The 92,396-nt window shown below is 36.7% G+C and carries 88 protein-coding genes, 1 tRNA gene, 1 other RNA gene and 1 pseudogene; 21 read left to right on the plus strand and 70 right to left on the minus strand.

Annotation, left to right across the window (positions count from 1 at the left end; genetic code table 11):
* The 4 genes and pseudogenes from BLS89_RS10585 to BLS89_RS03835 all read left to right on the plus strand — a co-directional run.
* Positions 1-1,107: pseudogene (locus BLS89_RS10585) on the plus strand (hypothetical protein); the annotation flags it as partial.
* A 199-nt stretch (positions 1,108-1,306) separates the two neighbouring features.
* Positions 1,307-1,954: an O-methyltransferase gene (locus tag BLS89_RS03825; protein ID WP_092736185.1), complete on the plus strand. Its 648-nt coding sequence runs from the start codon at positions 1,307-1,309 to the stop codon at positions 1,952-1,954.
* Between the two features lie 4 nt (positions 1,955-1,958).
* Entirely contained in the window at positions 1,959-2,669 is a 711-nt protein-coding gene (locus tag BLS89_RS03830) for a C40 family peptidase (RefSeq protein ID WP_092736186.1), read from the plus strand.
* 13 nt (positions 2,670-2,682) lie between these two features.
* Positions 2,683-3,927, plus strand: a complete 1,245-nt coding sequence (locus BLS89_RS03835; RefSeq protein WP_092736187.1) for a 3-deoxy-D-manno-octulosonic acid transferase — start codon at positions 2,683-2,685, stop codon at positions 3,925-3,927.
* On the opposite strand, the gene BLS89_RS03840 is transcribed toward BLS89_RS03835, so the two are convergent.
* The 11 genes from BLS89_RS03840 to recQ form a co-directional block, all read right to left on the minus strand.
* Complete coding sequence (locus BLS89_RS03840; RefSeq protein ID WP_092736188.1) at positions 3,896-4,828, minus strand: UbiA family prenyltransferase; 933 nt, start codon at positions 4,826-4,828, stop codon at positions 3,896-3,898. The two genes, BLS89_RS03835 and BLS89_RS03840, sit on opposite strands and share 32 nt — an antisense overlap.
* Before the next feature lie 3 nt (positions 4,829-4,831).
* Positions 4,832-5,758 (minus strand): mevalonate kinase family protein, encoded by a 927-nt coding sequence (locus BLS89_RS03845; protein WP_092736189.1) that lies wholly within the window; start codon positions 5,756-5,758, stop codon positions 4,832-4,834.
* An 80-nt stretch (positions 5,759-5,838) separates the two neighbouring features.
* On the minus strand, positions 5,839-6,789 hold the full coding sequence (locus BLS89_RS03850; RefSeq protein WP_176763234.1) for a glycosyltransferase: 951 nt from the start codon (positions 6,787-6,789) through the stop codon (positions 5,839-5,841).
* Positions 6,790-6,848: 59 nt separating this feature from the next.
* Positions 6,849-6,922, minus strand: a tRNA-Met gene (locus BLS89_RS03855).
* A 46-nt stretch (positions 6,923-6,968) separates the two neighbouring features.
* Positions 6,969-8,261, minus strand: coding sequence for a peroxiredoxin family protein (locus tag BLS89_RS03860; protein ID WP_092736191.1), 1,293 nt, complete (start codon positions 8,259-8,261; stop codon positions 6,969-6,971).
* 52 nt (positions 8,262-8,313) lie between these two features.
* The gene (locus BLS89_RS03865; RefSeq protein ID WP_092736192.1) at positions 8,314-8,670 is read right to left on the minus strand and encodes a hypothetical protein; all 357 of its coding nucleotides are present in this window, start codon (positions 8,668-8,670) and stop codon (positions 8,314-8,316) included.
* 19 nt (positions 8,671-8,689) lie between these two features.
* Positions 8,690-10,627, minus strand: a complete 1,938-nt coding sequence (locus BLS89_RS03870) for a T9SS type A sorting domain-containing protein (protein WP_092736193.1) — start codon at positions 10,625-10,627, stop codon at positions 8,690-8,692.
* 219 nt (positions 10,628-10,846) lie between these two features.
* On the minus strand, positions 10,847-11,917 hold the full coding sequence (locus BLS89_RS03875; RefSeq protein WP_092736194.1) for a glycosyltransferase: 1,071 nt from the start codon (positions 11,915-11,917) through the stop codon (positions 10,847-10,849).
* Positions 11,918-11,922: 5 nt separating this feature from the next.
* Positions 11,923-12,672 (minus strand): formyl transferase, encoded by a 750-nt coding sequence (locus BLS89_RS03880; RefSeq protein ID WP_176763235.1) that lies wholly within the window; start codon positions 12,670-12,672, stop codon positions 11,923-11,925.
* 10 nt (positions 12,673-12,682) lie between these two features.
* Positions 12,683-13,669 (minus strand): polysaccharide deacetylase family protein, encoded by a 987-nt coding sequence (locus BLS89_RS03885; RefSeq protein ID WP_092736196.1) that lies wholly within the window; start codon positions 13,667-13,669, stop codon positions 12,683-12,685.
* Positions 13,670-13,687: 18 nt separating this feature from the next.
* Complete coding sequence (recQ, locus tag BLS89_RS03890; RefSeq protein WP_092736197.1) at positions 13,688-15,889, minus strand: DNA helicase RecQ; 2,202 nt, start codon at positions 15,887-15,889, stop codon at positions 13,688-13,690.
* Between the two features lie 312 nt (positions 15,890-16,201).
* Here recQ and BLS89_RS03895 point away from each other — a divergent pair, with 312 nt between their 5' ends.
* Both BLS89_RS03895 and BLS89_RS03900 read left to right on the plus strand, forming a co-directional pair.
* Complete coding sequence (locus BLS89_RS03895; RefSeq protein ID WP_092736198.1) at positions 16,202-17,539, plus strand: FAD-dependent oxidoreductase; 1,338 nt, start codon at positions 16,202-16,204, stop codon at positions 17,537-17,539.
* A 179-nt stretch (positions 17,540-17,718) separates the two neighbouring features.
* A complete protein-coding gene (locus BLS89_RS03900; protein WP_245688844.1) occupies positions 17,719-20,532 on the plus strand; it encodes a gluzincin family metallopeptidase in 2,814 nt (937 codons plus the stop codon).
* Between the two features lie 661 nt (positions 20,533-21,193).
* On the opposite strand, the gene BLS89_RS03905 is transcribed toward BLS89_RS03900, so the two are convergent.
* From BLS89_RS03905 to recJ, 5 genes are all read right to left on the minus strand, one after another.
* Entirely contained in the window at positions 21,194-21,859 is a 666-nt protein-coding gene (locus BLS89_RS03905) for a porin family protein (RefSeq protein ID WP_092736199.1), read from the minus strand.
* A 75-nt stretch (positions 21,860-21,934) separates the two neighbouring features.
* The gene (gene sucD, locus BLS89_RS03910; RefSeq protein WP_092736200.1) at positions 21,935-22,807 is read right to left on the minus strand and encodes a succinate--CoA ligase subunit alpha; all 873 of its coding nucleotides are present in this window, start codon (positions 22,805-22,807) and stop codon (positions 21,935-21,937) included.
* Positions 22,808-22,923: 116 nt separating this feature from the next.
* A complete protein-coding gene (locus BLS89_RS03915) occupies positions 22,924-23,826 on the minus strand; it encodes an LpxD N-terminal domain-containing protein (RefSeq protein WP_092736201.1) in 903 nt (300 codons plus the stop codon).
* Positions 23,827-23,891: 65 nt separating this feature from the next.
* Positions 23,892-24,455 carry an elongation factor P gene (efp, locus tag BLS89_RS03920; RefSeq protein ID WP_092736202.1) on the minus strand — a complete coding sequence of 188 codons (564 nt, stop codon included), beginning with the start codon at positions 24,453-24,455 and terminating at the stop codon, positions 23,892-23,894.
* Positions 24,456-24,614: 159 nt separating this feature from the next.
* Positions 24,615-26,324: a single-stranded-DNA-specific exonuclease RecJ gene (gene recJ / locus BLS89_RS03925; RefSeq protein ID WP_092736282.1), complete on the minus strand. Its 1,710-nt coding sequence runs from the start codon at positions 26,322-26,324 to the stop codon at positions 24,615-24,617.
* A 269-nt stretch (positions 26,325-26,593) separates the two neighbouring features.
* Between recJ and hemA the strand changes: the two genes are divergently transcribed.
* The 4 genes from hemA to hemE are packed head-to-tail and all read left to right on the plus strand — an operon-like array spanning position 26,594 to position 30,480.
* Entirely contained in the window at positions 26,594-27,871 is a 1,278-nt protein-coding gene (hemA, locus tag BLS89_RS03930) for a glutamyl-tRNA reductase (protein ID WP_092736203.1), read from the plus strand.
* Positions 27,855-28,772 carry a hydroxymethylbilane synthase gene (gene hemC / locus BLS89_RS03935; protein WP_092736204.1) on the plus strand — a complete coding sequence of 306 codons (918 nt, stop codon included), beginning with the start codon at positions 27,855-27,857 and terminating at the stop codon, positions 28,770-28,772. The genes hemA and hemC overlap by 17 nt, the downstream gene beginning before the upstream one ends.
* Before the next feature lie 8 nt (positions 28,773-28,780).
* Positions 28,781-29,434, plus strand: a complete 654-nt coding sequence (locus BLS89_RS03940; protein ID WP_092736205.1) for a uroporphyrinogen-III synthase — start codon at positions 28,781-28,783, stop codon at positions 29,432-29,434.
* Positions 29,435-29,454: 20 nt separating this feature from the next.
* Positions 29,455-30,480: a uroporphyrinogen decarboxylase gene (gene hemE, locus BLS89_RS03945; RefSeq protein WP_092736206.1), complete on the plus strand. Its 1,026-nt coding sequence runs from the start codon at positions 29,455-29,457 to the stop codon at positions 30,478-30,480.
* Between the two features lie 71 nt (positions 30,481-30,551).
* Here hemE and BLS89_RS03950 read toward each other — a convergent pair whose 3' ends face one another.
* From BLS89_RS03950 to BLS89_RS03990, 9 genes are all read right to left on the minus strand, one after another.
* Positions 30,552-31,115 (minus strand): outer membrane protein, encoded by a 564-nt coding sequence (locus BLS89_RS03950; protein ID WP_092736207.1) that lies wholly within the window; start codon positions 31,113-31,115, stop codon positions 30,552-30,554.
* A 185-nt stretch (positions 31,116-31,300) separates the two neighbouring features.
* Positions 31,301-32,356 (minus strand): NAD(P)/FAD-dependent oxidoreductase, encoded by a 1,056-nt coding sequence (locus tag BLS89_RS03955; RefSeq protein WP_245688846.1) that lies wholly within the window; start codon positions 32,354-32,356, stop codon positions 31,301-31,303.
* 51 nt (positions 32,357-32,407) lie between these two features.
* Complete coding sequence (gene porN, locus BLS89_RS03960; protein WP_092736283.1) at positions 32,408-33,322, minus strand: type IX secretion system ring subunit PorN/GldN; 915 nt, start codon at positions 33,320-33,322, stop codon at positions 32,408-32,410.
* Positions 33,323-33,347: 25 nt separating this feature from the next.
* Positions 33,348-34,901 carry a type IX secretion system motor protein PorM/GldM gene (gene porM / locus BLS89_RS03965; RefSeq protein WP_092736209.1) on the minus strand — a complete coding sequence of 518 codons (1,554 nt, stop codon included), beginning with the start codon at positions 34,899-34,901 and terminating at the stop codon, positions 33,348-33,350.
* Between the two features lie 46 nt (positions 34,902-34,947).
* Positions 34,948-35,634 (minus strand): type IX secretion system motor protein PorL/GldL, encoded by a 687-nt coding sequence (gene porL / locus BLS89_RS03970; RefSeq protein ID WP_092736210.1) that lies wholly within the window; start codon positions 35,632-35,634, stop codon positions 34,948-34,950.
* A gap of 8 nt (positions 35,635-35,642) precedes the next feature.
* Positions 35,643-37,064 carry a T9SS ring complex lipoprotein PorK/GldK gene (gene porK / locus BLS89_RS03975; protein ID WP_092736211.1) on the minus strand — a complete coding sequence of 474 codons (1,422 nt, stop codon included), beginning with the start codon at positions 37,062-37,064 and terminating at the stop codon, positions 35,643-35,645.
* Positions 37,065-37,254: 190 nt separating this feature from the next.
* Positions 37,255-39,108: a glutamine--fructose-6-phosphate transaminase (isomerizing) gene (glmS, locus tag BLS89_RS03980; RefSeq protein WP_092736212.1), complete on the minus strand. Its 1,854-nt coding sequence runs from the start codon at positions 39,106-39,108 to the stop codon at positions 37,255-37,257.
* Between the two features lie 4 nt (positions 39,109-39,112).
* A complete protein-coding gene (locus BLS89_RS03985; RefSeq protein WP_245688848.1) occupies positions 39,113-40,594 on the minus strand; it encodes a DUF4270 domain-containing protein in 1,482 nt (493 codons plus the stop codon).
* A gap of 44 nt (positions 40,595-40,638) precedes the next feature.
* The gene (locus BLS89_RS03990; protein ID WP_092736214.1) at positions 40,639-41,412 is read right to left on the minus strand and encodes a glycogen/starch synthase; all 774 of its coding nucleotides are present in this window, start codon (positions 41,410-41,412) and stop codon (positions 40,639-40,641) included.
* A 114-nt stretch (positions 41,413-41,526) separates the two neighbouring features.
* Here BLS89_RS03990 and panC point away from each other — a divergent pair, with 114 nt between their 5' ends.
* Entirely contained in the window at positions 41,527-42,375 is an 849-nt protein-coding gene (gene panC / locus BLS89_RS03995) for a pantoate--beta-alanine ligase (RefSeq protein WP_092736215.1), read from the plus strand.
* A 48-nt stretch (positions 42,376-42,423) separates the two neighbouring features.
* On the opposite strand, the gene BLS89_RS04000 is transcribed toward panC, so the two are convergent.
* On the minus strand, positions 42,424-42,789 hold the full coding sequence (locus BLS89_RS04000; RefSeq protein ID WP_092736216.1) for a DUF1573 domain-containing protein: 366 nt from the start codon (positions 42,787-42,789) through the stop codon (positions 42,424-42,426).
* Positions 42,790-42,909: 120 nt separating this feature from the next.
* Between BLS89_RS04000 and BLS89_RS04005 the strand changes: the two genes are divergently transcribed.
* From BLS89_RS04005 to BLS89_RS04020, 4 genes are read left to right on the plus strand one after another with little or no spacing between them, the layout of a single operon-like run.
* Positions 42,910-45,528, plus strand: coding sequence for a valine--tRNA ligase (locus BLS89_RS04005; protein ID WP_092736217.1), 2,619 nt, complete (start codon positions 42,910-42,912; stop codon positions 45,526-45,528).
* A gap of 34 nt (positions 45,529-45,562) precedes the next feature.
* Positions 45,563-46,204 carry a DUF4241 domain-containing protein gene (locus BLS89_RS04010; protein ID WP_092736218.1) on the plus strand — a complete coding sequence of 214 codons (642 nt, stop codon included), beginning with the start codon at positions 45,563-45,565 and terminating at the stop codon, positions 46,202-46,204.
* Positions 46,205-46,219: 15 nt separating this feature from the next.
* Positions 46,220-47,113, plus strand: a complete 894-nt coding sequence (locus BLS89_RS04015; protein ID WP_092736219.1) for a ribokinase — start codon at positions 46,220-46,222, stop codon at positions 47,111-47,113.
* A gap of 1 nt (position 47,114) precedes the next feature.
* Positions 47,115-48,128 (plus strand): LuxE/PaaK family acyltransferase, encoded by a 1,014-nt coding sequence (locus BLS89_RS04020; RefSeq protein WP_092736220.1) that lies wholly within the window; start codon positions 47,115-47,117, stop codon positions 48,126-48,128.
* Between the two features lie 2 nt (positions 48,129-48,130).
* Here the strand turns inward: BLS89_RS04020 and rnpB are convergent.
* The 4 genes from rnpB to BLS89_RS04040 form a co-directional block, all read right to left on the minus strand.
* Positions 48,131-48,434: RNase P RNA component class A (rnpB, locus tag BLS89_RS04025), an RNA gene on the minus strand.
* A gap of 562 nt (positions 48,435-48,996) precedes the next feature.
* The gene (gene pafA, locus BLS89_RS04030) at positions 48,997-50,616 is read right to left on the minus strand and encodes an alkaline phosphatase PafA (protein ID WP_092736221.1); all 1,620 of its coding nucleotides are present in this window, start codon (positions 50,614-50,616) and stop codon (positions 48,997-48,999) included.
* A gap of 133 nt (positions 50,617-50,749) precedes the next feature.
* Positions 50,750-52,201 carry an OmpP1/FadL family transporter gene (locus BLS89_RS04035; RefSeq protein ID WP_092736222.1) on the minus strand — a complete coding sequence of 484 codons (1,452 nt, stop codon included), beginning with the start codon at positions 52,199-52,201 and terminating at the stop codon, positions 50,750-50,752.
* An 18-nt stretch (positions 52,202-52,219) separates the two neighbouring features.
* A complete protein-coding gene (locus BLS89_RS04040; protein WP_143017720.1) occupies positions 52,220-53,149 on the minus strand; it encodes a hypothetical protein in 930 nt (309 codons plus the stop codon).
* A gap of 174 nt (positions 53,150-53,323) precedes the next feature.
* On the opposite strand from BLS89_RS04040, the gene proS reads away from it, so the two are divergent.
* A complete protein-coding gene (gene proS, locus BLS89_RS04045) occupies positions 53,324-54,799 on the plus strand; it encodes a proline--tRNA ligase (RefSeq protein ID WP_092736224.1) in 1,476 nt (491 codons plus the stop codon).
* Positions 54,800-55,141: 342 nt separating this feature from the next.
* Here the strand turns inward: proS and feoB are convergent, their stop codons facing one another.
* Positions 55,142-57,172, minus strand: a complete 2,031-nt coding sequence (gene feoB / locus BLS89_RS04055) for a ferrous iron transport protein B (protein ID WP_394330509.1) — start codon at positions 57,170-57,172, stop codon at positions 55,142-55,144.
* 5 nt (positions 57,173-57,177) lie between these two features.
* Positions 57,178-57,432 (minus strand): FeoA family protein, encoded by a 255-nt coding sequence (locus BLS89_RS04060; protein ID WP_394330510.1) that lies wholly within the window; start codon positions 57,430-57,432, stop codon positions 57,178-57,180.
* A gap of 332 nt (positions 57,433-57,764) precedes the next feature.
* On the opposite strand from BLS89_RS04060, the gene BLS89_RS04065 reads away from it, so the two are divergent.
* The 3 genes from BLS89_RS04065 to BLS89_RS04075 all read left to right on the plus strand — a co-directional run bounded on the left by BLS89_RS04065 (position 57,765) and on the right by BLS89_RS04075 (position 58,917).
* Positions 57,765-58,049, plus strand: a complete 285-nt coding sequence (locus BLS89_RS04065) for a hypothetical protein (RefSeq protein WP_092736226.1) — start codon at positions 57,765-57,767, stop codon at positions 58,047-58,049.
* A 30-nt stretch (positions 58,050-58,079) separates the two neighbouring features.
* Positions 58,080-58,298 carry a hypothetical protein gene (locus tag BLS89_RS04070; RefSeq protein ID WP_092736227.1) on the plus strand — a complete coding sequence of 73 codons (219 nt, stop codon included), beginning with the start codon at positions 58,080-58,082 and terminating at the stop codon, positions 58,296-58,298.
* Between the two features lie 295 nt (positions 58,299-58,593).
* Complete coding sequence (locus BLS89_RS04075) at positions 58,594-58,917, plus strand: hypothetical protein (RefSeq protein WP_092736228.1); 324 nt, start codon at positions 58,594-58,596, stop codon at positions 58,915-58,917.
* 69 nt (positions 58,918-58,986) lie between these two features.
* On the opposite strand, the gene ribB is transcribed toward BLS89_RS04075, so the two are convergent.
* Together ribB and BLS89_RS04085 are read right to left on the minus strand one after the other, a co-directional pair.
* Positions 58,987-60,108: a 3,4-dihydroxy-2-butanone-4-phosphate synthase gene (gene ribB / locus BLS89_RS04080; RefSeq protein ID WP_092736229.1), complete on the minus strand. Its 1,122-nt coding sequence runs from the start codon at positions 60,106-60,108 to the stop codon at positions 58,987-58,989.
* Between the two features lie 220 nt (positions 60,109-60,328).
* Complete coding sequence (locus tag BLS89_RS04085) at positions 60,329-61,192, minus strand: OmpA family protein (protein ID WP_092736230.1); 864 nt, start codon at positions 61,190-61,192, stop codon at positions 60,329-60,331.
* An 86-nt stretch (positions 61,193-61,278) separates the two neighbouring features.
* On the opposite strand from BLS89_RS04085, the gene tilS reads away from it, so the two are divergent.
* Both tilS and BLS89_RS04095 read left to right on the plus strand, forming a co-directional pair.
* Positions 61,279-62,586 carry a tRNA lysidine(34) synthetase TilS gene (gene tilS, locus BLS89_RS04090; RefSeq protein WP_092736231.1) on the plus strand — a complete coding sequence of 436 codons (1,308 nt, stop codon included), beginning with the start codon at positions 61,279-61,281 and terminating at the stop codon, positions 62,584-62,586.
* On the plus strand, positions 62,583-64,664 hold the full coding sequence (locus BLS89_RS04095; RefSeq protein ID WP_092736232.1) for a protein-disulfide reductase DsbD family protein: 2,082 nt from the start codon (positions 62,583-62,585) through the stop codon (positions 64,662-64,664). Before tilS ends, BLS89_RS04095 begins: the two co-directional genes overlap by 4 nt.
* A 253-nt stretch (positions 64,665-64,917) precedes the next feature.
* Here BLS89_RS04095 and BLS89_RS10590 read toward each other — a convergent pair whose 3' ends face one another.
* The 36 genes from BLS89_RS10590 to uvrA all read right to left on the minus strand — a co-directional run bounded on the left by BLS89_RS10590 (position 64,918) and on the right by uvrA (position 92,260).
* A complete protein-coding gene (locus BLS89_RS10590) occupies positions 64,918-65,076 on the minus strand; it encodes a hypothetical protein (RefSeq protein ID WP_176763236.1) in 159 nt (52 codons plus the stop codon).
* 1,152 nt (positions 65,077-66,228) lie between these two features.
* A complete protein-coding gene (gene rplQ / locus BLS89_RS04100; RefSeq protein WP_092736233.1) occupies positions 66,229-66,720 on the minus strand; it encodes a 50S ribosomal protein L17 in 492 nt (163 codons plus the stop codon).
* Positions 66,721-66,728: 8 nt separating this feature from the next.
* Positions 66,729-67,724, minus strand: coding sequence for a DNA-directed RNA polymerase subunit alpha (locus tag BLS89_RS04105; protein ID WP_092736234.1), 996 nt, complete (start codon positions 67,722-67,724; stop codon positions 66,729-66,731).
* 28 nt (positions 67,725-67,752) lie between these two features.
* Positions 67,753-68,361, minus strand: coding sequence for a 30S ribosomal protein S4 (gene rpsD, locus BLS89_RS04110; protein ID WP_092736235.1), 609 nt, complete (start codon positions 68,359-68,361; stop codon positions 67,753-67,755).
* Positions 68,362-68,404: 43 nt separating this feature from the next.
* Positions 68,405-68,794 carry a 30S ribosomal protein S11 gene (gene rpsK / locus BLS89_RS04115; protein WP_092736236.1) on the minus strand — a complete coding sequence of 130 codons (390 nt, stop codon included), beginning with the start codon at positions 68,792-68,794 and terminating at the stop codon, positions 68,405-68,407.
* 11 nt (positions 68,795-68,805) lie between these two features.
* Positions 68,806-69,183 carry a 30S ribosomal protein S13 gene (rpsM, locus tag BLS89_RS04120; RefSeq protein WP_092736237.1) on the minus strand — a complete coding sequence of 126 codons (378 nt, stop codon included), beginning with the start codon at positions 69,181-69,183 and terminating at the stop codon, positions 68,806-68,808.
* A 17-nt stretch (positions 69,184-69,200) separates the two neighbouring features.
* Positions 69,201-69,317 (minus strand): type B 50S ribosomal protein L36, encoded by a 117-nt coding sequence (gene ykgO, locus BLS89_RS04125; protein WP_004917354.1) that lies wholly within the window; start codon positions 69,315-69,317, stop codon positions 69,201-69,203.
* 70 nt (positions 69,318-69,387) lie between these two features.
* A complete protein-coding gene (infA, locus tag BLS89_RS04130) occupies positions 69,388-69,603 on the minus strand; it encodes a translation initiation factor IF-1 (protein ID WP_002983257.1) in 216 nt (71 codons plus the stop codon).
* Between the two features lie 9 nt (positions 69,604-69,612).
* Positions 69,613-70,989, minus strand: coding sequence for a preprotein translocase subunit SecY (gene secY / locus BLS89_RS04135; RefSeq protein WP_092736238.1), 1,377 nt, complete (start codon positions 70,987-70,989; stop codon positions 69,613-69,615).
* Positions 70,990-70,997: 8 nt separating this feature from the next.
* Complete coding sequence (gene rplO, locus BLS89_RS04140; protein WP_092736239.1) at positions 70,998-71,447, minus strand: 50S ribosomal protein L15; 450 nt, start codon at positions 71,445-71,447, stop codon at positions 70,998-71,000.
* A 98-nt stretch (positions 71,448-71,545) separates the two neighbouring features.
* Entirely contained in the window at positions 71,546-71,722 is a 177-nt protein-coding gene (gene rpmD, locus BLS89_RS04145; RefSeq protein ID WP_092736240.1) for a 50S ribosomal protein L30, read from the minus strand.
* Between the two features lie 10 nt (positions 71,723-71,732).
* The gene (rpsE, locus tag BLS89_RS04150; protein ID WP_092736241.1) at positions 71,733-72,254 is read right to left on the minus strand and encodes a 30S ribosomal protein S5; all 522 of its coding nucleotides are present in this window, start codon (positions 72,252-72,254) and stop codon (positions 71,733-71,735) included.
* A gap of 13 nt (positions 72,255-72,267) precedes the next feature.
* On the minus strand, positions 72,268-72,621 hold the full coding sequence (gene rplR / locus BLS89_RS04155; RefSeq protein WP_092736242.1) for a 50S ribosomal protein L18: 354 nt from the start codon (positions 72,619-72,621) through the stop codon (positions 72,268-72,270).
* 18 nt (positions 72,622-72,639) lie between these two features.
* Positions 72,640-73,185, minus strand: a complete 546-nt coding sequence (rplF, locus tag BLS89_RS04160) for a 50S ribosomal protein L6 (protein WP_092736243.1) — start codon at positions 73,183-73,185, stop codon at positions 72,640-72,642.
* Positions 73,186-73,202: 17 nt separating this feature from the next.
* Complete coding sequence (gene rpsH, locus BLS89_RS04165; protein WP_092736244.1) at positions 73,203-73,601, minus strand: 30S ribosomal protein S8; 399 nt, start codon at positions 73,599-73,601, stop codon at positions 73,203-73,205.
* 97 nt (positions 73,602-73,698) lie between these two features.
* Entirely contained in the window at positions 73,699-73,968 is a 270-nt protein-coding gene (gene rpsN / locus BLS89_RS04170) for a 30S ribosomal protein S14 (RefSeq protein WP_004917337.1), read from the minus strand.
* Between the two features lie 4 nt (positions 73,969-73,972).
* Positions 73,973-74,524: a 50S ribosomal protein L5 gene (gene rplE, locus BLS89_RS04175; protein ID WP_092736286.1), complete on the minus strand. Its 552-nt coding sequence runs from the start codon at positions 74,522-74,524 to the stop codon at positions 73,973-73,975.
* Positions 74,525-74,534: 10 nt separating this feature from the next.
* Positions 74,535-74,855 (minus strand): 50S ribosomal protein L24, encoded by a 321-nt coding sequence (gene rplX, locus BLS89_RS04180; RefSeq protein ID WP_092736245.1) that lies wholly within the window; start codon positions 74,853-74,855, stop codon positions 74,535-74,537.
* A 21-nt stretch (positions 74,856-74,876) separates the two neighbouring features.
* Positions 74,877-75,245: a 50S ribosomal protein L14 gene (gene rplN / locus BLS89_RS04185; RefSeq protein ID WP_092736246.1), complete on the minus strand. Its 369-nt coding sequence runs from the start codon at positions 75,243-75,245 to the stop codon at positions 74,877-74,879.
* The gene (gene rpsQ, locus BLS89_RS04190) at positions 75,245-75,502 is read right to left on the minus strand and encodes a 30S ribosomal protein S17 (protein WP_092736247.1); all 258 of its coding nucleotides are present in this window, start codon (positions 75,500-75,502) and stop codon (positions 75,245-75,247) included. Before rpsQ ends, rplN begins: the two co-directional genes overlap by 1 nt.
* Positions 75,503-75,511: 9 nt before the next feature.
* Positions 75,512-75,697: a 50S ribosomal protein L29 gene (gene rpmC, locus BLS89_RS04195; RefSeq protein WP_092736248.1), complete on the minus strand. Its 186-nt coding sequence runs from the start codon at positions 75,695-75,697 to the stop codon at positions 75,512-75,514.
* A gap of 10 nt (positions 75,698-75,707) precedes the next feature.
* A complete protein-coding gene (gene rplP / locus BLS89_RS04200; RefSeq protein WP_092736249.1) occupies positions 75,708-76,133 on the minus strand; it encodes a 50S ribosomal protein L16 in 426 nt (141 codons plus the stop codon).
* Between the two features lie 111 nt (positions 76,134-76,244).
* A complete protein-coding gene (gene rpsC / locus BLS89_RS04205; RefSeq protein WP_092736250.1) occupies positions 76,245-76,937 on the minus strand; it encodes a 30S ribosomal protein S3 in 693 nt (230 codons plus the stop codon).
* Positions 76,938-76,944: 7 nt separating this feature from the next.
* Positions 76,945-77,349, minus strand: a complete 405-nt coding sequence (rplV, locus tag BLS89_RS04210) for a 50S ribosomal protein L22 (RefSeq protein ID WP_092736251.1) — start codon at positions 77,347-77,349, stop codon at positions 76,945-76,947.
* A 2-nt stretch (positions 77,350-77,351) separates the two neighbouring features.
* Positions 77,352-77,630, minus strand: a complete 279-nt coding sequence (gene rpsS / locus BLS89_RS04215) for a 30S ribosomal protein S19 (protein WP_018675408.1) — start codon at positions 77,628-77,630, stop codon at positions 77,352-77,354.
* A gap of 2 nt (positions 77,631-77,632) precedes the next feature.
* The gene (gene rplB, locus BLS89_RS04220) at positions 77,633-78,454 is read right to left on the minus strand and encodes a 50S ribosomal protein L2 (RefSeq protein ID WP_092736252.1); all 822 of its coding nucleotides are present in this window, start codon (positions 78,452-78,454) and stop codon (positions 77,633-77,635) included.
* A gap of 20 nt (positions 78,455-78,474) precedes the next feature.
* The gene (gene rplW / locus BLS89_RS04225; RefSeq protein WP_092736253.1) at positions 78,475-78,765 is read right to left on the minus strand and encodes a 50S ribosomal protein L23; all 291 of its coding nucleotides are present in this window, start codon (positions 78,763-78,765) and stop codon (positions 78,475-78,477) included.
* 3 nt (positions 78,766-78,768) lie between these two features.
* Positions 78,769-79,398: a 50S ribosomal protein L4 gene (gene rplD / locus BLS89_RS04230; RefSeq protein ID WP_092736254.1), complete on the minus strand. Its 630-nt coding sequence runs from the start codon at positions 79,396-79,398 to the stop codon at positions 78,769-78,771.
* On the minus strand, positions 79,389-80,015 hold the full coding sequence (gene rplC / locus BLS89_RS04235; RefSeq protein ID WP_092736255.1) for a 50S ribosomal protein L3: 627 nt from the start codon (positions 80,013-80,015) through the stop codon (positions 79,389-79,391). Before rplC ends, rplD begins: the two co-directional genes overlap by 10 nt.
* A 212-nt stretch (positions 80,016-80,227) precedes the next feature.
* Positions 80,228-81,001 carry an enoyl-CoA hydratase/isomerase family protein gene (locus tag BLS89_RS04240; protein WP_092736256.1) on the minus strand — a complete coding sequence of 258 codons (774 nt, stop codon included), beginning with the start codon at positions 80,999-81,001 and terminating at the stop codon, positions 80,228-80,230.
* Between the two features lie 174 nt (positions 81,002-81,175).
* Positions 81,176-81,775 carry a 50S ribosomal protein L25/general stress protein Ctc gene (locus BLS89_RS04245; protein ID WP_092736257.1) on the minus strand — a complete coding sequence of 200 codons (600 nt, stop codon included), beginning with the start codon at positions 81,773-81,775 and terminating at the stop codon, positions 81,176-81,178.
* A gap of 47 nt (positions 81,776-81,822) precedes the next feature.
* A complete protein-coding gene (locus BLS89_RS04250) occupies positions 81,823-82,761 on the minus strand; it encodes a ribose-phosphate pyrophosphokinase (protein ID WP_092736258.1) in 939 nt (312 codons plus the stop codon).
* 102 nt (positions 82,762-82,863) lie between these two features.
* Entirely contained in the window at positions 82,864-85,011 is a 2,148-nt protein-coding gene (locus BLS89_RS04255) for a glycoside hydrolase family 97 protein (protein ID WP_092736259.1), read from the minus strand.
* A gap of 76 nt (positions 85,012-85,087) precedes the next feature.
* Positions 85,088-86,680 (minus strand): RagB/SusD family nutrient uptake outer membrane protein, encoded by a 1,593-nt coding sequence (locus BLS89_RS04260; RefSeq protein ID WP_092736260.1) that lies wholly within the window; start codon positions 86,678-86,680, stop codon positions 85,088-85,090.
* 11 nt (positions 86,681-86,691) lie between these two features.
* Positions 86,692-89,421, minus strand: a complete 2,730-nt coding sequence (locus tag BLS89_RS04265; RefSeq protein WP_092736261.1) for a SusC/RagA family TonB-linked outer membrane protein — start codon at positions 89,419-89,421, stop codon at positions 86,692-86,694.
* A 49-nt stretch (positions 89,422-89,470) separates the two neighbouring features.
* Complete coding sequence (gene uvrA / locus BLS89_RS04270) at positions 89,471-92,260, minus strand: excinuclease ABC subunit UvrA (RefSeq protein WP_092736262.1); 2,790 nt, start codon at positions 92,258-92,260, stop codon at positions 89,471-89,473.
* Positions 92,261-92,396 lie beyond the last annotated feature (136 nt).

Here is a 92,396-nt window from a genome sequence, read left to right on the forward strand (position 1 = left end):
CCTGCCTATGCCGACAATTATGTAGTGCCGGCAGAGCATACCGAAGATGGTGTAAGCCGTGTGGTTAATCTCTCATGGCCCGAGCAAGCTTATACTACTTCAACCAAATTCATTGTAGCAACGGTGAAATCCGTAGGCGGAGATCTAAAAGTTAAAAAATTAGACCTCAATAGCGGTGTGGGGAATGATTATCAGGGTAACCTATTAGCGCAATTTGATCTTGTAGACAATGCCAGCGTGCAGCTGAGAGCCATCTCGGGCATCCCAGACCGCTGTGCAGGGATACCTACCACTACTTGTGCGGGTTATAATAGTGATCATGCTTCAACCGAAAAAGAGCATAATTTTGTGTATGTGCCCATAACCCTCCCTGATGGCTCAATATGGCTGAACAATGTTTTAGGTGCCGCTTATACAGATGTAGACAACCCTACCTATTTTAACCCCAACCACGAGGCGGGAGCTTACGACCGAAACGGGAATTTAACCCAAGATCCCACAACAGCCGATATTGAGTATGACTGGCGTGCTCGTGGTTCGCTTTTTCAATACGGGCGTCGGGCTGATGGGCATGAGCTGATAAAATGGTATTCTGAAACCAAAGGGGTCCCTAAATACGAAGGAGCGGGAAGCTTGGCAGATAGCTATGACCTTGCTAAGACTAATAAATTCATCCCGAATCGAGTAGTTGGTGGGACATCAACTCAATATCAATGGGTTACGGATGATTATGCTATTAACCATAGGAATTCTGTTAGTGGCAATTGGTTTTATGATTCCTATTCGCCATGCCCTGCAGGTTTTAAGCCGTCAGTCAGACGTAGTGTCGCCAGAGAAATAGGATCTTCTTACAAATTCCCTCCAATGTTATATGGTTACCGCTATGATACAGGTGAGGTAGTACCTGATAGTAATAATTATACTTCTTGGGGATATGGTATTTGTGGATACCCACTCCGTTATGATCCTACTGATAAAAGATATTATTGTAGACTTCCTGCTTTTGATGATAATTCGGAGATTAAATATATAAAAGGTGATACATTATCTGGTAGCAGAGATTATATAGTTTATGGTCATTATATATACTGTAAAAAATCATCATAGCAATTAGTTTTTTTGGGGATATTACACAAACACCCCCTGCCAAGTGTAGGGGGTGTTTTATGTAGTAAGTATAATAAGGGGGGGGGATCACGCATTAAGGATATATAGGTTTTTTAAGCAGTCTGATTTAGGTATAAATTAAAGGCAGAATATAGTTCGTTCTCTTATTATTTTTCATATTTTTGTAAAAAACTAAACTATGAGTTTTTTTGAAGAACTAAGTCCGGAGATGGATAGATATTTAGAAAACCACGCTTCGCAAGAGCCTGAAATCCTAAAAAAACTGAGGAGGGAAACTTACCAAAAGACCACACAGCCCCATATGATTTCGGGCTTCCAGCAGGGAAGACTGTTATCTATCATCAGCCAGTTGCTCTCACCTAAAAGAGTTTTGGAGATAGGAACTTTTACAGGATATGCTACGCTGTCTTTGGCAGAGGGACTTCCGGAAGATGGCAAAATCACAACATTGGATATCAACGAGGATCTGGCATATATCCCCCAAAAGTATTTTACAGAGAGTATTTTCCGCCATCAGATTGAATTCCGAATAGAAAATGCAATAGATTACCTCGAGACTTCAAACGAGCTGTTCGACCTGGTTTTCATAGATGCCGACAAGGATAATTATCTTAAATATTATCATCTGATAAAACCAAAACTAAAATCCGGTGGAGTATTGATGATAGATAATGTACTATGGTACGGTAATGTCTTAGAAGAAAATCCTAAAAATAAATCGACCAAAATCATCAAAGAGCTAAACGACCTTATCGCAAAAGACAACGATTTTGAAAACCTAATCCTGCCTTTGCGTGACGGGCTAAACCTTCTTAGAAAAAAATAATCCTATGAAAAAAGCAATAGCTAATGTATCAATAGTCCCTATGCGTGCCGAAAATTCCGATAAGGCGGAAATGGTTTCTCAGATCCTTTTCGGAGAGAGTATGAGCATCATCGAAACCAATAAAAATTGGACAAAAATAAAATTAGATTTTGACGGCTACGAGGGCTGGGTAGATACTAAACAAATTAGCCCTATCACAGAAGAGTCACTTCTCAGAAGAAAAACATGCGTGGTAAACCTCCTCTATTCCTGCTATGACAACCAACTGATTTCTATCGGTTCGGAAGTAGAGTCTAATGAAGAAGAAAAAGTGATAGAAAACCCACGAGACGAAATTACAAAAGCAGCCATAGGATTCATCAATACACCATACCTATGGGGTGGCAGAAGTTTTTTCGGAATAGACTGCAGCGGATTCACCCAAATAGTTTATAAAACAGTAGGCATAAAAATCCCACGTGATGCCTTTCAACAGGCGGAAATGGGAGAGGTTTTAGACTTTATAGAAGAAGCCCTGCCGGGCGACCTTGCTTTTTTTGAAAATGAAGAAGGGAAGATTATCCATGTGGGAATAATGCTCGAGAACAATAATATCATCCATGCCCACGGCAAAGTAAGGATAGATACACTAGACTCTATAGGGATTTTTAATAAAGATCAAAACAAGCATACCCACAAATTGAGATTTATAAAAACATTGGTTTCAAAGGATTAGAATTAAAGCATTCGTGGGATTTATCTACAACATAGTCGTACGCTTACTGATTTTAGGAATGAAAATCGGGCGTTTCTTTAATGCCAAAATAAAGAAAGGCTGGGAAGGGCGGCAGCAATCCGAAAGTATTTTGCAAAAAGCATTCAGCCCAAAGGATAAAGTGATATGGATGCACGCCGCAAGTCTCGGAGAATACGAACAAGGGCTTCCCGTTCTGGAAAAACTAAAAGAACAATATCCGGCACATAAAATCTTGGTAACTTTCTTTTCGCCTTCGGGATATGAGAATATTGCCAAAAAGGAACATATTGCAAATGCCGTTTGTTACTTGCCTTTTGATGATGATAAAAGCCTTGATGCCTTTCTGTCGTATTTTAGCCCTGAGCTTTTTTTGACGGTAAAGTATGACTATTGGTATCATTTATTTGAAAAGCTTAGAGCACAAAGGGTTCCTATTTTCGTGATATCAGCATTGTTTTACAAGAAACAAGTTTTTTTTAAGCCTTACGGTAAATGGTTTGTGCGACAGCTAAAGAAAAATGTTTGTTGTTTTTTTCATCAGACCGAAGAGTCTTGCACCCTTGCAAAATCTATCGGGATAGCACAATCTCACATCAGTGGAGACACTCGCTTTGACCGCGTAAAAACCATTAGAAATAGGAATAATGAAGTGCCTTATATCACCGCTTTCAAGGAAGAAAAAAAGCTTGTTGTTTTCGGGAGTTCATGGAATAGTGAAGAGGCTGTTGCGGAGATGGCAGCTTCTTGTTCTGAGGCTAAAATCATCATTGCCCCTCACGATTTGAAACGCATACCAATACTTAAAACCATATTTCCTAATGCTTTATTGTACAGCGGTGTTAACGACGAAAAAGAATTAGCAAGTAGCAATGTTTTGATTATAGACTGCATTGGGATTTTGTCAAAGCTCTATGCCTATGCAGACATTGCCGTCGTGGGTGGGGGATTTCATTCTTTGGGGTTGCATAATATTTTAGAAGCTGCTACATTTGGAATTCCTGTAGTTTTTGGGAACCACTATAAGAAAAATCCAGAAGCCGACACCCTTATCAAAAATAATGGAGGAAAGGCTTTTGCCAAAGAAAATGATGCCACACAATTTGTCTTAAAACTAATCGAAGATAAAGCACTTAGGGATTCTATGGGGACTAATGCGAAAAACTTTATAAATTCTCAAGCAAATGCCACCGAAAAAGTTGTTTCTTTTATAATAAATAATGCTCATAAATGCCGTTAAGCAACATAAATACCACACCTATAAACACCCATACCCTCAAAAGATTCATCAGCCAATACATTTTAAAAAATTTTACACAAAACAGCGGATAAAATAGTACCGACATCATTAGCACAGACAATGTAAAATAGGCACTTAAAAATGAAAAATGCACTTGTAGAACAACCACAGTAAATGCAGAAATAATATTTAACCCCACCAATACAAATAACATTTTTCTCGTAGCAGATACTCCAAATACAGTAGGCAAAGTGGGATAACCCAATACCTTATCAATCCTAAAACTCACAATATCTTTTAGAATATCTATAATGAGGAGAATTAAAAATAAAAACATTGCCATCGCTGCTAGTTTCAAAGAAAAATGCCTGAAATAGACCATCATCCCCGAGAATGGATACAGAGATAGAGACACATGAGAAAGATTATTGATAATCAAAATTTTGCTAAGTTTATGGCTGTACAGCCAAATCAAAAATTGGTAAACGAGAAAAAACATAAAAATCCTAAAAGAAAGTGCTATAGCAATTCCTAAGGACAAGACATTGAGCAATATATAGCTGTAAAGAAAATATTTTTGTTTAAGGAAACTTTGCAAGAAAAACCGCAGAGGCTTTTCCAGTCGATCTTTTTCCTTGTCGTAAAAGTGATTGATGATGCCTCCTGCCGCAATGGACAACATAGAGCATAGAATGATGCCGTGTACCTTGTAATCAAAGACTACATTGCGGAGACTCTCTTCCTGCATAAACAGAAACAGTGTGGAAACATAAAGCGTAAATCCGAAAAAAATCAACACAAAAAATCTTGCTCCCGAAAGTAAACTTATAAACTGAGAGGTTCTGTACAGCCAGCCGGAAGCGTGTACTTTTTTATTTATATTTTGCTGAGTGGGAAACAAAGTTTAGAAACGATAAATCACCTCTTTATGAAAACCTTCAAGCATTTTTTCAGCCTTCTCGTAATCTTTTGCAAAGCCGAGAATATATCCGCCCCCGCCACTGCCACAGAGTTTCAAGTAGTAGGCATTGGTTTCCAATCCTTTTTTCCAAATGTTGAAAATCTTTTCGGGAATCATCGGTCTGAAATGTTCATAAGCCCAAAGCGATAGTTTTTTTAAGTTTCTGAAAAAAGGATTCATATCTTTTCTCAAAAAAGCATCTATACAAGCATTGTTGTAACGGATAAATTCTTCTTTCAGTGTTTTTCTGAATCCGTCATTTTTTAGTTTTTCAAAGAAAATTTGCACCATAGGTCCCGTTTCTCCTGTCATCTCGGAGTCTATAAGGAATATCGCTCCTTTACCGTATACCTCTTCCGGAATTGCTACCCTATCTACATTTTCTTTGTTTTCTATAAGAATGGGAAGGTTCATATAGCATATAAGCGGGTCTATACCGGAGCTTTTACCGTGGAAAAAATTTTCTAACATTCCAAATACAGACTTCAGATTTTTAAGTTCCTCTTTGCTAATATTTTCGGGGTTGTGTTTCTTAACGGCATATCGTTCAAAAATAGCCGCTACCAGAGCTCCGGAACTACCTACGCCATAGCCTTGCGGAATATTAGAATCAAAGAACAATCCCTTTGAGATATCTTTGTTTAAGCGTGGTATGTCAATCTCAAAACCTTTAGGTAAATCCAGACCTTCAAGGTATTGAGCGTACTTTATTAGGGCTTGATTGGATTTTTTCTCAAAATCAGAAGTTAAATCAGAAAACTTGAGAGTCCCCTTGTAGAAGCTATATGGTAAAGTAAGTCCTTGGGAATTTTCAATAATTCCATATTCACCGAATAGCAATATCTTAGCATAAAATAGAGGATTTGGCATCTACTAATATTTATTCTGCAAATATACAATTTTTTGAGATTAACCTCTCCTGTTTAGTTTTATTCAATTGGCATTCCTATTTAGTATAATAACAAATTTATCAAAAGAAAAAAGTACATAATATTATACCCCCTTAAAATTTTAGAAATTTTATTACGCAGTCTTATCCTATGAAATATTTTTTTTAGTTTCATATTCTCTTTGGATAACTGAAAAAACATTCTTTTTACAGAAAACTTCACATATCCACTATAAGGTTCTTTGGTATAATCTATACCCGCATTTTTTAATATTTTCAATTGCTCGTCTAAGATTATTAACAAAGCATTTATTTTCTTATTTATCTTCGAATTTGAGATTACTGTTATAGAATTAGAATTATCAGCTGTATAATAATTATATGTATTCCTATTTAAAAAAGATACCTTTTCACACAACAAGTACAAATGAAAACTCCAAAGTTCATCTTCATGTATAAGTTTGGGATAAAATTTCAGATTATTTCTCACCACAATTTCCCTTCTAATAAGACGGTTCCATGCTACTGCTGCCCATGATAAAGATATGTATTTTTCTAATATATTATGCTCTAATATAGGCTCTAAATGGCTTATACTATAGTAAGGATCTTCTACAAGTTTACCTCCCTCAAATAAGGAAATCCCTCCAATACACACATCAGAATTATGTTCTTCTATATTATTAACAAAATCACTGATTACATTACTATCAGCCAAATCATCATCAATATCAATAAAAAACAAATACTCTCCATTTGCATTATCTATTCCTATATTTCTCGTTACACTTAGGCCTTGATTTTCACGGCTAAGAATATGTCTGGTTTTAATATTTGATTTTTGATTTTTCTCGATAAAATCTTGGACAACCGCATAAGAGCGATCTGTAGAAGCATCATTTACTAAAATCAGTTCTATATTAGGATAATTTTGAATATAGATGCTCTTCAAGCATCTTTCTACGAATTTTTCCCCATTATATATAGGAATAATAATACTTACACATTTCATTATTTGTCGATTCATGTTTTATAAAAAACAAAAATCACCCATTATTAAGGGTGATTTTGTAGCGAAGACGGGAATTGAACCCGTGACCTCAGGGTTATGAATCCTGCGCTCTAACCACCTGAGCTACCTCGCCGTTTTATTGGTGCAAATATACTATTTTTTTGTAACCTACAAAAATTTTAGTTCAATTTTGCAGTCCCTATATAGTCTTCAAAATTTCTTGGCTTTGCAATAATTTTATTATCAGCATCTAACAAAAAGAATGTAGGCGTACCGTGAATATTATACTTCTTCACATAGCTGCTATCCCAGCCTCCAAGCTCTGTATCCGTAATCCAAGGAAGCTTATCTGCTTCTGAATTAAAGGTTCTAAGATCCGAATCTATAGATAGCCCTATCAGCTCTATTCCGTTTTTCTTTAATCGATCGTAAGATTCAATCATTTTAGGAAACTCTGCAACACAGTGAGGACATGTAGAAGAATAAAACATTACTAATTTTTGTTTAGATTTTATATCACTCAATTTTTTTGCTTTGGTATGTTTTACATTATCTGTAAAATTACATTCTGGAAACTGCCCTCCTATCTCGGTATTTTTAATCCCAGCCAAACTTTCTGACAAATCTCTATTAATAGTGCAAGATAAATGAGATGCTAATTGGTAATACTTATCCTTTTCAGGATTAAGACTATATGTATCAAATATATCTAACAGCTCCGATAAAATAGTCTGTCCTCTTGGAGACTCTATATTTACTTTTTCAAGTAGTGCATCTACTTCTTTTGTCATTTCAGGACGAGAAAACATCCTCAAAAAATTGATAAGTGCAGGTTTTAATAAAGAAGAAGTTTCGAGCATCTCTCCAGAGTTCATAAAAAAATCAATATAATCTTGTTTATTGAGCTTATCATCAGGTTGAGAGCTTGCATATTTATTATTTTCCAGATAGAAACTAATAAAAGGATGCTTCTGTGAATCAAGCTTTCCAAGATCTTTATTCTCTAGATTAGAAATTTCAGACTCTAATGCTTTATCAAAAGTACTGCCATCACTATACAATGGTTTTATCTGAAGTAATATTGGAAGTATTTTTTGCTTGTGCTCTTGTACTTTCAATAATCTTTGCATATCTTGATTAGAGTCGTCTAAAAAATTTATTTTGGTAATATCCTGACCTTTTGTATCCAAATTTATAGTAACATCTTTATTTTCTGTAATCAGGTTTATTTTTCTTCCGGTTCCGGGAAAGAATAATCTCATCATTCCCATATATTCATTTGGAACTTTGATCACCCACTGGTTTCCGGATTTTTTCGTTTGGGATTCTAAATAATCCTTTGAACCGCTAAGACTATATAAATATACTGGCTTCGAGGAAAAAGAATCGGATGCCTTGACTGTAATTTTAAATTGTGCATAAGACATAGATACCATTAAAAGCAATGCAACTGATGAAATTATTTTTTTCATAAATTATTTTTAATTAAAAAAGCCTCCCTTATAAGGAGGGAGGCTTAGTTTATTATATTTCTTTTCTTCTATAATATTTAGCATTAACACCTACCACTAATAATCCTGCAAATACCAGCAAATAGAATGTGTACATATCGATATCGCCACTAGGGATACCTTCGTGGATACCTACTCCTTCTCCCGATTCAGGTAGCGTTCCTGGAATAATATCACCTGGAGTGGTATCTTCATCATCTCCTCCGTCTTTATTCTCGTTTTCCGCCATTCTAATGCCAGAATGATTATCAATAGAAAATTCGTGGAAAGCATTACCCTGGGCATTTAACCTTACAAACGAGCCTAGCAATAATAATATAACTAAAACTAAGCTTTTACTTAACAATTGTTGTTTTATGTTTTTTTTCATTTTGCTTAAAATTTATTGATTATTTAATGATTTTTTGAGAGAATTTTTCTCCATTTTCTGAAACAGCCGTAACAACATAAACATTATTCAAAACAGGGATACTAAATATAAAATCAGAAGAAGTTGCTACATTCTTAGCCTCTTTCACTATTTTACCACTCAAATCATAAATCTGAACATTTGCTTTATTCCAATTTTTACTAAATATTAAGCGATAAGATTCAAGACCTTTATCATAAACTACTTTACATTGGTCATTTTTAGCAAACTCTTCTGTAGCCAATGTTCCAATGTTCGGTTGACCGTAGTAGACATTAAAAAATTTCTCCCCCACTGGTAATTCTGCACCATTATTTATTTTTACTAAATCACTATCCGAACCTTTCGTTTCTCTAATATAGAAGCTTTCTCCGTTAGGAAGCTGGCCAGCACCATCCTCTAAAAATTGAGAATTGTATTTGATTTCAAACTTAAAGTATTTTACATCGTCTTTTACCCCTAATAGAACTCTTTTTCCTTTAAAATCTTTCTCGTTAGCTTCATTAATATAAAGCCATCCGTATTTTTCATATGCATTTTTATCCCATCCACCTTTTCTTTTTTCTTCATAAAATCCAATTGCATTTTGGGTAGAAGCTTGAGCTTGTGCAGTAGCTACATCTCCGTTAGGCATACCTGTTATCGCATTTTCATAAACTGCATAATATGCTCTACCTATTTCTTTCTTTTGCTCATCTAATGCAATAACAGCCAACTGCTTAACAACTTCCGATGGGGTAGAAAGCTGTTTAAATCTAGTTTCAGACACTCTCGCTCTTCTGCCCGAAGAAGATGGACCGCTTGCAGCAGAATATTGATTATTCTGCGGGGTATAAGAAAACACTCTTAATGTACTCAAATCAAGAGTTCCTGTCTGCCCATCTTTCATTTTGATAAGAAAAGACTGCATAGGCTTAATTATAATAGCTTCATCTCCCACCGGAGCACCAGTACCTGTAAAAGTAATATACTTATATCCTCCATAGTGAACCCCCTTAGTATCGTAAGTAAAGTCATTTAAAGAAATTCTTATCCCTCTTATTTTATCTCGTAAAGTTTGAGGAATCATACTCAAGTCCAAATTCACAAAGAAAGGGTTAGATATTTGATAAAGGTTTTTACCGTAATCACCACTCCAAACATTTCCATCTGTTGCTGCAAAGTGGTCTCTAACATAGGTGGAATACTTCTCCTTATAAATATTTCTATTAGACCCCCTATCACCAAAGTTTATACCAGCTCCTGCCCCACTCAAATTAACTGTAACATCACTCTTAGAAAATGGCACTCCTGAGATTTCATGCTCATTGGTAAAAGTCACATTACCATTTTGATTAGCCAAAGAATAATAAGCATATCTATACCCAGTTCCAACATCGTTGGTTGTTTTAGTTACATCCACATTATCAGCTCTGACAAGAGTATTATTAGTTACCGTAATATTATTTTTTTTCCATCTTTGATTATCGAACGGAACAGTTCTCCCAAATTCTGTAGTTAGCTCATTTATTAATTTACGTTCAAAAGGCAATGCGATATCTTGGAAAGCACCCTCCCTATCTACTTTAAATTTTTTGGTTATCTTTCCTACCACATTGGCTTGTGTTTCCTCTTCTATCCAAAGTTGCCCATATCTCTCTCCTCCTTTATTAGTAGCAGGATTGTAATATAATATAAAGTTTTTGGATTCGTTAGTAGTATTTAAGCTATTATCAAAAGGACCAACAACTTTAAAATTTCCATAATTATCTACCTTCCCAAGGGATTTAAACGCTTTTCCAGAGTTTCTATTTTCTGTATAAACAAGCGAACCTTCTGTTGTAGTCACAACTGCTCCATTACCAACAAAAAATGTAGACTGAGCAAAAATAGCGGTAGAACCTAAAATTGTTATCACTAAGATTAAACTTTTTTTCATACTATTATTTTTTTTTAACAAAAATTCAAGAGCGCAAAGTTAATTCTTTTTTTTATAAAAACCAAATATTTAATTTGTTTTTTATAATTAAACTTTCACCTATCCAACTACAAACGAATAAAAAAGAGCCTCCAGTATTATGAAGTTCCTCCCTCGTTTATCAATTAATTTTATAAATTAAATTCTAATAAACATATTAACTTAATCTTACCAATAAAATTAAACTTGTTCCAATAAATCTTCGTATTTTTTTAAGATAATATCTTTTGAAAAACGAGAACGGATAGAATTTTTTATTACCACTTTATCATATTTTTGGGATAATAGTTCCATAATTTTCGCTGCAAATTGTTCGTGAGCTTCAATATTTGTCACTTCGCCGTTTATCCCTTGCTGCACAATCTCGTTAATCCCCCCGGGACAATTGTTTGCCAACGCATAAACACCGCAAGCTCCTGCCTCTAAAAGCACATTAGGAAAACCTTCGTAGCGAGAAGAAAGTACAAATAAATCTGCATATTTCAAAAATTCATAAGGGTTGGATTGTTTCCCATGAAAAATTACATTATCCAGCGCCCAATCTTTTTTCATCTGATGCAAAAGCTCTTTATCTCGTCCATCACCCAATATATGTAAGACAACATCTTTATTTTTAAGATAAGAAAAAACTTTTAGTAAATTGTCAAACCCTTTCCTTGACGACAAATTACCTATCGCTACGACATTTTTTTTATCAGAGGAAAAAGATTTCGGATAGACAGAATTAGATAATTTACTTTCGATAAAATCAAAATCAACAGGATTATTGATCTTAGATATTTTAGTTTCTTTTATCCTAAAATTTTTTATTAAGTCTACCCTCATATCGTCACTTTGTGCAATGATTTTGTGGTAATTGTTATAAAACTTATAAAAGAATTTTATCTCTTTCCGAGTAACATGCTTTGAAACGACATTGGTTTCTCTAGAAATAAATTTAGTTTTTTTTAATAATGGAATAAATGGAGATAGAAATGCTGAAATTTCTCCCCAGCCAGAAAAAATCAAATCCGGTTTATCTTTAAGTATTATAGGTAAAATTTTAAATATAGAAAATCTTATTCTTTCTATATTAAGCTCTATAATATTTACATTATCTAACCCCTCTGTAGGAAAATCTATATTTTTAAAAAGTATTAATGTAAAGTCAAAAAAATCACTATTAAGATTTCTTAGAAGAGTATAAATGATTCTTTCAGCTCCCCCAAATGTCAGACCAGGTAAGATAAAATATATTTTTTTCTTTTTCATAAAATTTATTTTACCCCTCGATAGATTCTATAATAAAAATATTCCCATATAGTAGGATGATACCAAATTTTACTTTCACCTTTAGGCTGAAAATATTTCAAATCACCACTAAAAACATCTTCAATAGTATGAATTAAAAGTTCAGCCCCTTTTTTTGTTTGATATAGCGGATAAGTTGTAAAATTATCTTTATCATCAGGATAAATTAACCCTTGATAAATAATTCCTCCTGTATCAACACCTTTATCTACAAGATGAACTGTTACCCCACAATGTTCGTTATCTTGGTTAACCAAAGCCCAATAAGCTCCATGTATTCCTCTGTATAAAGGTGTAATTCCCTCATGCGTATTGATAAATATAGATTTTAAATTACTCAAAATTTTATTTGAGATAATTCTACAACCGTTTACAATTACAATATCGGGGTTTTCTTTTTTTAAAAATTCTAAACATGCTTTAGAATTTATAGAGTCTACTTTGAAAATACATTTTTCGTCTATAGGTGTCAAATCTATACGCAAATCTTCTATTACCTTGTTATACTGTTTTTTAGATAATCTCCTAAGTACAGGTAAAACCATCAGACCAAATAAGATTTGACCAAAGACAGAGAAAAAACCTAATCTTTTCATTCGTTTTATCATAATTTTTTTCATAGGAATAGGTTCTTCTTGTACTACCTTGTATATATAAAAATGTTTTTTTAGTTCATTATACATTATCGTAGAAGACTTTGCTTTACCTACAAGCATTATAATTTTTTTATTTGAGTCCATTAGCTATTTCTGATATTTCATACATATTCTTACTTTCAAAATTATATTTATGTTTTAATTCCAAATAATACTCAAATATGATTTCTAAATATTTAAAATTCTCATCTTGATTAATCCCTATATCATGCGGATGAAACCATAAATGAAAAATTTTACCATTTTTTGCCGCATATTTCATTTGGTTTTTTATTCTATTTAACTTTAAAAAATCAAATATTTTGTTTTTTTTATTGTAGGGTCTAAGCCATCTACTTGCCCTTATTTGGAATATATCCCCTCGTTTTACTTCTTCAATATTTTGACAATGATGGCTTCCTATCTTAATAAAATAATCCACATATCTGAATGCTCTTTTTACAATTCCTTCATCTTGCCCTCTAGCTGCCGAATGATACCAAATTTTTTCAGTTCCTCGATATATATATATATCATGTTTCTTTATTCCTTTTAAATAGTTTTCATTTACCTGATGTCTTGGAAAAATAATTGTCTTAATTTTAATTCCATTATCTTCCGATATTTTAATTGCAGATGTCAAATCAGAAAAAAAGGATCCTCTATCTTTCTTATTTTCCAAACAATAATAGTGAGAAAATGTATGAGTTCCTATCTCCTGTCCATTATATTCTATAACTTTTTGAACTAATTCATTCCCATAGACATATAAATCTTCTATATCAGCTAATCCTTTATAAAACTCGCCGTAAGGAGATAAATTCTCATCAATATATTTAGGTTTTATTTCAGGAATATATTTCTGAAAATCTTCTTTATCTTTAGATAACATAGCTCCCACGACAGCCCAAGTAGCGTGTAAATTATACTTTTCAAACATTTGTAATAGACGAGGTACTGCACTCCAAACCCCTTTGATATTTTGTCCATATTCATCAACACTTTTTTTGTCTCTAATCCCCCAATACAATTCAAAATCTAATGAAATCACAAAATATCCTTGTTTATTTCTATCCATTATAATATAATTATCTTTTTAATTTGCTACATCACTAATGAACTTGATACGCAATATACGCACTTCCTCATCTGTAAGCTCTTCTCCAAACTCCGCCAAAAGCACTTTCATACTATCACTCTCCGAAGTATTCATAAAATCCATAAAGTCCTCTACCATATCTTCATCTATATTTTCTTCTATATAATAGTCTATATTGATCTTGGTTCCTTGGTAAACAATACTTTCCATTTCCGATAAAAGCTCGTCCATCGTGAGGTTTTTCGCTTTGGCAATATCCTCCAAATCAATTTTTTTATCTGTATTTTGGATAATAAACACCTTATGGCTGGATTTATTGGCTACTTTTTTCAGTACCATATCATCCGGGCGTTCTATATCGTTTTCTTCTACATAAGTTTTGATAAACTCTGCAAATTCTTTTCCGAATTTTCTGGCTTTACCTTCTCCCACTCCATATATTTTTGCTATTTCTTCTATCGTTATAGGGTACTGCACGGTCATATCTTCCAAACTTGGGTCCATAAATACCGTATAAGGAGGAATACCCTGTTTCTGCGCCACTTTCTTCCTAAGTTCTTTCAGCTGCTTGAAAAGGTTTTGGTCGAGACCTCCACCACTTTGCACCTGTAGTTCCGAATCAGCTTTTGCTTGTGTTATATCATACTTTCTGTCTTCTGCAATCTTGAATGGCGATGGCGATTTTTCAGATAAAAATTTTACGCCTTTATCCATCATTTTCAGTATTCCATAAGTTTCTATGTCTTTTTGTAAATAGCCTTGTACAGTAGCTTGTCTAATGATGGATTTCCAATAATTTTCTGTCTCCAAAGCTCCTTTTCCGAAAAACCCCGAACTTTCTAATTTATAAGATTTTACCGTCGGTGTCTCCTTTCCTACCAATACAGCAATTATATCTTTTGTTTTAAATTTTTCTTCTAATTTTTTTATCAATTTTAGAACAATAGTTAAATCTTTAGTTGCATCTTTAAGTACCGGCGGGTTGGCTGAGTTGTCATCCATTTTGGCTCCTGCTCCATTTACAGGATCAAAAGACTCACCGAAATAGTACAATATATACTGCCTTCTACTCATAGAAGTCTCGGCATAGCCTATTACTTCATTGAGAAGCTGCATTCCTATTTCTCTCTCCGAAACAGATTTTTGTGCCAAGAACTTCTCGAGTTTTTCTATGTCTTTAGGGTCGTAGAATGCTAAACAATGCCCTTCCCCTCCATCTCTTCCTGCTCTTCCTGTTTCTTGATAATAGCTCTCCAGAGATTTTGGAAAATCATAATGAATCACAAAACGAACATCAGGCTTGTCAATTCCCATTCCAAAGGCTATAGTAGCCACAATGACATCACATTCCTCCATCAAGAATTTATCTTGATTGGCCACCCTTGTTTTTTGGTCTAAGCCAGCGTGATAAGGCAAAGCATTAATTCCATTAACCTGAAGAAGCTGCGCAAACTCCTCTACCTTTTTACGGCTAAGGCAATAGACAATCCCAGATTTACCTTTATTTTTATGAATAAATTTTACAATCTCTTTATCCACATCTACCTTTGGACGCACTTCGTAGAAAAGGTTAGGACGATTGAAACTTTCCTTGAATACCACGGCATTATTCATTCCTAAGGTTTTCTGGATATCATCTTGCACCTTTGGTGTAGCTGTAGCTGTAAGTGCAATAATAGGGACTTTGGCTATCTTATCGATGGTTTCTTTTAAGTTTCGGTACTCCGGACGGAAATCGTGTCCCCATTCCGAGATACAATGTGCTTCATCTATAGCCGCAAAAGATATTTTCACCTCTTTTAAGAAATCCACATACTCTTCTTTAATGAGAGATTCCGGTGCCACATAGAGAAGTTTGGTCTTTCCTGCTTTTATATCATCAAAAACCTGTTTTGTCTGCGTTTTATTGAGGGAAGAATTCAGCACATGGGCAACACCTTCTTTTTCCGAAAGACCGTTTACGGCATCCACTTGGTTTTTCATCAATGCAATCAATGGAGAAACGACTATAGCCGTACCTTCTGAAATAAGTGCCGGAAGCTGATAACAAAGAGATTTACCACCTCCAGTAGGCATCAATACAAAGACATCCTTACCCTCTAACAAAGTACTAATAACCTCGTTCTGCTGTCCTTTAAATGATGAAAATCCGAAATACTGCTTCAGTGCCTGAGTTAATTTTTCTTTACTTGTACTCATTTTTAGTGTTTTTCCATTTTTCTTTATTACCAAAGTTAAGACTTTTTTTTTATCTAAAAAGAAATTTAAAATAAATTTTCAATAAACCTACCTAATTATCATAAGATTTTGCACTACAGCAAAAGAAAAAAAATCAATAATTCCCAGCTAAGGGGCTATTCAGAAACCATATAATGTTTGCTGAAAAACACTATTTCTCATCTGGTTTTGTCTATATTAAAATCTTAACCAATAAAAATTAAATAAAAATACTGTAATACTAAATTCAATTTTTAATTAATTTTGCATCATATAACTATAACTTTACTAAAAATGAAGAAAGTAAACACACAAAACTTAATCATAGGTTTTGGGAAAGCCGGCAAAACCCTTGCTGCAGACCTCGCAAAAAACGGACAAAAAGTAATTTTAGCAGAAGCTGATGATAAAATGTACGGAGGTACCTGCATCAATATTGGATGTATTCCCTCTAAAAAACTTTTAACCGAAGCGGAAAAATTACCTAAAAACGATCATAATAATTGTGCTTTCAGGGAAATTATGGAAAGAAAAAACCAGCTGATATCCGCTCTTAGAAAAGCAAATTATGATAAACTCGATACTATTGAGAATGTAAAAATCATAAATGCAAAAGCTAAATTTTTAGCACCTAAAACCGTTTTGTTATCCGGAAAAGATGAAGATATCGAAGTTTTTGCTGAAAGAATTTTCATCAACACAGGTGCGTCTCCCGCAAAGCTAAATATACCGGGAAGCCAGGGCAGCCGCATATACGACAGCACCGGATTTCTTAATCTCGATTTCCTTCCAAAGAGAATCGTCATTGTAGGCGGCGGATATATTTCACTTGAATTTGCAACGATATACAATGCTTTAGGCTCTGAAGTGATAATCTTGGAGGCTGGTGAAGTTTTCTTGGCAAGAGAAGATAGAGATATCGCCGAAGAAATCTACAAAACGCTTACAAATAGAGGAATAAAAATTCTACTAAATGTACAGACAAATGAATTCAAAGAAACGGAAAAAGAAACCACGGTATTCACCTCAAAGGGAAATTTTAGTACAGATGCAGTCTTAGTTGCCATAGGACGCCGCCCCAATACTTATGACTTAGACCTCAGCAAAGCAGGCATAAATACAGACCAAAGAGGTTTTATTATAGTAGATGACAAACTAAAGGCTTCTGATAACATCTGGGCTATGGGTGATGTAGCGGGTAGTCCGCAGTTTACTTATATTTCTTTGGACGACTACAGAATTGTCCGCGATCAAATTTTGGGGGACGGGAAACGCTGTCGTTCCGACAGAAAAAACATTGCCACAAGCGTATTTACATTCCCCCCGCTTTCCCAAGTTGGAATGACCGAAACCCAAGCCGAAAAATCAGGTAAAGAGTTTATTGTCAAAAGAATGCCTGCCACTTCTATCCCAAAAGCTAAAATTTTGGGACAAACAGAAGGAATTCTAAAAGCAATAATAGACAAATCTAACGGACAAATATTAGGGGCTACTCTATTCTGTGCAGAGTCTCACGAAATCATAAACCTCATAAAAATGGCAATGGACAACGGCATCCCTGCAGATTATATTAAAAATCAAATATTTACACACCCTACCATATCAGAAGCACTAAATGATTTGTTTTCTTGATTCTAAAATGAAAAAAAAACAATAATTGCTTTGCATAAAAATCTGCTTATTCATTAAAATTCAAAAATACAAATACCCACAAAATCAAATCAACCTCTTTGTTTTGTGGGTATTTTTACAATATCAATTCTTTTAATTCAGAATTAATATTGTATTTTTACGACCTAATATAGCCGGTAATGAACAAGAGACGGCTTCTTTCTTTACTTACCCTATTTCTCTTTTCTTTTGCTATGGCACAAAGAGACAGTATCGGTATGTCCGTAACAAAGCTTTCCGAGAACACTCTAAAAGTAAAAGAATTTATCACCTATCATAATACTTCTAAAAACAACTTAAACCGGATAAAACTGCTTAATTGGATTGCCGCTTATAAACCATCTCACACCCCTCTCTCCAAAAGGCTACTGGAAGAAAGGAAAACGCTGATGCATTTTGCCCCTCGAAAAAAATTAGGCAAACTCACACAGCTTAGTATAAATAGTACCGCTATACCAGCTAACGCCCTAAACAAAGAAAACATCTATATCCTGCTCTCATCACCTCTGCCCCCTGGAAATTCGGTCAATATAAGTTTAGAATATACCTTGCAGCTCCCCGATATAAACTTTACCGGATACGGACAAGATACAAGCCAATACCACTTAAAATATTTTTTTTTAGTTCCCGATAGTTTTGATAAAGACAACCAAAACCCAAAATATTACGAGAACTTAGAGGAAAAACAAAATATTGACACCCATTGGTCCGTAAAGTTTTCAGACTTTGATGGGAAGATTTATTCCAATCTCAAAAAAAAATCAGAGGATACTTTTGAAGGCAGCATAGACAAAGATCCCGAGTTTTTTATTGACAAAAAAAATACAACCGTACCCTATACCATAAATTACGAAAACACATTAGTGGAAATATTACCCCCGCTAAATAACGAAGAAAGAGAACAACTGAACTTCTACCTCCCTCTTCAACTGAGCTTTATAAAGTCTATTTTGGGAAGCTTACCAAGCAAAATACTCATTACCCCAAAATATGGTAAAGACAATCAATTTATGGGAATTCAAGACATTGACCTCTGGAAATTCAAGCTTAAATTCTTTCCGGACAATGAGATTTTGGACATCAACTACCTATCCATACTCGCCAAACACTGCGTAGAAAACAGCATTAAAAACAATAATATCGCAAACCACTGGATAGAACACGGCTTAGCCTCCTATATAGAAATACAATATCTGAAAAAATTTTACAGCAAAAGTAAATTGCTGGGGCAGCTGCCGGATACGCTTTCGTTTTTTGGGCTTCACCCTCTGAAATGGAGTAATATCTCAAAATTCGACCTTAAAGACCGCTACGGTATTGCTTATCAATACCAAATGACACAAAACCAAGACCAGCCTATCAATACTCCTTACAATGAACTGAGCGATATGAACAAAACCGTCATCAGCTCTATGCAGGCAGGAGTTCTTTTCAACTTTTTAGCAGAAAAAATAGGAGAAGCCAAATTCAATGATTTTGTAAAAGAATATATTACTCTACATAAAAACAATACCATCGACCGTAAAGATTTTTTAGACCAACTGATATTGGCATCGGGCTATTCAGGTGAATTCTTAGAAGATTACATCAACCATAAAAACAGAGTAAATTTCAAAATTAAGTATTTCCAAAAGTCGGATAACAATTTCTTGCTCAGCGTTAAAAAAAATACGCCGCTCCCTATTCCGTTCCAAGCCAAAACCATCGATTCGCTCGGAAACAGTAAAGTGTTTTGGTACGATACTTCTACCAAAACTAAGGCTATATACAATATCCCCAACGATAAAACCCAGCTGATCGTCTTAAATGACGATTACATATTTCCGGAAATAAACCTGAGAGACAACTATATCTATACAACGGGCTTTTTCAGCAATATGAAAAAACCTAAGTTTAAGCTTTTTACGGATATTCCTAATCCTCAGTACAATGAAATATTCGTAACGCCTACATTCAAATACACTTATTACGACAAGCTCTTAATAGGACTTAGTTTTACCAACAAAAATTTACTCCGCCAGCCTTTCATCTACAACCTGTCGCCCTACTATAGCACCGGTACAGGTAAACAGACTGGGGTGACTTCTTTTATGTACTCTTTCTCTCCGAAAGATGCTTTTGTGCAAGAGCTCAGCTTAGGTGTGGGCGGCGCTTATTTTCATTATAATAAAAACTTGGCGTTCAAAAAATTCTCGGCATTCTCCAATATTCTTTTCCGAAAAAATATGAGAAGCGATATAGACCACCTGCTGAGATTTTCCTACCAAGTAGTAGATAAACAGCTAACGCCGCTAATGCAAGCTCGGAAAGACTATGGACATTACAAACTGCTAAATGCCGGGTATCTCATCCGAAACCGTAAAACCATCTTTGAGCATTCTTCGGGCCTCAACTTTCAGCTGGGCGAAGATTTTAGCAAAATATCTTCTGAAAACTTTTTCAGATGGGAATATCTGAGGGATAGAAAAATCAGTTTCAGACTTTTCGGCGGTGCTTTTATCCAGAACCATACCCGAAATTCTTTCTTTGATTTCAGTATCTCTTCTCTATCCAACTACGCTTTTTCCTACAGCCTCATACGCCAAGACGGCGATGATGATTTTGCCCCAAGACAATTTATATTGGCAGAAGGAGGCTTTAAATCCGGAATAAACAGAAGTGCCAACAGGTGGATCACCACACTAAACATAGATAATAATATCTGGAAAATCATAGACATCTATGGAGATTTAGGCATTTACAAAAATAAAGGTGTTCCCGCAAAATTCATCTGGGACAGCGGGCTAAAACTGAAACTCATCCCGGATGTATTGGAAATCTACTTCCCTATTTATTCATCATTAGGATTTGAGCCTTCATTAAAAAACTACCAAAGGAGAATACGGTTTATGTTTGAGTTTGATGTATCCACACTGATGATTCAGATTAGGCGGGGCTGGTTTTCGCATAGATAGCCAAAGGCTTTTATTTATTTCACAGAAATATCAAGAGGAAATTTATTATTTTGAACTCACACCCCTATAATATTAGCCATAATAGCCTATCCCATATCGTTTCCAAAATATCTCCTATTGATGCTTATCAGACAAATTAGTTTAGATATAAATACAAGTACTTAAGCTTGACTTTGCAGTAATTCCCTAATAAATTTTAATTAGCTTATCATGTTTTAATTCCGGTTGCCTGTGCACTTCCTTCGCTGAAAAAAACTTTCTTGGCAACACTCTTCAGAAACATCGTTTTGCGCTAATTTAAAAAAGCAGATCTGAATTTTGCATAATAGTACCACTGTGTAAAATAATGCGTTTTTCACATTCACACCTCCAAATACTTTTATGCCAATAATGAACAATGCTATGAACCGCATTTACAAGTTACGCCTATTTTATAGTAACAACGACAATCTTCTTCTGTACCAAAATATACCGCAAAACCAAATCAGATTTTTAAGCAAAATACAAAATTATTTATGATTGTAAATATTCAAAGACAAAAATTAAACTCTTATAAACAAGCTCAATACTATCAAAATTTGAATCTTTTTTTACTCTTAAAAAGGAAAAAGAAACGATATCGTTTCTTTTTCCTTTTTATAATCAAAATTTACTTATTTCATTAATCAAAAATATAACTCAGCGTAGCCGTAACAGCTTGTTCTGATTTTTTCTTAACAGAATTAGGATCTCCCGTTCTTGCATCTACTTCGTAGTATTTCAATTTAGGATAAGTATTAGACAAACCTAAGTCATAATTAAGTGTAATTTCCCATTTCCTTTTATAACTAAAACCTACTCCGGCAGCGATGGCGAAATTAAACGAATTGGCTTTACCAAAGCCTCCATCCCCTAAACCATAACCTATCCTAGACGGATTCTCTACCCTCTGATGAATAAGAAAATTAAATCTTGGCCCCAATTGTCCAAAGAACTCCGTTTCATTTTCAGAAAAGTACCCCTTAAAGAAAATAGGAACACTAATATAGTTGTTATAATATTTCGTACTTTTATTTCCTCCTTCCTTTTTGCTATAACTTGTTTCTCCAGACTGATAGTATTCTACTTGAGGCTGTAAATAGAATTGATTATCATAATCTGTAGGGATAATAGCCAATAGCCCCCCTTGAAAACCAAGCCTTTTGCCTGACGGATTATGTGCATTTCTTACTCCGGAATAGTTTGCACCTGCCACCAAACCAAAACGAGTGGCATCAAACTGAACATTAAACTGAGCAAAAGAAAGTGCTGAAACCAAAAGAGAAGTACACAACATTAGTTTTTTCATAATTGTTTTATTTATAAATCAACCTTAGCCCTCTCGAAAAGCAACTAAGGTTGATAATTTGTTATTATACTTTATTTATTTCAAAGCCTTAGCTACAGTAAATCCTATATCTGCAGGAGAGTCCACTACGTTGATGCCATTTTCTCTCATAATAGCCATTTTAGCTTGTGCAGTATCTTCTGCACCACCTACGATGGCACCTGCGTGTCCCATTGTTCTACCTTTAGGAGCTGTTTGCCCGGCAATAAAACCGATAACAGGTTTTTTAGAACCACTATTTTTATACCATCTTGCGGCTTCAGCTTCGAGGTTACCTCCAATCTCTCCAATCATCACTACCGCATCTGTCTCCGGGTCGTTGATAAACATTTCCAAAGCGTCTTTAGTTGTCGTTCCAATGATAGGGTCTCCTCCGATACCGATAGCCGTAGAAACCCCAAATCCTGCTTTCACAACTTGGTCTGCAGCTTCGTAAGTCAGAGTTCCTGACTTTGAAACGATACCTACTCTTCCTTTTTTGAAAACAAACCCCGGCATAATTCCGATTTTTGCTTCCTCAGAAGTGATAATACCAGGACAGTTAGGGCCGATAAGTCTGCAATCTTTATCAGAGATATATGCTTTTACCTTTGTCATATCCGCCACAGGGATACCTTCTGTAATACACACAATTACCTTAATCCCTGCTTCTGCAGCCTCCATAATAGCATCTGCTGCAAATGCAGGCGGCACGAAAATGATACTTACATTAGCTCCTGCTTTTTCTACAGCCTCTGCCACAGAATTGAAAACAGGCTTTCCTAAATGCTCTGTCCCTCCTTTTCCGGGAGTTACACCACCTACTACATTTGTACCGTAGTCTATCATTTGTCCTGCGTGGAAAGTACCTTCATTCCCTGTAAAACCTTGAACGATTACCTTAGAATCTTTGTTTACTAATACTGACATATTATTTTTATTAATTTTTAAAACTTATTGATAAATATTTTCAAATTATCCCCTATACAGCAATTAAAATATTTTTGCTAAATTACTAAAAAAAACGGATTGAATCCAAATCATTTTTATTTAAGATTTCTCAAACGGACTTCTTTTTTAAGATAAGTCCTAAAATCCTCTGCAATAGGACCGAAGTAAGTACCTTTTTCCAAATCTCTATTGACTCCGCATTGTGCCAATAAAACAGTTCCTTTCTTTATTTTCAGCCCTGATGCTATGCCTACCTGCCCCCATATGGTAACTTCGTCCTCTAAAATACAGCACCCTGCAATTCCAGACTGCGAAGCGATAAGACATTTCTTCCCAATCACCGTATCGTGTCCAATCTGAATTTGATTATCCAATATAGATCCCTCCCCAATAACTGTAGAAGCGGTAACGCCTCGGTCTATGGTACAAGCATTCCCTATCTCTACATCATCTTGAATTTCTACATCTCCCACAGAAATAAGGCGGTCAAATTTACCCTCTACTTTACGATAATAAAACGCATCTCCTCCTATCACGGTATTACTCTGTATGATAACATTATTCCCGATAATGGTGCGGTCTCCGATGACCACATTGGGAAATATATGGCAATTTTTTCCTATTTTCACCTCTTTTCCAATGCATACAGAGGGATGTATAAAAGTATTTTCGCCAATGACAGTATCTTCTGCCTTTTCTTTAAAATTACAAATATTCGTAAAGTGAGTATTGATTTTATTAAAATCTCTAAAAGGGTCGTCGGATACCAAAAGGGCTTTCCCCTCCGGACAATCCACCTCTTTATCTATAAGGATAATCGTAGCAGCAGAGTTCAGCGCCTTATCATAATACTTAGGATGATTCACAAAGACTATATCGCCTGGTCTTACCATATGAATTTCATTAGTCCCGAGTACGGCAAAATCATCGTTACCGACAGCCTTCGCTCCAATGAGATCTGCGATGGACTTGAGAGTTTGAGGTTGCTCAAAGGTCATTATTATTCAATATATTTTTAGTATTAAAAAAGTTCGAGAGATACTCCTCCCGAACCTCAATATCATTACTTCACTCTTTCTAAATAGCTGCCGTCTTCCGTATTTACTTTGATTCTATCACCTGGTTCTATAAATAGCGGTACCATTACTCTTGCTCCGGTTTCTACGATAGAGTTTTTAAGTGCGTTAGTCGCTGTATTTCCTTTTACACCCGGGTCTGCTTCCGTAACTTCAAGAATTACCGTAGGCGGAATTTCAGCAGAAAGCGGCATCTCATCAGCCTCTTTCAATATGATGGTTACTTCTTCTCCGGGCTTCATAAACTGAGCATTTTCAATCATATCTTTGTTGATATAGATTTGAGTGAAATCATCATTATTCATAAAGTGGAATCCGTTTTCGTCATCATAGAGGTATTGGTATTTTCTTGTGATTACTTTTACCTCTTCTATTTTATGCCCTGCAGAGAATGTATTATCCACCACTTTACCATTAGTTACGGACTTTAGTTTTGTTCTCACGAAAGCAGGTCCTTTCCCCGGTTTCACATGAAGGAATTCGATTACTTTGTAAATGTCGTTGCTGAACTCTATGCAAAGACCTTTTCTGATATCAGCTGTTGTTGCCATTAAAATCTTTTTTTATTATTTTTTTACCGGCACAAATTTAGCAAAAAAAATCTTTTCAGTAATAGTCTCTTATTTTTACAAAAAAATCAAAACACACTCATCCCCCTTAAATATCCTAAAAAACTATTTTCAATCATTATGTATTCGGAGGTTTTCTTACTATTTAAAGCGGACATCTCTAATGTTCAGATAATAGCTAACGCTGCCTTTCCAATGGTTTTCCTCAATGGTAAATGCCATATCGAAAGTCTTGTTATCGAAGTCATCAATATATTTTCCGAGGTTGAAGCCTACACATTCCATATTTCTTTTAAGATGAGGCGTGTGTATTTGAAATTTCAGATGTTTGTCGTCTTTTCCTATCAGCTTGAGCGCCCCTCCTACTCGTTGGTTTTTCAACACAAAAACAGGTTTCATATTTTGAGGTCCGAAAGGTGCCAATTTCTTATGAAAATTAAAAAAATCACGCGTAAAAACATCTGTATCCACAATGCAATCAATAGTGATGCTTGGTTTTTTTTGGCTTTCGCTGATTCTCTCCGACACTACTTTTTCAAATTTTTCTTTGAAAACTTCAAATTTACTTTTCTCAATAGAAAGCCCTGCCGCTGCCTGATGTCCTCCGAATTTTAGGAATAAATCCGAACATTCCTCCAAGGCACTATGGACATCAAAATCTGCAACAGAGCGTACTGAAGCTACTAACTCCCCATTGTTTCCATCTGTAAAAACAACCGTTGGTTTATAGTAAACATCTATCAGCCGCGAGGCTACTATGCCTATCACCCCTTTGTTCCAGCTGGGGTCATACACTACAATGGTCGCATTCTCTGTTTGGTTAGTTTCTTGTATTTGATTAAGTGCTTCCTGGGTAGAAGTCATATCCATTTCACGGCGGTCATTATTTAGGCTAATGATTTCGTTCACGATCTGAGTCGCGTGAGTAAGACTCTCCGAAACCATAAGCTCCACCGCGGCTTTCCCATGGGAAATTCTTCCGGCAGCATTGATTTTTGGGGCAATTTCAAAAACAATATTGGATATTTCAAAATTTGAAATCTTTTCCTTAGGGATAAGAAGACTAAGCCCTATATTTCTAGTCTTCCTAAGATGTTTCAGCCCCAGCTTTGCCAGCACTCTATTTTCACCCGTAATAGAAACAATGTCGGCAGCTATGGATATTGCAAGCAAATCCGTAAGCTCATACAGCTGGTTATCCGGAATTTTGTAAATGGTATTCAGACCTTGGCACAGCTTAAACCCTACACCGCAACCCGAAAGCTCTTTGTACGGATAGCGACAGTCCTCTCTTTTCGGATCTAAAACCGCTACTGCATCAGGAATTTTTTCACCCGGCAGATGGTGGTCACAGATGATAAAATCTATCTCCAACGATTTTGCGTAACCTACTTTATCCACTGCCTTTATCCCACAGTCCAACGCAATGATGAGAGAATAGCCATTGGCTTTTGCATAGTCTATTCCCTCTTTGGATATACCATATCCTTCAGAATTTCTATTAGGAATATAAAAATCAAGAAATTTTTTCTCTACTATTTTACTAAGGTATAGATACATAAGTGCAACAGAGGTTGTCCCATCTACATCGTAATCTCCGTACACCATTATCTTCTCCCCATTTTCTATTGCAGTCGCTATACGCTCTACCGCTTTCTGCATATCTGCCATCAGAAAGGGGTTGTGTATATCCTCCATTTTTGGTTTGAAAAACTCTCGTGCTTTTTGATAATTATCAATTCCCCTAAGCACAAGAATTTTGGACTCCAATGTTCCAAAACCAATAGAAGAATTAAGAGCATCCACCACTTCCTCATCGGGCTCCGGCTTAAATATCCATTTCTGATTCATGATGCACAAAAGTAGTTTTTTTTTATGAAAGGAAAAAGAAATACCGTTTTTCACCATATAAAAATACGCCGAATTAAACCCCAGTCTTTATCCAGCTATATATCACTGATTATAATGCTGTTGGTTTTTATTTTGGCTTACAATAGTAAAATATGACAATTCGTATTTCATTGCATATCAGCAAATATTATTTTTATGTATCCAACCTAAATTTATAGTTGTTTTGATTTTAATTTAACACGGAAAAAATGTAAATTTGCAGTCATTTTATGCTTCAAAATAATTATCAATACCAGACTACCAATTTCACGGTGCTCAGTATAAGCTTCGAGAAGGCAGACACTGAGACGCGTGGGCGTTTTGCTTTTTTTGACGGACATATCAAAGATTTTGTAAACAAAATACACGACCGCCAGATGGGCGATGCCTTTGTGGTATCCACATGCAACCGTACGGAAATATATACCACTACCCACAATTATATGTTTGTGGCACAGCTCTTCTGCGATACTGTGGGGGTAGAGCTTATGGACTTTATCAAATACTGCGAAGTGATGAAAGGCGAAGATGCTCTCAACCATTTATTCCGTGTAGCAGCCGGACTAGAAAGCCAGATACTTGGAGATTTTGAGATTATCTCTCAAATAAAAAAAGCCTACGGAAGATTTAAAAACTACAAGAAAAAATCTAATTCGTATTTAGAAAGAGCCATCAACTCTGCCATACAAATTTCTAAAAAAATTAAAACAGAAACCGGGCTGAGTAATGGTGCTGCTTCGGTATCCTATGCGGCAGTGCATTATATCCTAAATACACAAAAACAACTATACGGCAAAAGCATTCTTCTACTGGGAGCCGGGGAAATAGGACAAAACACGGTAGAAAATTTGATGAAACACCTCTACCAGCCAAAAGTAAAAATAGCCAATAGAACTTGGGAAAATGCAGAAAAAATAGCCGACAAATACAAAATCCCTTATACCGATTTTTCCAATTTAGAAAGAGAAATTAGAGATGCTGATATTCTTATAGTGGCCACGGGAGCAGCCTCTCCTATCATAAACACCAGCTATATCCCAAAAGATAAATCTATGCTCGTGATAGATCTTTCTGTGCCGCACAATGTGGAAAAATCCGTAGGAGAATTGGAATGTATAGAGCTGATAGATGTAGATACACTTTCAACTAAAATAAAACAAACCATTGAACAACGAAAAAAAGAAATCCCAAAAGCAGAACATATCATCAAAGAAATGATGAAGAATTTTTTGGATTGGGAGAAAAAAAGAAAATACGCTCCAAATATTCATCAGTTCAAATCTTCATTAAAGCGTATAGAAGAAAAAGAAATGCACAACTTCTACCGAAAGCACCGCTACATAGACATTGAAGATATGGAACTTAGCGAAAAACTTATACAAAAAATCACCAACCGATTTGCAAAATACATCATAGATAATCCTATGAAAGCAGAAGAGGTTTCCAAACTGATGAACGATATATTTGTACAACAACCTATAGACGAATTCAATGAAAAGCATCATTAGAATAGGCACTCGAAAGTCCCCCTTAGCCCTATGGCAGGCAGAGAGCGTAGCTTCTCAATTAGAGCATTTGGGGCATTCCACAGAGATAGTTCCCATTGTTTCTTCCGGAGATAAAAATCTCAAAAAACCGTTGTATGACTTAGGTATCACGGGGGTTTTCACTAAGGACTTAGATATCGCTTTATTGAATAACCAAATAGATATTGCTGTGCATTCTCTGAAAGATGTCCCTACCCAATTACCGCAGAATATAGAGCTTATCGCATTTTTAGAAAGAGATTTCCCTCAGGATGTCTTGGTTAGAAGAAAAGAAGCCAAGCATCTTTCTATGGAAGAACTAAAACTTGCCACAAGCAGCCTTAGACGCAGGGCTTTCTGGATGAAAAACTTTGGAAAACAAGAGTTTGCAGACATAAGAGGTAATGTCCAGACGAGACTAAAAAAATTAGACGGAGGCATAGCCGATGCCACATTATTTTCTTTAGCAGGTCTCAAAAGAATGGAAATGGATATAGAATTTGAGCATTTACCGTTTATGCTATCAGCTCCGGCTCAAGGGGTTATTGCCGTAGCAGGGAATAGTAGTAACATAGAACTAAACACTCTAATCTCAAATATCAACCATAGACCTACGGAAATCTGCGTAACGATAGAACGGCAATTTCTACAAACTTTAGAAGGCGGCTGCACTGCCCCTATTGGAGCTTTTGCCTCATTTTTAGATGACGGAAAAATTCATTTTCAGGGATGGTTATGTTCCTTAGACGGAACTAAATGCTTAGACAAAACCGAAGTTTTTCACTATACTGAAGATATCAACTACGGAGAAAATTTTGCTAAAAACCTCCTCGAACAAGGCGGCAAAGAGCTGATGCAAGAGATAAAAAACACTCTCAACTAACTTTGACAATGAAAAAAATACTATTCACCAAACAGCTTGAAACTGATTTGATATCAGATGTTTTAAGGCAAGTTTGCGAATGGGATTTTGAAACATTTATAGAGGCCAAAACCATTGAAATTAAACCATTTGACTTAGAAAACTCATCTCTTATTTTCACAAGTGCCAATGCCGTAAAAGCTTTTTTAGAAAATCATTTTAAGTATAATGAAAATCCAACATATACCGTAGGCAAAAAGACAAAAAATATATTAGAACAAAACGGAATACAAGTAAAAGCCTGTACTGAAAATGCTATCTCTTTGGCCCAAATAATTTGTAGCCAATACAGACACGAAGCTTTTATTCACTTTTGCGGAAACTTGGCTTTAGATACTTTAGAGAAGACATTAGAAGAACAAAATATTCCTTATCAAAAAAAAGAAATTTATACGACAAAGAAACTCTACCCTATAATTAAAAAACAGTATGAGGCCATAGTATTTTTTAGCCCGAGTGGTGTAGAAAGCTATTTCGAACATAACGAAAATGTAAAGAAATATTTCTGCATAGGTGAAACAACCGCTAAAACACTTCGCCATTATACTAAAAAGCCTATTTTTGTAAGTGAAAATCCAACATTGGATAGTATATTAAATTTAATTAAAATAAAATTATCATAAAAATAAAAGACGACAAATATATGATTAAGAACGATTTATATCTAAAAGCTCTACGCGGAGAAGAGGTAGAACGCCCACCGGTATGGATGATGAGGCAGGCAGGCAGATTTCTTCCGGAGTTTAGAGAGATGAGAGACCAGTACGACTTCTTCACAAGATGCAGGACACCCGAGCTCGCATCAGAAATTACGATGATGCCGATAAGGAGGTTTCCACTGGATGCCGCTATTTTATTTTCGGATATCTTGGTTGTTCCACAAGCTATGGGAATAGATTTTGAGATGAAACCCGGCGTGGGACCTTGGCTGGAAACCTCTATTAGAACAATGGAGCAAGTCAAAAATATTTCTGTACCCAATGTAGATGACACCTTGGGATATGTTTTTGATGCCATAGAACTCACGCTTCAAAAATTAAATAACGAAATTCCTTTAATCGGTTTTGCAGGAAGCCCTTGGACTATACTATGCTATTGTGTAGAAGGAAAAGGCAGCAAGGCTTTTGATATTGCAAAATCTTTTTGTTTTAAAAATCCCGAAGCGGCACATCTTTTATTACAAAAAATTACAGACACTACTATAGCTTACCTGAAAAGAAAAGTAGAAAAAGGCGTATCTGCGGTTCAGATATTTGATTCCTGGGGAGGGATGCTTTCTCCGGAAGATTACCAAACATTTTCTTGGCAATATATCAATCAAATAGTAGAAGCACTAAGCCCTATTACCCATGTAGTAGTTTTTGGAAAAGGCTGTTGGTTTGCACTAGAGGAAATGACACTTTCCAAAGCCTCGGCACTTGGAGTAGATTGGACGATCACTCCGGAAAATGCAAGAAAACTCACTCGCAATTCTATGACTCTGCAAGGGAATTTCGATCCGGCAAGACTACATTCGTCTCCTGAAACCATTCGCAAAATGGTTCACGAAATGATTTCCCGTTTTGGTAAAGACCGTTATATCGTTAATCTTGGGCACGGCATCCTTCCAAATATACCGATAGAAAATGCTGAAGCATTTATAAAAGCTGTGGTAGAATTTAAAACTTGATATAATAAACATCAAACAAAAAAACCGCCTCATCAAACAGAGACGGTTTTTTATTTTACTTAAAATCAATATTATCTATCTTTCAAAGCAGCTTCTACTTTAGATGATGGTAAATAAATTTGGAATCCTACATTAAGACCTAAATTACCTTTCCCTGCAGAACTTCCAGCTCCTACCAAAGCATTAAACTTAAGTAATGCATCTAAGCTTACATTTTTAGTAATAAAGTAAGAATATCCGGCTCCTATACCTAAATCTACACCATTAGTAGAAGAACCTCCACTGCTTACATTGTTTCCTCCGAAGCCTACATTACCTTGAGCAAAGAATCTTCCGTTTTTAAGCAAATGGTCTGCTTGAGCATCACTAAGGTAATATCTAGTAAATGCACCTAAAGACCAATCGGTTTGTGTAGCATTTTTTCCTGTAGGTTTAGTTAATGACAAACCTACTTCACCTCCTACTACCCAATTATCTTTAATAAAGTAACCTACTTGAGGGGTTAGAGCAACATTTAATCCATTAGTAAATTTCATGTGTGCTACTTGTCCACCTACCATCCAGTTTCCTTCTTGGATTTGAGCACTCGCTACACCAGCTGCCAAAATAGCAGCACCTAAAAATAGTTTTTTCATAATTCAATTATTTTATTTAAGTTTTATTTTTTTATAAAATCACAACCCACAGTACAAATACCGTGCCTAATTCATCAAATATAAAAATACGAATTATTTAATTACTATAAATTTCAAAAAAATCTTAGCCTCATTTAATTTCGTTTAGACTAAAAAAGTTATTAATTCACTCTGAATATAGCTTTTTAGCTTTGATTATTAGCATTAAAGCGATATACACCAACTTCCTCCGGTAGAGGCACATTGTGTTCTATGTTCTGATATAGTAATTCCGAGAAATAATTTCCATTAAGAATCCCTCTTGCCCCTAATCCGTTAAATATAAACATATTATCATAATAGCGGTGTCTTCCCACAAGCGGACGCCTATCTTTTACCGTAGGTCTAAAACCGTAATGTGCGGAGAGTAATTCGTAATCGTGCTTATAAAATTCGGACAACCCCTGCTCCAGCTGAGAAACTGCTTTTTCATCTATTCCCTCATTGGTATTTTCCCTATCGTATGTACCGCCGTAGTAGCAAAACTCTTGCTCATTAGAAAAAAGAAAATGCTTCTTCTTTATCGTTAATGAGCTATCTACTGCTTTAGAGAGCTTAATATTGATATGATGCCCTTTATTGGAACGAATATCCAAATCATTGAAATAAGGATTCTCTCTAACCTTAATACCTTCTGCAAAAAGAATATTCTTAAACCGAATTCCATCATAAACAGATTGTTTCATATCCAATCTATCATAGATAAACTTTTCTTGGATAAGGCAACCCTGCTCCTGCAAATAGCCCAACATCGAATGAAAAAAATTATTGACATCCAAACGAGCCGAATGTTCCACCATCCCTGTTCCAAAAGGATTTTCTACCCCCTCTATATAGCTAAAATTTGGGCTAAGGAAATGTTTCAGTTTCGGGTTTTCATCATACTTTTTAAGCCAAAGTTTCTTTTCTTGCTCATCGTGGAAAATACGGTGTATAGGCGCTTTGATAAGAAACGATTCTTTGGTGTATTGCTTCATTTCTTCCAAGGTTTCCTCAAGGGCAGAAATCTGCTCTGCTGCTTTCCAAAAAGTAGTAAATTTCTTTAGTACCACAGGATTGATAATCCCCGCAGAAACTTGAGATGCTCCCCTTTCTCCGTCATAGAACACTACGAAACTTTTATTATTTTTAATAAGCCTATGAGCATAGAACATTGCTGCATAGCCTCCTCCTACAATAATGTATCCTTTTGTTTTCATCATAAAAAAACCTGAGCAAAGATACTCAGGTTTTGATATTAAAAAAATATTTTTTTAATAATTCCACAAATCATTTTCCATTTGTAAAATTTGGTCTTTTATTTTATCACTTTCTTCCAGCTGTCCTTCGGCATCATTAGGAATATAATCTTTTATCACGCCATTCCCCATACCATTATCAGCTTTATAGATTACAGTAGAAAATCTTCTTGCATTAAGAATATCATCAAAGGTAATATTAGAAGATAAGTTTTTACCATTGAATACCACCGTATTTGCTGTTACATTGCGTGCATCCGGATAGAATATCCAAAATAAATCCACCAAATCTTCTTTTCCTCCGAAGTTTTGCCCAAGTGTTTGAGGATCTGGTCCCATTGGGGCGATTCCCAATAGGCGGTATTTCATCTCGCCATCTCTGGCATCTATATACCACATTCCTTTTATTTTCAGCATCTTAATATCTTTAGACTTAGTCTCATAGACATCGGTCCCTGCCTTTTTATCCTCTTCAGTAATTTTTTGTCCGCTATTGATTTTATCAATCAGCCAATCCGAAGTGGCAACTCTGCTAAGTCTTTGGCTCGTTTCTTCAGGAGTAAGCTTTTGGACAAAGTTGTCATCATCATATACTTCCGTAATACTGCCCCCTTTTATACCATCTATAAGTACCTGATATAAAGACTTGCTTTGAGAAACCAAGCCATCGGAATTATGATAAATAGGCTGATTTAATTTATCGTTTAAATCAATAATTTCCCAAACCACTATACTTTTCAAAATATCTTTATCGTTGATATAGCCATACTTCAGGGGAGTAGCCTTAGTGGATACAATAGAATCTCCTATTTTCTCTTCGTTTTGCTCTCTCAACTTCCTAAACTCCTCCGGAGATTTCGCATTAAGAATATTCTGAGCAAAAGAAAACGCAGATCCAAAAATCAAGGCACCACAAATTATTTTTTTCATTTTTAAGAATCGTTTAATTACCATATTATTGAACGTTAATCACTACGGGAGAAATATTCCTTAGCATTTGGCCACCCAATCCCGTTGCTGTAGCTTGAATATCAAAAACATAAACCACATCTCCATTTCCAAGATTAGCAACCTGAGAGGCTATAGATGACAAGCTGTTCCCGCTAATAGTCATTGCCACTTTACCCGGAATTTTCACTTTAAAACTGGTTACCGTAAAACTTACTGGGAAATCAAAATCTGGTATTGCAGCACTTACCGTTTGATTTTTGATAGAGCTTGCCGGCATTGTTACTACATTTTCGCCTCTGATTTGTCCCTGAGGCTTAGGAATACTTTTTATTCTGAATGGGAATGTGGCAGAAGTCATTTTACCATTTGGTAATTGTCCGGATACTGTGATATTTACCATATTTCCGCCTCCCGGTTTTATAATCCACTTGCCTCTGCCTCCGGATACAGACGCACCCGGTGCCGAGAGCTTCACTTGGGAATTATCTACGCCAAGCATTGTTACAGACACAGGATTATCCACTCCTCTATAAAGGACATTCATCTTATCGGCTGAAACTACCGCTCCACTCTGCAAGGCTACTTCCTTTGGTCCCGCTATCACACGATAAGAGTGAGAGTACGGAAGTGTAATAACTCTGCCATTAGCATCTTTGAATGTAATATCTCCTTTGAAACTGTAATCTCCTACCGTACTGGTATTAAGAACTTTAAACCCTTGTCCGTCTGCTACTCTATCCACCCCGGATATGGTCATTCCGGGTATAGAGCTGGCGTAAGTTCCCACAACTACTTTTGCCGTTGCATTATCCCCTTGCAAAATTACAGTAGGTGCCGCCACTATTGCCTCAAATGCATTAAATTTAATATTAGCATCTATTTTCTCTTTAAGCATATTAGCCAAAGCATCTGATTGCAAGTTTCTGGCTTCGGATTCTATAACTTCCAAATTAGCGAGAGCCGCTACCAAAGGCTGGTTATAAAACTTATAAATCAACCAATCCTTTTTTACTTTCGTTACCTCTGTATTAAAAGATGTTTTAGCTCTCTCAATAATAGGTTTATTCTGCTGATTATCAGGAAATATCTGTAAAGTGGTATTTTTCACCTCTTCCATCAGATTTTTCAATTTTTTGGCATTATCACTAGGAGCACCTTCATTAGCTTTATTAAAAAAGTAATGAGTAGAAGCATCTGTATTGTTCAACGCATTGAAATCAAAATCATCTGAACGATTAGAAGTATCTCCTGCAAATTTTCTCATTTCGGTTTTAGAAGATTCGATAAAAACAACCAACTTATTGATTTTATCTTTGAGCAGCTTATAATCTGCATATGGCTTTGTGAAATCTTCAGAATTCATAGCTTTCTGCTGGAGTGTTTCTTCAAAAATCTTGTTCTTTTTCTCTGTCAATTCAGTAGCTTCCCCCAAAGATTCTTTAGTGTCATTATAAGACCTGATGATTTCTTGGTCTATTTGCATAGCCAGCATTGCGATGAAAACCAGATACATCAGGTTGATCATCTTCTGACGGGGGGATAAATTTTCTTTTGCCATTTAAGAGTTTTTTATTAAAAAAATATAAAATTTATTAAAAGAAATATTATCCTTTCATTGCAGTAAGCATTCCTCCATAAACTCTATTCAAATTATTGAGGTTAGCCGTTAGAGAATCTAATTCTTGATTAAATTTTTCGGATTGTTCTGCCGATTTTTGTAAATCCAACACATATTTTTTATGAAGTTCTGTTTCGCTTCTTCCATGTTCTAATTGTATGGCATATAGAGCGTTCATATTTTCCAGATGAGACGCCGCCAAAGCAAGCTGGTCATTATACTTTTGTGTAGACTGTGATACATCCACTGTACTATTAATTTGATCGACTGCACTAGAAAAATTATCAATTCCTGATTTAAGTCTCTCAAAAAGAGATACATCTACTTTGGCTTCTGCCAACATTTTATCCAATTTTTCGGAAAGAGAAGTTTCTAATTGTTTAATTTCCTCCACCTGATGAGACACCGCTTTTCTTGCTTTCGGTTCTGCATTAGCATCCAATAGCTCCGGATAAACATTTTCCCATGCATATTTCTCTTCTACTACAGGCGGATTAAATGCATAAAGCAAGAAAATGAACGCCTCTGTAATCAGCCCTGCTCCTAATACATAGGTAGGATTTACAAGTCCTCCGAAAGTTGTATGTGTCATTTTAAAAAATGCACCGATAATAACCACTGATGCACCAATGGAATATACAAAATTTAATGTTTTATCACTTAGTTTTAACATATTATTTTTTATTTAGTTTGTTTTCTTTTAAATTTAGCAGCACCTTCCGGGATACTTTGTACGGTTCTAAATCCTATATAGCTTCTTGCCGAATCTTTGTTTTCCCAGTTTCTGTAAGAAGTCATCAGCGTGAAGCCTACATCTTTCCAAGAGCCGCCTCTCACTGATTTTCTTGTATCCATATAATCTTTATTGGATATTGACGGATTTAGAGTAGATGAGAAATTGTAAGTCGCATTATTGTACGGAGACTCTGTCCACTCTGAAACATTACCTGCCATATCATAAAGTCCAAAATCATTTTTATGAAAAGACTTTACAGGTGCAGTATAGGTATAAGTCCCTTTTTTCTTATCTTCTATATAGTCTCCCCTCTTCGGTTTGAAGTTAGCCAAATAACAGCCTCTGTCATCTATCAAATAAGGAGTTCCCCACGGATAAGTTGCATTTTCGTGTCCACCTTTAGCAGCATACTCCCATTCTGCCTCTGTAGGAAGGCGGAAAGCCATAGGAGCTTGTTTTTTCTTTTTAAGAGATTGGTTATAGTCTCTTTTTATTTTAGTTCTAAAATCACAATATGCACTGGCTTGATCCCAAGTAACGCCTACTACAGGATAGTTTTTGTAAGCATTATTCCAAAAATAGCCATCGTACAACGGTTCATTATAAGCATAATCAAAATCCTTCTTCCAAACCAATGTATCCGGATAAACGCTGATGCTGTTTTTCTTGACATACTCATTAACCTTTTTCCCACCAACAATTTTTCCTTTAATATCCTCCCACTGAAATGCATACTTCAGTTTTCTGGTATCAATAGCTCTCACACCATCTTTTCTCTCATTTGGCGGGAGATACATAGACTCTATAATTTCAGCATACTTCACATCGGGATAATCAGAAGTATTCCATCTAAGAGGTACAGACCAGTCTAATCTGCGGGAATCATTGGAATAGCCGTCTCTACCGCCTTTCGAATCAAGGTATTTTTGATAAGCACTCTCATTGTCCCCTACTTTTTTCGCTAAATAGGCATAGTCTGCAATACCATTCCCTGTATCTCCTCCCGAGGAAGCGTCTCCTGCTGCCTCTGCCAGTAAAGTTCTGGCAATAGAATCCCTCACATAATTAACAAAAACCCTATATTGGGCATTAGTTACTTCTGTTTCATCCATAAAGAATGAAGATACCGTAACTGTTTTCAGCGGTGCTTTCTCCGGTGTATTGGTAAAGTCTTTATCCGCCATACCCATTACAAAAGAACCTCCGGGAATGGCTACCATACCATAAGGACGCTCAGCCACAAAAGATTTTGCTTTTTCTTTAGGAATCAATTCTCCTTTTTTCCCGGGTTTCCCTACCAAAGAACCTTTATGCGAACAAGATACAACAGTACCTGCCGATAAAAGTATGTAGATCACTTTTTTCATCTGATGATGTTTATTTCTATTTTTAATTTTAAACTATTCCAAATCCCTAATATACTAGGCAATTATTTCAGCCCATAAATATAAATATTTTTCACAAAGTAAAAACATATATCTGCTAAACGATTTTTTTTATCAATTATTTTATCCAAAGAGAAAAACATTTACCCTCCTTTTCTAAAACATTAGACTTCTACTCTACAGTAACAGATTTAGCCAAATTTCTAGGCTGATCCACATTTGCCCCTCTATAAATGGCTATATAATATGATAAAAGCTGCAATGGAACAGAGGCTATAATCGGTGAAAAGCACTCTGGAGTCTCAGGAATCCTGATGACATAGTCTGCCATAGATGCCACCTGTGTATCTCCTTTGGTTACAACAGCCAAAACTTTACCTTTTCTCGCTTTTATTTCTTGCACATTACTTACGACCTTATCATAGTATTTATTTTTAGGTGCTATGATTACGATAGGCATATTTTCATCTATCAAGGCAATAGGCCCGTGCTTCATCTCTGCTGCAGGATACCCTTCTGCGTGTATATAAGAAATTTCTTTCAGCTTCAAAGCCCCCTCCAATGCCGCAGGAAAATTATATCCTCTTCCGAGATATAAAAAGTTGGTCGCATTTTCAAAATCGTGTGCAATAGTCTTAATATACTCGTTAGTTTCAGAGAGAACCTCTTCTACTTTTTTAGGCAAAGATTCCAGCTCGGAAATCAGTCTCATAAAATCTTGATTCCCCAAGTTCCCGCTGTGTTTACCCAATTTGAGGGCAATTAGAGACAAAATAGTCAACTGAGCTGTAAAAGCTTTAGTAGAAGCTACGCCTATCTCCGGTCCTGCGTGAGTATATGAGCCCGCATCCGAATATCTCGCAATAGAAGAATCTACCACATTGCATATTCCATAGATGAAAGCACCTTTCTCTTTCGCCATTTTGATAGCCGCCATTGTATCTGCAGTCTCTCCAGACTGGGAAATTGCGATTACGATATCTTTGTCCGTAATGATAGGGTTTCTGTACCTAAACTCGGAAGCATACTCTACCTCTACAGGTATTCTTGCAAATTCTTCTATAAGATATTCTCCTATCAATCCGGCATGCCAAGAAGTACCGCAAGCGATGATGATAATTCTATTAGCTTTATTGATACGCTCTAAGTGATCCCAAATCCCTGCCATTTTGATGATGCCTTCATTTACAAGGACACGCCCTCTCATTGTATCCATAATAGACTTAGGCTGTTCAAAAATTTCTTTTAGCATAAAATGCTCGTAGCCGCCTTTTTCTATTTGTTCAAGATTAAGTTTCAGTTCTTGAATTTTAGTATCTACTTTTGAATTATCTTCAATTGTATGAATCTGTACGCCTTTATCCAAAGATACTACCGCCATATGACCTTCTTCCAGATAAACAGCCTCTTTAGTATATTCCACGAATGGAGAAGCATCTGATGCAATAAAATACTCATTATCTCCCATCCCTATTGCCAATGGTGAACCCAATCTCCCCACTACTAAAGTCTGGGGATAGTCCTCGTGCATTACTGTAATAGCATAGGCACCATAGACTTCGTTGAGGGCGTAGCGTACTGCTTCGGGAAAAGCTAATTCCGAATCTTGATCCATAAAGTATTGAATCAAATTAACCAAAACTTCTGTATCCGTCTCAGACTTGAATGTAAAATCTTTCGCTACAAGCATTTTCTTTACGGTATCGTAGTTTTCAATGATTCCATTGTGAACGATAGCTATTTTTCCGTTATTGGAAATATGCGGGTGGGAATTTTCATCACTCGGCACACCATGAGTAGCCCACCGGGTATGCCCCATTCCCAAATGCGAGGTGTTTTTGAAATCTTTAGAAATATCTTCTAAATCGGAAACTTTTCCTTTAGTTTTCTTTAATTCAAAATGGTTGTTTTGTCCTTCTAGTACTATACCTGCACTATCGTAACCACGATATTCTAATCTTTTCAAACCATTGATTACAATACTATAAGCATCTCTATGACCTGTATATCCTACTATTCCGCACATATTTTTATTTTTTTTGAGTGTAAATTATTGTGAGTTTAGGCTTGTTTGCTTCGGCAGTATTGGACCCTGTAAAGACTATTCTCTCCGGAGAATAAGCTCTATTATTATAATTTTGATTGATATATACTCCTCTGCTATTTACCAAATAATGACCGACATTAAGCTCCAGACCCTTGGAAACAGCTTCTTTCTCTATAATATTTTTAAGGGTCTGAGTAATGTTTATATCATAGTAAGAAGGATTTTTATCCAAATCATACCCTTGAATCAAACTAAAATTAGACAGGTTTTGGAATACCTTCATATCATCTACGAAATCATTACTATTATTGTATTTAACAAGCATATTTTGCGGCTTTGTATAGCTGTTGTTCCAAACATTACTATCGGTGTACAATCTTATTTTTGCAGAAAGAATACCGATTTTGTCTTTATTATAAAGCTCTCTAATGTTTTCAATCGCTGTTTTGGGAATTACCATCATCACTCCGGGACCACCCATACCCTGCATATAGAGGCGGGCATCTCCTTCGGTTTTATTGATGCTGTTCATAGCAGAAGTAAATTCAGATGGTCTATTGTATTCTATTTGGTTGAAATGAACATTTTCACTTCCTAAATCAAAAGAATAAACAGAATGTACCGTTGTGCTATCCGTTGTACCTTTGCTTGAATAGTACATTTTAAGAGCAACATCATTCGGTGCGAACTTCATAATATACCCGTCGTTATCCTGAACAGATATTTTAAGTCCTCTGAAATAACGGATAAAACTTGCCGCATCTTTAAGTTCTGATGCACTACTCTTATCCACTATATTTTTCTGAAAAAAATCTACCCCGTCATTCAGCGGTATTCTGATAGCCGTATCTCTATAATAGAGATTTTCTCCGCCTTCTTTCGGTGTGATCGTGATTCCGGAAACTCGGGGAGCCACCGCCTTAGAGCCAAGCCTTTGACCTACGGCTACGGTTTTATTAGAGTAAATCTTACTGCTTGCAGATCCTAAAAAGTCATTCACAAGATCTACATTTATTGTCATTTCTTTCTTTTTTCCATACTTTGATATAGGATAAGTATTAACGACTTTTTTAGCATCTTTACCTTCGTATTTATAATTCTCATCTGTTGTCGTAACAAGAGAATCTTTCACCAATTCTGGTTTTATTTCCAAAACGATAGAGTCTACCTTTGCATTCGCCCCAAAATCAGGAGAATAACTCGACAATCTCACTTGGGTAATATAAGACGCTTTTTGTTTTCCGAAAACAGACTCGTCAAAAGCTCCTAATGTAGCTTCTACCAAACGCTGGTTGTCTGTTCTTATCGTGTCGTTATGGCTAACATTATAGGTAACAATATCATAACTTTTTTTGGTCCCATTAGGAGTAGCACCCTCGAAAAACTGCTGTCCAATACCGTCTATATCAGACTCACAACTTGATAATGCTATACTGACAAAACCTACTAAAATCGACAGTTTCAAATTTTTTATTGAATTTATTATCATTGACTATTTATATAATTTTGTTAATAAATCGTATTTATTTGCTCTGGCTGGATATAGTCTTTCTTATTAGATTTTGTCTGATGAAATTTATCCTCTAAATCTTTTTCCAAAAATTCATCTCCCTTTATCACAATATCCACCAAATCCATTGCCTCTCGTACAAAATTTCTAAATGTAGGATTTTCTAAAACTTTAAGCTCTGGCATACCATCAAATGCAAACTTTCCTTTTATTTCTTCTTTGCTAAACTCGCCGTCTTCCTCATTATACACAGATAATACAAACTCCGTATCACTAAAATACGAGTCGTTTTTATAATAATGTTTAAGATAAAGCGGGATAAAGGACGCCATCCATCCGTTGAGATGCACCACATCCGGCACCCAATTGAGTTTTTTGATCGTCTCTATTACTCCTCTGGCAAAGAATATCCCTCGTTCATCATTATCATCAAAAAGATGACCTTCCTCGTCTCTATAAAAAGATTTTCTTTTGAAATACTCTTCGTTATCTATAAAATAAACCTGAAGTCTCTCCCCCGGAAGCGAAGCGACTTTAATGATAAGCGGCTGATCCAAATCATTGATAATAATATTCATACCTGAGAGTCTTATAACCTCGTGAAGTTGAAACTTCCTCTCGCTAATTAAACCAAAGCGAGGCATAAAAACACGAACATCATTGCCGTCATTATACATTCTCAATGCCATTTTGTTAACCATAGCCGCCATACCGCTATCTTCTTGATATGGAGACATTTCAGAGGTTACATACAATATTTTTTTTCCCGGCATAATCGTTTTATTTTTTGATTATAACTTTAAATATATTATGCAAAAATACAACTTTTTCAACTAATATCCGATTATTAACATTTTTTATAACTTTGCGTAAAATCTTAGTACCGAATGAAAGTTATATCTGACAAAAAAAGATTAGAAAAATACATAGAAACAATAAAAAAAAATAAAAAAACCATAGGCTTTGCACCTACTATGGGAGCTTTGCACGACGGTCATATTTCATTATACCAAAAAGCAAGACCCGAAAATGACATTGTGGTATCTTCTATTTTTGTTAACCCTACCCAATTCAACAATGCGGAAGACTTGGAAAAATATCCCCGTACGATAGACGAAGACCTAAAAAAATTAGAAAACTCTGGATTAGTAGATGCCGTTTACACCCCTTCCATAGAAGATATCTATCCTAATGAAGCTGTATCTCGGCACTACGATTTTGATGGTTTGGAAAATGAAATGGAAGGCAAAATGAGACCGGGACACTTTGACGGTGTAGGAACCGTAGTAGAGGAACTTTTCCGACAAGTACAACCCGACAATGCTTACTTTGGAGAAAAGGACTTTCAACAGCTGGCTATCATCAAAAAATTAGTAGAAAAAAAACACTTACCCATAAAAATTGTAGGCGTTCCTATATACAGAGAAAAAAAGGGACTGGCAATGAGCTCTCGAAACCAAAGACTATCCGAAACCATTCACAAAGAAGCCAATATCATCTACGAAAGTCTCTCCGATGCCAAGGAATGGGCAAAAAATCTTTCTTTACCCGAAATAAAAAAACGAATAGAAGAGCGGTTTAATAGCCTCACAAACTTTGAATTGGAATACTTCACGATTGCAAATGAAAAAACACTGAAAGAAGCAAAGATAGGCGACAATTCTGATGAGCTGAGAATGTTTATCGTAGTGCATACCGAAGGGGTAAGACTTATCGACAATATGAAATTAACATGAAAAAGAAAGCCACCCTACATTGGGCGGCTTTTATACGATTTCTTATTTTTAGTTCTGAACTTCACCTTGTATCCAAAGTACGCTGCGACCGTGTTCAGGGTCGTTAGAATAAACTTCTATTGATTTCTTAAACATCGATACTATGGCAGTATTATACCCCACTTTTATTTTCGCAGATTTCCCCGGCATAATCGGTGCCTTATCCCACTCCGGTGTAGTACAGCCGCAAGCCGGTTTCACTTTACTAATAATGAGCGGCTTGTCTCCTTTATTCATTACCGTAAAAAAGCGATGCCCGTCTGCACCTTTCTTTATTTTTCCGTAATCTATGGTCGTTTTGTCAAAGCTGATTGACTGTGCAGACATCACTGCAACGCCTCCTAGTAAAAGCATTCCTGCTAAGATTTTTTTCATAACAATTATGTTTCTAAATTAAAATTAAATTCCAAAGTTATAAAATTATTCTTAAAAAGTACTATGTTCTTTTAGTTTATATTATTTTTGCAAAATACAAGCCAAACTATAATTTTTAAGATGCAAATTTCAGAAAAATATAACCCTGCCGAAACAGAGCAGAAATGGTACAACTACTGGTTGGAAAACAAATACTTCCACTCCGAGCCGAATAACAAACCGCCATACACTATTGTAATCCCACCTCCTAATGTCACTGGAATACTCCATATGGGACATATGCTGAACAACACCTTGCAAGATGTATTGATACGCCGTGCAAGAATGAGAGGGTTCAACGCCTGCTGGGTACCGGGAACAGACCATGCCTCCATCGCTACTGAGGCAAAAGTGGTGGCAAAACTCAAAGCCGATGGAATAAAAAAATCCGATATCAGCCGCGATACTTTCCTCAAGCACGCATGGGAATGGACGCACAAGTACGGAGGTACGATCCTAGAACAACTAAAAAAATTAGGATGCTCTTGCGACTGGGATAGAACACGCTTCACTATGGAAAAAAAACTATCCGAACAAGTGATAAAGGTTTTTGTAGATTTGTACAACAGAGGTCTTATCTATCGTGGCTACCGAATGATTAACTGGGATCCGGAAGCGAAAACCAATATCTCTGACGAAGAGGTTATCTTCAAAGAACAAAACGGGAAGCTCTACTTTCTTAAATATAAATTGGAAAACAGCGATGAATACCATATCGTAGCTACCACGCGTCCCGAGACCATCTTTGGAGATGTCGCTCTCTGTGTAAACCCTAATGACGAAAGATACCAACATCTTATAGGGAAAAATGTAATCGTTCCTATCGTAGGGCGTAGTATTCCCGTAATAGCCGACAACTATGTAGATATAGAGTTTGGAACAGGAATGCTGAAAATAACGCCAGCACACGATAGCAACGACTACGAAATAGGGCTTAGACACAAGCTTCCTATAATAGATGCATTGGATGACGATGGTAGGCTGAACCAACACGGAATGCACTACAACGGCAAAGACCGTTTCGAAGTCAGAAAACTCATTACAAAAGAACTCGAAGAAAAAGGACTTTTGGAAAAAGTAGAGGATTATCTCAATAAAATAGGAACTTCTGAAAGAACAGGGGCTGTGATTGAAAGAAAAATCTCCCAACAATGGTTCCTGAAAATGTCTGAACTTGCAAAACCGGCTCTGGATGCCGTAATGAACAACGACATAAAACTCCATCCCGAAAAATTCAAAAACACCTACAAATATTGGATGGAAAACATCAGAGATTGGAACATCTCCCGCCAGCTATGGTGGGGGCAGAGAATTCCGGCTTATTATTTCGGGGATAATGAAAACGATTTCGTAGTAGCAGAGTCTGCCGAAAAAGCATTAGACTTAGCCAAAGAAAAATCAGGCAATCAAGGGTTAACCATAAGTGACTTAAAGCAAGATGAAAGTGCCCTTGACACTTGGTTCTCGTCTTGGCTTTGGCCAATGTCCGTATTCGACGGAATATCCGAACCTGACAATAAGGATATTAACTACTACTACCCTACTGCTGATTTGGTAACCGGTCCAGATATCATTTTCTTTTGGGTGGCAAGAATGATAATGGCAGGGATAGAGTACAAAAAGAATATTCCGTTCAAGAATGTTTATTTCACCGGAATTGTAAGAGACAAGCAGCGGAGAAAAATGTCTAAATCTCTCGGAAATTCCCCGGACCCTATCGAGCTTATGGATAAGTATGGGGCGGACGGTGTTCGTGTAGGGATATTGCTAAGCTCTGCCGCCGGAAACGACTTGCTATTCGATGAAGACCTAATGCTGCAAGGTAGAAACTTCGCCACAAAAATATGGAATGCCTTCCGATTAATACAAAACTGGAAAAAAGAGGATAAACCTTCCGGAAAAGCAGAAGACGAAACGATACTATGGTTTGAAAACCAACTTAATAAAACAATTGTTGAAATCAATGAGCAGTTCGACAAATTCAGAATTTCAGATGCATTACACCTAATCTACAAACTCATTTGGGACGACTTCTGTTCTTGGTATTTAGAAGCTGTTAAGCCTAACTATGGTGAAACAATTTCCGAAACGGTTTATGATAAAACCATTGCGTTTTTCGAAGAGCTTCTAAAACTTCTACATCCGTTTATGCCATTCCTCACCGAAGAACTTTGGCAAAATATCGCGGATAGGACGACTGACGAAGCGCTCGTAATTACACAACAAAGAAATTCCACAGATTTTAGTAACGAAACTATTAAAGGGTTTGAAACAGCCAAAGAAATCATCTCAGGGATAAGGAATTACCGCCAAAGCAAAGGGGTTTCACCTAAAGAAAGTGTGGAATTGTTTACTAATGTGGCAGATTTTGAAAACGAAGCGGTTATCAAGAAATTAGCGAATATCAGCAATATTTATTTTGCAGAAAAGACGGATAAACCAAGTTTCACTTTCCTTGTCGGCTCTGCGGAATTGGCTATCCCGCTAAGTGAAAACTTAGACCTCGAAGAAGAGAAAAAGAAAACCGAAGAAGAACTAAAATACCTAAAAGGCTTTCTTATCTCCGTAGAGAAAAAACTGAACAATGAAAAATTTATGTCCGGTGCACCTAAAAATGTGATTGATAACGAACTAAAAAAACAAAGCGATGCTAAAGAAAAAATAGCACTTTTAGAGGATAAATTAAATTCTCTCGGCTAATTTTTTTCTTTATCTTTACATTTCAAAAGCAACGATGCAGCATATAGAAAACATAAAAAAATTATTCAGTAATCATCAGACAAAACATCCTTTATTAGAGCGTATAGAGGCAGGAAGATTACACCTATCCTCCGGTAGAGTGGTCGCATGTGACCCCTTGATTACCAATGACAAAGACGCTTTTATCGTTCTTTTTCCGAAAGGGGATTTCACCACTTATATTTACAAAGAGAGAGAAACAGAGTGCATCGCCTATACAGAAGTGATTTTTGAAAATGATGCAATTACACAATGGGAAATGGCTCTGTGTAACGGCCAAGATATAAAAAAACTTGAAGACGAAGAAATCTTTGGATATCCCGTAAAAAGCGGTATGGGCTGCTATATGGACTTTGACACACAGCAGCTGTTAAATGAATTGGAACAACTTTTGTACAGTAGAAAGGGTGAGGATTTCAGAGGTATATACGAGGAATTTTTCCACGAATACTTCTTTAATGAAAAAGGTGCAATAAACCAATTCGCATCCCTAAATCCTAAAGAAAATTTAAGCAACAACATTATAGCCTTTGAAACAGGCTATGGCGAGGGGTTCTATGCGAGTTATATTGGCTTTAACAATGCCCGCCGTCCCGTAAAATTAGTAACAGAATTTATTGAGATTAGTGCAGATTAAAAAGATTAGATTATAATGAAATTAAGTACTCATCAACCCAAAATAATAGTAGTAGGAAGCTCTTCCATAGATTTGGTAATGAATACCGTACAGCCAGCTCTCCCCGGAGAAACTGTAATGGCCGCACAATCCGAAAATTTCTTCGGTGGTAAAGGTGCCAATCAGGCTGTGGCGTGTTCTCGATTGGGTACGAGTGTTTATCTCATAGGACGGGTGGGTATGGATCCGTACGGACAACAAATCTTGAGACACCTGAAAGACGAAGGCGTGAATGTAGCCTATATCTCCGAAGACCAAGATGAGCCTACAGGAACCGCCTATGTTACTTCTTTCGACGGAAAGAACAGCATCGTGGTAGTTCCCTCTGCCAACCGCTCTTTGACTCCCAAAAAAATTGAAATGGCTAAGGATCTGTTTGAAACAGCAGACATAGTCTTAGTTCAATTAGAAACTTCCTCAGAAGTATTACAACAAACCTATGAACTTTGCAAAAAAAATAAAAAACGATTAGGCATATATGCCGCTCCTGCGACTAAACTTTCCGATGAAATTGTAGATTATGCCACTTTTATTGTTGCAAAGAAAAAAGATTTGAGTATTCTATTCGGTGAGGATAGAAAGGAAGTAATTTTACAAAAGCTCCCTAATAAATTATTCATCAGAAACGATACCAATACGACTATATACTATGACGGCGAGGAAATGAGATACTATCAAAAAGAGCCCGAAAACAAAGCCCACAATATGGGAATGGGCGATGCCTTTACCGCCGGATTTGCAGTAGCATTATGCCACGGGAATCCTATAAAAGAATGTGTAAAATTCGGGAATGATATTTCCTTGAGAGTCTCTGCACACAGAGGCTCGCAAAGAGGGCTTCCGCACCTAAGAGACCTTGAACTGAAATAATATGCAAGAGCCTTTCGGTATAAAAACAGAGCAAGAGTTTTCCGAGCTTTGTATTGAAACTTTTCTATTCCAATATCATCAGGTAGAGGTATATAAAAAATTTGTGGATGCCTTGAATATTGACATTGATAAGGTTTTATCTATCGAAAAAATCCCTTTTTTACCGATAGAGATGTTCAAGCACCACAAAGTCATAGACAAAAATTATGCTCCGGAACTATTTTTCCAAAGCTCCGGAACAACACAGCAAAACCTCTCCAAACATTGGATAGCAGATGAAATACTCTACCAAAAAAGTATTTATGAAAGTTTTTCTCAATTCATAGGCAAACCCGAAGATTTTATTTTTCTGGGACTGCTCCCTAATTATTTAGAGCGAAAGAATGCCTCACTTATCTATATGGTAGATTTCCTGATGAAAAAATCATCAAAAAGAGAAAACGGCTATTTCCTCTACGACCATCTCAAGCTCTACGAACTGCTGTCTTCATTAGCATCAGAAAACAAGAAAATCATTCTGTTCGGGGTATCGTTTGCCTTACTGGATTTTTTGGACACCTTAGAGGTAAACGGATTAAATCTTTGCCCAAACAAAAATTTATACATCATAGAAACCGGCGGAATGAAAGGACGAAAAGAGGAAATGACCAAAGATGCCCTCCTTGAAATTCTTAAAAACAGATTTAGTTCTCAAAATATTTTTTCCGAATATTCTATGACTGAGCTGCTTTCTCAAGCTTACTCATTGGGCAACAATATCTACGAAAGCCCTTCTTGGATGCGTATTCTCATCCGTGATACGGAAGACCCTTTTAATTATTGCCCTATCGGGAAAACCGGGGGAATTAACATCATAGACCTTGCTAATAGGCATAGTTGCAGCTTTATCGCTACTCAAGATTTAGGAAAATTACTTTCTAAAAAAGAAGACAATATTCTTCGCCATACCCCTTTCCAAGTACTCGGGCGGATAGACCACTCCGATATAAGGGGCTGCAGCCTTTTGGTATCATAAAAACCACAACAGGGACTATAAGCCGGATTCTGTACTTTGCGAACAAAGTGCTTGTTATTTATCTACGCCTACCATTGCTGAAAGGCTTTAGCTGCCTACCCCTCGGCATTGGACGAGCCGCCCTTAGTTGCCGATATACTTGGCATTACACCGCATAGAGTTTACCTGATTTCACTACAGCCGAACTGTACTTGCTTTCTGTTGCACTGGTCCTCACATCACTGTGGACGGCCGTTAGCCGCTATGCTGCCCTATGGTGTCCGGACTTTCCTCTCTGCTAAGCAAAGCAACAAGCCGTCTCTGTTGTGGACTGCAAAAGTATTAAAACAAATTGAAAAAAGTTTCTTTTTCTTTGTTAGAGCTAAATTTACTCTACTGTTTCAGATAAAATTAAGATTATGACGTTTGTGATTTTTTAATATTTCTCATAAAAATCAATAGGAACAAACCCATTATAGACAAAGCTATTGGATGAATCCACAAGCTATTAACCTCAAAAGATCAATACAGGTAACAGCCAACAATGTGTACAAGAAACACAAACATTCTCTATAAAATTACCAATTTTTTTCATATTGTATTTTTCGTTATAATCGTTAGAATCTACTATTAGATAGAACTTCCTTCTGTATTTAATTAAATATCCGAATACTATAGTAATACCCAAACTAATAACTCTATTCTTGTCTTTTCAATTCCTTTTAATTTGAATATATCCTATTATTGATTACTATATGTTTCTCTATTTCATTACAATTAAAAAACTTGGGATAACAAAAATACTGATATAAGAAATAAAAAAATAGATTAATCATTGCAATCAATTTTATAAATAATTACAAATGATAATTCCTACAATCCTATTTTGTTAAGGCAATATCTCCTCTAAAAGTTCGCCCTGAGTACCGTTTGGCATCGGAATACTCAGCTTTTGGGAAATGCTAGGTGCTATGCTGGTAATGTTATATCTTTTGTAACTAATCCCCGGTTTTACCTTCCAGCCGTACCAGATATTGGGCACATTGGTATCATACATATAAGAAGTTCCGTGCGAAGTACCGCGTGTACCATGTGGCAAATATTGCGGACGTAAAAGAACCATCAAATCTCCATTTTGCTTAGGATTGTAGCCCCGTTCTATCAAACAAAGATTATAATCTGTAGGATTTCCTCTTAGGATATCTTCTCTGGAATACACTCTTGACACGAAAGGTTTTTTGTACATCCATTCTTTTACTTCTTTTATTATTTTGTCGTAGTCGAGATTTTTCTCTGCTATTACTTTATTATTCAAGAATATATTTTGATTGGAGTAATTATCAAATATATTCACGCCGTATTTTTCTTGGAAATAATTTTTCATATCCTTAAGCACTTGTTTAGAATCTATAGAAGAAACATTATAACCTCTGTCTTTGAGATACTGAGGATTCTCTGCCGCTGCATGGTCTGCAGTCAGAAAAAGCAGGTAATTCCCCTTTCCTACTCTTTTATCCAAATGATTTAAAAGATTCTCTATATTCTTATCCAATCTTAAATAGGTATCTTCTATCTCCACAGAACGCGGGCCAAAAGCATGCCCTACATAATCCGTAGATGAAAAACTAAGTGCTAAAAAATCCGGATACTTGCCCTGCCCCAATTTCTCGTTGTCTATTGCAGCTTCTGCAAAAAGCTCTACCATATCATTACCATAAGGCGTAGATTTTATAATTTCCAGATTCTTTTCCTTTTGGGCGATTGTTTTAAGATCGTAAGGAAAAACCGGAGTGTTCTTAGTAGAGAACACCTCCTCGTAAGGGGTATTATCTTCTGTGCTGGCTGTATATTCAGAAGGGTTTTTCATTAGAGACCATCCTGCATCTACAAATTTCCGAGCATATTTCTTTTTATTAAAATCCACTACCCATTGCGGCAGTTTTTCCATATAGAATGTACTGGTAATATAATCTCCCATATTAGACATCCAGTAGGCCGCATTAGCAAAATGCCCTGCCGGCAGTATCGCTGCACGGTCTTTTTCGGAAATACCAATAACTTTTCCCTTAAAGTTAGTATCTAATCTAAATTCATCTGTTACAGTAGTCGCCAAAAGCCTTTTCGGTGACTCCCAGCCCTGCTTATCTTGAGGGTCTATACCCACGCTTTTCACTTGGTCATCAAAGGTACAATACACACTTTTACCTTCTTCTTTGCTGAACCAATTATTTCCTACTATTCCGTGAACAGAAGGTGTAGTCCCCGTATAAAGGCTGCTATGCCCTGGTGCCGTATATGTAGGCATATAGTTGTAATTGGTATTTCTAAAGATAAAGCCCTCTTTCATTAACCTTTTAAATCCGCCCTCTCCGAACTGGTCATAGTATCTGTAAAGGTAGTCCGGACGCATCTGGTCAACCACTATACCGACAACCAACTTCGGTCTTTCCACTTGAGAAAATACTGCACAAGTCACACATAAGAAAACTAAACTGACAATTTTTTTCATTCTATAAATTATTTTGGTGCTAAGCTAAAAATTATCTCCGAAATTAAGAAGTTTTTGAGTTTAATTTTTCTTAAAGTCAAAAAAAAACTGCAAGCGAGAAGCCCACAGTTAAAAAAGTTATTATTTATAAAGTTTAGAACCTTAGTCCTAATGTTAGAAGAAGGTTGCTTCTATTGTGTTTTACCTTAGATACGATACTTGCATTGCCATTGTCTAATCCATCTATATTAGGAACAGGTAACCCAAGCCCATTCGCACTCTCTACAGCATAACGCCCACCAAAGAATGGATTAGAATAATTGGAAGTAACATTTTGATAAGCCAAATCCACATAGAATGATTTGAAGTCGTAGCCTAATCCTGCGGCTAAAGTTTTCACGCTACCCGCATACAAATCATTGTAACTCTTATCTTCTATACCACTACCATTGTTGCTAATAACACCTAAAGATGCATTGCTGAAAGGATTACTTTGATAGGCATATCCACCTCTTAGACGGAAACCTTGATAACGGTATTCTGCACCTACTTTCACTTCCGATTGATTTTTATATACTTTTCTAAAGAATTCGTTGAGCTGTGTAGTCACTTCATTATCTAAATCAGAGGTGTATTTAGGTTTGCTTACTCCTAAAGTATAATCCACATTGATCGCAAAGTTTTTATTTGGAACATAGGCAGCACTTAGCCCTACTTTGGTAGGCGAAGACAGTCTTCTGCTGCTATCATAGACATCGGATACTATGGCGTTGTTATCTAAATAATAATGGTTGTAACTTCTATTGATATTCCACCAAGTAGGCGACTGCAAACTCAGCCCCAGTCTCAGACCTCCGTCTAATTTTCTGATAACGCCTGCGGATATAGAAACCCCATTAGAAGACTCTTGGTAAGGGGTATCTTGCTTTTCATAAATCGCCGTGTCTCCGTTGCTCTTCATCATTAGCCTAAAGAAATCACCTTGTTCTAAATCTGCAGAATAAAAATTAAGTCCCCCACCCAAATACCATTGATTATCATAATTTCCGCCCACAGCAAAAGACAACACAGAAGAACGCCCTACTCTATTATAAGCGTGTCCATCGTACAATAGCTCATCTTGTACATTCTGCTCTGTACTATTGGTATAGGAAACAGCATCTGATATACTATGATTCTCAGGTGTTCTGATATAACTGTCTAAATCTCTGTATTTATAGTTTAGCCCTATATTGACAAATTTCCATTTGGAATCAAACGGTTCAAAAACCACCAATGCCCCAGCCTGTGTGAGATTAGTCTTTTTGAAAGTCTGATCCAAAGAACCGCTGCCCAAAGTAGAGGTATTGGTATAGCTCGTTACGCCCAGTGTAGCATTGATTTCGTTGATGATAGCCACACCCACTCCGGCAGGATTGGATTCTATTGTAGATAAATCTCCGCCTAATGCCCCCATACTCCCTGCCATAGACATATACCGAGAAGTTCCCGTAGGCGGTGTATAGCCTGAATAGACATCCAAAGTATTCCTGATAGCAGATACATCTTGAGCATAAAATAAAGATGCTACGCTAATTCCTATGAGTGAAAATATTTTTTTATTCATTTTTTTTATTTTTAATTATTATCTAAAGCCTCCTGTTCTGAAACCTCTGGAAGAACTCCTCGAATAATTACCTGAACTAAAACCGGAATTACTTGACCTAAAACTATTATTAGAATTTGTTCTTTGAGGCGGGTTGTTATTCACCGTCTGCTGCCTACCGAATCCGGAAGAGCGGAATCCGTCATTTCGCCTGTTAGTGTTATAGCCATTATTACTATTACCTCTATTTGAATAGAAACCGCTATTATCGCTATTTCTTCGGTAACCACCATTAGAACCCATTCTATCCACGGTATCTATTTCTGCTCTTCTATAATTTCGGTGAGGAACCACTATATAGCTATAGCCACCGTAGTAAGGATCGTAATAGCCTCTATCATAGTAAGGATTCCAGCTATAGAAACCACGATAATAAAGAGAGTAGAAGCCTCCCCAGCCAAAATATGGATTATAGCCAAAGTATGGATTGTAACCGTAATAAGGACTTGCCCAGCCCGAATTGTTCCAACCATAAGGATAATTGCCCCAATTCATTCCGAAGTAAGAGTTCCAGCCGTAGCCGCCACCCCATCCGAAACCTAAGCTCCAATAAGGCTCATAGCCAAAATCATTGTAATAAGGCGTAGCCCAGTAAGGGTCATAACGGCGTTCTACACCAGAGAAATCTCCCCAATCCGAGCTTTTGCTCCATTTATCATAGCGTTTCTCCTTTTCTCTTTTCAGTTGTTCTGATTGCTCTATGGTGTTATTGTAACTATAGTCCTTACCTATCGAATTATCATCTGCCATCAGCAGGCGTTGCTCTATCACATCTGTTTTAGGATCGTAGAAAGCTCCGTCTGTCTCTGTGTAGCCTTCTATCTGTACCCCACAAGAGACTAATACGAATCCCATAGAAACACTTAAAGCCAAAGTGCTCCATCTGTCGATTAAATTTTTGTAATTCATTTTATGTGATTTATTATGGTTTAACTATATTTGCCTTGTCTTAAAAGTATAACAAAAAATATACCATATTCATTTAATGTAAAATAGCTAACTTTAGTGTTTCTGAATAGGTTATTTAATCCATATACTTTTACAAAAGTAACAAAATAAAATTAAAGAAAAACATTAACATCTATGTCAAAACTAACCTCAAGAAGTGAAGATTATAGCAAGTGGTACAATGAGCTTGTTGTAAAAGCCGATTTAGCAGAAAGTTCCGGCGTAAGAGGCTGTATGGTAATAAAACCTTACGGGTATGCCATTTGGGAAAAAATGAGAGATCAACTGGATAAAAAATTTAAAGAAACCGGACACCAGAATGCTTACTTCCCCATTTTTGTACCCAAAAGTCTATTTGAAGCAGAAGAAAAAAACGCAGAAGGTTTTGCCAAAGAATGTGCCGTAGTTACCCACTACCGCCTAAAAACAGATCCTGAAAATCCACAAAAACTCATCGTAGATCCCAATGCAAAATTAGAGGAAGAGCTTATCGTACGACCTACTTCCGAAGCCATCATTTGGAATACCTACCGAAACTGGGTACAGTCTTACCGAGACCTTCCCATTCTCATTAACCAATGGGCGAATGTCGTAAGATGGGAAATGAGAACAAGACTTTTCCTAAGGACCGCAGAATTTCTTTGGCAAGAAGGACATACCGCACACGCCACCAAGGAAGAAGCCTTAGCCGAAACCGAACAGATGCTGGATATCTATGCTGATTTTGCCGAAAACTTTATGGCAGTACCTGTGGTGAAAGGAGTAAAAACACCTTCCGAAAGATTTGCGGGTGCAGAGGAAACTTACTGTATAGAAGCATTGATGCAAGACGGGAAAGCTCTACAAGCAGGGACTTCCCACTTTTTGGGACAAAACTTCCCTGAGGCTTTTGATGTCAAATTCACCAACAAAGAAGGTAAAATAGAATATGCGTGGGCTACTTCGTGGGGAGTATCCACAAGGCTAATGGGTGCTCTCATTATGTCTCATTCCGATGATTACGGACTTGTATTGCCTCCATCGTTAGCCCCAATTCAAGTGGTTATTGTTCCTATATTTAAAGGAGAAGAGCAGCTTAAACAAATCGACGAGGTGGCTTTTGACATTCAGCATAAATTGAAAAACTTAGGCATCTCTGTGAAATACGACAACCGCACGGAATACAAACCGGGATGGAAATTCGCCGAATATGAGCTAAAAGGTGTGCCGGTAAGAATTGCCATTGGACCGAAAGATTTGGAAAAAGGCGTTGTAGAAATCGCGAGGAGAGATACCCTGAGCAAAGAAATTCAGCCAATAGACAATATAGAGGTTTATATCAAAAATTTATTAGACAAAATCCAACAAGAGATATTCCACAAAGCCCTTAAATTCAGAGAGGAGCACATCACAAAAGTAGATTCTTACGAAGAATTTAAGGAAGTTTTGGAAACCAAAGGTGGATTTATCCTTGCCCATTGGGACGGCACCGAAGAAGAGGAAGAGCAAATAAAAGAAGAAACCAAAGCGACAATCCGCTGTATTCCATTAGAAGGCGAGAGAGAAGAAGGCGTTTCAATGATTTCAGGAAAACCGTCTAAACAAAGAGTCCTTTTTGCAAAAGCTTATTAAAAAGTAGAATCAGAGAATAGAGATATCAATACCAGAAAATTCATTTTTCGCAAAAAGCTGAATAAAAATCTATTAAACCGCCGTTTCAACTATCTTGAAATGGCGGTTTTGATTATACGATTCCTTAACAATAAATTGTTTCAGACAGAATTTTATCCAATAAAAAATCCCAATTAAGAACACCCGCAATCTTTATCGCAATGGCTTTTGCTGCTTTTAAACTTTTTGGGTGAGAAATTCTTTCTAAAAAGTTTGAATATAGAGTAGCAAGCAAACAATACTACGACAAATATAATTATATATTGTACAGCTAATGAACCATCCATTGTTTTATTTATTTTATCATTTGAATAATTGGAAAACAAAAAACGAAGCAATATAGGCTAAACCCGTCATCCCTAAGAGCTGTATCAGCGTCCATCTGATGCTCTTGGTTTCTTTGTACACTACGGCAATCGTAGAGATACACTGCATAGCAAAAGCATAATATATCAGTAGAGAAGCACCTGAAGCTAATGTAAAGACTTTGCTGCCATCAGGATATTGGTCTTTTTTCATTCTATCAATGATTTTTTCTTCCGGAGCTTCGTCATTCAAACTGTAAAGCGTGGACATCGTTCCCACAAAAACTTCTCTCGCCGCAAAACTGGTAATGATGCTTACTCCCATTTTCCAATTGTATCCCAAAGGTTTTATTATAGGTTCCATTCCTCTACCCATTTTAGCGAGGTAAGAGTTTTCTAATTCTACATTGGAAGCTACCATTTCATTCTTTTGTGGGCTTGGTCCGAAGTAGCTCAATACCCAAATAATGATACTCACGGCAAAGATTATTTTTCCGGCTCCTGTGATGAAAGCCCATACTTTTTTTAGGGTCATTTTTAGGTCATAGCCCCAAAGCGGCATTTTATAGGTGGGTAAATCCATTACCAAGAATGATTTTTCCTTAGTTTTAATGATGGTCTTTAATAATAAAGAACTTAGAAGTACCATTACAAAGCCCAATAAATACATTATTAAAAGGGTAATCGCCTGTAAACTTATCCCAAAGTACTTTTGACTGGGGATAACGAGAGAAATAATAATACTGTAGATAGGAAGCCTTGCGGAGCAGGTCATAAAAGGAGTTACAATGATGGTAATAAGCCGCTCCTTCATATTCTCTATATTTCGGGCTGCCATAATCGCAGGAATGGCACACGCCGTACCCGAGACTAATGGAACTATACTTTTGCCATTCAGCCCAAAGGGTCTTAGAAACCTGTCCATCAAAAATATGACTCTTGCCATATACCCCGAATCTTCCAAAAGGTATAAAAAATAGAGCAAAATTCCAATTTGAGGAGCAAAGACAACCACACCTCCTACCCCCGGCAATATCCCGTCTGCCACCAAACTGCTGAGAGGACCATCCGGCAGGTTTTCTTTGGTAATGCCGGCAAGCCAGTCAAAGAGGCTTTCTATCCAATCCATAGGGTATTGGGCTAATGTGAATACACTCTGGAAGATGACAAGCAGTAGTAATAAAAAGATAATATATCCCCAAAATTTGTGCACCAATATTCGGTCTAATTTCTCGGTAAGCAGCTCTTTGAAATTAGCTTTTTTTACGATAACTCTTTTGATGATTTTATCAATGTCTTGATACCGCCTGATGGTCTCTTGCACTTGCATTCGTTTTTGCGAGGTGTGTTTAAGAGCATCGGATAAGTCTTTGGCATCTATCAATTTATGATTGGAGCATAGAGCTACCCAGTTTCTATAGAGGTTGGGCTCGCTGGAAGCAGCGGATAGTTTTTCTATAATTCCCCTTTGCTCCATAGGAATATCAAAGGAAATCGTTTCTTTTTTGGAAAAGAGATTATCGTAGATGCCTTGCCTCAAGTTCTCCACTCCGATGCCTTTTTTGGCGTTGGTGGTATAGACTTTCACGCCTAATTCTTTTTCTATAGTTTCAATGTTTAGGCTGATGCCTCTTTTCTCGGTTTGGTCTATTTGGTTGATGACCAATACCATCGGTATTCCTAAATCTTGAATCTGCTGCAGCATCAACAAGCCTCTTTTGATACTGAGAGCTTCTATGGTGTAAACCACTCCGCAATAGTTCTTCTCCTCCTGAATGAGATAATCACTGAACACAGCCTCGTCTTCCGAAGACGGATAGATGCTATACGCTCCCGGCAGGTCTATCACTTCTACCTCCTCGTCTCGGTAGGTATAGTTACCGGCAAGACTGGCTACTGTAACCCCCGCATAGTTCCCCGTCTTTTGATTGGTATGGCAGAGGGTGTTGAACAATGTAGATTTACCCACATTAGGATTACCTACTAAAAGAATTCTTTTTTTTATTTTGGCTTGCATTTTTGTATTCATTTTTTTTAGAGGGCTTCTACCAGAATATACCGTGCTTCTTCTTCGCGTAGAGCTACCCTGCTTTTTTCAACCCCAAATTCTATATATAGAGGTCCGCCAAAAGGTGCCTGATACAGAACTTCAAAAACAGTATCCGGGATAAGCCCCATTTCTATAATCTTCCCGGGCATTTCCTGCTCGTGGTCATCAGTATAACCAGTGATTTTACCTTTCTTACGATGAGGATAATTACAAAGTTTAGATTTAATTTTTGTTTCCAACTTGCTTTTTACCTGCAAAGATAAGTTTATTTGAAACAAATCAAAATACCGAAAATGGTTTTTATAAATTTTCATCATCACCCCGCTACTGACAGTTCTAAATTCAAATCAACTAAAGCATTCAAAATTAAACATTTTCTTTACCACAATCAGCACCCTATAAGAAACCTTACCAGAGTACCGCCCAAAATCAAGCATATGTACTTATAATCGTATGTAACTAAAGCTGTATTATGGGGTACAACTTGTCTGCAAAATATAATGACTATGAAGAGTAAATTCACTATGTTTGTACTTTAGTTGAAATTTTATTTAAATAAAGACCAATTTATATGAAAAAAATTACACTAATAATTTGTATGATTTGTGCCGGTATTTGCTTTGCTCAAGTACATATTGGGAAATTTTCTAATCCTGATTCTAAATGGACTTACGGAGGATATGCCGGTGTAGGAGGTGTTTTGGGGAACAATTCTGAAACCTCTATATACATAGCACCAAGAGTAGGATATCTTGTCGATTCAAACTTAGAGGCAGGACTTAGCGGAAGTCTCAATTGGTTTAGCTCTAAGTACTACAATGCTTCTACACTCGGAGTTGGCCCTTATGCCAATTAGTATATCGGCAGAAATTTCTTTATCAATGGATTGTTCCAAGAATATTTCATTAACTATAAGAACAAAAGCAACGATGCAAAAACGAACTATAACGAACCTGCATTATACTTCGGAGCCGGCTATATGCAGCGTATAGGAAATAAAGCTTACATTCAAATAGGCGGCATGTACAATGTTTTATACAACAAAGACAAAAACCATTTGGGAGGTGCTTTCGTTCCTAATATCGGGATTGTATTCGGAATCTAATCCTGAATCTTACTAATATGAATTTAAACAAAATCGTCCAGCCTTTTATTGAAATTTTTCCAGGTGATTTTTCCTTGAATCCAATCCAAAGACAGACGCCTAAAGTTTTATTATGCAGATTATTTTTGGCAAAAACACGACGAAATGCTTTGCTCAAAGTTTGGATTTGACAAACTTTACGCCGAAGATGCCGATTTTTTCATACATTGGCAGGATATGATGGGAATCTAAGCATAGACTATACAATATTTTTAATTGCCTTGAAAAAGGCTTTCTGGATAAGGATTGGCAGGAAATGAACTATAAAGTACTTACAGATGAAGATTTTCAAATACTGAGAACTTGGTATGAAAACTACAATACACGATTGAATAAAAATATCATCTCGGCACAAGAATCTTTGGCATTAATGCAACAATCCAATCCTAAGTTTATCCTCAGAAATTATATGCTCTATGAGAGCATCAACGAACTAAATGAAGACAAAACAGAAATACTAGATAAACTTATCACGGCATTAGAAACCCCTTATATAGAAATCTATCCCGAGTTTTCCACAAAAAGACCCCGGAGGTATGACAATACAACCGGATGCTCTATGCTCTCGTACAGTTCTTAGAAATGATTCAATGATTTCATTAATCCTAAAAGAACAGAAACCTCTTTGGCAAATATACTTTTGAAAGGCCTACAATGGAACCATCTCAGTTACTTCCACATCATAACCTGATATCACAGGCTTTTGGTTTGGTGTTTGCGTAATAATCCTAAATTTTGTAATACCTAAGTTTTTGAGTATCTGTGTACCTACGCCGTATTCCATATAATTCGCAGAAAGTTTTGGATGAAACTCTTTGCCGTTTTGGAAATCTAAAAACCGTTGTAATTTCAGCATTGTATTTTCGGCATTAGAAACATTATTGATGAAAACTACAGCCCCTTTTCCCTCGTCATTGATCATCTTAGTAACTTTTTCCAGCAAAAGTTTTTCTCCATTAGCAAGACGGTTTAGGACATCAAAATATTCGCTGGAGCTCTGTACTCTTACTAGCACAGGCTCATCCTGTTCCCACACTCCTTTAGTCAAGGCAAAATGAATCTGCTCCGTATGTTTTTCTTGAAAAGCGTGAAAATCAAAATCTCCATATACGGTTTTCACCTTCCTTTCTTCTATTTTGGTAACCAAATCTCCTTTTCTTAGGCGGTATTCTATCAAGTCTTCTACGGAGATTATTTTCAGCCCGTGTTCTTTGGCCAATTCTTCCAACTGCGGAAGCCTTGCCATAGTGCCGTCTGCGTTCATTATTTCACAAATTACTCCACCCTGCTTCAGTCCTGCCATTGTGGTAAGGTCTATGGCGGCTTCGGTGTGCCCAGCTCGTTTCAGTACGCCTCCTTTTTTTGCTCTTAGCGGGAAGATATGCCCCGGACGCATAAAGTCCGATGGCTTACTGTTTTCATTCATCAGTGCGAGGATTGTTTTGGCTCTGTCTCCAGCAGATATTCCTGTAGAAACGCCATCTCCCAATAAATCTACGGAAACCGTGAATGCGGTCTGTTTGGGGTCGTTACTCCTGGTCACCATAATGTCCAGCCCAAGCTCGTCGCAGCGTTCTTCCGGCAGCGGCATGCAGATAAGCCCCCTCCCGTATATTGTCATAAAATTAATCATTTCCGGAGTAGCAAGTTCAGCAGCAGCAAGAAAGTCTCCTTCGTTTTCCCTGTTTTCGTCATCTATTACAATGATGATTTTTCCTTTTTTCAGGTCTTCTAATGCTTCCGGAATAGTATTTAATGTAGTCTTAGACATTTTAAAATTTTAATCCCTTAAATTGAGTTACAAATGTAGAAAAAAAAACACTTTCAAGCTCAATAAATTCATGAAAAAATTTAGAAAAATTTCAATAACTTGTCTTCTGTCTCAAAGAAAAGTAGCTCTAAGAATAGAATTCTATCAAGCAATTATTAGCAGGTACAAAAAATCCCCGCCAGAGAATGGCAGGGATTCTTGTGGAGATTTTTCTTTTATTTTAGTTGTTGTTCGAGCTTACAGCCGGCTTGTTTTGTCCGGGTGCTATATTCATCAGTTTCATAAATTCGTCTAATTTAGGCATAATGATGATTTCCGTTCTACGGTTTTCTGCTCTGCCGGAAATACTCATATTTGTGGTTTTAGGATTGTATTCGCTGCGTCCTCCTGCGGTAATTCTGGACGGATCCACACCAAACTGATTTTGTAAAATCCTTGCTACAGAAGTGGCTCTCAAAGCAGATAGATCCCAGTTGTCTGTAGGTGTAGCAGAGGATTTCAGCGGTACATTGTCTGTATTTCCTTCTATGAGGACAGAATATTTGTCGTAGTCGTTAATTACTTTTGCTACTTTACCCAATACTTCCATAGCAGACGGCTGGATGTTCCAATCTCCAGTTTTGTATAGCATCTTGTCGGATAAAGAAATCATTACCACTCCTTTTAGTACTTTTACTTGGACATCAGAGTCGTCTATATTGTCTAATGAGCGTTTAAGTTTATTGGAGAGAGCAAGATTCAAACTGTCGTTCCTACTATTAGCGGAGATGAGTTGCTTGATATATTTGTTGGAAGCGTTAATCTCTCCCACCAGTTTATCAATGTTGGTAGAAGAGCGTCCATTATTTGCCAGACAAGCGTCCAAAGAGCTTTTTAGAGCTTCGTTCTGACTGTTGAGCAGTTTGTTTTGGCTGTCAAGCCCTGCATTTTGTGCTTTCAGGTCTTGGATTTGTCTCTGGTTTTCAGCGGCATTATCCAAGCAGGTTTTGTAGTTGAGGTTTAGTGCATCGTATTGTTTTTTGCTCACACACGATGTCAAAGAAACAGCCATAGCAGAGATGGCAAAAATTTTTATCAGTTTCATAGTAATAATGTTTTCTAAAAATTTAACCAAAGTTACAAATTCAATTTGAATATAAAATTTATCTTTGCTGTAAAAAATATTAAACCTTGTTAAATATTCATAACTTTTCTTCCGAACTTTCTGCTTTGGTAGAGCAATTTTCGAGCCATACTTATCTTTTAGGGGTAAGCGGAGGGGTAGATTCTATGGTGCTGTGTCATTTATTTTTGTCTAAAGGTATTGATTTTCAGATATCTCACATCAATTATAAATTAAGAGGCAAAGACTCCGATTTAGACAAAAAAACAGTAGAAGATTTTTGTGTTAAAAACAAGATTAAACTTCATATTTACGAAGTCTCCGAGAAAGACAACAAGCCTGCCGAAGGGTCTATACAACTATGGGCAAGAGAACTGCGGTACAAGATATTCCAAAAAATTATGCGGGAGAAAAATTTGGATTTTTTGGCAACGGCACACCACCTTGATGATAATTTGGAAACTTTCATCATTAATCTTTCCAGAGGAGCCGGAGTAAAAGGACTTTCGGGTATTCCGAAGTGCGATAATAATATCGTCCGCCCATTACTGGGATTTACGAAAAAAGAAATCTACGCCTATGCAAAAAATCAAAAGGTCCCCTACCGGGAAGATTTGTCTAATACAAAGAATGATTATCTAAGAAACGAAATAAGAAATCTTATCATTCCGAAATTATTGGAAACCAATGGAGCTTTTATGTCTAATTTCAAAAAAAGTATTTCTATCCTTAATGATACCCAGCACTATTTATCGGAAAAGATAGGGCAAGATTTAGAAAACATTACCCTTAAAAAAAATGATTCGGAATTAACTTTGGACAAAAACAAATTACAACAACTGTCTCCTTTTACCCAATACGAAATCCTTAGACGGTTTGGATTTAATGACGCCAAGGAAATTGCTAAGATATTTGATGCCAATACGGGAAGTGTATTCTATACCTCGGAACATCAATTGATAATAAACCGAAATGAACTGATTATCATTAGCCCAAAAGAAAAAAAAGAAGATTTGCAAGAAATCTCATTGCCGAAAAAAAAAGAAATAGACCTATCCCAATGGATTGGAAACGACTTTGAAACAAAGAAAATGGTATGGAAATTGGATGCAAACCTTGTAACATTTCCTCTCAAACTTAGACTAAAGAAAGAGGGTGATATTTTCTACCCAATGGGTATGCAAGGGAAGAAAAAGGTGTCTAAGTATCTGAAAGATGAGAAGCTGTCAATACTGATGAAGCAAAAAATACGGCTGCTCTGTGATGCAAAAGATCGCATTTTGGGGATAGTACCACTGCGGCAAGATGCAAGATTTGCATCAAAAAGCAATGATAATGAAGTGATTATAATACTAAAGAAATCTAAGAACCAATGAAAATAAGAACTGTTTTATTGATATTTTTTACGATGATGGCTGGGCTGTTTTCGGCTCAAATCAAAAATCCGGCAAAGTTCAAGCTTTCCGTAAAAGACTTGGGAGACAATCTCTATGAGGCTGTACTCACCGTTAATCTGGAAGACGGCTGGCATATCTATTCCAAAGATCTTCCTGAAGACAGCGGTATCCCTACGGAAATGAATCTAACCGGTAAAAACATAGACAAAATAGGCGGTGTAGTAGAAGTGGGAACAAAACACGATGAGTTTTCGGAGGCTTTTGGTACCCGTATTGTGTTTTACTCCGGTACGGCGGCTTTCAAACAGAAATTCAAAATAAAAGATCCGGACAAGGCGGCTGATATTGAAGCCGAAATCACTTACCAAACTTGTAACGACAAAGTCTGCTTAGCACCGAATACATTGGAATTTGAACATACCATTGCCGCAAAAGGAAATACTGAAATAACAGCTCCTTTTGCGGCAAAAACAGATTCTCTGAAAAACACAACTAATGAAGAGCCTGCAAAAACAGAAAACGATACCATAGGAAAAACAACTGCCCAAGAGGTAGCAAACCCCACCACAGATGCTAATGAGCTAAGGATACAAAGCCTTGACCCTGAGCATCCTTTAGTGGATTCCGGAATGGAAGAAACCGCCGCTAAGGATAACAGCTATCAATGGATTTTTATTTTAGGATTTTTGGGCGGACTTATCGCATTGCTTACCCCTTGCGTATTTCCGATGATTCCTCTTACAGTATCGTTCTTTACCAAAGGAGCTAAGGATAAAGCCAAAGGTAGGAGAGACGCGATTGTTTATGGGATTTTCATCTTGCTTATATTCGTCCTTCTGAGTGTGCCGTTCCATATTATTGATGGTATATCGGGGAATATTTTTAACCAAATAGCTACAAATATATGGCTCAATCTATTCTTCTTCGGTATTTTTATTTTCTTTGCGATAAGCTTTTTTGGGTATTATGATATTACCTTGCCGAGCTGGATTGCAAATAAATCTTCCAAAGCGGAAGAAGCCGGAGGATTGGTCGGGATATTTTTTATGGCACTTACTTTGGTGATTGTTTCATTCTCTTGTACAGGACCTATTTTAGGAAGTTTGTTGGGAAGTGCTGTTACGGGTTCCAGCAATGTTCCGATGCTGCTCACTTTCGCCTTAGGCGGTTTTGGGCTGGCGTGGGCTATTGTGTTCGGGCTTTTAGCACTATTCCCTCAGGCACTACATAGTTTACCGAAATCCGGAGGCTGGATGAATACCGTAAAGGTGGTTTTAGGTTTTATAGAATTGGCATTGGCTATGAAATTCCTCTCTAAGGCAGATTTGGTTTCTAAAACATTTTTCCTGAAACGAGAGCTGTTCATAGGGATATGGATTGTGATAAGCATAGGCTTAGTGCTTTATTTATTTGGGAAAATAAGATTCCCACACGATGACAAAAATCCTAAAATTTCTTTATCCAGGAAGATAATTGGCGTGCTTGGGATAGGATTTGTGGTATATCTTATACAAGGAATTGTCCCTTCCGAAAAACCAAAGTTAGAGATGCTTAGCGGTATTTTACCCCCTGTGAATGTCAGCTATTTTCATAATGATGAAGACGGTATCATGGGCATTCATCCTCAGCATGATTACTTTGAGGCGATTGCTTTAGCCAAAAAAGAAAACAAACCCGTGCTTATAGACTTTACCGGCTATGGTTGCGAAAACTGCCGAAAAATGGAAGAGTTCGTATGGAGCCAGCCGGATATATTGCCTTTACTTCAGAATGAGGTAATCCTTGCTTCCCTATATGTAGATGACAAAGAGGAGCTGCCTGCCGAGAAGCAATCCAAGATGGATATGGGAAATGGGCAAATGAAAAAAATCAAGACCATAGGAGACCGCTGGAGTATGTTCCAACAAGTGAATTTTAATAATAATTCTCAGCCTCATTATGTCCTTGTAACTCCGGACGAGCAGGTAATTAACAAGCCTGTATCGGGATATATGCCAAAAGAAAAATTCAAAAAATTCATAGAAACAGGTGTAAGTTATTACAAAAATAAACATTAAAGTTTTTTTAAAAATATTGTACTTAAATTATCCTCTAATACAAAAAACTTGATAATATTTTTGTAAATAATTGAATAAATATTTTGAGAATTTTATAGTGCTTTTGAAAGGAAAGAGTATTACTATGAATATTTCAAATAGGCAATCAGGCATAAACGTGACTGTCTCATAAACATTTTCTGCAAAGCTTATAGGATAGTTCTCTGTTGATAACAACAAGATATTATATTGATGGTAGATACTTGAATTATAATTAAATAGCATTATCAGTGTTTTTTAGCAAAAAAGAATAGTCTCTATAAAGTCCGAAATACCCGTCATTAGTATCAACAGAAAATTTTAGCTCTAAACTTACGAGTTTTCTATCCTTGCCTAAGCTTATAACAATATAAATGTAATAATACTTTTTCATTTTTAGCCATACTTAAAAGATAGACTGTCTGTGGTTTGGAAACAATCATACGAACTAATTATTGTATATGCTCTTTTAAAAATACGCAGAAGGAGATGAAACAAAATTCTAAAAACACTAATCTATCAACTATCTTATCCATATGTCATCTTTTTCTATGGGGTTATTATGTGTTTTCATAAACTTCCAAACAAACTCATTGAATAGTTTATATTTTTCGGTATCACTTACTTCCTTACCATTAACAAATGTTTTGTACTCAAAATCACCATTTAATAGGTCTGCTTGTTGATATTTATAGCTTGGATTTTCGGTAAACTTTTTTACTTCTTCCAGATAGATACCTTGCTTCTATTTTTCAGCAATAAACTTAACCGAAGACCAAGGAAAAAACTTAAATTTTAGAACTCCGAAAGACCTTTTTTATCAATGTGTTACATTGGTTGGTCGGATGTATCTATTTAAATAAGCAGAATAGCAGTGTAATATTTAGATAAACAAATATTACTCTAGAGTATTAAAATAATGAAAAATAGACTTTGATGGGACTTTTTATAACAATATCACAATAAAAACTATAAATCAATTATATAAATACATTTTCTTTATAAAAAGAAGTAAATCAGTATATCATTAACCATAATTTTATAGTTTTTTAGTATTGGTTTTGATTTATTCTGTACATTTATCATTCTATATTTTTAAGATAAAAAAGCACACCCACTAAAAAAACATCGCTCTTTTTTAAGTTTTTTATGGGATAAAATTTTTATTCTTCTATATAGAACACTTTCACTGTGGGTATTAAGGAGGCTTTATCAGTATTTAGCTATTTCAATGCATAATATTTATAGTGTGTTTTTCTATGTTTTTAATGGTAGTCCATTAGTAATAAATGGTAATTTTTGCACACTTGATATTTACCCACCTTTTTTATCCTTTTAGATTTCCAATCCTTTTATCAATATTTTATCAGCCTTTTTTATTTTGTCTTTTTTGTTAAAATAAATATTTCTTTTTCAGGAAATTCTTGAAGATTTGCGTTATGCAAATTATGATAGATATATTTAATTTCTATTATTAGACAATATATGTTCAAAAAAAATACCACTCCTTTGTTAAAAAGTGGCATTTCTTCCTTTTAAGAGAAATTTATTCTTCTGTTGTTTCTTCTTTTTTTACTTCCTCAACAGTAGCTGTAGGCTCTGCTTTCTTAGTAGTAGAGGATTTAATACGGCGGCTTCTTCTTGTAGATTTTTTCTCTACTTCGTTAGGGTTGTAGAGTTCATTGAAATCCACCAGCTCTATCATAGCCATATCGGCAGCATCTCCTAATCTAAATCCTGTTTTAATAATTCTACAATATCCTCCATTTCTCTCAGCTATTTTAGGAGCAACCGTTCTAAATAGCTCACTTACAGCATATTTATTTTGAAGATATGAGAATACTGTTCTCCTGTTATGTGTAGTATCTTCTTTTGATTTTGTAAGAAGAGGTTCTACATAGACTCTCAGTGCCTTAGCTTTGGCTACCGTAGTCATAATTCTTTTATGCTCAATTAGCGAACATGCCATATTAGAAAGCATAGCCCTCCTATGTGATGCCGTTCTGCCTAAATGATTTATTTTTTTTCCGTGTCTCATTTTAACGATTATTTATCAGAGTCTAATTTATATTTTGTTACATCAAAACCGAAGTTCAATCCTTTAGAATGAACCAGTTCTTCTAGTTCTGTCAAAGATTTTTTACCGAAATTTCTAAATTTCATCAAATCTGATTTACTATAAGCAACCAATTCGCCTAAAGTTTCTACTTCCGCAGCTTTCAAGCAATTCAAAGCTCTTACGGAAAGATCCATATCCGCTAATTTTGCTTTAAGAAGCTGTCTTATGTGAAGCGTTTCTTCGTCATACTGAATAGAAGCCTTTACTGCCTCAGTTTCTAAGGTGATTCTTTCATCTGAAAATAACATAAAATGATAAATCAAAATCTTAGAAGCCTCTGTAAGAGCATTCTGAGGAGATATAGAGCCGTCTGTTTCAATATCTAATACCAACTTCTCGTAATCTGTCTTCTGCTCTACACGGTAGTTTTCTATACTATATTTTACTTTTTTTATAGGCGTATAAATAGAATCTATAGCAATAGTCCCTAATGGAGCATTATTCAGTTTATTTTGGTCAGAAGGCACATAACCTCTCCCTTTATTGATATTAAACGAAATTTCAAAACTCACATTTTTAGATAGATTACAGATAACCAAATCCGGATTTAAAACCTCAAATTCTGTAATAAACTTTCCTAAATCTCCCGCAGTTATTTGAGTTTGTTTAGAAATTTTAGCAGAAACATTTTCCCCTTTTGCATTTTCTGAATTTGCCTTTAGACGAAGTTGTTTCAAATTAAGTATAATTTCGGTAACATCCTCAATAACACCCGGTATAGTAGAAAATTCGTGCTCTACGCCTTCTATTTTGATAGATGTAATAGCATAACCTTCGAGAGAAGAGAGAAGTACTCTTCTCAAAGCATTACCGATAGTTAATCCAAAACCTGGCTCTAATGGTCTGAATTCAAACTGACCGCTGAATTCCGTAGAATTAAGTAAGATTACTTTATCGGGTTTAATAAAATTTAAAATTGCCATAATATTGGGTTGAGCAAAAATTTAAGGGTTATTTAGAGTAAAGTTCGACAATTAACTGTTCCTTGATGTCTTCAGGAATTTGTATTCTTTCAGGTGCATTAACGAAAGTACCCTCCTTAGTTTCATCATTGAACTGAAGCCACTCATAATCAGATCTACTTGAAAGTGCATCTTCAATTACAGAAAGTGACTTAGATTTAGCTCTCACTCCCACTTTATCCCCAGGCTTTAGGTTATAAGATGGTATATTTACAATCTCACCGTTTACAGAGATATGTCTATGAGATACTAATTGTCTCGCTGCAGCTCTAGTTTTAGCAAAGCCTAATCTATACACTACATTGTCCAATCTTGATTCACAAAGTTGTAAAAGAACCTCACCTGTAACACCTAAGCTACTGTGTGCCCTCTTAAACATATTGGAGAACTGTCTTTCCAAGATGCCGTAAGTATATTTTGCTTTTTGTTTTTCTGCAAGCTGAGTCGCATATTCAGATCTTTTTGCACCTCTTCTCTTATTTGGTCCATGCTGTCCTGGTGGTTGATTTTTTCTTCTCTCGAAGTTTTTATCATCTCCATAAATTGCAGCACCAAATTTTCTTGCAATTTTAGTTTTTGGTCCTATATATCTTGCCATTATTTTTGATTTTAGATGATTTTAGATTTTAATAAAATCTCAATTAAACTCTTCTTCTTTTAGGTGGTCTACATCCGTTGTGCGGCATAGGTGTTACATCTACGATTTCACTTACCTCAATACCAGAATTATGTATAGATCTTATAGCTGATTCTCTACCCGCACCTGGCCCTTTCACGAATACCTTCACTCTCCTCAAACCAGCTTCGTAAGCCACTTGAGCACAGTTTTCAGCTGCCATCTGAGCAGCAAAAGGAGTATTCTTTTTAGACCCTCTAAAACCCATCTTTCCGGCAGAAGACCAAGAGATAACTTCTCCGTTTTTATTCGTTAAAGAAATAATAATATTATTAAAAGTCGCTTGGATGTGTGCTTCTCCAATAGATTCAACTTTTACTTTTCTTTTTTTGGTAACTTTTGTTTGTTTTGCCATAATTCTAACGATTATTTACTTGCCTTCTTCTTGTTAGCAACAGTTTTTCTTTTTCCTTTACGGGTTCTAGAATTGTTTTTCGTTCTTTGGCCTCTTAAAGGTAATCCCAGTCTGTGACGTATTCCTCGTTGGCAGCCTATGTCCATCAATCTTTTGATGTTCAATTGTACTTCAGATCTAAGCTCACCTTCTACTTTGATGTTTTCAGTGATGTAATTTCTGATAGCAGCCAATTCATCGTCATTCCATTCGCTGACTTTCTTGTCTTCGCTGATTCCAGCACTCTTCAAAATTTCCGACGCAGTACTTTTTCCTATTCCATAAATGTAGGTAAGTCCTATTACGCCTCTTTTGTTTTTTGGTAAATCAATACCTGCAATTCTCGCCATAATTTAATTTTGCAAAATTAGCCTTGTCTTTGTTTAAATTTAGGGTTCTTTTTGTTAATAATATACAATCTGCCTTTTCTTCTTACGATTTTGCAGTCTGCACTTCTTTTTTTAATTGATGCTCTTACTTTCATCTGATTTCTCTATTTAATTTGTTCTTTTTCAGACAAAATCTCTGATTTCATCTTATATTTTTTTTTCAGATTAGTATCTGAATGTAATCCTACCTTTTGTCAAGTCATAAGGCGACATCTCCAGCTTTACTTTATCTCCAGGTAATAATTTGATATAATGCATCCTCATCTTACCAGAAATATGAGCGATTAGAATATGTCCATTCTCAAGCTCAACGCGAAACATGGCATTTGATAATGCTTCCACTATCACGCCATCTTGTTCAATATGTTTTTGTTTAGCCATTGTCCTAACTTATTTATTTGGTGTTCTAGACAATTTAGACTGCATCAAACCATCATAATGATGATTCAACAAATAAGTATTGATTTGCTGAACGGTATCCAAAACTACCCCAACCATAATCAACAGAGATGTACCTCCGAAGAATAGTGCAAATCCGTCTGTCTGAACAATGCTTCCACGCACCAAAGCCGGAAGAATTGCAAAGATAGATAAAAATATTGCTCCAGGCAAAGTAATTTTTGATAAAATATCATCTAAATAGTCTGAAGTCTCTTTTCCAGGTCTCACTTTAGGAATCAATCCACCGTTCCTTTTCAAATCATCAGCTATCTGATTTACAGGAATAGTAATTGCCGTATAAAAGAATGAGAAAATCACAATCAGGATAGCAAACAACATATTATACTGCCAGCTGAAAACATTTTTGAATCCGGCAAGGAAAGTATTCGTCTCGTCAAGTTTTGTAAGCAGCCCTGGCACAAACATAAGAGCTTGAGCAAAGATAATAGGCATCACACCTGCAGCATTTACCTTAAGAGGTATCCACTGCCTTGCTCCTTGGCTCATTCTATTACCGCCTCCTCGTGCGTGTGCTCTACTTACATACTGGATAGGAATTTTTCTAACAGCCACAGATAACACAACAGCCAGTAAAATAACCAATATCCAAAGTAAAACTTCTATCAATATCATAATAGCTCCTGCACCACCTTTCCCTGTTTGAGTAGAAACTTCTTGTATAAAAGCTCCTGGAAAGCCGGCTAAGATTCCAACCATAATCAATATTGAAATCCCATTGCCTATTCCTTTATCGGTTATCTTTTCTCCCAGCCACATTGCAAAAAGAGAGCCTGCTACCAATATCACAACACTAGGGAACCAAAACATAAAAGATGTAGGCTCCACATAGTATGCCGACTGAAACTGAGCATAAGGAATAAACACGCTTGTAATAGTTCCTAAATAAAAAGGAGCCTGAACCAGACATACCGCTATTGTCAGCCAACGGGTAATTTGATTAAGCGTATTCCTACCACTCTCCCCATCTTTCTGCAACTTCTGGAGGTATGGTACTGCCATTCCCATAAGCTGAACAATAATGGAAGCCGAAATATAAGGCATAATTCCCAATGCCATAATAGAAGCACGGCTAAATGCACCACCCGTAAAAGAAGACAGCAAACCTAAGAGACCTGCGCCCTGTTTACTACCTCCATTATGCTGATATTGTTCTAAAAGACTACCTACTTGTGCCATATTGATAGCCGGTAGAGAGATATAAGATGCGAATCTATACACCAATATCATCCCCAAAGTGTAAAGAATTTTTTCCCTTAACTCTTTAAGGTTCCATATATTTTTAAGTGTTTGTATAAATTCTTTCATGGTAATAATTATAGAGTAACTGCTTTCCCCCCAGCTTTGTTGATTAATTCTTCAGCGGACTTTGTAAATTTGTTTGCAGAAATAGCAACTCCGGATTTCAATTCTCCCCTTCCCATGATTTTGATTAAATCATTTTTAGAAACTAATCCATTTTCTACTAAAACCTCTTTAGTGATATCACCTTTAATACCTTTAGTATCGATAAGATTTTGAATAGTATCCAAATTGATGCTTCTGTATTCTTTTCTGTTGATATTATTGAAACCAAACTTAGGAAGTCTTCTTTGTAAAGGCATTTGTCCTCCTTCAAAACCTATTTTGATAGAGTATCCAGATCTAGATTTTTGCCCTTTATGTCCTTTTGTGGAAGTCCCACCTTTTCCACTGCCTTGCCCTCTACCTATTCTCTTAGAATTATGTGTAGAGCCTGCTGCAGGTTTTATACTATTTAATTTCATTTTGTCTTATTTATTAATTATAAATCAAAAATATTTTCAAGAACAGAGACTAAAGATAAAAAACAATTCTGTCCAAAGTCTCTATTCTATGAGTATTTTTATTTTTGCACTTCTACTAAATGCTTTACTGTAGCCACCATACCTAATATTGCCGGTGTAGCTTCGTGCTCTACTACTTGGTGTAATTTTTTGAATCCTAAAGCTTCAAGGGTTCTTTTTTGGGTTTTGGTTCTACCAATAGCACTTCTTACTTGTTTTATTTTTATTGTTGCCATTTATTCAAAATTAACCGTTAAAAACTTTATCTAATGTTACACCTCTCATCCTAGCGATTTCTTCTGGTCTTCTGAGATCTAATAACGCCTTGAAAGTAGCTTTCACCACATTGTGAGGGTTAGAAGAACCTTTAGACTTTGAAAGGATATCATGTACCCCTGCTGATTCCAATACAGCTCTCACCGCACCACCAGCGATAAGCCCTGTACCATGGGAGGCAGGTCTTAGGAATATATTAGCTCCACCATATCTTGCACTTGTTTCATGAGGAATGGTATGATTGATTACCGGTACTCTTACAAGGTTTTTCTTAGCATCTTCTACCGCTTTAGCTATAGCAGAAGCAACCTCTTTTGATTTACCAAGTCCAAATCCTATAACACCGTCTTCGTTCCCTACTACTACGATAGCAGAAAACCCAAACGCTCTACCTCCTTTGGTTACCTTAGTTACTCTATTTACGGCAACCAAACGATCTACTAATTCTAAACCACCAGGTTTTACTCTTTCAATATTATTTAATCCTAACATAATTTCTTAATTTTTAAAATTTCAAACCTGCTTCTCTAGCACCGTCAGCAAGAGCTTTTACTCTTCCGTGATACACGAAACCATTTCTATCAAATACTACTTTCTCGTATCCCGCAGCAATTGCTTTCTCTGCAATAGCTTTTCCTACTGCTGCAGAAACCTCTGTTTTAGTTCCTTTTACATTCACGCCTTTTTCTCTGGAAGACGCTTGAACTAAAGTTTTACCTTCTTTATCGTCGATTAACTGAGCATAGATTTCCTTGTTACTTTTGAAAACAGATAATCTTGGTGCTGCTTGAGTTCCGGAAATTTTTCCTCTAACTCTTCTCTTTATTCTTAATCTTTTTTCTTCTTTACTTAATGCCATTATTCTTAAATTTTAATTTTAAGCTGATTTACCGGCTTTTCTTCTAATTTGTTCTCCTACAAATCTCACACCTTTCCCCTTGTATGGTTCAGGTTTTCTAAAAGATCTGATTTTTGCAGCCACCATACCCAAAAGCTGTTTATCGTAAGATGACAGCGTGATGATTGGGTTTTTACCTTTTTCAGTCACAGTATCTACTTGGATTTCCTTAGGAAGTTCCATTACGATACCGTGTGAAAAACCAAGTGCTAATTCTAATTTTTGCCCTTGGTGAGATGCTCTATAACCTACACCCACAAGCTCTAATTTTTTAGTGAATCCTTCAGAAGTACCGATCACCATATTATTGATCAATGCTCTGTAAAGACCGTGAAGAGCTTTGTGTTGTTTAGAGTCAGACGGTCTGTTCACAGTCAGTTCTCCGTCTTTTTGTTCCACAGTAATCCCTCCCGTAAGCTCCTGAGAGAGTTCTCCCTTAGCTCCTTTTACCGTTACTACACCATCCTTTTCGGATACGGTAACGCCGGCAGGAATATTTATAATTGCTTTACCAATTCTTGACATTTTCCTTGAATTAAAAATTAATAAACATAGCAGATTACTTCGCCACCCACTTTTTCTTCTCTTGCTTTTTTATCAGTCATCACACCTTTAGAAGTTGAGATGATAGCAATACCCAAACCATTAAGTACTCTCGGAAGCTCCGCAGAACCTCTATACTGTCTCAAACCTGGTCTTGATGCCCTTTGGATAGACTTAATTGCAGGTTTATTAGTTTTTTTGTCGTACTTCAAAGCGATTTTGATATTCTCTTGAACAGTGTTAGCCTCAAACTTATAGTTTAAGATATAACCTTGATCAAATAAGATTTTCGTAATCTCCTTTTTGATTTTTGATGCAGGAATTTCCACCACTTTGTGGCCTGCGCTTTGTGCGTTCCTTACTCTTGTTAGGAAATCTGAAATTGGATCTGTTACCATTTCTTTTTATTTAATTTATTGGTTAATGATAATCAGTTTTGATAAATCCTTTCTATTGGTTTTTTTCAACTTAATTATCTTGATTTATAAAAAATTGTTACCAACTAGCTTTTTTAACTCCAGGGATTAGTCCTTGGTTAGCCATTTCTCTAAAAGTAACCCTTGAAATTCCAAAAGTTCTCATATACCCTCTTGGTCTTCCTGTAAGTTTACAACGATTGTGCAATCTTACCGGCGAAGCGTTTTTAGGCAATTTTTGTAATGCCTCATAGTCTCCCGCCTCTTTTAGGGCTTTTCTTTTAGCAGCATATTTAGCAACTAATGCTTCTCTTTTACGCTCACGCGCTTTCATTGATTCTTTTGCCATTTTCTTAATTCTTTTTAAATGGTAAACCGAAGTGAGTTAATAGTGCTTTTGCTTCTTTATCAGTGTTAGCACTTGTTACGAAAGTGATGTCCATACCTTGTATTTTTTTCACTTTATCAATCACGATCTCCGGGAAGATAATTTGTTCGGTAATACCTAAATTGTAATTACCTCTCCCATCGAAACCATCAGCTTTAATACCGTTAAAATCTCTAATTCTCGGTAATGCAGAAGATGTAAGTCTATCTAAAAACTCATACATTTTATCTGCTCTAAGGGTTACCTTAGCACCGATAGGCATTCCTTTTCTCAATTTGAAAGAAGCCTCATCTTTTTTAGAAATAGTACCTACTGCTTTTTGTCCGGTAATTGCTGTCAATTCCTCCACTGCGTAATCTACGATTTTCTTATCGGCTGTAGCAGCACCCAATCCTTGGGAAACAACGATTTTCTCTAACTTAGGTACTTGCATAACAGATTTGTACCCAAACTCTTCCATCATTGCTGGAATAATTTTTTCTTTATATAATTTTTTTGGTCTTGCTATATATTCCATCATCTTTTAATTATAAAGTTTCACCGGATTTTTTTGCAAATCTTACTTTCTTACCATCTACCATTCTATAGCCCACTTTAGTAGCTTTTCCTGTTTTAGGATCTACTAATGCAAGATTAGAAATATGGATAGATGCTTCTTTTTCTACAATGCCGCCCTGAGGGTTTTGTGCAGAAGGTTTAGTATGTCTTTTAACAATATTAAGACCTGCTACGATGGCTCTATTCTTATCTTTGATCACTTCGATAACTTCACCGCTTCTACCTTTGATAGACTTATTTCCGGTAGTAACGATTACAGTGTCTCCTCTTTTGATTTTTAACTTTATCATGTTCTTTAATAAATTATACTATTATAAAACCTCTGGAGCTAATGAAATGATCTTCATATATTCCTTATCTCTCAATTCACGAGCAACCGGTCCAAAAACACGAGTTCCTCTCATCTCACCTGCAGCATTTAACAGAACGCAAGCGTTATCATCGAAACTGATGTATGAACCATCTTTTCTTCTAACTGCTTTTTTTGTTCTTACCACCACTGCTTTAGAGACTTGCCCTTTCTTAGCATTTCCTGTAGGAGTAGAATCTTTTACTGTAACTACAATCTTATCACCCACAGATGCGTATCTTCTTTTGGTTCCTCCCAAAACTCTGATAACCAACACTTCTTTAGCGCCGGTATTATCAGCTACTTTTAATCTTGATTCTGTTTGTAACATTACTTAGCTCTTTCTATGATTCTTACTAATCTCCATCTTTTATTTTTGCTCAAAGGTCTTGTTTCTTGAATAAGAACAGTATCACCTTCGTTACACTCATTATTTTCATCGTGTGCGGTATATTTCTTAGTCTTCAAAACGAACTTACCGTACATGGGATGTTTCATTCTCATAGTTTCACTAACAACAATGGTTTTTTCCATTTTATTGCTCGAAACTATTCCGATTCTTTCTTTTCTTAAATTTCTTTCCATAATAAAATGAAATTATTGTTTGTTAGTTAGTTCCGTTTCAAGTCTTGCAATCGTTCTTCTCAAATCTCTGATTTGAATAGGGTTTTCTATCGGACTAATTCTATGAGCCAGCTTCATCTTAGTGTAAGTTGCTTTAGCATCAGCAAGTTGGTTTTGAAGATCCCCTACGCTTAAATTTTTAATATCAGCTTTTTTCATTTCTAAAGATTTATTGAGGTTTAACAAAATCGTTTGCTACGACAAACTTAGTAACAACAGGAAGTTTCTGAGCTGCAAGTCTTAATGCTTCTTTAGCTACTTCGTAAGGAACGCCTCCTACTTCAAACATTATTTTACCCGGTTTCACTACTGCTACCCAATATTCTACAGCACCTTTACCTTTACCCATCCTTACTTCAGCTGGTTTTTTAGTTACCGGTTTGTCCGGGAAAATTTTAATCCAAAGCTGTCCTTCTCTCTTCATATATCTGGTCGCCGCAATACGAGCTGCCTCTATCTGTCTTGCAGTAATCCAAGCACCTTCTGTTGCTTTTATACCGAATGTTCCGTAGGCGAGTCTATGCCCTCTATTGGCATTACCCTTCATTTTCATTTTCTGAACCTTACGAAACTTTGTTCTTTTTGGTTGTAACATAATTTTCTACTATTAGATGTTAGATTTTAGATGTTAGACGGAAAAAAATTAAATTCAGTTCTTGTAACGGAAGATCTCATTTCTAATTTCTATCTTCTAACTCTAATCAAATTATTTTCTTTCTCTTTTTCTTCCAGAAGATTTTTTCTGTGTGCCTACCAAAGGAGACAATTCTCTTTTTCCGTAAACTTCTCCTTTCATAATCCAAACTTTAACACCCAATCTACCATAGGTAGTGTGTGCCTCTGCGATATGATAATCGATATCTGCTCTGAATGTAGACAATGGTATCCTTCCTTCTTTGAAAGATTCGCTTCTTGCCATCTCAGCACCGTTCAGTCTACCTGAGATTTGAACTTTGATACCCTCAGCTCCCATTCTCATAGTACTTGCGATTGCCATTTTCACAGCTCTTCTGTAAGAAATTCTATTCTCTATTTGCTTAGCGATGCTATCTGCTACTAATACAGCGTCTAATTCTGGTCTTTTAATTTCAAAAATATTAATTTGAATATCTTTACCAGTAAGCTTTTTCAACTCTTCTTTAAGTTTATCTACTTCTTGACCGCCTTTACCGATGATAAGTCCCGGTCTTGCTGTTGTAATAGTAACTGTAACGAGTTTCAGAGTTCTTTCTATATAGATTCTGGATACTCCTCCTTTAGACAATCTCGCCTCAAGATATCTTCTGATTTTATAGTCTTCCGCGATTCTGTCTCCATAATCGTTTCCTCCGAACCAGTTAGAATCCCATCCTCTGATGATACCTAATCTATTACCAATTGGATTTGTTTTCTGTCCCATATCTTGATTATTGATTATCTGATTTTATTCCTAATACTAATGTTACATGATTAGATCTTTTTCTAATTCTGTAACCTCTACCTTGTGGTGCAGGACGAAGTCTTTTCAATTGTCTTGCACTATCCACATATATTTCCTTTACAATAAGGTTTGCTTCTTCTATATCAGCACCTTCATTTTTATTCTGCCAGTTTGCCATAGCAGAAAGAAGAAGTTTTTCTAATTTATTAGAAGCATCTTTCTTAGAATATTTAAGGATATATAGAGCTTTCTCTACTTTTTCTCCTCTAATGATATCGGCAACGAGTCTCATTTTTCTTGGAGAAGAAGGGCAATCATTAAGACGCGCTTTTACCACATCTTGATTTGCAACTTTGCGTGCGATGGCACTATCTTGTTTTCTTTTTCCCATGATTATCTGCTACCTTTATTTTTGTTACCACTATGTCCTCTGAAGGATCTCGTAGGAGAAAATTCGCCTAACTTGTGTCCTACCATATTTTCAGTCACATAAACTGGAATAAAAGACTTCCCGTTGTGTACTGCAATAGTCTGACCCACCATGTCCGGAGAAATCATTGATGCTCTGGACCATGTTTTAATTACTGTCTTCTTTCCAGACTCTATATTTGCCTGAACCTTTTTCTCTAAAGAATAGTGAATATAAGGTCCTTTTTTAAGTGATCTTGCCATAATTATTTTCTTTTGGATACGATGTAACGGTTAGACACTTTATTTTTCTTTCTTGTCTTGTAACCTTTAGCCGGCTTACCGTTTCTTGATCTTGGGTGACCTCCTGAAGATCTACCCTCACCACCACCCATTGGGTGATCTACCGGGTTCATTGCTACTGGTCTCGTTCTTGGTCTTCTGCCAAGCCATCTACTTCTACCCGCTTTACCGGATACTGTAAGCTGGTGATCTGAGTTAGACACAGAGCCAATCATAGCCATACACTCTACAAGAACCATTCTTGTTTCTCCTGAAGGCAATTTAACAATTGCATACTTACCATCTCTGGAAGTAAGCTGTGCAGAAGAACCTGCACTTCTTGCTAATATAGCACCTTGACCAGGCTTCAATTCAATACAAGAAATAACAGTACCCAAAGGTATGTTTTTCAATTTCATAGCGTTCCCCAAATCCGGAGTCGCGCTATCCCCTGAAACTACAGTTTGTCCAACTTTTATCCCATTTGGAGCGATCATATATCTTTTCTCTCCGTCTGCATATTCGAGAAGAGCGATAAATGCCGTTCTATTTGGATCGTATTCCACAGTTTTTACAGTTGCATTAACATCAAATTTATTTCTTTTGAAGTCAATGATTCTGTACTTTCTCTTGTGTCCACCTCCGGTGTAACGCATGGTCATCTTACCAGTGTTGTTACGACCGCCCTTCTTCGAAAGACCTACAGTAAGGCTCTTCTCTGGTTTGTTGGTAGTAATCTCTTCAAAATTGTTTACAATTCTGAATCTCTGTCCCGGGGTGATAGGTTTTAATTTTCTAACAGACATTACTATTATTTATAATTTAATTAATTCGTTGCAAAAATATCAATGACTTCACCTTCTACAAGCTGAACCATTGCCTTTTTCAGTTTATTGGTTTTACCAACCTGAAGTCCTTTCTTGGTATATTTAGCAGAAACTTTAGGAGCATAAATCATCGTTTTCACTCCGGCTACTTTCACACCATACGCTTCTTCTACCGCTTGCTTGATTTGGATTTTATTAGCCTTAGTATCTACCAAGAAACTATAAACACCTCTCAAATCAGACAGATTAGAAGCTTTTTCTGAAATAATTGGTTTTATGATTACTGACATGATTTATTTTCTTAAATTTTCTTGAAACTTCTCTACCGCATCTTCCAAAAATACCACTTCACCAGCATTTATTAAATCATAAGAAGAAATTTCATTATAATTTTTCACACTTGCTTTTGGTAAATTTCTAGAAGACAAGTAAACATTTTTATTAACTTCACCAAGGATAAATAAAGACTTTTTACTTTCAAGCCCTAATGCATTTAAAACATTGATAAACTCTTTAGTTTTAGGCGCTTCAAAAGAAAGATTTTCCAAAACTTTAATGCTGTTATCTTTCATTTTTTGAGAAAGAACAGATTTTTTAGCCAATCTTTTAAGCGCTTTATTTAATTTAAATCTATAATCTCTTGGTTTAGGGCCAAATACTCTACCCCCTCCTTTGAATACAGGAGATTTGATATCCCCGTACCTCGCAGAACCAGAGCCTTTTTGCTTTTTGAGCTTTTTAGTAGAGGCTGTGATTTCGCTTCTTTCTTTAGATTTATGCGTTCCTTGACGCTGAGCAGCAAGGTATTGCTTCACTTCTAAGTAAACCGCGTGCTGATTTGGTTCAATGCCAAAAATCGCATCGTCCAAATTTACCTTTCTTCCGGTTTCTTTTCCTGATGTATTTAATACTACTAATTCCATTTTCTAACAATTACATAAGAATTTTTAGCTCCCGGAACAGCACCTTTTACTACTAAAAGATTTTGTTCTTCATCTACTTTTAACACCTGAAGGTTTTGCACTGTAACCTGCTTACCTCCCATTCTTCCAGCCATTCTAAGACCTTTGAATACTCTCGAAGGGTCAGATCCCGCACCGATAGAACCCGGCGCCCTCAAACGATTGTGCTGCCCATGTGTTGCCTGCATCACACCACCGAAGCCATGTCTTCTTACAACACCTTGGAAACCTTTACCTTTTGATGTCCCTGTAACATCTACAAATTCCCCTTCCTTGAATAAGTCTACTTTCACTTCATCTCCTACTTGCAAATCATTCACAAATGCGTGGTAGAACTCTACCAACTTTGCTTTAGGAGCAGAACCAGCCTTTTTAAAATGACCAGCTAACGCTTTTCCAACGTTCTTTTCACTCTTGTCATCGAAACCTAACTGAGCAGACTTGTAACCGTCTTTCTCTAAGGTTCTGACCTGCAAAACCGTACACGGCCCCGCCTGAATAACAGTACAAGGAATGTTTTTCCCTGACTCGTCAAACAAAGAGGTCATACCGATTTTCTTTCCAATAATACCTGACATTATCTAATTAATATAGTTATTAAATTACTTTTCAATACTTTAAGAGCCATGTTTTATCACAAAATATAGACACAATACTCCTATAAATTGAGTGTGCAAATATAAGAACTTTTTTTTAACTGACAAACAATTAGTTAAATTTATCTACAAAATCAGTTTATACTATAAAATAGTATATCTCAAATATTATTCTTCAAAAAAAAAATTTACAATCAATCTTTTCTCTTACTTCCAAGTTTAATCTTGACGGCTTCGATACTTTTCTTCGCAGACTCCTCCAGCACAAGAGAGGCACTCATATAGATACGCTCAGGCATCAATTCCTCAAAATGGACAGTCCCCTCCCAGCTTACTTTTTTTATTAAAGCCAATGCCTCATCACTCCGAGAAGAAAGCCGCTCCATAAAATCAGAAATACAAATATCCATCTCTTCAATATTTTTAGATACAGAATGATAAATATTATTCCTATAGGCCCATTCCGCACTTCTAAACTCTGCATCTATCGCCATAGCGGCAAACTGAGATTTCCCAACCTTACGCTCTACATAAGGGCCAATCACAAACGGACCTATCCCCAAATTAATCTCTGTAAGAGCCAACCCCGCATCTTCCGTAGCAAAACAATAGTCTGCCCCACAAGCAATACCTACTCCTCCCCCTGTAATTTTCCCCTGAACTCTTGCCACTACTATTTTTCCACATTTACGCATAGCATCAAGCACTTTGGCAAATCCTCCGAAAAATCTTTTAGAAGCTTCCAAATCTTCAATAGCCAATAGCTCGTCAAAACTCGCCCCTGCACAAAAAGCCCTCTCCCCTGCTGATTTCAAAAGAATGGCTTTCACCTCCTTCTTTTCAGCCTCAACTAAAATAGTCTTTGCCAATTTTTCTAATATCACGCCCGGCAGAGCATTACTTTTAGGCGTGCCAAAAGTGATTTCTGCAATATTCTTTTTCACTTCCGAAGTTACAAATGCTTCCATTTTATTATTACAATCTTTTTCAATAACTAAATTTTATCTCAAATTCACACATCGTGCTAAGATAAGAATTTCCAAGCAATTTTACACATTATACCAAATATTGAAAATTTTCATCAAAAAAAATCCCACCGAAAATATTATTCGGTGGGATTTTTTAGTTTCTGCTTTTATATTTTATTCTGCAGATTCTTCTTCCTCGTCATCGTCATCTGCAACACCTCCTTTCATTGCTGTCCTTGACATCTTAACTGCCACTACCACAGCATTGTCCGGATGCATAAAAGTATAATCATTAGATTTGATATCCCCAACATAAGTTTTGTTTCCAATTCTTAGTTTTGTTACATCAATTACGATTTCATCCGGTAAGTTAGCCGGCAATGCTTTCACTTTTAATTTTCTGAAAGATTGTCTAAGAGCACCCCCTGCGACTACACCTCTTGCTCTACCTGTAAGCCTAACTGGCACTTCCATGATAACAGGCTTGTCCGCACTAAGCTGATAAAAATCTGCATGCAAAATCCTATCGGTGATTGGGTCAAACTGAATGTCTTGCAATACTGCAGAGATAGTTTGCCCATCTACCTCTAAAGATACCGTGTGTGCGTCTGGAGTATAAACCAAATTTTTGAATGATTTTTCTTCAGTAGAAAAATGCAATGGTTCACTTCCTCCATAAACAACACAAGGAACTAATTCAGCATCGCGTAAAGCTTTTGTAGACTTTTTGCCCACGCTTTCTCTTTTCTTTCCTTGAATTGTAATAGATTTCATTTATAAAGATTTTTAAAATATATTTTAATTAAAATTCTAATTTACATTTAGATAATAAACTTCTCACGAATAGACTTATGCTCGTGCACCAGTTTCATTACCTCTGCAAATAATGGGGCGCAAGTTAGCACTTTTATTTTAGATGACAAATTATTTTTAATCGGAATTGTATCCGTTACGATGACTTCTGTAATTTTTGAGTTTTCTATATTCTCATACGCATTACCCGAAAGCACCGCGTGAGTAGCCATTGCTCTTACCGACTTCGCTCCTTTATCTATTAAAATATTGGCGGCTTTGCATAGTGTACCGGCGGTATCTATCATATCATCTATTAGGATAACATTCCTATCTTCTACATTTCCTATCAAAAACATTTCCTCTACCACATTCGCCTTTTTCCTTTCTTTATAAGCAATCACCACTTCTGCCTCCAAATGGCTGGCATAGTTTTTCGCCCTTTTCGCTCCTCCCATATCCGGTGAGGCTATGGTAAGATTCTCTAATGCCAATGACTTGATATAATCCACAAAAATAGTAGATGCATAAAGGTGATCTACCGGAATTTCAAAGAAACCCTGAATTTGGTCTGCGTGAAGATCCATCGTCATAATGCGGGTAGCTCCTGCTGCTGTAAGTAGGTTTGCTACCAGCTTCGCTCCGATAGGGGCCCTTGGCTTGTCTTTACGATCTTGCCTTGCCAATCCATAGTACGGTAATACTACGGTAATACTTTTGGCAGAGGCTCTTTTTGCCGCATCTATCATAAGCAACAGCTCCAAAAGGTTGTCTGCCGGAGGAAATGTAGAACCAATTAAGAACACTCTCCCTCCTCTTACGGATTGATTAAGTACCGGCTCGAACTCGCCGTCACTGAATTGTTGAAAATTGATTTCGCCTAAATTCTGTCCATAATGTTGGGCTATCTTTTGGGCTAATCCACTACTCGTTCTTGTAGAAAATAGATAACTTGCTTGTCCTGACATTTTTACTTTTTTTTTTAGTTCTGCAAATTTAATAAATAAATTATAATGATATTCTTATTTTTATCAAGATCCCGTTTAATTTCTACACAAGCTCTTAATCTTTTACTTCTTAGGCACTACAGATATAGCATAGCCACCGCTTCTTGCTAATCTTTTTTTGATTTTACTATGGCTATCCACTTCTTTTTTATAAATATGATAAGACTGAGGATTATTGATATAATCGGCATCTTTACTATCTTCATAAATTGTTGCAATATATTTTTTGCCTTTATCTAAAAATGAAAAATCTACGATATAAGTTCTTGCATTCTCGTCTGTAATTCCTCCCACAAACCAGTTATCCGTTCCTTTTGCTTTTCGGGCAATATGAATGTAATCTCCTGGTTCTGCAGCTAATATTTTGGTATCGTCCCAATCCAATGCCACATCTTTGATGAACTGAAATGCGTCCATATGTCTGGCATAATTTTCAGGAAGGTCTGCCGCCATCTGAAGCGGGGAATACATCACGACATAGAGCGCTAACTGCTTAGCCAAAGTAGTTTTCACAAAGCGTTTGTCCCCTTTGAAATAATAATCTAACTTCGTCTGAAAAATACCCGGCGTATAATCCATAGCTCCCCCCATAAATCTTGTGAAAGGCAGTATTGTCTGATGGTCCGGATTATTACCTCCGAATGCCTCATACTCTGTACCTCTCGCCGCCTCTGAAGCTATCCAATTGGGGTAAGTCCGGCTAAGTCCCGTTGGTCTAACCGATTCGTGAGAATTAACCATAACCTTATACTCGGCTGCTTTTTCTGCAATTCTATTATAATGATTGATCATCCATTGGCTATAATGGTGTTCTCCTCTCGGAATAATGTTTCCCACATAGCCTGTTTTTACGGCATCATAACCGTATTTATTCATCAATCCGAAAGCCCTGTCTGCCCAGCGTTCATAGTTGGCAGCAGAACCAGAAGTCTCGTGATGCATTATCAGTTTAATACCTTTTTTGTGAGCATAATCATTCAGCATCTTAATATCAAAATCCGGATACGGCGTAAGAAAATCAAACACAAATTCTTTGGATTTTCCAAACCAATCCTCCCAACCGATATCCCAGCCTTCCACAAGTAGAGCGTCAAAACCGTTTGCCGAAGCAAAATCAATATATTGTTTAACCCTTTCGTTATTAGCAGCATGTTTACCATTAGGGGTAAGTTTAGTAAAATCCGTCTCTCCTATTTTCACATTATCGGCTGTGGAATATGCCCATTGGGATTTACCAATAATCATTTCCCACCATACGCCCATATATTTGGTTGGTTTAATCCAAGAAGTATCTTGATATTTCGTAGGTTCATTAAGGTTAAATATCATTTTGGAAGCCAATACCTCCTCTGCTCTTGGTGCTGCAATAATGGTACGCCAAGGGGTGACGGCAGAAGTCTGTATGTAGCCTTTGGCACCTTGAGCATCTGGTGTTAAATCAATGGTAAATTTGTAATTCTTGGCATCTACAATCAGATTAGAAGCCGGATAGTTTATTACCGCAGCCTCCGCCAGATTGAAATAAAGCGGTGCTTTTCCTTCTCTTTTAAGCATCAATGGTGTTTGAACGCCATTTTTAATAGGTGTTTGCGAGGCGTTTTGTTCTACAGCAGAAGCCCATTTAGACGGAATTTCAGAGACTTTGGTGGTCTGAGGAACATATTCCTCTGTATCGTAATCTCCGGCAATCCACCACGCTTTCATATCCGTAGGGAACTTAAATTCTGTAAGCTCATCTTTGATGATAAAATAGTTTAGTTTTTTTTGTTGAGGGAACTCATATCTGAAACCCAACCCGTCATTAAATAACCTAAATCTCACTATGATATTTCTATCTTGTGCTTTATTATGAAGCGTAATCACCAATTCGTTATAATGGTTTTTATAAAATTTCTTTTCGCCCAATACCGGTTTCCAATTCTCGTTTTTGGTACTACGCTGTTCATCTACTTTCTCAAAATCAGAGGCTAAATCCAAACTTTCTTGATTGGTAATATCCTTGAAATTATAAGTTGTTTCCTTGTAAATTTTGAAGCCTAATTTTGAATTTTCCAATATGGTCTCACCTTTGTAAGATAAGTTGTAATAAGGAATTCCATCTCTAAGGACAAAATTCATTTGAAAATTTCCATCCGGCGATTTAAGACTTTGAGCCGAAACAATCTCCATAAAAAGGATTAGTAGAGCTGTAATCGTTTTCTTTGATATCATAAAATTTTATTTTTAGATTAAAAAGCATAAAAGTGTTGCTAAAAACAACACTTTTATTATAATTTTATTCATAAAGTTAGTAACCTTCATTTTGTTTTAGATTAGGATTTGAAATCAAATCTTTAGCAGGAATAGGATAAAGTTTTCTGTAATCATCTACACTTGCTCCGTCTTTTACGCCTCCTTTCCAAGCCCAAATATAGCTACCGGAAGTAAACTTTCCAAATCGGATTAAATCTGTTCTACGCGTCGCTTCCCACGCTAACTCTCTCGCTCTTTCATCTAAAACAAAATCAAGGTTGAGCTGAGACATTGTAATGTCTCCGGAAGCATTTCCGTAAGCTCTTTCTCTGAGTTTGTTCACATACATTAGTGCCGTGTTTGTGCTGCCTCCGTCACCTCTCAGTACAGCCTCGGCATACATTAGATAAGCATCTGCCAATCTGAATAGCGGGAAATCTGTATCCACAAAGTTTCCTGATGTGTCAGAGCCAGGCTTTCCGTCTTTCGTTACATTTTTGAATTTTACCAAAGGATATCCGTCTGTAAAAGTAGAGACATCATTGATATCCGAAGATTGTCCGTCTGTAAAGAATACGCCTCGGTGGTCTTTGCTTCCCTCTGTATCAGGGAATTTATCCACCAAATTTTTAGTGGTTCTCAAGCCCCACCAGCCGCCATTGACACCGAACTTAGAAGCATCCATTTTGCCGCCTATTCCTGCGTGGATAATATAGGTAGCTCCGCCCCATGTCTGGGTATGTACCCCATCGAAATTTATAGAAAAGATGACTTCGTTGTTATCCAAATTATTGTCTGCCAAGAATAACTCTCCGTAATTCTGTTTCAAAGAATAGCCTGCATTGATGACTTTCTCTGTATATTTTACCACTTCATCGTATCTTGGCTTACCTGTATAGACCTCCGCATTTAGGTACAATTTTGCCAAAAGCATCCACACAGCGGCTTTATCAGCTCTACCATATTCATTGGTTCTTGGGTCTTTTAGTTTTGTTTCTAAATCTTTCAGCTCAGACTCTACATACTCGAATAATTTTTCTCTTGTGATTCTCGGCGGCGGATTTACGCCTACCTCTGTGTTTTCATCTACAAAAGGAACATTTCCGAACATATCCAAAGCGTGATAGTAGCTCAATGCTCTTAGAAATCTTGCTTCGTTTCTGTAAAGGCGGGCGGTCTCTGCATCTTGTCCTGTGATGCCTCTTGAGTCCAGTTTACCGTCTGAGGTTTCTCTTATAAATTCATTAGCCAAAGTAATTTGATAATAAATTCTATAATACATTGCGGTAATGAACTGGTTATTTGAACTCCAATTCATATTATGCAAATCCGGCAAACCGGCATCTCCCCATCCGATTACTGCTTCGTCTGTCGGTAGCTCTTGCAACTGAAAATATTGTCTCAGATAGCTGGACATACCGCCGTCTATCCCGCCAATATCTGCGGCACCATCACCTCCGTTTTGTCCTCCTACGGCTAATCCTGCATAGCATTTTGCTAAGACACCTTTGTAATTACTAAAGTCTGCATAAACTGTTTTTGATACGACATTGCTACTTTCGAATTTGTTCAAATCTCTCTCACAAGACTGTAACGAAAAACCCAATATCCCAATAGCTGCAATTATTTTTATATACTTTGATTTCATTTTGTTAAGGATTAAAATTTAATATTAAAACCTAAAGAATATACTCTCGGTCTTTGATAGAAATTATTGTCAATACCATTGAATACCTCAGGGTCTAAACCCCTATATTTGGTAACCACAAAGACATTGTTTACAGTGGCATTAATTCTAAGTTTTCCATTCCCAATGAAAGTAGGGAAGTTGTATCCTATGCTTATGTTGTCCATTCTAAGGAAAGATGCATCTTCCACATAGTAGTCGGACAAGTATTGAGCGTCTTTAAATCTCGTATTATAATAATCTGCCGTAAGATTTCTCAAGTGGCTGCTAGACTCCAAAGCGTGAGAGTAGCCATATTCCGAGTTCATATTGTTATACACATAATTTCCTATGTTTGCCCTTAGGGCAAAGCCTAAATCCCAATTTTTGTATCTGAAACTTGAAGACAATCCGAATATCGCCTTAGGCATCGGTGAATGGTCTTGATACAAATCTTGTTCGTTGATTTTACCGTCTCCGTTTCTATCTACATATTCCCCTTCTATCGGTTTTCCATTGCTGTCATATTTTTGCTGGTACACATAGAAAGAATTAGGCGCATAGCCTACAGTTTGCACTTGGACAGTATTCCCTGTACCTCCTTTTATACCTCCTGTCAGTACTTTCTGATCCGGATTATTGGTAACGGAAAGATTGGTGATTTCAGCTTTTTGAAATGTCGCATTGGCACTAATATCCCAAGTGAAATCATTGTTATCTATCACTTTGGAAGTTAGTGAGAACTCCAGTCCTTTAGACTCCATATCCCCTACATTGCTCATTAGCAAGTTGGTAAAGTTTACTCCTGCAGGAACCGGAACTATACTTAATAAATCTTTGGTTTTTCTTTTATAAGCATCTACCGTGAATAAAACCCTATCCTTGAACAAACCAAAATCCAATCCTATGTTTTTGGTCTCCGTAGTTTCCCACTTAATATTTTTATCATATCCACTCGGACGAATTAGTGTATAGAAGTGGTCACCTATCTGATAGTTAGCACCTCCATCCGAATAGCCATATATCGCTAAATAAGGATAGTTGGAACCTATATCTTGCTGTCCGGTAATGCCCCAACCTCCTCTAAGTTTGAGGGTAGAGATAGATTTGTTATCCTTCAAGAAATCCTCTTGGTCCATTCTCCACGCCAATGATACTGACGGGAAATAGCCCCAACGGTTTTCTTCGCTAAATCTGGAAGAACCATCTCTACGGATAGAAGCCGTTAGTAAATATTTTTTATCAAAGGTATAATTAAGTCTTCCATAATAAGACAACAGAATATTCTGAGTAAAGAAATCTACACCGGTCGCAGGAACCTGAGTTCCATCTCCATAAATCGTAGGCGAGAATGGCGTGTTCTCATTCCATTTTTGGTAAGAATACCCTGCCATTAAATCAAAATCAGATTTTAGAGAAGGTAGCTTTTTAGTATAGTTCAGATAAAATTCTAACAGTCTGTTCTTTTTATTTTGGCTGTAATCTCTATTCGTACCTTTGGTATAAAATGCAGAAGCCAATGTAGGTGCTGCAATCACATGCCCGTTAGAATCGGCATAATCCAAACCTAGATTAAGGTTGGCTCTCAAGTCCGGAAGGAAAGGAAGTTTGTAATCAAACTGTACATTACCCAATACCCTTCTCACATAAGAGATATCCCATCTTTGGAAGAGATTAGACACCGGATTTTTAGGTGCCAAAGTGATTGGCTCGTTTTTAGCCGGATCCAGCCACTCCCAATATCCGCCAAGCTGAGGCATTGCTTTATCATAAATAGGCTTCGTAGGGTCAAAAGCTATGGCATAGCCTATCGTCTCACTGTCTGCAAATCTATTCTCTGCGTAAGTCCCTTTCAAATTAAGATTAACACTCAAGCTATTTTTGAAAAACTTAGGGCTGAGACTAATTCCTGCCGTAGTTCTTTTGATATTATTGGTTTTAATAATTCCGTCTTGATTAAGATAACCTATGGACAAGCGATATGGCAAACTGCCCAAACCTCCGGAAAAGGTAATATTATTATCAAACCCCGGTGCTAATTGATAAATGGCATCTTGCCAGTCTGTATTATAATTGGTAAGAAGTGCCTTGTATTCATTCGGTGAAATTTCATTTACCAATGCTCTGTATTGGTCTCCTCCGAGCACTTTTATTTTGCCAAACTTCTCGGATACAGAAGTGGTACTGCTATACCCTACTCTCAGTTTGCCTTTTTTACCGTGCTTAGTGGTAATGATGATAACCCCGTTTGTTGCTCTGTTCCCATAGATAGCTGCGGCAGACGCATCTTTTAAAATATTGAAAGACTCTATGTCATCAGGGTTAATAAGAGATAATGGATTTGCGGCACCATTGATGCCATTGTTGTCCAACGGCATTCCATCGATAACAATCAAAGGGTCGTTAGAAGCATTGAGGGATGCTGCCCCTCGTATCCTTATAGAAGAACCACTGCCTGGTGCTCCTCCGTTAGAAGTAATTTGCACTCCGGCGGCTTTCCCCTGTATCAGTTGTTCCGGAGAGGAAACCATTCCTCCGTTAAAATCCTTGGCAGAGATACTGGTAACAGATCCTGTGAGGTCTTTTTTCTTTTTGGTACCATATCCTACCAACACTACCTGATCTATGTTTTTAGTTTTAATAGAATCTTTCTGCTGTGCGTATAAAAATGTTCCTGCAAGCAAAAAAAGCGGTGCTGCTTTTAGTTTGTAAAAATTTATCACTTTTTAAGAATTTTAGTTATAATTTTAAGTCTTGCAATATACACAATTCTTATGAATTCAATTTGTATTTTAAGTATTTAGCTGTGTGAGAGTTCCGCTCCTTAGCCAAAAGCTCGGGCGTTCCGGAAAATACCACTTGCCCTCCGTTTTTACCTGCATCCGGACCAATGTCCACTATCCAGTCTGCACTTTTTATAATATCCATCTGATGCTCTATTACTACTACCGAATGCCCAAGCTCTACTAAGGCTTGAAACGATTTCAGAAGTTTATCAACATCATGAAAATGCAATCCCGTAGAGGGTTCATCAAAAATAAACAAAGTCTTCTCCGTCGTAACACCTTTGGTAAGAAACGATGCCAGCTTAACACGCTGTGCCTCTCCTCCGGAAAGCGTAGAAGAACTTTGCCCCAGCTGTAAATAACCCAAGCCTACCTCTTGCAGCGATTTCAGTTTTGTAACAACTTTTTGATAATGATTTTCTTCAAAAAACCGAATCGCCTCATCTACCGTCATATGCAGAATATCCGAGATATTTTTTTCGTCAAATTTCACTTGCAAAATCTCAGGCTTGAAGCGTGTGCCGTGACAATGTTCGCACTCTAATTCTATATCTGCCATAAACTGCATAGACACCGTGACAACGCCCTCTCCTTTGCACTCATCGCATCTGCCACCATCTACATTAAAAGAGAAATGCTTAGGCTTAAACCCCAACAGCTTTGCCGATTTTTGGTTCGCAAACAAATCACGGATATCGTCGTAGGCTTTTAGATAAGTTACAGGATTGGAACGCGAGGATTTCCCTATCGGATTTTGGTCTATCAGCTCTATATTTTTAATGACTTTGCTTGGAAACTCTACACCGTCGTAGTCCCCTTTTTTGCCTCCACGCCCGAGCTGTATCTGAATGTCATTAGCCAAAACATCTTTTATCAGCGTAGATTTACCCGAACCCGAAACGCCAGTAACTACTGCCAAACAGCCCAGCGGAATATCAACATCTATATTCTTGAGGTTATTCTGCCGAGCACCCTTTATATGTATAAATTCCTTAGGATTTCGGCGTCTTTCGGGAACCTTTATTTCCAGCCTCCCCGTCAAATATTTTGAGGTAAGCGTATCTGCTTTTTTCAATGCTTTGAAATCTCCTGCAAATACAAGCTCCCCTCCCATATATCCGGCTTCTGGGCCTATGTCTATAATATAATCTGCTGCGTTCATCACATCCTCGTCGTGCTCCACCACGACCACCGTATTCCCTAAATCACGCAGATGCTTGAGTACCTCTATCAAGTTTTCTGTATCTCTTGAATGAAGCCCAATGGAAGGTTCGTCTAAAACATAAACAGAACCCACCAAAGAGCTGCCAAGACTGGTCGCTAAATTTATCCTCTGGCTCTCTCCGCCGGAAAGCGTACCAGAAGTTCTATTAAGCGTAAGGTAACCCAAGCCTACTTTAAGCAAAAACTCCAAACGGCTTGTGATTTCGTAGAGAAGTCTTTTGGCGACAGCCTCTTCGTGAACGGTAAGATTAAGATTTTTTACCAACGGTAAAAGTTCGTCAAGGGGAAGCTCTATCAATGATTGGATGTTATGCCCGTCTATCTTTACCCAAGAGGTTTCTTTGCGTAACCGCAATCCATCGCAGTCGTTGCAAGTGGTTTTTCCTCTATATCGAGAAAGCATAATTCTATATTGTATCTTGTAAAGGTTTTCCTCCAGCATTTTGAAAAAATTGTCAATACACGGAAAGCTCCTGGTGCCATCTCCCCACCAGAGTACTTTTTTTTGTTCTTTCGTAAGCTCAAAATAAGGTTTGTGTATTGGGAAGTCTTTTGCTTTTCTAATGAATGCCATCTTCCACTCCATCATCGTATTTCCTTTCCAGCACGCCACAGCGCCTTCGTAAACGGAAAGCGATTTGTCCGGCACTACCAAATCCTCATCTATTCCTATTACCTTGCCATAGCCCTCGCAAGTAGGACACGCACCGTAAGGATTATTAAAACTGAAAAAATGAATATTCGGTTCTAAAAAGTCTATCCCGTCTGCTTCGAATTTATTTGAAAATATTTTCTGAGCCTCTGTATCTATATTTTTCAGCACGCATTCTCCGTGTCCTTCGTAGAAAGCCATTTGTACAGAATCCGCCAGACGATGTGCAAAGTCTTCGTTCTCCTCTGCTACAAAACGGTCTATCACAATATGGATATTCATCCCCTCCTGTGGGGTAAAGCCAAAACTTTCCAAATCTTCTATACCTGCTATTTTCCCCTCTATTTCCAATCTTGTGAATCCTGCTGCCTTTAATTTTTTCAGTATTTCAGAGAAATTTTCTAACGAATACTCCAATGACACAGATAAGAGAAACGACTCGCCTATATGACTTAAAACAAAGTCCACCACATCAGATACAGAGTCTTTCTTCACCTCTTCTCCAGATACCGGCGAGAATGTACGCCCTATACGGGCAAAAAGCAACTTCAGATAGTCGTAAATCTCTGTGGAAGTCCCTACTGTAGAGCGGGGATTAGAGGAAATCACTTTCTGCTGAATGGCAATGGAAGGTGCCAATCCTTTGATATCATCTACTTTTGGTTTTTCCAACCGCCCAAGGAACTGTCTTGCATAAGAGCTAAGACTCTCCACGTAACGCCTCTGCCCCTCTGCATAGAGCGTATCAAACGCCAGAGAAGATTTACCGCTTCCGGAAACTCCCGTAATAACGACTAATTTGTTTTTAGGAATTCGGACATCTATATTTTTAAGATTATTAAGGTGTGCGTTTTTTATAAAAATCGTATTCTTAATATCTGCTGCTTCTTGCTTTGCCATTCGGAAAAATTAAACTACAAATTTAAGAAAAATTCTAATCAAATTTAAAACATTGGAATACAGCGCTAAATAGTAAGTGTAGAACTCCGCTATATAGCGCTGTATTCCAATGTTTTAAATTTGATTAGAATTTTTC

The sequence above is a fragment of the Riemerella columbipharyngis genome, assembly GCF_900101995.1.
Taxonomy (GTDB): Bacteria; Bacteroidota; Bacteroidia; order Flavobacteriales; family Weeksellaceae; genus Riemerella; species Riemerella columbipharyngis.

Excerpts from the sequence above, each read along its gene's own strand:
- BLS89_RS03825 (WP_092736185.1), top strand. The coding sequence starts at position 1,307 with ATGAGTTTTTTTGAAGAACTAAGTCCGGAGATGGATAGATATTTAGAA.
- BLS89_RS03830 (WP_092736186.1), top strand. The coding sequence starts at position 1,959 with ATGAAAAAAGCAATAGCTAATGTATCAATAGTCCCTATGCGTGCCGAA.
- BLS89_RS03845 (WP_092736189.1), bottom strand. The coding sequence starts at position 5,758 with ATGCCAAATCCTCTATTTTATGCTAAGATATTGCTATTCGGTGAATAT.
- BLS89_RS03850 (WP_176763234.1), bottom strand. The coding sequence starts at position 6,789 with ATGAAATGTGTAAGTATTATTATTCCTATATATAATGGGGAAAAATTC.
- BLS89_RS03860 (WP_092736191.1), bottom strand. The coding sequence starts at position 8,261 with ATGAAAAAAATAATTTCATCAGTTGCATTGCTTTTAATGGTATCTATG.
- BLS89_RS03865 (WP_092736192.1), bottom strand. The coding sequence starts at position 8,670 with ATGAAAAAAAACATAAAACAACAATTGTTAAGTAAAAGCTTAGTTTTA.
- BLS89_RS03870 (WP_092736193.1), bottom strand. The coding sequence starts at position 10,627 with ATGAAAAAAAGTTTAATCTTAGTGATAACAATTTTAGGTTCTACCGCT.
- BLS89_RS03875 (WP_092736194.1), bottom strand. The coding sequence starts at position 11,917 with ATGAAAAAGAAAAAAATATATTTTATCTTACCTGGTCTGACATTTGGG.
- BLS89_RS03880 (WP_176763235.1), bottom strand. The coding sequence starts at position 12,672 with ATGCTTGTAGGTAAAGCAAAGTCTTCTACGATAATGTATAATGAACTA.
- BLS89_RS03885 (WP_092736196.1), bottom strand. The coding sequence starts at position 13,669 with ATGGATAGAAATAAACAAGGATATTTTGTGATTTCATTAGATTTTGAA.
- recQ (WP_092736197.1), bottom strand. The coding sequence starts at position 15,889 with ATGAGTACAAGTAAAGAAAAATTAACTCAGGCACTGAAGCAGTATTTC.
- BLS89_RS03895 (WP_092736198.1), top strand. The coding sequence starts at position 16,202 with ATGAAGAAAGTAAACACACAAAACTTAATCATAGGTTTTGGGAAAGCC.
- BLS89_RS03900 (WP_245688844.1), top strand. The coding sequence starts at position 17,719 with ATGAACAAGAGACGGCTTCTTTCTTTACTTACCCTATTTCTCTTTTCT.
- BLS89_RS03905 (WP_092736199.1), bottom strand. The coding sequence starts at position 21,859 with ATGAAAAAACTAATGTTGTGTACTTCTCTTTTGGTTTCAGCACTTTCT.
- sucD (WP_092736200.1), bottom strand. The coding sequence starts at position 22,807 with ATGTCAGTATTAGTAAACAAAGATTCTAAGGTAATCGTTCAAGGTTTT.
- BLS89_RS03915 (WP_092736201.1), bottom strand. The coding sequence starts at position 23,826 with ATGACCTTTGAGCAACCTCAAACTCTCAAGTCCATCGCAGATCTCATT.
- efp (WP_092736202.1), bottom strand. The coding sequence starts at position 24,455 with ATGGCAACAACAGCTGATATCAGAAAAGGTCTTTGCATAGAGTTCAGC.
- recJ (WP_092736282.1), bottom strand. The coding sequence starts at position 26,324 with ATGAATCAGAAATGGATATTTAAGCCGGAGCCCGATGAGGAAGTGGTG.
- hemA (WP_092736203.1), top strand. The coding sequence starts at position 26,594 with ATGCTTCAAAATAATTATCAATACCAGACTACCAATTTCACGGTGCTC.
- hemC (WP_092736204.1), top strand. The coding sequence starts at position 27,855 with ATGAAAAGCATCATTAGAATAGGCACTCGAAAGTCCCCCTTAGCCCTA.
- BLS89_RS03940 (WP_092736205.1), top strand. The coding sequence starts at position 28,781 with ATGAAAAAAATACTATTCACCAAACAGCTTGAAACTGATTTGATATCA.
- hemE (WP_092736206.1), top strand. The coding sequence starts at position 29,455 with ATGATTAAGAACGATTTATATCTAAAAGCTCTACGCGGAGAAGAGGTA.
- BLS89_RS03950 (WP_092736207.1), bottom strand. The coding sequence starts at position 31,115 with ATGAAAAAACTATTTTTAGGTGCTGCTATTTTGGCAGCTGGTGTAGCG.
- BLS89_RS03955 (WP_245688846.1), bottom strand. The coding sequence starts at position 32,356 with ATGATGAAAACAAAAGGATACATTATTGTAGGAGGAGGCTATGCAGCA.
- porN (WP_092736283.1), bottom strand. The coding sequence starts at position 33,322 with ATGAAAAAAATAATTTGTGGTGCCTTGATTTTTGGATCTGCGTTTTCT.
- porM (WP_092736209.1), bottom strand. The coding sequence starts at position 34,901 with ATGGCAAAAGAAAATTTATCCCCCCGTCAGAAGATGATCAACCTGATG.
- porL (WP_092736210.1), bottom strand. The coding sequence starts at position 35,634 with ATGTTAAAACTAAGTGATAAAACATTAAATTTTGTATATTCCATTGGT.
- porK (WP_092736211.1), bottom strand. The coding sequence starts at position 37,064 with ATGAAAAAAGTGATCTACATACTTTTATCGGCAGGTACTGTTGTATCT.
- glmS (WP_092736212.1), bottom strand. The coding sequence starts at position 39,108 with ATGTGCGGAATAGTAGGATATACAGGTCATAGAGATGCTTATAGTATT.
- BLS89_RS03990 (WP_092736214.1), bottom strand. The coding sequence starts at position 41,412 with ATGCCGGGAAAAAAAATATTGTATGTAACCTCTGAAATGTCTCCATAT.
- panC (WP_092736215.1), top strand. The coding sequence starts at position 41,527 with ATGAAAGTTATATCTGACAAAAAAAGATTAGAAAAATACATAGAAACA.
- BLS89_RS04000 (WP_092736216.1), bottom strand. The coding sequence starts at position 42,789 with ATGAAAAAAATCTTAGCAGGAATGCTTTTACTAGGAGGCGTTGCAGTG.
- BLS89_RS04005 (WP_092736217.1), top strand. The coding sequence starts at position 42,910 with ATGCAAATTTCAGAAAAATATAACCCTGCCGAAACAGAGCAGAAATGG.
- BLS89_RS04010 (WP_092736218.1), top strand. The coding sequence starts at position 45,563 with ATGCAGCATATAGAAAACATAAAAAAATTATTCAGTAATCATCAGACA.
- BLS89_RS04015 (WP_092736219.1), top strand. The coding sequence starts at position 46,220 with ATGAAATTAAGTACTCATCAACCCAAAATAATAGTAGTAGGAAGCTCT.
- BLS89_RS04020 (WP_092736220.1), top strand. The coding sequence starts at position 47,115 with ATGCAAGAGCCTTTCGGTATAAAAACAGAGCAAGAGTTTTCCGAGCTT.
- pafA (WP_092736221.1), bottom strand. The coding sequence starts at position 50,616 with ATGAAAAAAATTGTCAGTTTAGTTTTCTTATGTGTGACTTGTGCAGTA.
- BLS89_RS04035 (WP_092736222.1), bottom strand. The coding sequence starts at position 52,201 with ATGAATAAAAAAATATTTTCACTCATAGGAATTAGCGTAGCATCTTTA.
- BLS89_RS04040 (WP_143017720.1), bottom strand. The coding sequence starts at position 53,149 with ATGAATTACAAAAATTTAATCGACAGATGGAGCACTTTGGCTTTAAGT.
- proS (WP_092736224.1), top strand. The coding sequence starts at position 53,324 with ATGTCAAAACTAACCTCAAGAAGTGAAGATTATAGCAAGTGGTACAAT.
- feoB (WP_394330509.1), bottom strand. The coding sequence starts at position 57,172 with ATGAATACAAAAATGCAAGCCAAAATAAAAAAAAGAATTCTTTTAGTA.
- BLS89_RS04065 (WP_092736226.1), top strand. The coding sequence starts at position 57,765 with ATGAAAAAAATTACACTAATAATTTGTATGATTTGTGCCGGTATTTGC.
- BLS89_RS04075 (WP_092736228.1), top strand. The coding sequence starts at position 58,594 with ATGAACTATAAAGTACTTACAGATGAAGATTTTCAAATACTGAGAACT.
- ribB (WP_092736229.1), bottom strand. The coding sequence starts at position 60,108 with ATGTCTAAGACTACATTAAATACTATTCCGGAAGCATTAGAAGACCTG.
- BLS89_RS04085 (WP_092736230.1), bottom strand. The coding sequence starts at position 61,192 with ATGAAACTGATAAAAATTTTTGCCATCTCTGCTATGGCTGTTTCTTTG.
- BLS89_RS04095 (WP_092736232.1), top strand. The coding sequence starts at position 62,583 with ATGAAAATAAGAACTGTTTTATTGATATTTTTTACGATGATGGCTGGG.
- BLS89_RS10590 (WP_176763236.1), bottom strand. The coding sequence starts at position 65,076 with ATGAAAAAGTATTATTACATTTATATTGTTATAAGCTTAGGCAAGGAT.
- rplQ (WP_092736233.1), bottom strand. The coding sequence starts at position 66,720 with ATGAGACACGGAAAAAAAATAAATCATTTAGGCAGAACGGCATCACAT.
- BLS89_RS04105 (WP_092736234.1), bottom strand. The coding sequence starts at position 67,724 with ATGGCAATTTTAAATTTTATTAAACCCGATAAAGTAATCTTACTTAAT.
- rpsD (WP_092736235.1), bottom strand. The coding sequence starts at position 68,361 with ATGGCAAGATATATAGGACCAAAAACTAAAATTGCAAGAAAATTTGGT.
- rpsK (WP_092736236.1), bottom strand. The coding sequence starts at position 68,794 with ATGGCAAAACAAACAAAAGTTACCAAAAAAAGAAAAGTAAAAGTTGAA.
- rpsM (WP_092736237.1), bottom strand. The coding sequence starts at position 69,183 with ATGGCGAGAATTGCAGGTATTGATTTACCAAAAAACAAAAGAGGCGTA.
- ykgO (WP_004917354.1), bottom strand. The coding sequence starts at position 69,317 with ATGAAAGTAAGAGCATCAATTAAAAAAAGAAGTGCAGACTGCAAAATC.
- infA (WP_002983257.1), bottom strand. The coding sequence starts at position 69,603 with ATGGCTAAACAAAAACATATTGAACAAGATGGCGTGATAGTGGAAGCA.
- secY (WP_092736238.1), bottom strand. The coding sequence starts at position 70,989 with ATGAAAGAATTTATACAAACACTTAAAAATATATGGAACCTTAAAGAG.
- rplO (WP_092736239.1), bottom strand. The coding sequence starts at position 71,447 with ATGAAATTAAATAGTATAAAACCTGCAGCAGGCTCTACACATAATTCT.
- rpmD (WP_092736240.1), bottom strand. The coding sequence starts at position 71,722 with ATGGCAACAATAAAAATAAAACAAGTAAGAAGTGCTATTGGTAGAACC.
- rpsE (WP_092736241.1), bottom strand. The coding sequence starts at position 72,254 with ATGTTAGGATTAAATAATATTGAAAGAGTAAAACCTGGTGGTTTAGAA.
- rplR (WP_092736242.1), bottom strand. The coding sequence starts at position 72,621 with ATGGCATTAAGTAAAGAAGAAAAAAGATTAAGAATAAAGAGAAGAGTT.
- rplF (WP_092736243.1), bottom strand. The coding sequence starts at position 73,185 with ATGTCAAGAATTGGTAAAGCAATTATAAATATTCCTGCCGGCGTTACC.
- rpsH (WP_092736244.1), bottom strand. The coding sequence starts at position 73,601 with ATGGTAACAGATCCAATTTCAGATTTCCTAACAAGAGTAAGGAACGCA.
- rpsN (WP_004917337.1), bottom strand. The coding sequence starts at position 73,968 with ATGGCAAAAGAATCAATGAAAGCGCGTGAGCGTAAAAGAGAAGCATTA.
- rplE (WP_092736286.1), bottom strand. The coding sequence starts at position 74,524 with ATGGAATATATAGCAAGACCAAAAAAATTATATAAAGAAAAAATTATT.
- rplX (WP_092736245.1), bottom strand. The coding sequence starts at position 74,855 with ATGATAAAGTTAAAAATCAAAAGAGGAGACACTGTAATCGTTACTACC.
- rplN (WP_092736246.1), bottom strand. The coding sequence starts at position 75,245 with ATGTTACAAACAGAATCAAGATTAAAAGTAGCTGATAATACCGGCGCT.
- rpmC (WP_092736248.1), bottom strand. The coding sequence starts at position 75,697 with ATGAAAAAAGCTGATATTAAAAATTTAAGCGTAGGGGATCTTCAAAAC.
- rplP (WP_092736249.1), bottom strand. The coding sequence starts at position 76,133 with ATGTTACAACCAAAAAGAACAAAGTTTCGTAAGGTTCAGAAAATGAAA.
- rpsC (WP_092736250.1), bottom strand. The coding sequence starts at position 76,937 with ATGGGACAGAAAACAAATCCAATTGGTAATAGATTAGGTATCATCAGA.
- rplV (WP_092736251.1), bottom strand. The coding sequence starts at position 77,349 with ATGGGAAAAAGAAAACAAGATAGTGCCATCGCACGCAAAGTTGCAAAT.
- rpsS (WP_018675408.1), bottom strand. The coding sequence starts at position 77,630 with ATGGCAAGATCACTTAAAAAAGGACCTTATATTCACTATTCTTTAGAG.
- rplB (WP_092736252.1), bottom strand. The coding sequence starts at position 78,454 with ATGTCTGTTAGAAAATTAAAACCTATCACCCCGGGACAGAGATTCAGA.
- rplW (WP_092736253.1), bottom strand. The coding sequence starts at position 78,765 with ATGTCAGTAATCATAAAACCAATTATTTCAGAAAAAGCTTCTAATCTG.
- rplD (WP_092736254.1), bottom strand. The coding sequence starts at position 79,398 with ATGGAATTAGTAGTATTAAATACATCAGGAAAAGAAACCGGAAGAAAG.
- rplC (WP_092736255.1), bottom strand. The coding sequence starts at position 80,015 with ATGTCAGGTATTATTGGAAAGAAAATCGGTATGACCTCTTTGTTTGAC.
- BLS89_RS04240 (WP_092736256.1), bottom strand. The coding sequence starts at position 81,001 with ATGGAAGCATTTGTAACTTCGGAAGTGAAAAAGAATATTGCAGAAATC.
- BLS89_RS04245 (WP_092736257.1), bottom strand. The coding sequence starts at position 81,775 with ATGAAATCTATTACAATTCAAGGAAAGAAAAGAGAAAGCGTGGGCAAA.
- BLS89_RS04250 (WP_092736258.1), bottom strand. The coding sequence starts at position 82,761 with ATGTCAGGACAAGCAAGTTATCTATTTTCTACAAGAACGAGTAGTGGA.
- BLS89_RS04255 (WP_092736259.1), bottom strand. The coding sequence starts at position 85,011 with ATGATATCAAAGAAAACGATTACAGCTCTACTAATCCTTTTTATGGAG.
- BLS89_RS04260 (WP_092736260.1), bottom strand. The coding sequence starts at position 86,680 with ATGAAATCAAAGTATATAAAAATAATTGCAGCTATTGGGATATTGGGT.
- uvrA (WP_092736262.1), bottom strand. The coding sequence starts at position 92,260 with ATGGCAAAGCAAGAAGCAGCAGATATTAAGAATACGATTTTTATAAAA.